Source organism: Hymenobacter sp. 5317J-9, from assembly GCF_022921075.1.
Classification (GTDB): Bacteria; Bacteroidota; Bacteroidia; order Cytophagales; family Hymenobacteraceae; genus Hymenobacter.
On the sequence record NZ_CP095050.1, the window covers coordinates 3771406 to 3886748 of the forward strand.

70 protein-coding genes (2 of these 70 only partly in view) are annotated in these 115343 nt (G+C 62.8%); 32 read left to right on the forward strand and 38 right to left on the reverse strand.

Annotation, left to right across the window (positions count from 1 at the left end):
• Together MUN81_RS15970 and MUN81_RS15975 are read left to right on the forward strand one after the other, a co-directional pair.
• Positions 1 to 635 carry the 3' portion of a DUF5703 domain-containing protein gene (locus MUN81_RS15970; RefSeq protein ID WP_245112079.1) on the forward strand. Its footprint begins 457 nt before the window's first position, so only the last 635 of its 1092 coding nucleotides appear in the window; its start codon lies beyond the left edge, outside the window; the stop codon is at positions 633 to 635.
• The gene (locus tag MUN81_RS15975) at positions 551 to 1849 is read left to right on the forward strand and encodes a hypothetical protein (protein ID WP_245112082.1); all 1299 of its coding nucleotides are present in this window, start codon (positions 551 to 553) and stop codon (positions 1847 to 1849) included. The genes MUN81_RS15970 and MUN81_RS15975 overlap by 85 nt, the downstream gene beginning before the upstream one ends.
• A 28-nt stretch (positions 1850 to 1877) precedes the next feature.
• Here MUN81_RS15975 and MUN81_RS15980 read toward each other — a convergent pair whose 3' ends face one another.
• From MUN81_RS15980 to MUN81_RS16080, 20 genes are all read right to left on the reverse strand, one after another.
• Positions 1878 to 3467, reverse strand: a complete 1590-nt coding sequence (locus tag MUN81_RS15980; protein ID WP_245112084.1) for a sodium/solute symporter — start codon at positions 3465 to 3467, stop codon at positions 1878 to 1880.
• A 154-nt stretch (positions 3468 to 3621) separates the two neighbouring features.
• On the reverse strand, positions 3622 to 4692 hold the full coding sequence (locus tag MUN81_RS15985) for a Gfo/Idh/MocA family oxidoreductase (RefSeq protein ID WP_245112085.1): 1071 nt from the start codon (positions 4690 to 4692) through the stop codon (positions 3622 to 3624).
• Positions 4693 to 4856: 164 nt separating this feature from the next.
• A complete protein-coding gene (locus MUN81_RS15990; protein ID WP_245112087.1) occupies positions 4857 to 5594 on the reverse strand; it encodes an L-rhamnose mutarotase in 738 nt (245 codons plus the stop codon).
• A complete protein-coding gene (locus MUN81_RS15995; RefSeq protein WP_245112089.1) occupies positions 5594 to 7741 on the reverse strand; it encodes an alpha-rhamnosidase in 2148 nt (715 codons plus the stop codon). Before MUN81_RS15995 ends, MUN81_RS15990 begins: the two co-directional genes overlap by 1 nt.
• 179 nt (positions 7742 to 7920) lie before the next feature.
• The gene (locus MUN81_RS16000) at positions 7921 to 9798 is read right to left on the reverse strand and encodes a right-handed parallel beta-helix repeat-containing protein (protein WP_245112090.1); all 1878 of its coding nucleotides are present in this window, start codon (positions 9796 to 9798) and stop codon (positions 7921 to 7923) included.
• Positions 9799 to 9942: 144 nt separating this feature from the next.
• Positions 9943 to 11337: an acetylxylan esterase gene (locus MUN81_RS16005; protein ID WP_245112092.1), complete on the reverse strand. Its 1395-nt coding sequence runs from the start codon at positions 11335 to 11337 to the stop codon at positions 9943 to 9945.
• A gap of 195 nt (positions 11338 to 11532) precedes the next feature.
• Positions 11533 to 12663 (reverse strand): sialidase family protein, encoded by a 1131-nt coding sequence (locus tag MUN81_RS16010; protein ID WP_245112094.1) that lies wholly within the window; start codon positions 12661 to 12663, stop codon positions 11533 to 11535.
• Positions 12664 to 12689: 26 nt separating this feature from the next.
• On the reverse strand, positions 12690 to 13859 hold the full coding sequence (locus MUN81_RS16015) for a glycoside hydrolase family 88 protein (protein ID WP_245112096.1): 1170 nt from the start codon (positions 13857 to 13859) through the stop codon (positions 12690 to 12692).
• A gap of 321 nt (positions 13860 to 14180) precedes the next feature.
• On the reverse strand, positions 14181 to 16892 hold the full coding sequence (locus MUN81_RS16020) for an alpha-L-rhamnosidase (protein WP_245112098.1): 2712 nt from the start codon (positions 16890 to 16892) through the stop codon (positions 14181 to 14183).
• A gap of 270 nt (positions 16893 to 17162) precedes the next feature.
• Positions 17163 to 18143 carry a WG repeat-containing protein gene (locus MUN81_RS16025; RefSeq protein ID WP_245112099.1) on the reverse strand — a complete coding sequence of 327 codons (981 nt, stop codon included), beginning with the start codon at positions 18141 to 18143 and terminating at the stop codon, positions 17163 to 17165.
• 128 nt (positions 18144 to 18271) lie between these two features.
• On the reverse strand, positions 18272 to 19429 hold the full coding sequence (locus MUN81_RS16030) for an acyltransferase (protein WP_245112101.1): 1158 nt from the start codon (positions 19427 to 19429) through the stop codon (positions 18272 to 18274).
• Positions 19430 to 19491: 62 nt separating this feature from the next.
• A complete protein-coding gene (locus tag MUN81_RS16035; RefSeq protein WP_245112103.1) occupies positions 19492 to 19998 on the reverse strand; it encodes a hypothetical protein in 507 nt (168 codons plus the stop codon).
• The gene (locus MUN81_RS16040) at positions 19988 to 20161 is read right to left on the reverse strand and encodes a hypothetical protein (RefSeq protein WP_245112106.1); all 174 of its coding nucleotides are present in this window, start codon (positions 20159 to 20161) and stop codon (positions 19988 to 19990) included. Before MUN81_RS16040 ends, MUN81_RS16035 begins: the two co-directional genes overlap by 11 nt.
• A gap of 130 nt (positions 20162 to 20291) precedes the next feature.
• Positions 20292 to 23081, reverse strand: a complete 2790-nt coding sequence (locus MUN81_RS22740) for a glycoside hydrolase family 2 TIM barrel-domain containing protein (RefSeq protein WP_280638204.1) — start codon at positions 23079 to 23081, stop codon at positions 20292 to 20294.
• A gap of 116 nt (positions 23082 to 23197) precedes the next feature.
• Complete coding sequence (locus MUN81_RS16055) at positions 23198 to 23596, reverse strand: DUF559 domain-containing protein (RefSeq protein WP_245112108.1); 399 nt, start codon at positions 23594 to 23596, stop codon at positions 23198 to 23200.
• A 93-nt stretch (positions 23597 to 23689) separates the two neighbouring features.
• Positions 23690 to 25543 carry a six-hairpin glycosidase gene (locus MUN81_RS16060; RefSeq protein WP_245112115.1) on the reverse strand — a complete coding sequence of 618 codons (1854 nt, stop codon included), beginning with the start codon at positions 25541 to 25543 and terminating at the stop codon, positions 23690 to 23692.
• A gap of 148 nt (positions 25544 to 25691) precedes the next feature.
• A complete protein-coding gene (locus tag MUN81_RS16065; RefSeq protein ID WP_245112117.1) occupies positions 25692 to 26657 on the reverse strand; it encodes a glycoside hydrolase family 43 protein in 966 nt (321 codons plus the stop codon).
• Between the two features lie 6 nt (positions 26658 to 26663).
• A complete protein-coding gene (locus tag MUN81_RS16070; protein WP_245112128.1) occupies positions 26664 to 28061 on the reverse strand; it encodes a glycoside hydrolase family 140 protein in 1398 nt (465 codons plus the stop codon).
• Positions 28062 to 28196: 135 nt separating this feature from the next.
• Positions 28197 to 29858, reverse strand: coding sequence for a polysaccharide lyase (locus MUN81_RS16075; protein WP_245112129.1), 1662 nt, complete (start codon positions 29856 to 29858; stop codon positions 28197 to 28199).
• 93 nt (positions 29859 to 29951) lie between these two features.
• Positions 29952 to 31628 (reverse strand): fucose isomerase, encoded by a 1677-nt coding sequence (locus tag MUN81_RS16080; RefSeq protein WP_245112131.1) that lies wholly within the window; start codon positions 31626 to 31628, stop codon positions 29952 to 29954.
• A 495-nt stretch (positions 31629 to 32123) separates the two neighbouring features.
• Here MUN81_RS16080 and MUN81_RS16085 point away from each other — a divergent pair, with 495 nt between their 5' ends.
• Complete coding sequence (locus MUN81_RS16085) at positions 32124 to 33020, forward strand: AraC family transcriptional regulator (protein WP_245112134.1); 897 nt, start codon at positions 32124 to 32126, stop codon at positions 33018 to 33020.
• A 167-nt stretch (positions 33021 to 33187) separates the two neighbouring features.
• Here MUN81_RS16085 and MUN81_RS16090 read toward each other — a convergent pair whose 3' ends face one another.
• The 8 genes from MUN81_RS16090 to MUN81_RS16125 form a co-directional block, all read right to left on the reverse strand.
• The gene (locus MUN81_RS16090) at positions 33188 to 34114 is read right to left on the reverse strand and encodes a dihydrodipicolinate synthase family protein (RefSeq protein ID WP_245112136.1); all 927 of its coding nucleotides are present in this window, start codon (positions 34112 to 34114) and stop codon (positions 33188 to 33190) included.
• Between the two features lie 65 nt (positions 34115 to 34179).
• Positions 34180 to 35775, reverse strand: a complete 1596-nt coding sequence (locus MUN81_RS16095) for a sodium:solute symporter (protein ID WP_245112138.1) — start codon at positions 35773 to 35775, stop codon at positions 34180 to 34182.
• Between the two features lie 134 nt (positions 35776 to 35909).
• Complete coding sequence (locus tag MUN81_RS16100; RefSeq protein ID WP_245112146.1) at positions 35910 to 39443, reverse strand: malectin domain-containing carbohydrate-binding protein; 3534 nt, start codon at positions 39441 to 39443, stop codon at positions 35910 to 35912.
• 88 nt (positions 39444 to 39531) lie between these two features.
• Entirely contained in the window at positions 39532 to 39939 is a 408-nt protein-coding gene (locus tag MUN81_RS16105) for a DUF559 domain-containing protein (protein WP_245112149.1), read from the reverse strand.
• A 160-nt stretch (positions 39940 to 40099) separates the two neighbouring features.
• Entirely contained in the window at positions 40100 to 42904 is a 2805-nt protein-coding gene (locus MUN81_RS16110; protein WP_245112157.1) for a glycoside hydrolase N-terminal domain-containing protein, read from the reverse strand.
• A 132-nt stretch (positions 42905 to 43036) separates the two neighbouring features.
• Complete coding sequence (locus tag MUN81_RS16115; RefSeq protein WP_245112159.1) at positions 43037 to 44590, reverse strand: glycoside hydrolase family 28 protein; 1554 nt, start codon at positions 44588 to 44590, stop codon at positions 43037 to 43039.
• 117 nt (positions 44591 to 44707) lie between these two features.
• On the reverse strand, positions 44708 to 46252 hold the full coding sequence (locus MUN81_RS16120; RefSeq protein WP_245112160.1) for a glycosyl hydrolase family 65 protein: 1545 nt from the start codon (positions 46250 to 46252) through the stop codon (positions 44708 to 44710).
• A gap of 49 nt (positions 46253 to 46301) precedes the next feature.
• Entirely contained in the window at positions 46302 to 49073 is a 2772-nt protein-coding gene (locus MUN81_RS16125; RefSeq protein WP_245112162.1) for a hypothetical protein, read from the reverse strand.
• Between the two features lie 622 nt (positions 49074 to 49695).
• On the opposite strand from MUN81_RS16125, the gene MUN81_RS16130 reads away from it, so the two are divergent.
• From MUN81_RS16130 to MUN81_RS16250, 25 genes are all read left to right on the forward strand, one after another.
• Positions 49696 to 51327 (forward strand): polysaccharide lyase, encoded by a 1632-nt coding sequence (locus MUN81_RS16130; RefSeq protein ID WP_245112164.1) that lies wholly within the window; start codon positions 49696 to 49698, stop codon positions 51325 to 51327.
• A gap of 152 nt (positions 51328 to 51479) precedes the next feature.
• Positions 51480 to 54635 (forward strand): DUF6298 domain-containing protein, encoded by a 3156-nt coding sequence (locus MUN81_RS16135; RefSeq protein WP_245112166.1) that lies wholly within the window; start codon positions 51480 to 51482, stop codon positions 54633 to 54635.
• A 128-nt stretch (positions 54636 to 54763) separates the two neighbouring features.
• The gene (locus tag MUN81_RS16140) at positions 54764 to 56185 is read left to right on the forward strand and encodes a sialate O-acetylesterase (protein ID WP_245112168.1); all 1422 of its coding nucleotides are present in this window, start codon (positions 54764 to 54766) and stop codon (positions 56183 to 56185) included.
• Between the two features lie 106 nt (positions 56186 to 56291).
• Entirely contained in the window at positions 56292 to 57194 is a 903-nt protein-coding gene (locus MUN81_RS16145; RefSeq protein WP_245112170.1) for a sugar phosphate isomerase/epimerase family protein, read from the forward strand.
• Positions 57195 to 57284: 90 nt separating this feature from the next.
• Positions 57285 to 58529: a ribulose-bisphosphate carboxylase large subunit family protein gene (locus tag MUN81_RS16150; RefSeq protein ID WP_245112172.1), complete on the forward strand. Its 1245-nt coding sequence runs from the start codon at positions 57285 to 57287 to the stop codon at positions 58527 to 58529.
• Positions 58526 to 59866 (forward strand): four-carbon acid sugar kinase family protein, encoded by a 1341-nt coding sequence (locus MUN81_RS16155; RefSeq protein ID WP_245112173.1) that lies wholly within the window; start codon positions 58526 to 58528, stop codon positions 59864 to 59866. Before MUN81_RS16150 ends, MUN81_RS16155 begins: the two co-directional genes overlap by 4 nt.
• Before the next feature lie 139 nt (positions 59867 to 60005).
• Entirely contained in the window at positions 60006 to 60662 is a 657-nt protein-coding gene (locus tag MUN81_RS16160; protein ID WP_245112182.1) for an aspartate/glutamate racemase family protein, read from the forward strand.
• A gap of 39 nt (positions 60663 to 60701) precedes the next feature.
• Positions 60702 to 62027, forward strand: coding sequence for a bile acid:sodium symporter family protein (locus MUN81_RS16165; protein WP_245112184.1), 1326 nt, complete (start codon positions 60702 to 60704; stop codon positions 62025 to 62027).
• A gap of 294 nt (positions 62028 to 62321) precedes the next feature.
• Entirely contained in the window at positions 62322 to 63011 is a 690-nt protein-coding gene (locus MUN81_RS16170; RefSeq protein ID WP_245112186.1) for a DUF3826 domain-containing protein, read from the forward strand.
• A gap of 40 nt (positions 63012 to 63051) precedes the next feature.
• A complete protein-coding gene (locus tag MUN81_RS16175; protein ID WP_245112187.1) occupies positions 63052 to 66279 on the forward strand; it encodes a SusC/RagA family TonB-linked outer membrane protein in 3228 nt (1075 codons plus the stop codon).
• Positions 66280 to 66298: 19 nt separating this feature from the next.
• Positions 66299 to 68104, forward strand: coding sequence for a RagB/SusD family nutrient uptake outer membrane protein (locus tag MUN81_RS16180; RefSeq protein WP_245112189.1), 1806 nt, complete (start codon positions 66299 to 66301; stop codon positions 68102 to 68104).
• Between the two features lie 129 nt (positions 68105 to 68233).
• Entirely contained in the window at positions 68234 to 68998 is a 765-nt protein-coding gene (locus MUN81_RS16185) for an SDR family oxidoreductase (protein ID WP_245112191.1), read from the forward strand.
• 164 nt (positions 68999 to 69162) lie between these two features.
• On the forward strand, positions 69163 to 70020 hold the full coding sequence (locus MUN81_RS16190) for a fumarylacetoacetate hydrolase family protein (RefSeq protein WP_245112193.1): 858 nt from the start codon (positions 69163 to 69165) through the stop codon (positions 70018 to 70020).
• On the forward strand, positions 70007 to 70843 hold the full coding sequence (locus MUN81_RS16195; protein ID WP_245112195.1) for an amidohydrolase family protein: 837 nt from the start codon (positions 70007 to 70009) through the stop codon (positions 70841 to 70843). Before MUN81_RS16190 ends, MUN81_RS16195 begins: the two co-directional genes overlap by 14 nt.
• Before the next feature lie 36 nt (positions 70844 to 70879).
• Positions 70880 to 71668: an SDR family oxidoreductase gene (locus MUN81_RS16200; RefSeq protein WP_245112197.1), complete on the forward strand. Its 789-nt coding sequence runs from the start codon at positions 70880 to 70882 to the stop codon at positions 71666 to 71668.
• A 38-nt stretch (positions 71669 to 71706) separates the two neighbouring features.
• A complete protein-coding gene (locus tag MUN81_RS16205) occupies positions 71707 to 72723 on the forward strand; it encodes a zinc-binding alcohol dehydrogenase family protein (RefSeq protein WP_245112198.1) in 1017 nt (338 codons plus the stop codon).
• Positions 72724 to 72930: 207 nt separating this feature from the next.
• Positions 72931 to 73632, forward strand: coding sequence for a hypothetical protein (locus MUN81_RS16210; protein WP_245112200.1), 702 nt, complete (start codon positions 72931 to 72933; stop codon positions 73630 to 73632).
• Between the two features lie 113 nt (positions 73633 to 73745).
• On the forward strand, positions 73746 to 74339 hold the full coding sequence (locus tag MUN81_RS16215) for a hypothetical protein (RefSeq protein ID WP_245112203.1): 594 nt from the start codon (positions 73746 to 73748) through the stop codon (positions 74337 to 74339).
• Entirely contained in the window at positions 74318 to 75121 is an 804-nt protein-coding gene (locus MUN81_RS16220) for an ATP-binding protein (protein WP_245112204.1), read from the forward strand. The genes MUN81_RS16215 and MUN81_RS16220 overlap by 22 nt, the downstream gene beginning before the upstream one ends.
• A gap of 79 nt (positions 75122 to 75200) precedes the next feature.
• Entirely contained in the window at positions 75201 to 75866 is a 666-nt protein-coding gene (locus MUN81_RS16225; protein ID WP_245112206.1) for a response regulator transcription factor, read from the forward strand.
• Between the two features lie 421 nt (positions 75867 to 76287).
• Positions 76288 to 76833, forward strand: a complete 546-nt coding sequence (locus tag MUN81_RS16230) for a tail fiber protein (protein ID WP_245112219.1) — start codon at positions 76288 to 76290, stop codon at positions 76831 to 76833.
• Positions 76834 to 76845: 12 nt separating this feature from the next.
• Positions 76846 to 77385, forward strand: coding sequence for a tail fiber protein (locus MUN81_RS16235; protein ID WP_245112222.1), 540 nt, complete (start codon positions 76846 to 76848; stop codon positions 77383 to 77385).
• Between the two features lie 32 nt (positions 77386 to 77417).
• Entirely contained in the window at positions 77418 to 77957 is a 540-nt protein-coding gene (locus MUN81_RS16240; protein WP_245112225.1) for a tail fiber protein, read from the forward strand.
• Between the two features lie 106 nt (positions 77958 to 78063).
• Positions 78064 to 79005 carry a formyltransferase family protein gene (locus MUN81_RS16245; protein WP_245112227.1) on the forward strand — a complete coding sequence of 314 codons (942 nt, stop codon included), beginning with the start codon at positions 78064 to 78066 and terminating at the stop codon, positions 79003 to 79005.
• Between the two features lie 173 nt (positions 79006 to 79178).
• The gene (locus MUN81_RS16250) at positions 79179 to 86663 is read left to right on the forward strand and encodes an Ig-like domain-containing protein (protein ID WP_245112229.1); all 7485 of its coding nucleotides are present in this window, start codon (positions 79179 to 79181) and stop codon (positions 86661 to 86663) included.
• Positions 86664 to 86984: 321 nt separating this feature from the next.
• On the opposite strand, the gene MUN81_RS16255 is transcribed toward MUN81_RS16250, so the two are convergent.
• From MUN81_RS16255 to MUN81_RS16290, 8 genes are all read right to left on the reverse strand, one after another.
• Positions 86985 to 90188: a T9SS type A sorting domain-containing protein gene (locus MUN81_RS16255; protein ID WP_245112232.1), complete on the reverse strand. Its 3204-nt coding sequence runs from the start codon at positions 90186 to 90188 to the stop codon at positions 86985 to 86987.
• 468 nt (positions 90189 to 90656) lie between these two features.
• Positions 90657 to 92300, reverse strand: coding sequence for a glycoside hydrolase family 28 protein (locus tag MUN81_RS16260; RefSeq protein ID WP_245112235.1), 1644 nt, complete (start codon positions 92298 to 92300; stop codon positions 90657 to 90659).
• 83 nt (positions 92301 to 92383) lie between these two features.
• Positions 92384 to 94570, reverse strand: a complete 2187-nt coding sequence (locus tag MUN81_RS16265; protein ID WP_245112237.1) for a hypothetical protein — start codon at positions 94568 to 94570, stop codon at positions 92384 to 92386.
• A 67-nt stretch (positions 94571 to 94637) separates the two neighbouring features.
• Positions 94638 to 98120, reverse strand: a complete 3483-nt coding sequence (locus tag MUN81_RS16270) for a DUF4450 domain-containing protein (RefSeq protein ID WP_245112240.1) — start codon at positions 98118 to 98120, stop codon at positions 94638 to 94640.
• Positions 98120 to 101125 (reverse strand): DUF4982 domain-containing protein, encoded by a 3006-nt coding sequence (locus MUN81_RS16275; protein WP_245112243.1) that lies wholly within the window; start codon positions 101123 to 101125, stop codon positions 98120 to 98122. Before MUN81_RS16275 ends, MUN81_RS16270 begins: the two co-directional genes overlap by 1 nt.
• 172 nt (positions 101126 to 101297) lie before the next feature.
• The gene (locus MUN81_RS16280) at positions 101298 to 102866 is read right to left on the reverse strand and encodes a RagB/SusD family nutrient uptake outer membrane protein (protein ID WP_245112246.1); all 1569 of its coding nucleotides are present in this window, start codon (positions 102864 to 102866) and stop codon (positions 101298 to 101300) included.
• 153 nt (positions 102867 to 103019) lie between these two features.
• On the reverse strand, positions 103020 to 106169 hold the full coding sequence (locus MUN81_RS16285; protein ID WP_245112249.1) for a TonB-dependent receptor: 3150 nt from the start codon (positions 106167 to 106169) through the stop codon (positions 103020 to 103022).
• Between the two features lie 468 nt (positions 106170 to 106637).
• On the reverse strand, positions 106638 to 107717 hold the full coding sequence (locus MUN81_RS16290) for a glycoside hydrolase family protein (protein ID WP_245112250.1): 1080 nt from the start codon (positions 107715 to 107717) through the stop codon (positions 106638 to 106640).
• Positions 107718 to 107882: 165 nt separating this feature from the next.
• On the opposite strand from MUN81_RS16290, the gene MUN81_RS16295 reads away from it, so the two are divergent.
• From MUN81_RS16295 to MUN81_RS16310, 4 genes are all read left to right on the forward strand, one after another.
• Positions 107883 to 109214, forward strand: coding sequence for a rhamnogalacturonan acetylesterase (locus tag MUN81_RS16295; RefSeq protein WP_245112253.1), 1332 nt, complete (start codon positions 107883 to 107885; stop codon positions 109212 to 109214).
• A gap of 125 nt (positions 109215 to 109339) precedes the next feature.
• Complete coding sequence (locus MUN81_RS16300; protein WP_245112255.1) at positions 109340 to 111751, forward strand: glycoside hydrolase family 95 protein; 2412 nt, start codon at positions 109340 to 109342, stop codon at positions 111749 to 111751.
• 91 nt (positions 111752 to 111842) lie between these two features.
• A complete protein-coding gene (locus MUN81_RS16305; protein ID WP_245112266.1) occupies positions 111843 to 112778 on the forward strand; it encodes a glycoside hydrolase family 43 protein in 936 nt (311 codons plus the stop codon).
• Positions 112779 to 112836: 58 nt separating this feature from the next.
• The gene (locus MUN81_RS16310) at positions 112837 to 113850 is read left to right on the forward strand and encodes a glycosyl hydrolase (protein WP_245112268.1); all 1014 of its coding nucleotides are present in this window, start codon (positions 112837 to 112839) and stop codon (positions 113848 to 113850) included.
• Here MUN81_RS16310 and MUN81_RS16315 read toward each other — a convergent pair whose 3' ends face one another.
• Positions 113851 to 115128, reverse strand: coding sequence for a hypothetical protein (locus MUN81_RS16315; RefSeq protein WP_245112269.1), 1278 nt, complete (start codon positions 115126 to 115128; stop codon positions 113851 to 113853).
• A gap of 60 nt (positions 115129 to 115188) precedes the next feature.
• Positions 115189 to 115343: the 3' portion of a glycoside hydrolase family 2 TIM barrel-domain containing protein gene (locus MUN81_RS16320; RefSeq protein ID WP_245112275.1), read on the reverse strand. Its footprint extends 2713 nt past the window's final position; the window shows 155 of its 2868 coding nt (coding positions 2714–2868); the start codon falls outside the window, past its right edge — the gene reads right to left on this strand; its stop codon occupies positions 115189 to 115191.

Consider the following 115343-nt stretch of genomic DNA (forward strand, 5'->3'; position numbering starts at 1 on the left):
GTCGCACCAAGGGCAAGGAAAACAACCAGAACTCCTACAAATGGGCGCCGCAGGGCGACGTCAGCACCCGGCACGACAGCATCGGGTTCCGCAATCAAGACATCGAGTTTTTCCACCAGAACCGGGCCCAAACGGTATTCGATGTGACGGTTCAGCAGCAAGGGCTGGCTGCGGTGAAAGCCCAGCTTTACAACCCACTCCACCAGCTGGTTTTTGGTGGCGCGATGCAGGGCCCCAATATGCGCCCGGCCGGCACTACCCGCGGCCAGTACCTCAACACCCCCTACCACGGCTGGAAGCTGCGGAGCCAGGCCCCGGCCCGCACGCATTCGCTGGTGGTGGCGCTGCACACGGCCACAGTGCCTACCGCGCCGCAGTGGCAGCAGGGGTTGCAGCAGACGCTGGCTGCCGCCAGGCAAAATCCCAAGGCCGCCCGCCAGCGCACCCTGGCCTGGTGGCGCGACTACTGGCAGCGCAGCTACATCCACATTCAGCCGAACCAAGCCGCCACCAATGCCCCGAGTGGCAGGCCGGCCGCAACTACCAGCTCATGCGCTACATGCTGGGCTGCAATGCCTTCGGCCAGTGGCCCACCAAGTTCAACGGCGGCCTCTTCACCTACGACCCGGTGCTGACGGATTCTACCATGAAGTTTACGCCCGATTTTCGCAACTGGGGCGGCGGCACCCACACCGCCCAAAATCAGCGCCTGGTGTACTGGCCCCTGCTGAAAAGCGGCGACGCGGAGCTAATGAAACCGCAGTTCGATTTTTACCTGCGCCTGCTCAAAAACGCCGAATTGCGCAGCCAAACCTACTGGCACCACGGCGGCGCCTGCTTCACCGAGCAGCTCGAGAACTTCGGCCTGCCCAATCCCGCCGAGTACAACTGGAAGCGCCCCGCTGAGTTTGACAAAGGTCTGGAATACAACGCCTGGCTGGAATATGAGTGGGACACCGTGCTGGAGTTCTGCCTGATGATGCTGGAAACCGAGCGCTACGCCGGCCGCGACGTGGCCGCCTACTTGCCCTTCGTGGAAAGCTGCCTCACCTTCTTCGACGAGCACTACCAGTACCTGGCCCGGCAGCGCGGCGCCAAGGCCCTCGACGGCGCGGGCCACCTGGTGCTCTACCCCGGTTCGGGAGCCGAGACGTACAAAATGGCCTACAACTCGACTGCTACCACTACCGGCCTGCGCACCGTGCTCACGCGCCTTCTGGCGCTGCCAGCGCCCGGCTACGGTACACCGGAGCAGCGGCTGAAATGGACGGCCATGCTGGGACGCATCCCGGCTATTAGCTTCCGCGAGAGCCGGGGCTACCCTACCATTGCGCCCGCCAAAAGCTGGGAGCGCATCAACAACACCGAGAGCCCGCAGCTCTACCCGGTGTTTCCGTGGGGCTTGTATGGCGTGGGCAAAGCCGGCCTCGACACGGCCCGCAACACTTACCTGTACGACGCGGACGTGCAGAAATTCCGCAGTCACGTGGGCTGGAAGCAGCACAACATCTTCGCCGCCCGCCTCGGCCTCACCGACGAGGCCGCCGAGCTTACCGTAAAAAAATTGCAGGACTCCGGCCGCCGCTTCCCCGCCTTTTGGGGACCGGGCTACGACTGGGCGCCCGACCACAACTGGGGTGGCTCGGGCATGATAGGCTTGCAGGAGATGCTGCTGCAAACGGATGGCCGCAAAATCATCCTGCTGCCCGCATGGCCCAAGAGTTGGGACGTGCACTTCAAGCTGCACGCGCCGTACCAGACGACGGTGGAAGCTGTTCTGAAAGATGGAAAAATTCAGGAGTTGAAAGTATCTCCTGAATCGCGGCGGGCCGATGTGAAGGTAATGTAGCGTGGACTCTGCGAGTCCACGCTACACCTTAGTGTCCGTTGAACACCACATACAATCCGACCATCACCGCGGCCAGGGCGGCCCAGAGCAGCCGCACGCGCCGCGTGGGCTGGGCCAGCACGCCGTAGTCCACGGCCTGCCGCCGCGCCTGGCCGGCTGGGTCCGTCAGTGAAAGCATTACTGCGGCGATAAACAACACGGCAAAAATGAGAAACGACAGCATCAGGTAGTGCGGCCAGAAGCTGTATTTCGCCGAAGGCAGCACCCACAAATACACCACGCCCACGCCTAGGCTAAACGCCGAACCGAGCGACAAAATCCCGTTCACCGCGCGCTGGGTAGTGCGCTTCCAAAACACCGATAGTAGGAATACCACGGCCAGCGGCGGCGCGATGAAACCCAGCACCGCCTGGAAAATATCGAACAGATTCAGGCCCTTTACGCTGTCGATGGCCAGCGCCACCAGCACCGCAAAGCCGCACCCAACCAGAATGGTAAGCCTTCCCACGGCCTTGATTTGCGGGTTGCTGGCGTTGGGGTTAATGTTGCGGGCGTACACGTCCATCGTGAAAACCGTGCTCAGCGAGTTGAGCGAGGAGCTGATGGTGCCCACCAGCACCGCAATGAGTACCACAATGACCAGGCCCTTCATACCGGCCGGAAACAGGCTGGTGACCATCGTCATGTAGGCCTCGCTGGGGTCTTTGAGATTGGGGAATAAGATGTAGCACAGTATACCGGTGCCGATGAACAGAGGCAGCGACAGGATTTTGAGCCAGCCAATGAAGTTCACGCCCAGCTGGCCCTGCTCCAGGTTGCGGGCCCCGAGCACCGATTGCACCATGGCCTGGTCGGTGCAGAAAAACGCCACCGCCGACACCGGGTAGCCCAGCAGAATGGCGTACCACGGGTATTTGGGGTCGGAATCAGGATGCAGCAGGTTCCAATAATTGCCGGGCACGCTGTGGTATACTTTGCTTAAACCACCCACTTTCAGCACCCCGATAACCGTGAGCGTGAGCGACACGGCAATCAGCAAAATCATCTGAAAAACGTTGACCTTGGCAATGGCCTTGAGCCCGCCTACGAAGGCAAAAAACCCCGCGAACAGCACCAGCACAATCACCGACTGCCACATGGGAATCCCGAGAATCTGGCGCACCAGGAAGCCGCCCGCAAACAAGCCCAGCGACAGCCACGAAATCAGGATTTTAATCAGGGCATACCAAGCCAGAATATTCTGCGTGGAGTCGCCATACTGCCGGCCCATGAAGCCCGGCATGGTGCTCACGTTGGCCGCCAGGTAGCGCGGCGCAAACACCACCGCCAACAGAAACAAAAACACGAAGGCGTACCACTCAAAATTCACCGCCACGATGCCCGTGCTGTACCCGATGCTGGCAAAAGCCAGCAGCATCGACGGCCCCACGTTGGTGCCCCACATGTTGAACCCGATGCTAGCCCACCCCAACGACTTATTGGCCAGAAAGATGGATTCGTCGGGTGTCTCGCGCTGCGACGCGCTGGCTCGGAAGCCAATAATCACGAGGATAACGACGTAGGCCACGACGATGGCGTGGTCCCAGGTGGTGAGGTGGCCGAGTAGGTTGTTGCCCATGAATGGATGGTGGTTTTGGGTGGGATTTGGAGGAAAACCGTCATGCTGAGCGCAGTCGAAGCATCTCTACCGCCGCAGTAATTCTATCCGTTGGGATGCATTTCGCGGTAGAGATGCTTCGACTGCGCTCAGCATGACGGCCTTTTTCGCCGCTTTAATCGAGCACAACGCCATGCTCCGCCAGCAGCGCCTGCACTTTCACCGGCTGGCCGGTGCTCAGCGAGCGGTCCATGGCCTGCAGTAGTGCGATGGTTCCAATTCCCTCTTTCAAATCAGGATACGCGGTGAAATCCTGCTCGATGGAATCGGCGAAATACTCCAGGTAGTTCTGGTATTCGCCGGCGTGGTGGCTCTTGCCCTCGAAGCGGAAGTAGTGCTTGAGCTTGTGCTCCCAGGTAATGAGGCACTCCTCGCCGGTGCGGTCGGTGATGGCGTAGCGCAGGTCCATGTAGTCGCCCTGGCTGGCGCCCTCGGTGCCGCGCAGGATGCAGCTCATCTCCGAGTCGCGCGTCACGGGCTGCACCGGGCCGGTATAGCAGCCGCTCACGCGGGCCACGCGGCCATCAGTGCTTTTGAAGATGAAGTGCATGGTATCCTGGTGCTTCAGGCCGCCCTTGGCGCCGTTGCTGCTCAGCATACCGTAGCCCATCACCTCCTCGATGTTGGGCAGGTACCAGCGAATAAAATCCACCGGGTGGCTGAGGCCGCCGTATAGCCATTTGAAAGCATTTTCCAGGGACCAGCCTTTTTCCAGAAACCAGCGGTGGTCGGCGTGGTAGTAGGCTTCGATGGTGATGAGCTCACCGATGAGGCCCGCCTCGAAGTCGGCCCGCTGCCGCTTCATGGGCTCGAAAAACCGCGAGCTTTGGCCGACGAATAGCTTTTTGCCCGAAGTGCGGCTCAGCTCCAGTAGCTCGTTGGCTTTGGCTAGGTCATCAATGAACGGCTTGGTGCACACCACGTGCTTGCCGGCTCGCAACGCCTGGGCTACGTGTTCGGCGTGCATGTGGTCAGGCGTGTAGATGGCCACGGCGTCGATTTCCGGGTCATCGAGCAGGTCCTGGTACTGCGTGGTGTAATGATGAAAGTTAAATTCTTCGGCGCGGTGCCGGCACAGGTCTTCGTTGCGGTCGCAGATGGTTTTGAGCGTCCATTTCGGGCTGTTCAGGGCGGCCGACATGGTGCTGCGGCCTTCACCGAGGCCCAGGATTCCTAAGGTGAGCATGTGGGTTTGATTATGCGTGTTGAATTATTACTGTCATGCTGAGCGCAGTCGAAGCATCTCTACCGCTTCGTTGCGACGGTATTGATTACTTGAGCAGTAGAGATGCTTCGACTGCGCTCAGCATGACGTTCTTTTTGGCTTAGTCTATCTCTTTTTGGCTTAGTCTATCTTTGGATTAGCACCTGTTGCTTCTGAGCCACCGGTTTCAGGAACACCCACGTCTCACCCGGCTTGGTGCCGGGCAGGCCTTCCTGGTACTGCTTCATCAGCTTGTTCCATTCGTCCACGCGCGGGTTGTTCAGCGAGGTTTTGGGATTCAGCTCATCAAGGCTGGCGCCCTTCGGAATGCTAATAACCAGCATCAGCTGCCGGCCCTGCCGGAACACCAGCAGCTGCTGAAAGCTGGCATTGCAGAAACCCTGTGCCACTTCTGGCCACTTCTGAAACTGGGTGGCGTGGTAGCTCAGGTACTCCTTCCGCTTGACGGGGTCCTTGACCAGATTAGCCGTGAGAATGATATTATCCCACTGTTTGGCAATGGTTTTATCCGAGCAATAATGCCGGTCGAATTTGTAGAAGGGAGCGGCGTAGAATTTTACTTCATTGCCGGCATAAATAGCGGCCAGATTCTTTTGCAGCGCTTGGATGCTGGCGGTTTTGCCGTAGGCAACGAGGTGGTTTTGCCAGCGGTACAGGCCGGCAGTTGACACCTGGTATTTGCGGCACAGCGCCACCAAGTTGCCGGATGGAACCGGCGTTTTGCCGGGACCGATGATTTCTACCGCCGACATCTTTTCGCCGGCTTGCGCCTGGACTAACTGCGGGAACAGCAGCAACAGCAGCAAGCCGCGCAGGCGACGGTTCCCGCAGAGGAGCGCAGAGGTACGCAAAGGACGTTCCATTACAAGGCTTGATAAGTCACCACGTACTCCCGGCCTTTTTCCAGCGTCAGCTCGTATTGACCGCTGCCTTTCGCCACAATTTTGCCGCCTTTGCAGCTCGGTTTTGACTTGCTAGCAAAGCGCAGCGTGCCGGTGCCCACGGCGCCTTTCACCTTCAGCTCCTTTGGCGTAGCCCGCACGGCAATGTCGCCCTGCGGCGTGGGCACGGTGCCTTCCATCCACTGCAAGCCACCGAGGTTGGGCACGATTTCGTAGGTGGCGTAGCCGGGCGTGAGGGGTTTCACGCCGAGGTAGTACTTGCCGAGCAGGTAAATCGGGCTGGCGCCCCAGGCGTGGCACAGGCTCTTGCCGAAGGGCCGGCCGTACATAGCTAGGTGCTCGGTGCCCTTCTTAGTGGGGTCGTATTCTTCCCAAAACGAAGTGGCGCCTTCGTTCAGCATACCGCCCCAGTAGCTCTTCATTTCCTTGAGCACATAGGGCTGCTCGCCCATCGCGCACAGAGCTTCCAGTTCGTAGAAGCGCATGTAGGGCGTGGTGATTTTGGGCACCTGCGGGTTCAGCAGCACCGATTTCTTCACCTGCTGCTCCTGCTCGGGGCTGAGGTAGTCGAAGAAGATGGCAAACATGTTGGCGTAGCGCGTCACGTTGTCGGTGGGCTGGCCGTTGACGCGGCTGTGGACTAGGGCGCCCTTGCCGGCATTCCAGTAGGTAGCGAATATTTTGGCCTTGAGGTCGGTGGCCAACTGCTGGTATTTCTGCGCACCGGCCTGGTCGTCGACCAATTTGGCACATAGGGCCATGCTCTCTAGACTACGACACAGGAGCAGCTGCTCGAAGCTCACTTCGCCCTTTTTGCTCAACCCGTCGGCCCAGTCGATGAACACCCAATCGCCGGCCAGACCTTCCATCAGGCCGTCCTTATTACGGCGGCCGAGGCAGTAGTCCATCAGGCTTTGCATGCGGGGGTAGAGCTGCTGCACTTGCGCTTTATCTCCCGTGTACTGGTAAGCATCGTACACGCTGATGAACCAGTAAAAACTGTAGTCCATGATGGTGTTGATGTGGCTGGTCACCGGGTCTTTGCCGCGCAGGGCAAACTGCGTGCGGTTCACCGTCGGCGTGTCGAAGTAGAGGTAGTAGTTCATCAGGTAGCTCTGGTAGGCGTCGCCCGACCACACCCACCGGTCGCGCTTGATGCCGTCGATGAAAAACTCCCGCGTATTGAGGTGCATGGTGTAGGCCGCCACGTCCCAGATTTTATTCAGCTGCGCATCGGAACAGCGGAATTTACCCCGCTCCGCCACCGGCGCGTACTCATACAGCAGCGACACCGAATCGAGGCGCACGCCCGCCTCCGGCCGGATGTTCACGTAGCGAAAGGCCTTCGATAGACTGGTGGTGCGGTCGCCTTTTTGCGGCTGGTCTACGGGCAGGTATTCCAGCGTTTCGCAGGTTTCGGTGGCTAGGGCCTCTTCCTTCGATTCGCCGAAGTACACCGCCACCTGGCCCTTGCCTTGCAGCCCGTGCAACCGCACGTAGCCGAAGGTTTCGCGGCCAAAGTCCACTACCATGCCCTGGGCCGTGCGCTCCACGCGGGCGGCCCGGCGTACCTCCGTCGGCAGCTTATAGGCCGAGGGCCGCGCCTCGGGCGAATCAAAATTCCAAGTGCCTGCCTGAAGCCACGTAGTGCCCGATTGGTCAGAGGTTTTGCCCGAAGCATCAATCCACTCTTTGTCCTCGTAGGTCACCAGCCACGAGCCATCCGATGCGATAGTCTTGCCATGCACGAACACCGCGGGCGGCGTGGCTTGGTTGTAGACTTTGAGGTTAATCCGGTGCTTGCCGGCGGGCACCGTTAGGCGCGTGGGCGCCCCAGTCAGCGGCTTGCCATCGAGCTTCACGTTGTACTGGCCCTCGGCGCGCAGCTCCACTTCTTCGGGCTGCGCGAGGTCGAAGTCTTTGTGGAAGTCGATGAGGACGTAGTGGCTGTCCATCCGCCAGAACACCGGGAAGAACGTACCGCGCTCGGTGCGCCGATTCTGCATCTGGTTGCCCAGCCAGATTTCGTAGTCGCCGGGGTACCAAATCCAAGTGGCTTTGGGGGCAGTCTGGGCTTGGGCTTGAGCGCAGGTAGCTGATAGTAGCAAAAGCAATGCAGTTGCAACTCGTTTCAGGTATGGTTTTATCATCAGGTGGGTTGATGTTTTCGGTGTCTGGTCGTAATGCAGAGAGTAGCGAAGCATCTCGCCCGCTTCGTTGCAATCGATATTGATTACCACTGCACGCGAGATGCTTCGCTGCGCTCTGCATGACGTTCTTTTCTCGTTCATTTCTGGACTGAGGCTTTCCGCAAATCCTGAAAGGCAGCCTCCAGCCCCGCTGCCTGCTTGATGGCCTCGCTCACCATCGGTCCGTTATTCTTCCACACGTTGCCCGGCCCGTTGGCATTGGCCAGGAATTTCTCGGCCGGGCACCAGTTGTCCTGCACCGTGATGTTGGACGAGCCTTCGTCGAGGTAGAGGTAGAACCAGTGGTCGGGGTCATGCACGTAGGGCGCGCGGCCGATTTCATCGACGCGGTTTTCGGTGATGACCGTGCCGGGCTGGGCCGAGAGCGTGTACACACCGGCCACATCGTAGGTATGCTGGGCGTAGTGGTGAATGTAGTTGGCCTGCACGCGGTTGTCGCGCATGGCGTTGGCGGTTTTGGTCCAGCCCCAGCCCAGGCTGATGCCGGTGTAGGGCACCTGCGCCACTTCATTATGCCGGATGGTGACGCCCCGCACGAAGCCCGCCGCAATGCCCACCGCGCCCCAGTCCTCGTTGCCGCAGTCAGTGACGAAGTTATTTTCCAGCAGCTCATTGGTGCAGATTTCGCGCTCGTCTTTCGGGTTGTAGGGCAGGTGGGTTTCCACGCTTTCGTCGGAAAACTTACCCATTTGAATGCCATTCACGGCCACGTCACGCACGGTGCAGCCGCTGATGGCGTCGTCGTGGGTGCCGCTTTGATAATCCAGCGCAGTGGCGCCCATATGTATGAATTGGCAGCGCTCGAAGCGCGTGTGGTGGGCATTCTGTACCGTTATCCCCGCCGGTGGGCGGCCAATCCAAGCCTGGTTTTCGAGGTCAGCTTTGTCGGGCGTGCCGGGCTTGGCCAGCGAATAGCCATCGAGCAAATACATGCCCGCTTGCAAGGGCACGTGGCCCTGCTCCGAAGGTCGCAGCCAAGTGGTGTAGGCAAACGTCAGGCCTTTGAACTGCACGTAGCTCACCGGCTGGTCGAGGGTACCGACAACCTGCACCACCGTTTCCATGGCCGGCGCTACCACCTGGGCGGTGGCCAGGTTTTCGCCGAGGCGGGGCCAGTAATACACCTGCCCGCGCGGCGCGTCATAAAACCACTCGCCGGGCTGGTCGAGCAGTTCGATGGCGTTGGTCAGATAAAAGGCCGAGCTGCCGTTTTTACCTTTGATGATGGGCCGCGGCCAGGGGTGCTCAAACTGGATGCGGCTTTCGGGCTCCTGAAACGTCACGCGGGCTTTGTCGCCTTGCACGGTCAGGGTTTTCACGCGCAGCACGTTCACGGCCCACATTTGGTGCAACACCATTTCCAGCTGGCCGGGTTGTTTCAAGCCGTTCAGCGCAGCAGCCGGAATAGTGGTTTCGCGCTTGTCAGTGTCCCAGGTGAGCAGGCGGGGTAGGTTGTCGTTGTTGGGGGTGCGGGCGCGGGTGCCTTTGCGGCCATTCACCCACAGCTGGCGAAAGTTGAGGGCGCGGCCCGCCAGCAGCGGCGCGGTAGCCACCCATACCTGGCCCTGCGCAGCAGCCGGCAGGCCGGCAATTTTACCAGCTGATTTATGCCAGCCCGTTACCGGCACGCCACCGCTCAGCACCGGCCGTTCGCCGGGCGCGGCGGCTACCACCGTGGGGCTGGCGGCCGTGCCCGCGTCTTCGGGGCGAAAAAACCACGGTTCCGTCAGTCGGTACTCGCCGCCCTTCAGCCAGATGTGCACGCCATCGGCCGCTGAGGCATCGTGCAGGCGGCGCAGGTCGCGGGCATGGCGCAGGGCAGCGTTTGGGGTAGCCAGCGGCTGGGCCTGGGTGCCCGGATTGCGGTCGGAGCCGGTGGGCGCTACCCAGATGTCGGCGGCGCAGGCGGGCGCGGCACTGAACAGGCTGAGGGCGATGAATAACGTTCGAGTCATGCTGAATGTGGCGTGGACTCTGCGAGTCCGCGTAACGAGCGCAGCGAGTAGTGCCGGCTGCACTTGAATTATGTTTGAAATCAACCGGCGCAGGCGGAGATACTCGCTGCGCTCGTTGCGCGAACTCGCAGAGTCCACGCCACATCACGGTGCCACTGCCTTCGCGAAAACTGCCTGCAAATCCTCGAAGCTGTGCAACGCATTTGCCGGCAGACCCTCCCCTTTCGGCCCGAAAACGCGTTGCGCCTCCTCCTTCTCAACTGTCACTTTCGACTCATCCAGCTTACCCGTTTTATCCTCGGCTGCGGCCAGGTTCAGGCTCAAGTTTTTGGCCATAAACTCGTACATCGCCTGCCGCTTGGATGGGCCGTAGTCGTGGACTTCCTTAGGCAGATGCACGTTTTGCACGAAGCTGGATTGGCCGTAGTAGCCGTAGATTTTTTGCAAATAGGGATAGGCGACTTCGGGTGTCTGGGCGGTCCAGTCGCCGCCGTCGGTGATGGCGAGCTGAGGACGGGGGGCGGCCATGGCGGCAATTTCGGCGTTGTTGGTGCCGTTGCCGCAGAGGTGCACGGGCTGGCCGCTTTCGCAAGGGCAACCGCCGCTGTGGTAGGTCGAAAGCATCACCACCGGCACGCTCACTTTGATTCTGTCATCCAAGGCGGTGAGCAGCATGGTTTGGCTGCCACCGCCCGAGCCGCCCGTGATGGCCACGCGGGTTTTGTCAGCGTCTTTCAGCGACAGCAGGTAGTCCAGCGCCCGCTCGCCGTTCAGGGCCTGCACCGTCATAGCAAGACTACGGCGGTGGTCCTCGCCCTTGAATTGCAGCAGCGACTCGCCCCAGGCAAACAGGTCGTAGCTATACACCATCGCCCCCATACGAGCCAGCGTGGCGCAGCGCAATTGCGCATCGGCCCGGTAGCGCCCGTCGCCAAAATGCCCGTCGGGGCTGATGATGATGGGGATTTTGCCCTTGGCCTTAGCGGGCTTGTAGAGCGAGCCCGTCATGTAATAGCCCGGCAGCGTTTCAATGGCCACGTTCTCCACGGTATAGCCGTCGAATTGACGTTTGTTGGTGATAATAGGCTTGCTGTTTGGCTTAGCTGGCATCGGCGACAGCCGCAACGCCGACCACATGCAACTACGTAGCTCGGCTTTGCGCTTTTCCCAGGTGGCCGCGTCGTGGTACTGGCTGGCCAGTTGCGCCAGTTGCGCCGCCCCTTCGTCGGGCGTTTTGAGGTGGTACTGGAAGGTCTTGATTTTATAGGTTTTATCGCCGGTTTTCGCCGCCTGGTAATCGAACGGGGCCAGCACGCTGCGCAGGGTCTCGTCCACGTCAGGGCGAAAGCGCCATTCGGCGTAAGTCACGTACTTGTCCTTCACCATCGCCGCGTCGGGCCGGATTTTCACCCCGTAGCGCTGCTGAATCTCCTCCAGCACCTGCTGCAAGGGCTCGCGGTACTGGTCGTCGGAGTTCTGCGCCTGGGCAGCGGTGGTGAGGAAAAGCGAACCTAAGAGCAGGCGGAAGAATCTGGACATGGGTGGGAATGCTGTTGGTGTTAGGGGTGCCGCGCTAACGTAGGCGCCTCACCCCCTAGCCCCCTCTCCGAAAAGGAGAGGGGGAACTAGCTCTAGTTTTAGTCTTAGCCTTAGTCCCCTAGTAGGCGTCAGGCTCCCCCTCTCCTTTTCGGAGAGGGGGCCGGGGGGTGAGGCGCCACGTTGAACGAGCCAAGCTCAATCTTTCGTAATCTCCGCCTCACCCACCGGCGCGGTGTACCCCTTCATCGCCGGCCACACGCCGTTTTCAATCTTCACCAGCTTCATCTTTTTAGGGTCGAGCACGGCGTGCTTGATGCGCTGGCGCCGCCAGGTGTACACGAAATGCACCAGGCCGTCCTTGGTCTGAATCACCGACGGGTAGGAGTACTGGCTGATGGGCGAGTCTTCCAAAATGGCCACCGCGTACCACTCTTTCCCGTCTTTCGACACGGCCACGTTGAGTGGGGTGCGGGGGCCTTTGGCGAGGGTGCCGGGGGGTAGCACGTGGTTGTAGACCAGCAGTTGGCGGCCGTCTTTCAGGGTCACGGCGTCGGTGCCGGAGTTGTTGTTGGGCAGGGTGGTTTTGGCGAGGGGTGACCAGGTTTTGCCCTGGTCCGTCGACCACGTTTCGAGAATGGCGCGGTCGCGGCTGCGGCAGAGGGCTTGCAGGCGGCCGTCCTTATAGGTGAGGATGCTGGGCTGAATGGCACCCTGGGTCGCGCCGTTGGGCACGGGCGCGGTCTGGGTCCAGGTCTTGCCGAAGTCCTGCGTGGCCTCAAAATGCACCAGCCAGCCGCCGCTGCCCTCGGTGCTGGTGGGCGAAAGCAAGGTGCCGTTTTTGAGCAGCACGGGCTTGTTTTTCACCGGCCCGATGTAGCCTTCCGGCAGCGCCTGGGCCGCCGACCACGTCAGACCGTTGTCTTTGGAGGTGCGCAGCCAGCCCTTCCACTCCGAGGGTTTCGGACCAATTTTATAGAACAGCAGCAGCTCGCCGCCGGGCGCCTGGTAGAGCACCGGGTTCCAGGTAGGGTAGCGCAGGGTTTCGTTTTGGATGCCGTTGGCCACCTCCACGGGGGCGGTCCAGCGGCCGTTTTCCTGGCGGCTCACCCAGATGCCCACGTCGGGGTTGCGCTCCTTGGTGCCGCCAAACCAAGCGGCCACGAGGCCCTTGGGCGTCTCGGCGATGGTGGCGGCGTGGCTCTCGGGGAAGGGCGCTTTTTCGAAGATAAATTCGTCGGTGACGATGCCCTGTTTCCACGGCTGCGTTTGGGCCGATGCGCCGTGCGCAAGCAGCCCGAGGGCCAGTAGCAAAATGGGGTTTCTCATGGCGGTACGTTGGATGGCCGAAGCCGCTATTTATTGAGTTCGAGGCTGGCCAGGATGAACGGCCCTACCCCCTTCAAATCATTAATTTTGATGCGCTCGCCCACGTAGTATTCATAGGAGCCGTTGCGCTCGGTGCCGGGACCCAGGCCAGCTACTTCGCACACTTGCAGCAGGTTGAGCTCGCCGTCGGGCTTTACTTCGATGAGCTTAGATGTAATGCCGTCGAAGCCTTTTTGGGCCACCGGGCGGTACTTTTTGTTGAGGTAGCCCTTGTTCACGCCCTTGGCCAGCGTGTACACGAACATGCACGAGGCCGAGGCCTCCAGGTAGTTGCCGGGTTGGCCGCCCTTGTCCACCACCTGGTACCAGAGGCCGCTGGCGGGGTCCTGGTATTTCTGGATGGCAACAGCCAGTTGGTCGAGCACCTGCACCAGTTTGGGGCGGTCGGGGTGCTTGGCGGGGAGGTAGTCGAGCACATCGACCAGCGCCATGCCGTACCAGCCGATGGCGCGGCCCCAGAAGTTGGGCGACTGGCCAGTTTGTGGGTTGGCCCAGGCTTGCACGTGCTTCTCGTCCCAGCCGTGGTAGAGCAGGCCGGTTTTGGGGTCGCGCAGGTGTTTTTCGAGCAAGAGCAGCTGCTTGGCGGCCTCATCGAACCCGGCCGGCTCCTTGAAGAAAGCCGCGTATTGGGCCACGAACGGGCTGGCCATGTAGGCGCCATCGAGCCACATCTGGCTGGGGTATTTCTTCTTGTGCCAGTAGCCACCGTCGCTGGTTTTGGGCTGTTGCTGAAGCTCGGCGTGCAGCTTTTGCAGGGCAATTTTATACTTCTCCTGCTTGGTATCGGTGTAGAGCTGGAACAGGAGCTTGCCCGAGTTGATGTTGTCGAGGCTGTTGTCCAGCGGCTTGTAGTCCTTGTTGTGAATCTCGCCCTGGGCATCCACCATTTTGTCGCCGTACTGCTGCAAGGCGGTGCGCAGACGCGAGTCGTGGTTCTGGTGCTCCAAGGCTTCCAGCGAATGCATCAGCAGCCCCTGGGTGTAGCCCCAAGAATCACCTAGGTTGGGGTCTTGCAGCCACGGGCTCCGCTTGAGCACCGACAGCGCCATGCGTTCCGACCACTTGGCAGTGTTGGGGATTTGTGCGGTGGTGGGCGTTGGGGTTTGGGCGTGAGCGGCTGGGACGCTGGCAAGCAACAGCGCGGAGGCTAGGGCTAGGGCCTTTATTTTCTGCTTGGTTATAGCTCGTATTTGATTCATTAAGCGGACGTCTGAACAATTAGCATGTGAGGGTAGTGCAAGAAGCTCGCCGACCGTAGCGCCTCACCCCCTAGCCCCCTCTCCGAAAAGGATAGAGGGAACTAGCTCTAGTTTTTAGTCTTAGCACTAGCCTGGCAGTCGTCAGGCTCCCCCTCTCCTTTTCGGAGAGGGGGCCGGGGGGTGAGGCGCCCCGTTGAACGGAGCGGTAGAGATGCTTCGACAAGCTCAGCATGACGCTCTTTTGGTTACAATCTCCCATCACAGCTTCGCCACAAACGCATACTCCCCCGACCCAACCTCAAACACCGCCCTACCGCCTTCCATCCGCAAAAACTTCACCCCAGCCGCCCCAGAAGCCTTTTTGCCGCCTTCCGTCACGTCCTTCGCATCCTTCGCCGGCACGTACACCAGCGCCTTAGAATTGCCCGGCACCGTGATGTTCCAGGTAAAGCGCTTCGCATCTCGCGTCCAGCTACTGCGCACCAGCCCACGCACCGATTGATAAGAAGCCTGCACCGACGTTAGCTCATCAATTAGCGCGGGTTTCATTTCCAACTCTTGAAAACCAGGTGCGACCGACTTGATGCCTGCCAAGTTCTCATAATCCCAGATGATTAAATCGCCGAGCAGCATCACGTGGTTTTGGGAGTTCATGGCGGGGTCGGCGGTGTTGCCGTTCCAGAGCTCCCAGATGGTGGTGGCACCGTTGGCGGCCATGTAGCCCCAGCTCGGGTAGTCGCGGTTGGTGGCCAGGCGGTAGGCAATGTCGGGCCGGCCCTCAGCGGTGAGGCCCCGCATGAGCCACTGCGTGCCAATGACGCCGGTACTGATGTGGCCCTTGTTTTCGACCAATATTTTATCGGCAATATTCTGGAACACCTTGCCGCGCTCGGCGTCCGGCGTCATGCCGTAGGCCAGGGGTAGCAGGTTGGCCGTCACGGTGTTGTTAGCGTACTGCTGGTTTTGGGCGTTCAGGAACTTCTGGTTGAACGCGTCCTTGATTTTGGCACCTAGGGCGGCGTATTCCTGCGCATCGGCGGGCTTGCCGAGCACGGTGGCGAAGCGCTGCATCAGCGTCAGCAGGTGGTAGTAGGTGCTGGTGGCAATGACCTCGCCGCTGGTGTTGCGGGCGGGGTCTTGCGAGTGGATGAGCTTCTCCGACTCGGGCGGCACGCACCAGTCGCCGTACTTGTCCTTGGTGAAGATATTATTGTCCGTCATGTAGTTGGCGCGCATGTAGGCGAGCCAGCGACGCATCGAGTCGTAGTGCTTGGCGATGGGCTGGGCGTCGCCGTACTGCGAGTACAGCATGTCGGCGATGGTGAGGTAGGTACCGGGCCAGGTCACGTTGTCGCCGTAGTAACGCCAGAAAGCGGGGGCCACGTCGGGGATGCTGCCGTCGGCTTTTTGGGCCTGGGCAATGTCGTCGAGCCACTTCGCGTACAGCCGCGAGTTGTCAAACACGAAGCTCTCGCCATACGCGCCGGTGGTGCGGTCGCCGAGCCAGGGCTGCCGCTCGTTGCGCTGCGGGCAGTCGATGGGCATGCCCTTGTAGTTGCTCCGAATGCCCCAGTAGGCATTCTTATACACTTGGTTAATGGTGGCGTTGGATGTCGTAAACTCGCCCGTCGTCGCCAGGTCGTCGTACACCACGCGGCCGTCAAAATCGGCCAGCGTGGGCGTGCCGGGGTAGCCGCTGATTTCGACGTAGCGGAAGCCGTGGTACACAAACGTGGGCTCCCAGGTTTCGCGGGTGCCGCCGCGCAGCGTGTACACGTCGGTCACGCGGGCATCGCGCAGGTTGGCCACGTACAGCTCGCCGGTTTTTTGCAGCGTCTCGGCAAAGCGCAGCGTGATTTTCTGGCCCCTGGGTCCGGTGGCGCGCATCCGCAGCCAGCCCGCCATGTTCTGGCCCATATCGAGGACGAATTTGCCGCCCGCCAGCGGCTTGAGGGCCACCGGTTTCAGGGTTTCCATCACCTTCATGTTCTCGTTCATCTGGGCTTCGAAGGCGCCGCCGGGCTCCTGCACCAGCTCGGCTTTGAGCCACTTTTTGGCGTCGAAGCCGGCGGTGGCCCAGCCCGGCATTTCCTTGGTGGCGTCGTATTCTTCGCCGTCGTACTCGTTGTTGGCCCGGATGGGACCGTCGGCGGTGGCCTGCCAGGTTTCGTCGGTTTTGATAACTTCGTGGCTGCCATCGGCGTAGGTCACGTCGAGCTGCATCAGCAGCTTGGGGTAGCCGAAGGTCTTGATTTTGTAGGGCTTGTAGTGCTGCCGCATGGCGTAGAAGCGGCCGTTGCCGAGCACCGTGCCGAGGGCGTTGGCGCCGGGCCGCAGCAGCGCGGTCACGTCGAAGGTGTTGTACTTCACGCCCTGGGTGTAGTCGGTGGGGCCGGGCGCCAGCACCTGGTCGCCCACGCGCTGGCCGTTGAGGTACAGCTCGTACAGCCCCAGCCCGATGATGGACGCGGTGGCCTGCGTCACGGGCTTGTCGGCCTTGAACTCCTTGCGAAAATAGCGGGCCGACAGCCGGGCGTGGGTCGATTCATCGTCCCAGGGAAAGGCGCGGTCCAGGCCAATCCAGCGGCCTTTCCAGTCGAGGTAGTTGAGCAGGCCCATGCTCCAGCGGGCGGGCGGACTCCAGGCGGTTTCGCCCTGGTCGGTCCAGGTGCGCACCTTCCAGTAGCAGCGGGCGCGGCTGCGGAGCGGCGCCCCGGCGTAGGCCACGTGCACCGATTGGCCCGACGCCACCTTGCCCGAGTTCCAGAGGTCGCCTTCGTCAGCGGCCAGCTTCTCGGGGGTCGAGGCCACCAGCACCTGGTAGGCGGTTTGGGTGAGGCCGCGCGCGGCACTGCGCAGCTCCCAGCTCAGGCGCGGGGCAGTGGCGTCGATGCCTTCGGGGTTGGTCAGCAGCTCGCAGCGCAGCCGCTGAAGCTGCACAGCGGCGGGCGGCGCGGCCCCCAATGCCATGAGCGACAAACAAGTAAGCAGAAGAAACAGGAGTCGGGCGGTCATAGTCAGAGCCTCCCCCCTGCGCCCGCCCCAACGTAGAGCAAGCGCCTCGGCCACCGGGCCGGCTGGGGGGTGCGCGGGGCGCAGTTCGGCACCCACATAGTTCGGACTTTTTTGCTTCCCGTTATTCTAGGATGTTAGCACGAATCTGGTCAATTTGTGCATGGTGGCAGATAAGACCCTCAACAAACGCTTAAAAGCTACCAGATAGCTATTCAACAATTGCTATTACTCAAATTTTCCAGCAATCCTATACACATCAAATGTAGGCTTGATTACCATTCTCCCAGTTTTGTCTATAAAGCCAACTTTATTGTCTACCTCTACATAGGCTAATCCAGATGAAAACTCACGGGCATAGTCGTATCTAGGCTCAATGATAACTTGACCTCTGCGGTTTATATAACCCCATTTCCCATTCAATTTAAAATTAGCTAAGCCTTCGCTAAAATGCCACAAATCCTCAAATTGAGGCTTTGCAATAATATTGCCTTTATTATCAACCAATCCCCAGCGTCCCTCATAGTTTACGATAGAGCGTTTTTGGCGAAAGATACCGACTGACTTATAAATAGGTGGGACAATTGTATCCATCTTACTATTTAACCATCCTGTTCCTTTAGAGCCTCTGATTATAGAATAATTATCAGGGAAGCTTTTTAACCAAAGTCGTTTGCCTTTTAAATTATCAGATTTCTCAACTATTTCTCCTCGCTTATCAATCACCTTAGAATCCAGACTTAAGGTCAGTACATTCGCGTATTTCGACAAGAATGGATAGCAAGTATCATAAATCAACGGTATCTTGATACGCCCTTTTTTATCTATATAACCGCACTTGTCATTAATAGTTACATCCGACAATCCATTCGAGAACCCCAGAAATACATCATCGTATTCAAACGGTATAATAGTATCGCCTTTCGCATTAATAAAGCCGAATTTTTGGCCATTACTAACCGCTGCTAATCCCTCCGAAAACATATGTGCATCTTTGTATTTAGGCTTAATTAAATTACTTCCCTTTCTATCTACAAATCCATACATACTGTCTTGACAAACAAGCAATTGCTTATTTTCACAGCTATACATGAGCCAATCCCACTTCGGCATTATTACAAAGCTCCCTTTCTTATTGATTACCCCGAACTTATCTCCCTGTTTGATAACTGAGAGCTTCTCTGTTGCACAGGCCGAAAGCAGAGCCAAGACTAGAAGCAGAATAGAACGCATATTACCAAAGGAATCAGGTGGTTGTCATATAAGATGCAAGCACCTATAAACCTCCACATTCGTTCTAACAGAAATTGCAAGCAGCAAATCTTACTTGCTTATTTTCATTTCGTTACCGCAGAAATTTCCGCAGCTTGGACATTACCCCTATTCTCCAACACCTTCTTCCTCAACCACTCCCGCACCGGCTCATCGTACAGCTTCAAGCACACATACGCCAGCGCCACCGCCGCCAGATAGACCAGCGCCGCCACGGGCAAGCCCTCGCGCAAAGACACTTTATGAGTCGCCACCCAGGCCGTGTAGGTGTAGATGAGCGGGTAGTGCGTGATGTAAATCGGATACGAAATATCGCCTAGGAAGCGGCATAGCCGCTGGGCCGCGCCCGAGCGCACCGCCCCGCTGGCCCCGAAGAAGATGATAGCGGGGAAGACGAAAATGATGCAGAGCGCATCGTAGAGCCCATTTTGCCACAGCTGCGCGGGGCGGCCGATGCGGGGCATGGCCAGCACCGCCACCACCGCCAGGCTGCACCACCCAAAGGCATGCGGCACCGGCCGCAGCCGCGCCAGCCGAAACAGCAGCAGCCCCGCAAAAAACGGGTAAGCCATGCGGGCGAAGCCGATGTGCAGCTGCGCAGGCTCCAGCGACCAGCCCCCAATGACATCGCCCTGCGGACTGGTGAGGCCCAGGTGCAGCAGCGCCCCCGCCGCCAGCACCACCAAGATGCCCAGCGCCACGTTGGAGAAGCGGCGCACCACCGTCGCATACAGTACGTTGGCCACGTACTCGAAAAACAGCGACCAGCCCGGCCCGTTGAGCGGAAAGGTTTCGTGCCAGCCCCGCACGTCGAGCGACACCGGCACCGGCATCATCAAGCAGCCGAGGAGCATGACCAGCAGCAGCTTCCACACCGGCGTCTGGCCGATGATGGGGAACAGCGCCGACGCCTGGAAGTAGTACATCGCCGCCCCTATCAGCATACCCAGCACCACCAGGGGTTGCAGCCGCACCAGCCGCCGCTTGAAGAAACCGCCCACCGTGAGGCGGCCCCACCGGTCGTCGTAGGCGTAGCCAATCACGAAGCCCGACAGCAGAAAGAAGAAATCCACCGCCAGGTAGCCGTGGTTTATCACCTGGTCGAGGTGGCTGGTGGCGTGGGCCTCGCACAAGTGAAAGGCCACCACCATGAGCGCCGCCACGCCCCGCAGGCCGTCGAGGATGGGGTAATGGGGTTTGGTAGGTAGCGGGGTGGGCTGCATGGGGGTGGCAAGATAAGGAGCCCGGTCATGCTGAGCGCAGCCGAAGCATCTCTACCGCTTCGTTACCCCTCTTCCGAAGCTCGTCTGGCTTTCAGCTGCTCAATATCTGCCAAGTCCTTTGGCCGCGCGTTGGCTGCTTTATCAAGCAACAGGTCATCAAAGCCGATGAATGGAATACTGACTTCGCCCAAAGCAGCATTTTCTCGGTTTGCGAAAGCTGCACCGAATCTTAGCGGCGCTTTGAGTTCTGGTAGCAGGTCAAGTGTAAAGTCTTCGAAAACGTACCTAAAAAAGGACTTTTTAGGATTTGTTGTCTGCTCTTGTTTGTATTTCGTGACATCTTGTCCAAGTTCTTCCAATGCCTTCAGCACCTTGAAGTAATTGCCGTACGTCGGACTGTACCAGATATCTAAATCGACTTTATCCGCAACTACGCCATTCGAAGCAATTGACCGCCGAAAGTAGCCATGTAAAGCAACCGCAATTCCGCCAACGACGATGTAATCAACATCATGTTTGTTAAGGACGCTACAAACCGTTAGCAGGGCGCTGATTAATTTATTGTCCATTAGAAAGCTTCACTTTTTTCTTGGCAGCTAAATCCTGCTGTAGAAGCTTTATAAATTCTTCAAGCTCTGCATACGCTTTATCCCGCTCGGCTTCGGTCAGTGCATTGGGCTGAACATCTGATTTCAGCTCTTCGAAGCTTGTGTATTTCGTCAGCTTTGCCATGACTGTAATAGTAGCGCTCAGCCCTTGCGACTGAAATGGTGAACCCTGATAAAGATAATAGCGGACAACAAACCAAATTGGTTCGCTGCCCGCCACTTGTGACACTCAAGCTTCAGAAGCTGCTTCCCTCCTACTTCTTACCCACTGCCTTTGGCGCGGGCGCGCCATCCCCCGAGAAATCGAAGTACAGCGTGATTTCCTTGGCGTAGGACGGGTCTTTGCTGTAGTCATAGTACATGTTGGTTTTGCCCATGGGGCCCATGTTTTCGGCTTTTTGCGACTTGGTGCCGATGGGCGTGATGCCGTGCATGAACGAGAGGTTGCCACTGGGGAATGCCGGGGCCGTGTTGTAGGGCTTGGCGGCGAAGCGGGGCGTGAAGAGGCGCAGGTACACGTCTTCCTGGTCGCATACTATCGTGAAGGGCTGGCCGGTGGTTTGGAGCGTGAGCCAGTAGAAGTTGGAGTAGTAGCCCTTGAACTCGGGATAGAGCGGGCTCTTGGTGCCGTCGGGCTCACCGGTGCTGGTGTTGTTGTAGGCCTTGGTCCACACGCCTAGGTTGGTGCCTTTCAGGCGGTCTTTCCAGACGCGGTAGGGGCCGTCGCCGCGCCACTGGATACCGCGCACCTCCTTTTCGGGGTAGTTAAAACTGAGGCCGGCCAGGGCAAAATCGTAGTCTTTGGGGAAGTACTTGGCCGTCATGCGCACCCAGCCCGAGGGGTACACCGTCCATTGCAGCGACTGGTAGCGGCTGGCCTTGCCGAAAGTGGCGTCGATGACCACGTTGGCGCCATCCTGGTGCTGTTTGAGGCCTTCGAAGGCGGTTTCGCCCTCGGCCAGCACGGGGCCGTTGGTGAGCGGGATGAGGCCCTTGGCGTTGCGTACTTGGCGTAGCAGGCCGGTTTTGCGGCTGAAGGTGAGCGTGACGCCGTGGGCGGTAGCGGTGTAGAGCGAGTCGGTTTCGGTAATGGTGGCCGCGCCGGAGCCGGTGGTGGGCACCAGCCGCTGGGCCACCTGCGCGGGGTGGGCAATGGGCCAGCTCCAGGTGTAGATTTCGCGCCCGGCGGGGTCGGTGGCCGTGATGTAGAGCACGTCGGCCTGCGCCCAGTCGGCGGGCAGGCTTAGCCGGAGCGGGCCGTACTCGGTGGGCGCGATGCTGGGCGCGGCGATGGGGCCGGTGCGGGCGGCGGGCGCGGCGGGGCCGCCGGGCGCGGGCAGCTGAGCGAGTTTCCAGGTGAAGCGGCAGGCGCTGAGGTTGGTGTAGGTGAAGCGGTTTTGGATGCGGAAGGTGCCGTCGAAGGCAGGCGTGATTTCGCGGCGCTCGAAGAAGACGGGGCTCCATACTTCCTTGATGGTGAAGTAGCTGCCCTCCTTCTCGCGGTAGGGCCCCAGGATGCCGTCGGGGCCGTGGTCGCCGTCGGTATCGAGGATGCCGCCCTTGTCGGTGCGCACCACGGCAGCGTCGGAGAAGTCCCAGAGGAAGCCGCCGGCCGAGAGCGGCTCGCGCCACATTTGCTCCCAGTAGTCTTCGAGGCCCGCGCCGTGGCCGCCGTCGTAGAGGCCGTGCAGGAATTCGGTGGGAAACACCACGTTGTGGCCGTGCAGGTGGGTGCCGTTGCCGTAGTCGTAGTTGATGTAGTGCTGGGTATCGGTGCCGCGGAACACCTGCCAGGCGTGCACTACAGGCCGCTTTTGCAGGTCCATGCGGTCGAGCACGGGGTCGAGGTCGAAGTTGTGGCCGCCCTCGTTGCCGTTTATCCAGCCGATGATGCTGGGGTGGGTTTCGTCTTTGGCCACCATGGCCTCGGTGAGGGTGGTACCGGTGGGCGTGTTGTAGGCGGCGTGCCAGCCGGCCACTTCATCGAACACGAAGAGGCCGAGCGAATCGCAGGCAGCCAGAAAATGGTCGTCGGGCGGGTAGTGCGACATGCGCACGGCGTTCATGTTCATGTCCTTCATCAGGTTCACGTCGATGATGCTGAGCGCCTTGCTGGTGGCGCGCCCCGACGAGGGCCAGAATGAGTGCCGGTTCACGCCCTTGAACTTGATTTTGACGCCATTTACGTAGTAGCCTTCGCGCTCGCGCAGCTCCACGGTGCGGAAGCCGATGGTTTTGCTGATAGTGTGCACCGCCTGCCCGCCCCGCCGCAGCGTGAACGTGACACGGTAGCGGGTGGGCGTTTCGGGCGTCCAGAGCTGGGGGTTGGGCACGGTGGTTTGGAGCTGCGCGGGGCTGCCCGCCGCCACGGCCGCCCGGAACTCGCTGCCTACTTTTTGCCCCCCTAGGGTGTAGAGTTGGCCCACCACTTCATCGGCCGCGCCGCTGGTAGTCACGCTGGCTTTAAAGGTGCCGTCGGCACGCGCATCCACGGCCGCCCGGCTGATGTGCGCTACCGGCAGCGCCTCCAGGAACACCGGCCGGAATATGCCGCCAAACAGCCAGAAGTCGCCGCGCCGCTCGGCGTCATTCACCGATTCGTTGGCCGAGTGCTTGGCCACGGTGGCTTCGAGCAGGTTGGTTTTGCCGTATTTCAGCAGTTTCGAAATGTCGTACCGGAAGCGGTAGTACGAGCCCTGATGGATGGGGCCAGCCGATTGACCATTGATTTTAACCTCTGTATCGGTCATGGCGCCGTCGAATACTATGTTCACCACCTTGCCCTGCCAGCTGGCCGGCACCTTGAATTGGTACTTGTAAAGCCCCTTTTCCTTGCCGCGCGCGGTGTCCTTGGCGTGCCCGTAGTTGTACTTGCCGAAGCCTTGCAACTCCCAGTTGGACGGCACCGGGATGGTGGTCCACTTGCCCGAATTGCGCCCCGCCGTGCAGTAGAACTGCCACTTCACGGTGTGGTCTTTGTCGGGGCCGGAGAGCAGCTGGGTTTCGGTACGCTGGGCGTGGAGCTGGCTCAGCGGGAGAAGCAAGAGGGCTAGTAGGTATTTGAGCATGTTGTGCGGGCATGGCGCCTCCCCCCCCCCGGCCCCCTCTCCGAAAAGGAGAGGGGGAGCCTGACGACTTTAGAGATGAGCGCGAGGGACTGTTATAGGCTGGCTTTGATGGCAGCTAAGGTTGTTTCGGTTTGGTTGAGGGCTTGCTCGTTAGAGAAGCGGAGCACGCGGTAGCCTAATTCGGCTAATAAGGCAGAGCGGCCACTGTCGTAGTCGGCTTGGTTGGGTTCCAGGTGGCCGGCACCGTCCAACTCCACAATGAGCTTATGCGAGAGGCACACGAAGTCCGCGATATAGCGGTCGATGTTGTGCTGCCGACGGAATTTTACCCCTAGCTGGCCACCGCGCAGTTGTTGCCACAGCTTTTCCTCGGCAGGCGTTGCTTCGTGGCGCATGCCTCGGGCTCGTGCTTTTAGCTCAAGCTTACCATACTGCTTCTTATCAGCAGTAAAGATTTTATCCTGCGGCAAATACAGCTCGGTCGGTTCCATCCGGACAATCAAGTAATAAAGCGAGCAACAACCCAAGTCGCCGTGGCTCCCCCTCTCCTTTTCGGAGAGGGGGCCGGGGGGTGAGGCGCCACGTCAGGGCGTCTTCACCTCCCCCGCCGACGTCTTTAGCGACTTCAGGTAAAACACCGCCAGCGGCTCCGACTCGCCGGCTTTGGGCAGGTCGTAGGCTTGGTCGGCGGGCGTGTCGGGTGTGGGGAAGCGGCGGGCGGGGCCGGTGCGGAACATCACCCGCTCGAAGGATGCAACCGGGGCGAAGAAGATGAAGGTGCTGGTTTTGCCGTTGGCCGTGATAGTGCAGGTACGGTTGGGGGCGTCGAGGGTCACGCGCAGGTCCAGTGGCTGGCCGGCCTGGTACTTAGTCACGCCCTTGAAGCGGGCGCCGGCTTTGTAGCTCAGCGTGCCGGTAGAGTCGAAAGAAAGCTGCACGGCGGGCTGACCCTTGGCATCCTGAAACTCGATTTGCAGCAGGCCGTGGTCGTTTTGGCCGGGCACCACTGACAACTCGGCCACCAGTTGCTTGCTTTCGGGGATGATGCGCTCGGCCTTGGCGTAATCGAACTTATCGGCATCCTTCAACACCAACGCCTTGCTGCCATCCGGCAGCTTGCCGATTTCGACGGGAGCCTGCACCAGGCTGTAGGTGTTCCATTGGTCCAGCTCCTGCCCGGCGGGCAGCTGGGCAAAAATCTCATTGGCGTGGCTGCTGGCGGTGGCGCGCACGGGCACCGGCACCGAGGCCACCCACAGGTCCTCTTTGTTCACGCTGTAGCTCACCCACAGCTTTTTATCGGGCGGCACGCCGTCGCCTTCCTGGATGCCGCGCACGTACTGCGGGCCGTAGCTCTTGTAGTTGCCGCCGTAGCGCATGGGCGTGATTTCGCCGTGTACCAGCCAGAGGTCGGTGTAGTCGAGGCCGTTTTCGCTGGTCGAAATAGCCAGCGGCCAGCGGAATTCCGATGGGTTGTACACCGTGGCATAGCGGCCATCGGAGGTGCGCTGGCCCCATATTTTGGCGTTGCTGTTCACGAAGTGCGGCGCCCGGATAACCGGGTTGGGCCAGGTTTTACCGCCATTGGGACTGATGGTGGTGAGGGCGTGCTTCCAGAGGCCCACCACGCGCTGCCCATCGGGCAAGTGATAGTAGCTGAAGGCTTTGTAGTCCTTCTTGATGGGAATCAACGGGTCGTTGCGGTCCTGCTCCTCCACCATCTGCTGCATCATCAGCGGGTTGGCCAGGATTTCCTCGCAGGCGGCCACGAAGCCCTTGTCCTTGCTGGTGGTGTAGAAGGGGTAGGTGGATTTCGACTTATCCCAGGTCTTGTTGTTCCGCAGGAAATAAATCGGGCCAAACTTGCCCCCCGGCAGCACTTCGCGCACTACCCGGCCGATGCCTTGCCCGTCGTTGGGGTCATCCTTGGCATCGAGGGTCACGCCGTAGTAGCCCAGCGTTAGCAGGCGGTTTTTCTTCGAGGTATAGAAGCCTATGCGCTGGTGCATCACGGCCACCAGGTTTTTGGCCACCTTGCCGGGCTGGTCGGGCTTGGTGAAGCCGTCGGGCACCTGGTAGGGCGGGAAAATGACGGTGGGGTTGGTCCAGGTATAGCCGTCGCGGCTGGTCAGCAGCAGGGTGCGGCCGGGCGGCACGTGCTCGCCCACGGGGTTGCTGAGGTATTGGTAGTAGAACTGCCCCTGCCAGTAGGCCAGCATGGGCGCGTGGTTGTAGGTCCAGCCCTCGCCGTTGGCGGCGTCGGGGTGCTCGCGGTTGGCGCGCAGCACCTGCCGGCAGTGCGTGCCGATGGCCGGCCGCAGCTGGCCGTGGTGGTAGTCCACGTTGCTGAGCGTGGTGCCGGTGTAGCGGATGGTTTCGGGCGCGGTTTGGGCGTGTGCAGCGAGGGTTGCCAGCGTCAGCGTGGCCGTCAACCTCACGAGACCCCTCCGGGGCCGGCCCCCTCTCCGAAAAAGAGGGGGAGCCAGACGACAACAGATGTCTACCTGCGTCAGACTCCCCCTCTTTTTTGGAGAGGGGGGCCGGGGGGGTGAGGTTGACGGCCGCGCCGAAATGCAGAGAATTTTCTCATTGTTTTCCAGTAGCTGAAGTGGCAGCCGCCCCTCCCACCGGCGCGGTCTGCAACAGATTCTTGAGCGTTTTGCGGGGCACCATGAAGATGGTGCCGTGCTTGTGGCCCGTTGGTATACTGACCTGGGCCGAGACGTCCGTGAAGGTGAGGAAGTCGCTGGTTTTGGCCGCGCCGTACTTCTTCTCCCGGTAGGCGTCGTAGTAAATCAGCCACTGATTATGCGGCAGCTTGGCCACGCTGGGGCCTTCGGTGAAGTTGGCCGTGAAGGGCGCCGAAACCTTCGGGAACGGGCCGGTAGCCGTGGGCCCGAAGGCCACTTTGATGTCGCGCTCGGGCCGGGTGTTGTCCTTCACCACCAGCACGTAGTCGTCGACGCCGCGCCGCAGCACTTCCGAATCGATAGCGCTGAAACCGGGGTCGAGGTAGAGCTTGGTAGCCGAGAAGGTCTTGAAATCCTTGGTCGTGGTGTAGTAGAGGCGGTGGTTGTTGTCCTCTTCTTCTTGCCCCTTCGGGAAGCGCAGCGGGATGGTGCTGGCCCACACGATGAGGAACTGCTGCGTGGGCGGGTCGAAGAAGATTTCGGGCGCCCACACGTTCACGGTGCCGGGTTCGTGGCTCATCACATCGATGAAGCGCTGCTCGCTCCAATGCACCAAATCCTTGGAGCTGGCGTAGCCGAAGCCCTTATCACCCTTCCAGCCGCAGGTCCACACCAAATGGTAGGTGCCATCTGGCCCTTGCGCGATGCTAGGGTCGCGCATCAGCTTGCTGGGGCCCACCTGCGGCGTCAGGAACGACTTGCCCGCGTCCTGCCATTTGTAGCCATCGTAGCTGTAGAGGTAGTGGAGCCCGTCGGTAGCCGGCTCGCGGAAGGAGGTGAACATGTACGCCTCTTTGGCGCAAGAACTCAGCAGCGTGGCGCTGCCGAGGATGAAGCAGGACTTAAGAAGGGGGTTGAACACGGCGCTTTAGCTGATGGAGTCCAGAATCAGCACCCAGTCGTTGCCGTCCTTCTGCTCGCCGGGCGGGTTGAATTCCTGGGTGCCTTTATTCGGAAAGGTACCAATGGCCGTGGTTTTGCCATCGCGCGGACTGTACCACGAAGCTTTCACTTTGGCGCCGGAAATCTTGCCCATGTTCACCTTCATATTTCGTCCGTTGTAGGTGTAAACGAAGGCGTAATTCTTGCCTCGCGTAGCCATCAGGCGGTTGTACTTCTCCCCTGTTTCGCCCGCAATCAGCGACTGGTCCGGCACTCGCGCAAAGTAGTCGGGCCGCGAGAGCATCAGTTGCTTCAAATACTGCATCTGCCCCGAGCCGGGCGCGTGGATGGCCGACGACCACAGTTCCTTCGAACCATAAGCGCTGCCCTTGTCGAAGCTGCTGTGCATCTGCATCACCGAGTTCTGCCCATAGGTGTAGCCGAACGCGCCCGCAAACACCGACCAGTAGCCGTAGCGGCGCACGTCGGCATCGGTCCAGCGGGGCTGGGTAATGTCGTGCAGGCCGTGCGGAATGCCTTCGTAGGAGGGCTCGCCGTCGAGGGAGGGCTTGGTGGGTTTCAGGGCGTAGTCTGCCTGCTGGTAGCGCCAGTTGTCCTGGCCGTAGTGGTTGGTTTCATTTTTCGACGTGTCCTGTTCGTAGCGGCGGTGGCCCGACTGGTACATGTTGAAATCCAGCCAGCTCGCATTATGAAACCAGTCCGACGACTGCGTGCGGCCCCGCGGATGGTAAGTTTCCAAATGGTTCGGGTCCACCGTTTTGAGCGTGGCGCCGATGGTGTTCCAGACCTTAAGCGAATCGGAGCCGGCAATGTCGCCACCATTGAGCCAGATGATGTTGGGGCGGTTTTTATACCGCTCGGCCAGGAAAGTGGCGTATGTTTTGGCTTGCGACTGGTTCACCTTGCCGTTCTTCACGTTGGTCCCCCACACGGGCACCATGCCCATGTATAGGCCCTTTTTGGCGGCCAGGTCCACGATGTAGTCGACATGGTCCCAGTAGTCGTACTGGGCGGCGTCGGTGGGCGAGTTGCCGGGCGTGGTGAGCGGCCGGGCCACGTTGGCGTGTACCATGGCCGAGTCGCCGTAGACGTTGGCGATGGGTACCTGGTGCAGCACCATTACCTGGATGACGTTGAAGCCTTTTTTGCGGCGGTCTTCGAGGTAGGTTTCGGCTTCCTCGCGCTTGAGCTTGCTGAAGAGTAGCCAGCCGGTATCGCCCAGCCAGAAAAACGGTTTGCCGCTGCCCGTCATCAGGTAGCGGCCATTGGGCGATACTTTGAGCGGGCCGGTGGTATTGGCAACTGGTGCAAAGGATACTAGTAGCAGCAAAAGCAGCGCAGAGAAGCGTGTTTTTATGGTCATTCGGTTTCCAGTAAGCTCCCGGCCTAAGCAGAAGAACGTCATGCAGAGCGCAGCGAAGCATCTCGCGTGCAATGGTAAACAATCTGATTAGTGGCACACGCGAGATGCTTCGCTGCGCTCTGCATGACGTTCAGTTTAAGACTTCACTTTGCCGGCATTGGGGCGCACGTTTTGCAGCGGCACCACGCTGTTCAGGTATTCCTCAATGTTGGCGTAGCCGTCTTTGTCGCGGTCCTGGGTGGCGTCGGCGGCATTTTTGGGGTTGAGGCCGTGGGCGGTTTCCCACTTGTCGGGCAGGCCGTCGTTGTCGGCGTCGGCGTAGGGCGTGCCTTTGTAGTCGGGGTAACCGCCTACCTGCGCGGGGTCGGTGATGATGCCATTTTTATATGAATCCTCCGGCAGGCGGCGCTTGATGTAAGGGCTTTTGGGCGTGGGCTGGGCGTTTTTGGCGTATGTGATTTTGCCGGTGCGTACGTCCTCCACAATGCGCGCATCCACGGCGTCGCGCCGGGGCAGGGTGCAGCCCACGTTGGCCAGCACGTACTGGTAGGCCTCCTGGGCGGGCAGCACCGTGTTCATGTTGGGCAGCGTGAACGGCTTGTCGGTCCGGATTTCGGCCACGGTTTTCGCCGCGTCGGGTTGGTCCTCCACCTGCACGCCACCAGCCCAGTTGTCCTGGGTCACTTTGTCGTTGCCAGCCACCACGTTGCCGGCCACGTAGGCTTTACCGAAGAGGTTCTTGGCATCCTTGTCGCGGCCCGATTCGGGCTTGAGAATGCGGTAAGCAATAGGCTTGTCGGCGGGCGTGACGGGGCCGGGCTTGTAGTAGTTGTTCACGAAGTTGTACTCCGAGTGGTTGTCGCCGCCGTCGGCCGAGCGGTTCCACCAGTTGAACACCACGTTGTTGGCGAAGTTGAAGTCGCCGTACATGCCCACCGAGGGGTTGCGGGCAATGTTGTTGGCCCACAGGTTGCGGGTAAACAGGCTATTCAGTCCCCCGATGGTACTGCCGAAGGCGTGGTTGTAAGTATCCAAACCCTCCGAGAAGATGGAGTTCTGAATGGTCACGTTCACGGTAGGCAGTTTATCAGCCTTGCCGGTTTCGGGGTTGTGGTACACGTGGCGGTAGATGGACATGTTCTCATCCAGGCCCCAGGAAGCCGACACGTGGTCGATGATGATGTTGCCCACCGGGTTGCCGCCCAAGCCGTCGTCGCGCCGGGCCACCTCCGTGGCGCCGCGGCGGAAGCGCAGGTAGCGCACCACCACGTCGTGGGTGTTAATCCAGATTGACTCGCCGGCCACGCAAATACCATCACCGGGAGCGGTTTGCCCCGCAATGGTGACGTAGGGCGCCCGGATAATAATGGGGCTTTGCAGGCGGATGATGCCGGCCACGTTGAACACGATGATGCGCGCGCCGCCCTGCTCCAGGGCTTCGCGCAGGGTGCCGGGGCCGCGGTCAGCCAGGCTCTTCACTACGTACACCTTGCCGCCCTGCCCGCCGAATACGTAGGCGCCTCCACCCTCCGCGCCGGGAAACGCCAGCCGTTTCGACTGCGGCAAGTCCGACGGCTTGGCTGCCCAAGGGACGTAGGGCTTGCCGGCCTTGGCTTCGGCCTGAATGATGGGCTGGGCCTTCTGCCAGGCTTCTTCCGAGCGTTTTTCTTCTTCAGCTAGCGCGGCATCAGCTTTGGCCTGCACCTCCGGCGGAATGGTGGGGTACTGGGCGCGGGCAGCGGGCGCGGCGCAGGCAGAAGCGAAAAGGACGGCGAGTAAGGCGCGGCGGTGGTTCATGAGTTTGTTTTCGGAGAGTTGTTTTCAGGGCGCTGCACGTAGCAGCTGGGTACATGGCCCATCGAGCCAGCCCACGCCCGATGCGGACAGCGCTTAGTTGGAGGCAGCTACCCAGTCGGCGGACAATACCCTGGCTTCGGCCAGCTTGGTCACGCCTTGCACGTCGCCGCAGAAATGCACTTCCACGCCCAGCTCGGCCAGGGCCGCGGCCTTGATGCGGCAGAGCTGGTGAGCTTTGGCCTCATAAGGCGCATACACCACCTGAATGTGGTTGGCTTTATGGCGGGCCATCATCTGGTTGCGGCTCACGCCGCGCAGCACGGCGTGCATGATGGGCCACTCGGGGGTGGTGAGCTTCCAGCGGCGCTGCGTTTCGGCGGCGGGCAGGGCCACGGCTTCGCCCACGCCCAGGTCGCAGTGCAGCTTGCCGTCCATTACGTACACGCGGCTCCACACCAGCGAGCCGGGCCGGCTCACGCCTTTCACGCTGCCCCCGCCCAGGCGGAAGTACATGGGCGGCTGCCGCTCACTCGTGGTGCCCTTGTAGCCGTCCACGAAGTGTGCGGGCGGCGCGGCGCCCGAAATCAGAAACACCCACACAAACTCTTCGCCGTCGCCGGTGTCGAAGGCCTGACCCCAGCGCAGGTCGTGCAGCGTGGTTTCGCCGGGCAGTCCCAGCTCGTTCCAGAGGCGGTAGGTGAGCAGGGCGTCGAGGCCGGCGCATTCGTCTACTTCGTTGAAGTGCGGCAGGGCCTGGCCGGCGTACAACTCCTCGCCGGTTTCGGCGGAGAAAACGGGCGGCCGGTCGGTGTTATTCAAGAGCCCTTCGGCCAGGTCGCTGGCCACGGTCAGGTCCTTCAGGCCCTGCTGGTACTGAATGCCGATGGTGTCGCAGCCGAACTCGGCCGCAATGCGCACGGCCGCAATGTACATTTTGCACTGCTCCAGCGTCTGGGCCTGGGTGAGCTGGGTGGCCTCGTTGCTGCCCCAGCTGAACTTCATGCCGCGGGCCAGCAGCCAGTCGAGCACGCCCTGGGCGTCGGCAGCGCTCACGGTGCGCATGGCCGCATACAGCGAAGCCTGGCTCAGGCGCTCTTTGAACACGCCGGTGGCGTGCAGCAGCTCATCGGGCACAATGGCGTTGTACATGCCCATGCAGCCCTCGTCGAACACGCCCATGATGGCCTTGTGCTGCCGGAAGCGCTGGCCAAACGCGCGGCCGGTTTCCTCCTCGGCGTCCGGCACCGTGGCGTTGTCGAAGCTTAGAACGTGGCGCTCGTCCTGCACGATGGTGCCGTAAGACAGCCAATGCTGCAGGCTGTTTTCAAAAAACTCGTCGGTAAAATCCTCGCTCCACAGCGAGCTGTACGGTACGCCGGCTTTGGTGAGGCAGCCGTTCAAATTCAGCATGCCCACCAGGCCGGGCCAGGTGCCGCTCCAGTTGGCCACCGTGAGAATGGGCCCCTGGTGGGTGGTGAGGCCCGCCAGCACGTGGTGCGAGTACTGCCACACGCTCTCGGCCACGATGAGCGGCTGCCGGGGGTCGAGGTGGCGAAACACGTCCATGCCCATGCGCTGCGAGTCGATGAAGCCGTGCTGCTTCACGGGGTCGTAGGCGTGGGCGCGCTTCACCGTCCAGCCCTGGCGGGCCAGGGCGGCGGCAAGGCTTTTTTCCATGGCCAGCTGGGCGGCCCAGCAGTTTTGGTTGGCGGCGAGGCGCAGGTCGCCGCTGGCGAGTAAGAGTACTTCTTTGGTGGGAAAAGTGGCCACGGCGTGCGGAGGCTTGCTGAGTGAATCGCCTCCTGCCGGGCAGCCCGGAAGCGGACCAGTCGGGCAGGAATTGGCTTGAAAAAGTAGAAAATGCGGGCTAGACAAATTTGCTAGCATATCGGCGCGGGCCCCTACCGCTTCTTGCCTACTTAGTGTAGGATGTTAGCATCGGGGCCACGGGCGGGCCGTTTGCCGCGTTTTTCTGCGGCAGTCTCGGGCAGCGGTGGTGCCTGCGTCGCTTTGTGCCCAGGAATGCCGGAGCAGGCAGGTACAGGAGAGTTGGCCTTTTTAGAGCGGATAAATTAGTGACTACTTACCAACCGCAGCGGCTTCGGATTATGCCGTTTTATCTTCTGCAATCGGCAGGATAATATCCTAGAGAAGTCCGCCCGTCTGGCATCTTCTTACCACCTCTGCAAGCGTATCCGGCGGCTTCACTTCGGATTCGACCAGCCATTCGTTTCCCCGTCAATTCCCACCATTTTCCTGCTCCTTATGAAAGCCCATTTTCACAAAGTCCCGGTTGCTCCCCAGAGCTCGTTCAGCGTCCGCCACGACCAGAAGCCGAACTTCGGCACCGTGTGGCACTATCATCCGGAGCTGGAGCTGCACTATGTTATTAAGGGCGAGGGCGTGCGCCTGATGGGCGACAACATCAGTAATTTCTCGTCGGGCGAAATCGTGCTGCTGGGCGCCAACCTGCCCCACACTTGGCGCTGCAACGAAGAGTACTTCCAGGGCAACCCGGAGAAGGAAGTAGAGGCCATCGTCATCCAGTTTTTGCCCGAGTGCCTGGGCCGCTACCTCTTCGGCCTGCCCGAGGCCTACCTCATTCCCAAGCTGTTTGAGAAAGCCAAGAGCGGCCTGCTCATCACCGGCAAGGCCAAGGCCAAGCTGGCCCCGCTCATGCGCCAGGCCGTGCACGCCACCGACCTCGACCGCATCATCATCTTCCTCTCCATCCTGAAAATCCTCTCCGAAACCGCGGAGGTGAAGACCATTGCCTCGGAGCACCACGCCTTCAAGCAGAGCAACGAGTCGGACGTGCAGCGCATCAACAAGGTGTGCAACTACACGCTGTCGAACTACAAAAAGGAAATCACGCTCGACGAAATTGCTTCCATCAGCAACCTCAGCGTCACCTCGTTCTGCCGCTACTTTAAGCTGATTACCAAAAAGACGTACTACGACTTCCTCATCGAAATCCGCATCAGCCAGGCCTGCCGCCAGCTTATTGAGGACAAGTTGCCGACGGAGGTCATCTGCTTCGAATGCGGCTTCAACAACGTGTCGAATTTCTACCGTCACTTCAAGAAAATCACGAAGATGACGCCGCTGGAGTACAAGAAAAAGTACCTGCACAGCCACAAGGAGCTGGCCATGGCGGCGTAGGGCTGTAGCGTGGACTCTGCGAGTTCGCGCAAGCTAGAACGAGACGAAAAGGACGTCATGCAGAGCGCCAGCGAAGCATCTCGCCTGTGATAGTAACTTACTACTGCACGCGAGATGCTTCGCTGGCGCTCTGCATGACGGGCTGGTTTTAGCCCCTGTAGCGTCAGCTACGCCACCAGCTCTAACTGGCGGCTCAGCACGCTGTAATCACCATACAGCGCTTCCACGCCGGCGCGGATGGTGCTGGTGAAATTGCCCACTTTGCGGCGGGTGAAGGTGGAAATGTCTACGCCGCGCTGCTTAAGCGAGTACTTGGCCACGGTGGGGTACACGTCGTGCATCACGCCCATGTTCTTGATGAAAAACTCCTGCACTTCGTCGACTTCGGCACACAGGCTGGCGTTGTCGTAATTGCGGCACAGCCACACGATAAGCTCGGGGAAGAAATTGCCCTGAATGCACGAGAGCCCGGCCGCCCCGGCGCGCAGGCTTTGCACGGCGTGGCCCATGTAGGCATCGTAGAGGCCAAAGGGGTGGCCCTGCGTGGCGGCCAGCTTGGCTTGAATCTGCTCGATGTCGAGGCAGGTGTCTTTGTGGTATGTCACACGGCCGGTGCTCACGAACTGGCCCAGCTGCTCGGCCGATAGCACGCGCTTGTAGGGCTCGGGGCACTCGTAGAAGCCCAGCGGCACGCCCGCCGTCGAGTCCAGCAGGCGGTGAAACCGCTCGTTGAACACCGCGTCAGGCTCGTCCTGCCGGGCCAGCAGGCCCGTGATGACGATGACGGCCTCGGTGCCGGCTTCGTACACCTGTTTCACAAAATCGGCCTGCTCGGCGAGGGGGCCGGCGAAGGTGCCGGTGGCCACCACGGGCACTTCGCCCGCGGCCACGTCCACGATGTGGCGGATGCTTTGCAGGCGCTCCTGGGCGCTGAGCTCAAACATCTCGCTGGACAGGCAATTGGCGAATAAACCGGCCGCGCCGGCCTTTAAGTACATCTCAGTCAGGCGGGTAAGGGCCGGATAATCGATTTGCCCATCGTTCTGAAAAGGCATGAGCATGACCGGGATAAATCCCTTCGTAGAGTGTTGCATAGCAATAAGGAGCTAGGGTTGCGGGGCCGCGAATAGGCGGTTCAGGGGTAGAAAAGGCGGGCCGGCTAATGCACGGACTGTTTGATTTCTTCGGGAGCGAGGGGCACGACGCGGCTGTGGCGGAAGCGGGTGAGCAGCAGCCCCAGCAGGAAAATGGTGAGCGTGCCCACCACAATCACCATGCTCTGGTGCAACGGGTTGCGCAGGGCCGCCATCGACTCGGGCAGCTGGGGCGAGAGCGTGAGCCAGACGATGACCAGCACGCCGATGATGGTGGCCGTGAGGGCTTCGGCGTTGCGCGTCTGCCGGCTGATGATGCCGAGTAGAAACAGGCCCAGCATGCCGGCCGCGAAAATGCCCGACAGCTGCCACCACACGTCGAGCACGCTTTTCACGCCTATCATGGCGATGCCGACGCCCATGCCCAGCAGGCCCACCGCCACCGTGCCCACGTGCAGCGCGCGCATGGTTTGCTTCACGTTGAGGTTGGCTTTGAAATACCGCTCGTAGATGTCGACGGTGAACACCGTGGCCGAGGCGTTCATGCCCGAGCTGATGGTGCTCATGGCCGCCGACAGAATGGCCGACACGATGAGGCCCACAAAGCCGGGCGGAATTTTGGTCACCATGAAATGCGGCATCACCTTGTCGCCGTAGTCGGCGGGCTGCAGGGCGGCGGCAGCTTGCGCCAGCTGGGCGGCCGTGGCCGTGAGGGGCAGCTTTTCGGCGGCTACTTTCAGCTTCACGGCCTCAATCAGCTCGGGGTGCACCTGGTAGTAGGCAAACAGCGCCGAGCCGATGACGAAGAAGAGCAGCGAGGCCGGCACGTAAATCAGCACGCAGAGCCAGATGGACTTGGCCGCCTGCTTGGCTGAAGTAGCGGTGTGGTAGCGCTGCACGTAGTTCTGGTCGACCCCAAAGTTGTTGAGGTTGATGAAGAACCCGTAGAGCAGCACCACCCAGAACGTGGACGTAGTGAAATCGGGCGAGAAGCCGCCCAGGCTGAACTTGTGCTGCGCCTGCCCAATGGCCACGATGTTGGAGAAGCCGCCCGGCATGTTGGTCACTATCAGATACAGAATGAGCAGGGCGCCGAAGGTCTTCACCACGCCCTGCACCACTTCGGTCCAGATAACGGCCTCGATGCCCCCCATTACCGTGTACACGATGATGCAGCTGCCCGTGACGAGCATTATCATCTCCATCGAGAAGCCCGTGAGGGCCTGCAGCGTGAGGGCAATGCCGAAGAAGATGGAGCCGATGCGGGCCAGCTGCGTGAGCAGGAAGCAGGCCACGGCGTAGGTGCGCGCCCAGCTCCCGAAGCGGTGCTCCAGGTGCGTATAAGCCGATATTTCGCCGGTGCTACGGTAAAATGGTACAAAGTAGCGCGTGGCCACCCAGGCCGCCAGCGGCATCGAAATGCTGAAAACGAAGGCGTTCCAGTTGGTGCCAAACGCCTTGCCGGGTACGCCCAAAAACGTATTGCTACTCAAGAAAGTAGCGTAAATAGACATACCAATGGCCCAGCCGGGTATCAGGCCGGAGGCGCTGGAATACTGCTCGGCATTCAGGTTTTTACGGGAAAACCAGGCCCCCACGGCAATCATGGCCGCCAGGTAGAGGGCGATGATGACCAGGTCAAGAACTCGCAAATTGCTCATGAGGCCATAATACCGATTTGCCGCGACTTGAGCCCAAAACGAGCCCGCCGCCTACTCACAAATTTAGCCCCGCCCGAAACCGGCCGGGTATACCATGTTCCCCTCCTATTGTAGCATCTTGACCAGCCGTTTCCCTACTGCACGTCGAGCCCCGACACGCTCAGGCCCGCGGCATCGGTGGCAGCAAGCCTGACGCGGTAGCTGCCCGCGTTTATCATGCCGCCGGTGGAGGTGGTGAGGTAATTCCACTTGCCTGGCCTGGAGGGCAGCAGCTCCACCTTTTCCGTTTTGAGCACGGTGCCATCGGCCAGCGCCACGGTGAGCAGGGCGCTGAGCGGGCGCGTGAGCTGGTTGGCGTAGCGGAAAGTGAGCGAGTACGTGTCGGCCACTCCCACCTGAATGCTCCATTCCAGGGAGCCGCCGCTGGGCTCTTTGAAGGTGATGCTTTCCTTCGTGTTGACGGTTTCCTTCACCGTGCCGGGGCCGCTGAGGCGGGCGGTGGCGGGCTTGTAGCCGGTCACGGCCTTGAGGTCATAAGCGGGCTCGATGGTACTGGCGCGGTTCGCGGCCACGAGGTACGGCGCGCCGCTGGGGCCAAGCATGACGGCAGCATTGGCGGGGTAGCGCTGACGGTATACTCGATACGAATGCCCGCCCGCGTCATCGGTTTCAACGAAGGTTTTGGTGTCTTCGTACCCCCCGAGCCAAGCTGGGCGAGTGGCCTGCTTGGCATCCAACGCCACGTAGACGTCGGCGGGCGCCGCTACGGTGAAGGCAGCGCCCTTCGTAGCTCCTTTGCCGGGCCCACGCAGCCACTCGGCGCCGAACAACGCCGAAGGCAGCGCGCTGAACGTTGCCGCAACATCGCTAAAGCTTGGCGTGCCGGTATCCAGCCACGTCTGGGCCGACCATTGGGCGACCTCGGCAGGAGCAGCAGCTTTCAGGTTGCGGATGACGGACTGCGTGGCGGAAGCGGGCTGCGCGCTGGCACCGGCGGTGGCAATGGCAATGGCGGAAATCACGGCCTGGCCGGAAGCGACGTGCGGAAAGGAAATAACAAGCTGGCCGTTGGTCACGCGAACTTTCACGGTCTTTTTCAGGGCCTGGTCGTGGCCGGCTTCTTTCCAGATATCGAGGTTTTCCAACACCGTTTCCTGGTTAATGGCCACATCGAACAAGCGCCAGCCGGTGCAGTCCAGCCCGCCGCCGGTGCCCAGCCAGGGCTCCGTAAAATACAGTTCCACTGTGTACCCCCCATTGGGCACGGGGAAGGAGTAACGCAGCTTCTCGCGCCCGTAGCGGAAGCTTTGGAATAGTGGCCAGTCGCGGGTGCCGCGAATGGGGTCGTGGGTGCGGCGCTGGCTGGCGAAGAAGGGCGTGATGCCGGGAAAATCCCGCGTCCACGATTCCGAGCCCCAGGTTTTGGAGTCGGTGCGGGGCTGGTCGGCCTGCCAGGTCTGGCCGTTTTCGTCCTGGTAGGCAGGGCCACCGCAGTTCACACGGTAGAGGTAGTTCAGGCCCGGCTGCGGCTGCGTGATAGGCTGCGCATCAGCCAGAAACCGGTCGAAATTTGGTGCTTTGGGCAGATGGTGCAATATGATGTAGTCCTTCGCCACGGCCTTGCCGGCCACGTACCCCACGGCATAAAGCACATTGTACTTGATGTCGATTCCATCCCACTGAAAATGCGTGCCAATGCCTGTCGGGTGGGTTTTGCGGCCCAGCGAGGCGGCATTCACGTCGTTGAACAGTTCGACTTCATCACAGTTGGAATAGACGGTGATGCTGTCCTGGCGGCCGGGCGTGCGCCAGCGGTCGGGCCAGGTGTGGGAGGCGAGGTAGACCATCGGCTCCTTGTTTTTGGGCGCGTAGTTGGCCCGAAACATATAGAACGCATCCGTGGGCTCCTCCCAGGGCGTAAGCAGGCCCTTGTAGTTCACGGGTCCGACGCGGTCGAGCTCGCGCTGGCCTTCGCCGCCCTGCACGCGGCCGGGGTTGTCGTGCGAGGTCAGCAGCCAGAAAAAGTGACCGGCGGTCTGGTCTTTTGCGGCTTCGGCGAGGCGTACTTTTAGCTCCATCAGTTGGGCAAACCGGTCTTCGCTAAAGGGACCGCCGTTGAGCACAGGCGGGCCTTCGGTGTGCAGGTCGAGGGTGCGCCAGGCGCCGTACTCGCCAATGAGAACCTGGCGCTGCACATCGGCGGCGTAGGTAGCGGGGTCCCCGCCGTAGGTGCCGGTCCAGTTCTGGGGTACGTCCCAATCGGTGCCCTGGCCGCCGTTGCAGGTTGTGATTTTGCGTTCGCGGGAGGCCGTGGGGTCGAGCTGGCGAATGAGGGCGCTGCACTCGCGGGCGAAGTCGGCCGGCAGCGTGCTTTCGTTTTCGAGGCCCCAGAGCACCACAGAGGGGCTGTTACGGCGCTCCTTTACCCAGTCGGTGAGCAGGGTTTTAAAGTTCTGGCGGAAGGCCGGCGTGTCGTACCACACGTGCGCGGCCAGCTGTGGCCACCACAGCAGCCCCAGCGAGTCCCAGTTGGCCTGGTAGCGCAGGTTGTGCGGCTGGTGGGCATCCCGAAACGCATTGAAGCCAGCGGCTTTCACCATCTGCACGCGGGTGCGAATCTGGGCGTCGCTGAAGGCGTGGCTTTGGCCAATCAAATGCTCGTACTCCGCGATACCGTTGATAAAAACCGGCTTGCCGTTCAACAGAAACTGCTTTTGCCCGGCTGCCGCGGCCCGGCCAATCGGCCAGCTCACCCAGCGGACTCCATAGGGCGTTTCCAGCTCATCGAGCAGCTTGCCTTTGGCGCTGATTTTCGTGACCAGCCGGTACAAATACGGGTCGGCCAGCGACCACAGATGCGGCTGCTTCAGCACCGGCAGTTGCTGGTGAAGCTGCGTGGCCGCTCCCGCCGCCAGCTTCTGCTTCGTGCTGATTTCAGCCACGCTCCTCCCCTGCCGGTCCAGCAGCTGGCTGCTGATGGTCAGGGTTTGCGAGGCAGCACCGTAGTTTTTTACCTCGGTTTCCACGTTCAGCTTTGCCGCCTGGGCCGAGACTGTGGAATCGGCCCAGACGTGCACGCCAAAGGGCTCCACCCGCACCGGACTGGTAACCACCAGCGACACTGGCCGGAAAATGCCCATTGGCTGCGAGCCTTCTGAGAAGCCGCGCTCCTCGGAGCAGCCGCCGCACACCCAAGGCAAATCCTGGATGTTGGCGGGGTGGTCGGCGCGCAGGGCCAGCACGTTGGGTTGGCCGGCCGGTTTTAGGACGGCCGTCACATCCAGGGTCAAGGTGGTGCGGCCGCCGGCGTGGTAACCCACTTTCTGGCCGTTCAGCCACACCGTGGCGTAGGAGCCCACGCCTTCGAAAAACAGAAAGCTGCGGGCATCTTTCGCGGCGGGCCCGGTGGTGAAGGTTTTGCGGTACCAGGCGTAGCCGTGGCGGTTGCCGTGGCGCTGGCGGCGGTAGCCTTCGTAGGCGTCCCAGTTGTGGGGCACGGCCACGGTTTGCCAAGTCTGGTCGTTGAAATCGGGGCGCTCGAAGTTGGGGTGGGCCTGCTGGTTGTGGTCGTCGGCGGCGGTGCGCCAGTTGTCCAGCAAAGGCGTGGTGGTGCGCGTCGTTTGGGCTTGAGCAGCGAGGGTGAGGAAGAGGAGGAATAGGAGTCGCATGTTGTTCTGACGTGGCGCCTCACCCCCCGGCCCCCTCTCCGAAAAGGAGAGGGGGTGCCAGTCGTCTGCTTTTGACCGGGAGGATTCGCTATTTGCGCTGGAGGCTGGCTTTGATAGTTGTGAGCACTGCTTCCATCTGACTGAGGACTTGCTCATTAGAAAAGCGTAAGACCTGAAAACCTAGCTCGGCTAGTAGCGCTGAACGGCCACGGTCATAGTCGGCTTGGTCAGGTTCCAAGTGGCCTGCTCCATCCAGCTCTACTATCAATTTCTGGGAAAGGCAGACGAAATCCGCGATGTAACGGTCGATGCTGTGTTGCCGACGAAATTTCTCACCCAGCTGGGCACCGCGTAGGCATTGCCACAACCTTTCTTCAGCGGGCGTGGCTTCTTGGCGCATTCCCCTGGCACGCTCTTTTAGCCCAAGCTTGCCATAATGCCTTTTATCAGCAGTAAAGATTTTATCTTGTGGTAAGTAAGTATCGGCGGTTTCCATGTGATAATTGTTCTGACGAGCGCCTCACTCCCTGGCCCCCTCTCCAAAAAGGAAAGGGCAGATACGAAGCATTGGAGTGTTATACATGCAAATAGGATTGTAAAAGTCGTCTTTCTCCCCCTCTCCTTTTCGGAGAGGGGGCCGGGGGGTGAGGCGCCCGCTAGCGCAGTTCCCCACTCAGCTTGTAAACACCGCCCGTCCTAGTCGCAAACCGGATTTCCTTACCACCATACTTCACCACGCATTCTCGCCCGGCCTCCGACTTAATATCAACGGCTTGCAGCTTGCCCTGTGCCCACTGCATATCCACCACAAAGCCACCGCGCGCGCGCAGGCCGCGCACGCTGCCGGTGGCCCAGGCGGTGGGCAGCGCAGGCAGCAAGTCCAGCGCATCGGTTTGGCTTTGCAGCAGCATTTCGGCCATGCCGGCCGCGCCGCCGAAGTTGCCGTCAATCTGAAACGGCGGGTGGGCGTCGAACAGGTTTTTGTACACGCCGCCCTGCTCGGGCGCGGTGCCGTTTTCGGCCGGCGAAAGCAGGTTTTGGAGGATGAGCAGGGCGTGGTTGCCGTCGCGGAAACGGGCCCAGAGATTCACTTTCCAGGCCAGGCTCCAGCCGGTGCCGCCGTCGCCGCGCTGGGCGAGCGAGGTGCGGGCCGCTTCCACCAACTTCGGTTGACTCCAGGTGACGTCGGTGCCCGGAAACACGCCCCAGAGGTGCGACACGTGGCGGTGCGTGTCGGCGGGGTCGTCCTTGTCCTCGAGCCACTCCTGCAGCTGGCCGTGCTTGCCGATTTGGTTAGGCGCTATCTGGCCGGCTTTGGCGGTGAGGTCCTTTTGCAAGTCGGCATCTACGCCCAGGGCTTTAGCGGCGGCACTGGTGGTTTTAAACAGCTCCCGGATAATCTGATGGTCCATGGTGGGCCCGGCCACCAGCCCGCCGTGCTCCGGCGAGTTGGAAGGCGTGCTGATAAGCCAGCCGGTGCGCGCGTCGCGTACCAGGAAAGCGGCGTAAAACTGCGCGGCCTGCTTCAATACGGGGTAATGCTGGCGCAAAAATTCCCGGTCCTGCGTGAACTGGTAGTGCTCCCAAATGGGCTGGCACAGCCAGGCCGCGCCCGTCACCCAGATGCCGTGATTGGCGGCGTTGATGGGCGCGGTGCCGGCCCAGATATCGGTGTTGTGGTGCAGCACCCAGCCCGGGGCGTTGTAGTTGGCGTTGGCGGTGGTTTGGCCGGTTTTGGCTAGCTGGTCGATGAAGCTGAACAGCGGCGTGGCGCAGGCCGACAGGTTCAGGACCTCGGCCGGCCAGTAGTTCATCTCCAGGTTGATGTTGGTGGTGTATTTGCTGCCCCACGACGGCGTCAACGACTCGTTCCACAGCCCTTGCAGGTTGGCGGGCGGCCCACCGGCGCGCGACGAGGAAATCAGCAGGTAGCGCCCAAACTGCATGTACAGCGCCAGCAGCGCCGGGTCGGCAGCAGGGCTGAATTTCAGGATGCGGGCATCCGTCGGCAGCTGCTCGTTGGCCGTGTGGCCAAAGTCGATGGCGAAAGGATTGAACAGCTGCTGATAGTCGCGGACGTGCGTCGCTTTCAGCTCAGCATAGCTTTTAGCTAAAGCGTTGTCCAACGCCTGCTTCGCGAGCTGCTCGGGCTGTCCCGATACATCCTGGTAGCTCTTGAAATTGGTGGCGGCCGTGAGACTGAACGTGACTTCATCGGCGTTTTCGATGCGCAGCTGGTCGTTGGTCACGGTCACTTTGCCGCCTTTCGTCGTCGCCCGCAGGTAGCTCACGCCGCGCAGCACGCCGTCGCGCACCTGCACCGCCAGGGCCAGCGTGTGGTCATCGAGGCGGTAGATTTTGCGCTTATCGTGCAGGCTCGCGAAGCGGGCGTTCAGCGTGATTTTGCCTTTGGCCGAGGCCGTCAGGTGGCAGAACAGGGCTTGCTGAGGGGCGCTGGCGAAGTACTCGCGGGTAAACGCCACACCGCCCTGCCGGTAAGTGGTTCGCGCCACGGCCTGCGTGATATCCAGCTCGCGGCGGTAGTCCGTCACGGTGCCGGTTTGCGGGAAGTCCAGCAGCAAATCGCCAAACGGCTGGTACGAGGCCTGGTAGCTGGGAGCCAGCGGCGGGTTGTCGTCCTGCACCCAATACTGCCAGTCGGGACGCAGCGCCACGCCCGTTTCGGGGGCTGCATCTTCAGGATAAGCCACAAAAACCGGCTGCTTTTCCTTCACGCCAATCAGCCCGCCCTTGTCGAAATAGTTGATAACCTGCACCACCACTTCGTTGCGGCCCGGCCGGAGCGCGGCGGCCGGCACCCGATAGCGGCGTTTTTTGCTGATGCCCTCATCGGCCCCAATCTGCTGGCCATTCACGTAGGTCACGTCCGCGTCGCGGATGCGGCCCAGGCTCAACGTCAAGTTTCTGCCGGCCCATGTTGCCGGCAGGTCGAAGGTGGTTTTGAACCATACGGCGCCGTCCAGTCCTTCCAACCCGGCGCTTTCCCAGCCGTTGGGCGAGGGCACGACCCAGGGTTTCCAGCCCGGCCGGGCCATGGCCTGGGCCACGCTCACGGCCCGGATTTTCTGCAGCCAGGCGGCTTTATCGGTCTCGTAGGTTTCCTCGTGGTCTTTCAGGCCCATGAAGTGCTGCTCGGCCAGCGCCTCGGCTTCGGCCTGCTTGCCCTCGGCCAGCAGCTGGCGAAGTTGCGGGAGGTACTGCGCGGCACCGGGCCGGGCGTAGGCTCGCGGTCGGCCGGTCCAGAGCGTGGCTTCGTTGAACTGGATGTGCTCCTGCCCCACCCCGCCGAACACCATACCGCCCAGCCGGCCATTACCGATGGGCAGCGCATCGGTCCACTTCTCGGCCGGCTGGGCGTACCACAGCGTCAGCGGCTGCTGAGCGGCGGCAACGAAGCTGATTATTAGCCAGGCAAAGAGGAATAGAAGACGTAAGCTCATGTGGAATTAGAAGAACGTCATGCTGAGCGCAGCCGAAGCATCTCTACTGCTTCGTTGCAATGGTCTTGAATAGTTGAGCAGTAGAGATGCTTCGGCTGCGCTCAGCATGACGTTCCTTTATTTTCGTTCTGACTACGGCCCAACCACCCGCTCCTTCACGTCGGCGTCCTGGCTCACGGGCGTTTTCACGTATTTCAGGTTGTTGTTCTGCAAGCCAATGCTACGCGTGTTGGCGCCTTTCAGCGTTAGAAAAGTCTCGGTGCCGGCGGCAGGGAAACAATTGTACACGAAAGCATCGACCGTGTTATTCAATTCCAGCAGCGAGGTGGCGGCCACCGGGCGGGCGCTGCGAATGCCATCGAGCCAGATTTGCTGCACGCTTTCGGCGCGCACGGCCGGGCCACTGGTCGTGTTCACCTCCACATTATGGAAGGCAATGTTGCGCGCCTCCCTCACCGTGAATCCTTGCTTTGCGTCGAAGTTGCAGTTGCTGAACGTCACGTTTTCAATGGGCATTTCGCTCAGGCCGTTCAGCAAACCGGCCTGGTTGCCCTCGGCCGTGATGTTGCTGAAATGAATATTGCGAAAGCGCGGCGTGCGCTCCGAAACCGGCTCGGGCGTGGTTTTGGCGTACTGCATATCGAGCACAATCATCTGGTCGCGGATGTTCTTCATCACAATGTTATCGACCCGAATATCCTCCACCACGCCGCCGCGCCCACGGGCCGTTTTGATGCGGATGCCGCGGTCGGTGCCATCAAACACGCAGTTGGAAATCACGATTTTTTTCACTCCGCCCGACATTTCTGAGCCAATGACCACGCCGCCGTGCCCGCTGAGCATAGTGCAGTTGGTGATGGTGTAGTTCTCGGCCGGCACGTTCATTTTGCGCCCGGCCGCGTCCTTGCCCGACTTGATGGTGATGCAGTCGTCGCCCACGCTGATGTGGCAGTTGGAAATGTGCACGTAGCGGCACGACTCAGGGTTGATGCCGTCGGTATTCGGCGACTTCGGGTTGTTGATGGTGACGCCCGTCACGGTCACCTTTTCGCAGAATTCCGGGTTTACCGTCCAGAACGGCGAGTTGCGGATGGTGAGGCCTTCTATCAGCACGTTTTTGCAAAACATGGGCTGGATAAACGGCGGCCGCAGAAACGCGCGGTCAATCACGCCGCCCTGCTCATCGGGTTTGATAATGCTGGCATTGAGCCGCTTGAATTCCTGCTGCCACTTTGAATCTTGGCTTTTGCGCGACTGTCCTTCGGCGAAGTCCCACCATTTCTTGCCCTGCCCATCAATGATGCCGCGCCCCTTGATGGTAATGTTTTCGGCCTTGTAGGCGTAAAACAAGGGCGAGAAGCTGGTCACGTCGATGCCTTCGTAGCGCGAAGGCACCATGGGCAGGTAGTCGTCGAAATTGTCACTAAAATAGAGGATGGCACCGGCCCCAATTTCAATGGTAATGTTGCTTTTCAGGCGAATGGGGCCGGAGAGGTAGCGCCCCGCCGGGAAGTACACCGTGCCCCCTCCTGCTTTGCTGGCCGCGTCGATAGCCTTGGCAATTGCCGCGGTGGAAAGCTTCGTGCTGTCATTTTTCGCGCCGTATTTCAGGACGTTGTAGTAGTCCTGGGCCTGGACGGCCGAGAAAGTTAGGAACAGCAGAAAGGCGGCAAGGAAGTTTTTCATATGATTCGGACCGTCATACAGAGCGCAGCGAAGCCTCTCACGCTCGGGACAACTAATTACTTGTGCTTGCGAGATGCTTCGCTGCGCTCTGCATGACCGCCTTTTATGGAGTAATACTCAGCCCGGCAGTTTGGCCGTCACCCGTTTCAATTCGCTGGCGTGGGCTATTTCCCTACCATCGGCAAAAATGCGCAGGCCCTGGCCATGGCCGTACTTCTGGCCGGTTTTGTCCCAGATTACCGAAATCAAACGGCCGTGGTAGCGCACCTGGTCCAGCGCGAACCAATCCCACTTGCCAGTCGGCACCAGTGGGGATACTTCCAGCACGTTATCGGGGCGCGGCTTTAGGCCCACGAGGCCAGTTATCACCAAATCAGCGAAGCCGGAATGGTTGTAGTAGCTGCTGCGCGGGTTGTCGCCCTTCAGCCATTCGCCGGTCTTTTCATCCTGGTATTCACCGAGGTAGGGCACGCCGTCTTTCTGGTGCGAGAGGGCGTATTTGCGCAGCTCGTCGTAGTAAGTCTGGGCCGTCATGCCGTCGTGGTGCTTGTAGTCGGTGAGCAGGTTGGCGAGGCCCTTCAGCGTTTGGGTGGTGGCGTAGGGCCACACCGCGCCGTCCCACTCGCAGCCGTGGCCCGAGCCGTGGGTGCGGAAACCGGGTGCCCGCCGCTCGGCGGTGGTCAGGCCCCAGGGCGCTTTGAAGCCTTGCTCATCAGTGAGTTGCTCCCACTGCTTGGCATACTCGGCCTTGTCGGGCGGCAGCGAGAAATACCAGGGAATGTAGCCCAACTCCTCCCGCGCCTCGCATAGGCCGCCCTTCTCGTATTGCACTTTGAAAAAGCTGGCTTTCGGGTCCCAAAGCGTCTTTTGCACGTCGGCACGCAACTGCTTGGCTTTGGCGGCGTACTTGCGCTCCAGCGTATCGTTTTTGGTCAGCTTGGCCATGGCAGCCAGGGCTTTGGCATTGCCGTACATGTAGCTGTTGATGGTGGGGCGCACGTTCTTTTCCTTGCGCCCACCGCTGATGGATTCCTCCATCGCATCCTTCACGTCGTACTGCCAGAACATACCATTAGGCAGCTTCCGCTCCTTTTCCCACTGCCGGTAGTCGGCGTTAAGGGCGGGCAGCAGCTCCTGCACAAACGCCTGGTTGTTATTCACTTCATACAAGCCATACACCGCATCGGGCAGCCAGCTGCTGAAGCTGTGCAGCTTGGCGTTCACCTGCGGCTGCTTGGCCGTCAGCCAGAAGCGCGTGTATTGGTCGATGTACTGCGGGTCGTGCAGCCAGCGGCCTTCGTTGATGTGGTGCCCCAGCGCGCTGCTGATGGTGTTGTAGGGCCCGGCGTGCTTCATCGGCGTGATGAACTCCGTGAACACGTAGCCGTCAGGCGTCTGCTTCAGGTGCTTGCGGAAGGTCCACCAGCGGTAGTAGTACGTTTCCTGAATGGCTGAATCGGGGCACTCGAACAACGGCACTTGTTGGGCCAGCCAGTCGGCCGCCTGAGCATTGGGCACGAGGTTGATGACGTCCTCCTTGTCCAGGGCATTGAAGCGGGCCACGCTGGCGCGCAGGTGCTCCGGCGTGAGCACAGGCTGCTGCGCGACGGCTGGCGCGGCACTGAGCAGGCCGAAGGAAAGAAGCAAGTGGGTGGGTTTCATAAGGATTTCAATTTGCGCAGACGGGGCGCCTCGCCCCGCCAAAACGACCTTACTCAAATAACCAATCAATCTCGCGGCCCGGCGCCACCGCGCTGCCCAGCCCAGCATTGTAAGTCGGCACCGGCTGCGTGGCATCCACAAACCCCAGAACGAGGCAGGCTCCGCGGGCCAGGTTCAGCGTGTGCGTGCCGGCTTTGAAGGAGTATGCGTGCACGTTCACGGGCGGCAGGCCGGGAATGGTCAGCGCGTTCAAAATCTTGCTTTCGGCCTGGCCATAGTCGTTGGCGCTGGCGTCGATTTCCAGAGTGGGCACGGGCAGATAGCGCGGGCTTTTCTGGTTGAAGAAGCCGACCAGGACCTGCACGGGCTTTTTGGTGGAAAACCTGATTTCCGTGCCCTGCGCCACCTGCTGCGCCTTGTTGAAACGGATTCCTTTGAGCCCCGCCAGCTCCGGCGCGAAGGCCGTGAGCTGCGCGGTGGTATCGGCAAAAATTGGTTGGCCGGCGGTTACGGTGTAGGTGCCCGCACCTTTGGTTAGCAGCGTTACGGGAGCGTTGCGCAAGGCCACCAGCCTGGTGGCCGGCGCGGCCTTAGTCGTTTTTAGCGAGTCGATGTTGTGCTGAAAATCGGCCAGCTCCTTTTGGTACACCGGCAGCATTTCCGCCCAGGTTTTGTAGGTGCCGTCCACGCCGCGCATCGGGATTTTGCGCTGGGCGGTTTGCATGCTGTTGGCGTAGAGGTAGCTGTTTTGGGTCAGCTTCGTGAGGGTTTGCCAGTGCTGCACGCTGCGTTGCAGCATGGGCACGGACAGCGCCAGGTCGGCCACGTTTTTGGTGTACTTGTAGCGCAGCACCTGCACGGCGGCGCGGGCTTTTTCGGCATAAAAACCGGCCAGCGCATCGTAGCAATACATGTCGTTTTTTAGCCGGCCGAATTCCTCCTTGTTGTGCCTAATGCCGGGCGCGGCCCGCTCGATGGCCGCCACGGCCGCTTTGCCGTGCGCCAGCACTTCATCGGCCACCTGCGGCGGTGTTTCGCCCACGTGCTTCTCCCCTTTCGCCTCCTTCTCGGCGTACTCAATAATCATCTCGCCTTCCGGCGATTCCGACTCATAAAGCATCGTAAACAAGCCGTAGCGCTTGGGGTCGATGAGCTGGTTCATGAGCATGCCCAGCGTGAGGGTCTGGCGGTTGCCGTCGGTGATGCCGTAACGGCGCAGCAGCTTGGGCGCGATTTCGCCCGACTCCTCGTAGGCAGTCAGAATCTGCTGGCCGGCGGTCGGGTCGCAGCCGAATTTTGCGGCCAGCTGCTGGCTCCAGTGGGTGATTTCGGCGGGGCGTGCGCGGTTGGCGCGCCAGGCGTAGCGGGCCCACTCGGCATACCACAGCCAGTCGCGGTCCAGCTCCAATTGGCGGCCGGACACGTTGTCGGCGGCGTAGGGCCAGTCCCAGTATGAGGCCTGCGGGTAGAGGTGCAAGCCATTGGCGCCGTAGGTGTTGTGCATGGCCAGCACACACTTCTGAATAAAATCGGCCGAGCCGTAGCGGAACGGCTCCAGGTTCGACATCAGGTGCACGTTCTCAATCTGCACCGTGCCGATGGCGCTCAGCTTGCGGTGCAGCTCGGCCCAGGTACCGCGCGGCGTGTAGGTAGTGAGGGCCTCGCCATTGTACTTGGCCATCGTGTAGAGGTTATGGTAGATGGGCAGCGCGGCGGCCATCACGCGGGGTGCGTCGGTGTCGTGGGCGCGCAGCACGATGGGCGGCTGCTCGGTTTTGCCCAGCGCCTTGAGGCCGTCCTGCACACCGGGGATGATGGTTTGCGTGAACCAGTCCACATCGTCTTGCCCGGCGCTTTCCATGGCCTCGCCCAGCGTAATGAGCAGGCCCACGTTGGGGTATTTCTCCACAAAAGCGGCGATGGACTTGCGCGTGTAATCGGCAATAAGCGGCACGATGGGCCGGGCGCGGTCCTGGGTTTTGATGTTGTAATGCTCGGCGAAAGGCTTGGAGACGATGATGTTGTAAAACATCTGAATCACCCAGATGCCGCGCTTGTCAGCTTCGGCCGTGAGAAAGCGGTACAGCTCCTCGTTCTTCTTAAACGTGGCGTCGTCCACTTCCACCGCAAACGGGTAGTCTTTCAGCCGCACCAGCGAGGCGAAGGGGTGGCCATTCCAGAGGTAAAGGGAGTTGTAGCGGTTGGCCGCCATCATGTCCAGATACTTAATCCAGAGCGCCTTATCGTAGAGCCACGGGAAGGTTTCGGGCGTGTAGGGGTACTCGTACACGGTGCGACCGGGCAGGTAGTAGGGCTTCTGCACGCCGATGCAGGTGCCGCGCAGCACCATTTCGGGCTGGTCGCGCAGGTGCAGGTTGTCGCTGAGTTTGCCGTTGGTTTTCACCTGCTCGGCCAGCTCCAGGCAGCCGTAGAGGGCGCCGTTGTTGTCGGTGCCGGCGATGAGGACGGCGTCGTTTTTAGTGGAATTGATGGTGAATCCTTCCTTGCCGGGGGCTGCTTCCTTGGTTGCTGGCGCGGCGGCCGTGGCTTGCTGCATCAGCGGGTCGGTGGCGCGGGCTACCACAATCAGGCCCTTGGCGTTCGGGAGTTTATCGGCCCGCTGAATCTGTACCTGGTAGCCCGCGGTTCGGAGGGCCGTGGCCAGTTGGTCGGCGCCGTATTGCAGGCGGGCATGGGCCGTTTTGGGCAGGAGAATGGTGCGCGTTTGCGCAGCCGCGGGGTAGCGCCGGGGTGTAGAGACGCAATATTTTGCGTCTCGGCATGCGCGCCGTTCCGGACTTGTTCTGGTATTGTCGTTCAAGGAGGAGACGCGAAGTGTCGCGTCTCTACGCCGTTCTGACGACTTCGCGGCAGCAGCTACCTGGACCAGCCCCAGCAGTAGGCCAATTAATAGGAACGCGCAGCAAACAAGTCGATTGCAGCGGTTGCGGCCCGCTGGCAATTTGTGGAAAGAGGAAGCGGAATGGACAAATGGCATCAGGTCAAAATTATTGGCCCGATGCCCCGTTTCTGTATACCATGTTGGCTGGCTGTTATAGCATGTTGCCATCGCAAAAACGACATTTACACAATCGATAAATCTGCGATGCAAGCGGCTTTCGCCACCGCAGAAACCGTGCTTGGTGAGGCGTCACGAACAGCTGCATCATGGGTTGACACCAGTAAATCAACGGCTACTTCAACGGCATTTTTGCTGGCTAAAACCCTCTTTCTGCCGTTTTGAACTGAACAATAACAGGGTATCGTTGGCGTAAACCTAGCCAAGCAGGAGCCTGTGGGTGAGTGTCTACTCAGCAAAAACGCGTTGCGATTTGCTTCAGCCAAACGAATGCTAACATCCTACACAGGGTCGAGAAAATGGTATAGGTGCCGGGGTGTTTTCTCCTGTTATTTCGCTTACTCCAAACTCCCCCACCCCGCTTATGAACAAACCAGTTGCTTCCCTCTGCGCCCTCGGCCTCTTTTTTTCGACGCAATACGCGGCGTACGCCCAGTATCCGAAGATTCCGCAGGACGTGCAGAAGGCCAGCGAGGCCATGATGAAGGACGCCTACCGGCAGTCCGAAATTGCCTGGAACAAGGCCTACCCCATCGTGCAGAAGGAGCAGCGTGAAGGCAAGCCCTACATTCCGTGGGCGGCCCGGCCCATCGATTTGCCGCAGGCCAGCATCCCGGCGTTTCCGGGGGCGGAGGGCGGCGGGGCCTACACGTTTGGCGGGCGTGGCGGGCGCGTGATTGTGGTGACCAGCCTGGCCGACAGCGGACCCGGCAGCCTGCGCGAAGCCTGCGAGCAGGGCGGCGCCCGCATTGTGGTGTTCAACGTGGCCGGCATCATCCGCCTCAAAACGCCGCTCATGATTCGGGCGCCATACATCACCATTGAGGGCCAGAGCGCGCCCGGCGACGGCATTTGCGTGGCCGGCGAATCGGTGTGGCTGAACACGCACGACGTGCTGATTCGCTTCATGCGCTTCCGCCGCGGCGAGACGAACGTGGGCCGGCGCGACGACTCCATCGGCGGCAACCCGATTGGCAACATCATGATTGACCACGTATCGGCGAGCTGGGGGCTCGATGAGAACATGTCGATGTACCGCCACATGTACAACGACAGCACCGGCATCCCGGAGCAGAAGCTGGGCACGGTGAACATCACCATCCAGAACTCTATTTTCTCGGAGGCGCTCGATACCTGGAACCACGCCTTCGGCAGCACGCTGGGCGGCGAGAACTGCACCTTCATGCGCAACCTGTGGGCCGACAACGCCGGCCGCAACCCGTCCATTGGCTGGAACGGCGTGTTCAACTTCGCCAACAACGTGATGTTTAACTGGGTGCACCGCTCCACCGACGGCGGCGACTACCGCGCCCTCTACAACATCATCAACAACTACTACAAGCCCGGCCCCCAGACGCCGAAGGACACCAACATCGGCCACCGCATTCTGAAGCCCGAATCGGGCCGCAGCAAGCTCAAATATCAGGTGTACGGCCGTGCCTACGTGGCCGGCAACATTGTGGAAGGCTTCCCCGAGGTGACCAAGGACAACTGGAACGGCGGCGTGCAGGTGGAAGAGCAGCCCAACGCCGGCAAGTACCAGGCCGACATGAAGGTGGACAAGCCCCTGCCGATGCCGGAAATCACCATCATTCCGGCCGAGAAGGCTTATAGCTATGTGCTCGACAACGCCGGCGCCACCCTGCCCAAGCGCGACCCCGTGGACGCCCGCGTGATTCAGCAGGTGCGCACCGGCAAAATCGACTACCTCAAGAACGTGAAGCTGCCCACCACGCAGTTTGAGCACCGTCGCCTGCCCATTGATTCCTACAAAAACGGCATCATCACCGACCCCGTGCAGGTGGGCGGCTACCCCACCTACGCCGGCAAGCCCTACACCGATTCGGACAAGGACGGCATGCCCGACGACTACGAAAAGAAGAACGGCTTCGACCCCAAAAATGCCGCCGATGCAGCGGCAATTGCCAAAAACGGCTACGCCAACATTGAGAACTACCTCAATAGCCTGGTGGCGCTGAGTACGGTGAAGCCATAGCTGATGGCGCGGGGCTGCGCCCTGTGCCGGCTATTAGCTGGCCTCTGGCCAGCAGTCGTTGGACGGTGAATATTATTGCCATCGTTCTGCGATGCGGGCCAGAGGCCCGCGAATAGTAGGCACGGGGCGGAGCCCCGCGCCACCGGTTTGCCTTGAAAACCCTCTTAGCTGTGCCTCACCCCACTCGCCTTCTTTCTCTCGTACTATTTGCCAGCCTGGCTGGCCCGGCCGCCGCGCAGAAAGCACCCAAGCCAGCCCCGCCGCCCGGCCCCATCGAGTACAAGGATGGCAAGCTGAGCTACGCGCCGGATTCGCTGGGTAATCGGGTGCCGGACTTCTCGTATGCTGGCTACCGGGCGGGCGAAGCAGCTATTCCCACCGCGACCATTAAGGTGACGGTGCCGGTGAAGGCGGGCGATGCCACAGCACGCATTCAGTCGGCGCTGGACTATGTGGCCGGTTTGCCGCTGGGCAAGGACGGGTTGCGTGGCGCGGTGTTGCTGGAAAAGGGCACGTATGAAGTGGCCGGGCGGCTGTTCGTGCGGGCGTCGGGCGTAGTACTGCGCGGCAGCGGCATGGGCGAGGGCGGCACCACGGTTGTGGGCACGGGCGTGAGCCGCGACCACCTGCTAACCATCGGCGGGCGCAATGACCGCCGGTTTGAAACCGCCGTTGCCATCACCGACAAATACGTACCGGTGAATGCCCGCACGTTAAAAACAGCTAATCCCAGTGCCTTCAAAGTGGGCGACCGGGTGCAGGTGCGGCGGCCTAGCACGGCCGCCTGGGTGCACAAGCTAGGCATGGAAACTTTCGGCGGCGGCCTCTCCTCGCTGGGTTGGAAACCCGGCCAGCGCGACCTCGCCTGGGACCGGCAAGTGGTGGCCGTGGATGCCAACGACATCACCCTAGATGCCCCCATCACCACGGCCCTCGACCGTACCTACGGCGGTGGCACCGTGGCCCGCTACACTTGGCCGGGCCTGATTTCGCAGGTCGGGGCAGAAAGTCTGCGGCTGGAATCAACCTTCGATACCGCCAACCCGAAAGACGAAAACCACCGCTGGGTAGCCATTAACATTGAAAATGCGCAGGATGCCTGGGTTCGGCAGGTAAGCTTCCGGCACTTCGCCGGCTCGGCCGTGCTGGCCCAGGCCACCACGCGCCGCCTGACGGTAGAGGACTGCATTTCGACTGAGCCAGTATCGGAAATCGGCAATGAGCGGCGTAACACCTTCTATACCCTGGGCTCGCAAACGCTGTTTCAGCGGCTGTACGCCGAGAATGGCTACCACGATTTTGCCTTGGGCTTCTGCGCACCTGGTCCCAATGCCTTCGTGCAGTGTGACGCGGAGCAGGCCCTGAGCTTCAGCGGCGGCGTGGATAGCTGGGCCTCGGGCGTGCTGTTTGACATTATTAAGGAATACGGCCAGGCTCTGCGCTTCGGCAACCGTGAGCAGGACGGGCAGGGCGCTGGCTGGGCCGTGGCCAACAGCGTGTTCTGGCAGTGTACCGCCGCCCGCGTGGATTGCTACCAGCCGCCCACGGCCCAGAACTGGGCCTTTGGCACCTGGGCGCAGTTTGCCGGCAATGGCTTCTGGGACCAATCAAACGAAAACATCAACCCGCGCAGCCTCTACTACGCGCAGTTGCAAGAGCGGCTGGGCGACGCGGTGAAGGCCCGTGCCGTCCTGCTGCCCGTGCCCACCGAGGCCAGCAGCAGCCCCAAAGTAGCCGTGGCCCAGGAGCTCACGCGCCTCTCGGTGAACCCCGCTCCTACCGTACTGGAGCTGGTGCAAGCCGCGTCCACTCGCCAGCCTATTGCCACCCAAAACCTGGCCCCCAGCATCGACAAGCTGAAGGTGAAAGCGGCCCCGGCGCCCACCTACGCGGCCCCGCTGCACGTGGCGCAGGGCGTGCTCGTGCGCGGCAACGCCCTAGTGCTGGGCCGCCGCCAGGAGGTGCCGTGGTGGAATGGCAGCGCCCGCCCCTACGGCCTGCTCAACCCCAAGCCGCACATCACGCGCTTCGTGCCGGGCCAGATTGGCCGCGGGCTGACCGATGATTTGGCGGAAATGACCGACTCAATGCGGGCCCAGAACGTGGTGGCCCTGCACCACAACTACGGCCTGTGGTACGAGCGCCGGCGCGACGACCACGAACGCATCCGCCGCATGGACGGCGAGGTGTGGGCGCCTTTCTACGAGCTGCCCTTTGCCCGCAGCGGCAAAGACCTGGCCTGGGACGGCCTCAGCCGCTACGACCTCACCAAGTACAATACCTGGTACTGGAGCCGCCTGCGCCAGTTTGCCGACCTGGCCGACCAGAAGGGGCTCGTGCTGCTCAATCAGCACTATTTTCAACATAACATCATCGAGGCCGGCGCGCACTACGCCGACTTCCCCTGGCGCCCGGTAAACAACGTGAACAACACGGGTTTCCCGGAGCCGCCGCCCTACGCCGGCGACAAGCGCATCTTCATGGCCGAGCAGTTTTACGACGTGACTGACGCCACGCGCCGGCCGCTGCACCGCGCCTACATCCGCCAGTGCCTCAACAATTTCAAGGGCAAAACCGGCGTCATTCACCTCATCGGGGCCGAATTCACCGGGCCGCTGGCCTTCGTGCAGTTCTGGCTCGACACCATCAAGGAGTGGGAAACCGAAACCGGCCAGCACCCCACCATCGCCCTGAGCACCACCAAAGACGTGCAGGACGCCATTCTGGCTGACCCGGCCCGGGCCTCGGTGGTCGACGTCATCGACATTAACTACTGGCACTACCAGTTCAACGGCCAGGCCTATGCCCCGGCCGGCGGCCAGAACCTGGCCCCGCGCCAGCACGCCCGCCTCACGCCGCCCAAGCGCAGCTCGTTCGAGCAGGTGTACCGGGCCGTGCGCGAGTACCGCCAGCAATTCCCCGACAAAGCGGTGCTCTACTCGGCCGATGGCTACGATGCCTTCGGCTGGGCGGTGCTGCTGGCGGGCGGCTCGATGGCCAGCCTGCCCCGCGTGGCCGATGCGCGTTTCGCCTCGGCCATCTCGGGCATGAAACCGGTGGAATTGCCCGGCAAACCCGCCGACCAATGGGCCATGAGCGACGGCAAAAACGGCCTGTTGCTGTACCGAGAGGGCCAGTCGCCGGTGCAGGTGGATTTGTCGGGGATGAGCGGGACGTTCGCCGTGCGCCATTTGAACCCCAAAACCGGGCAGCTGATGGGCGCGGTGGAATCGGTGAAGGGCGGCAAGCCGGTGACGTTGAGTGGCACGGCGACGGGCGCGGAAGTTATCTGGCTGATGAAGAAATGAGTATGACAACAGAACAGTGTAGAGACGCAATATTTTGCGTCTCGTCGTTGAACGACGATGTTCGAACGATGACGCCCGAGCAATTCGGACGGCGCGGTTCCGGTCGTTCAACGACGAGAGGCAAAATATTGCGTCTCTACATCGTGCTGGCACTATTTGCCGCATTACCTGCCCACGCCACCATCACCCTCCCGCGCATCCTCGGGCACGACATGGTACTGCAGCGCGAAAAGCCGGTGCCCATCTGGGGGACGGCCGCGCCGGGCGAAGTCGTGACGGTGCAGTTTGCCGGCCAACACCCCAGCGCCAAGGCCGATGCGGCAGGCAAGTGGCAGGTGCTGCTCAAACCACTCAAGGCCTCAGCCACGCCGGCCGAACTGGTCGTCAGCGGCAGCAATACCATTCGGCTGCGCGACATACTGGTGGGCGAAGTCTGGGTGTGCTCCGGCCAGTCGAACATGGAATACACCATGCGCAAAAACAGCAAGGTGACGCGCCCCAACGTGCCCGGCCCTAACCCGGTGGACGAGCTGAATGTGGCCCACAACCCCGCCATCCGCATTTTTCTGGTCAACCGCAAGACGCTGCCCAGGCCCGACACCCTGCACCATGATTGGGCAATAGCACAGGATTCAGCCCTCCGCTCGTTCTCGGCGGCGGCTTATTTCTTCGCCAAAGAGCTGAACAAGCGTCTCAACGTGCCGGTGGGCATGGTGGCCACTTCGGTGCCCGGCAGCCGCATCGAGCCCTGGATTTCGGAAGCAGCTTTTGCCAAAGACCCGGCCTTTGCGGGCAAGAAAGTGGACGGCGACCCCGGCAAATTCTGGGAAACCATGGTGAAGCCGCTGGCGCCGCTGGCGGCCCGCGGTTTCCTCTGGTACCAGGGCGAGAGTAATTGTTTTCTGGCGGAAACCACGACATACAGCCAGAAAATGCGCACGCTCATCAGCAGCTGGCGCGCGGCCTGGGGCGACTCTGCAATGCCGTTCTATTACGTGTCACTGGCTCCGTTTAAGTACTCCGACACCCACGACAAAGTGGTGCTGACGCGCGAAACCTTGCCGCTGTTCCGCGAGGCGCAGGCTGCCGTACTGCAAGTGCCGCACACGGGCATGATAGAAACCACTGACCTGGCCAATACCGAGGGCGGCATTCATCCCGGCTTTAAGTGGGAAATAGGGCGGCGGCTGGCCTTGCTGGCGCTGGCCAATAGCTACAAAATGTCCGGCGTAGTGGCCGAGGGGCCGATTTTCCGCAGTCTGAAAGTAAAGGGAAACGTGGCGGCAGTTTCGTTTGCCACCGCCGCACCCCTTATTAGCAAAGACGGCAAGGCATTGACAGATTTCACCATTGCCGGACCAGATGGTGTGTTCGTGCCCGCGCAGGCGCGCATCGAAGGCCGACAAGTGCTGGTGTCGGCCCCGGAAGTGAAACAGCCCACGGCCGTACGCTTTGGCTGGGATGAAGTAGCCCAGCCCAACCTGTTTTCCGAAGCCGGGCTGCCGGCTCGCCCCTTCCGAACGGATTATTCGGGCAATTCCACCCCATAATTTCTGAACGGTGTAGGGGCTCGCCCCCGCCCGGACGCCTACATCACTGCAACGATTTCCTTCAACGACGGGCGGGGGCGAGCCCCGCCCCTACCGCTAACTCGCCATGAGCCACTCCATTTCCCGTCGTGACTTTCTCTCTGCCGGCGCGCTACTCACCGGCGGACTGCTCCTACCCAGCTGGGCCAATGCCCTCGCGCCCGCCAAAAAGAAGCTGACCTACAAAGTGGCCGTGGTGGACCTCATGATTCTGAAGCGGCAAAAGCTAGGTGCGCTGCAACTCACCAAAGACATCGGAGCCGACGGCGTAGAGGTGGACATGGGTGGCCTGGGCCAGCGCGAAACCTTCGACAACCAGCTTGCCAAACCCGAAATCCGCCAGCAGTTCATCGACAAGGCCAAGGAATTGAACCTGGAAATCTGCTCGCTGGCCATGACGGGCTTCTACGCGCAATCCTTCGCCACGCGCCCTACCTACCAACGCATGATTCAGGACTGCCTCGACACGATGAAGGCGCTGAACGTGAAGGTGGCTTTCCTGCCCCTCGGCACGCAGGGCGACCTGCGCAAGAACCCGGAGTTGCGTCCCGCCATCGTGGAGCGGCTGAAGGTGGTGGGCGAAATGGCCAGGAAAGCCGGCGTCATCGTCGGCATCGAAACCGCGCTGGATGCGAAAGGCGAAGTGGAATTGCTGAAAGAAATCGGCTCGAAAAACATCCAGATTTACTTCAACTTCTCGAACCCGCTCAAAGAAGGCCGCGACCTGTACGCGGAGCTGAAAACGCTGGGCCGCAAGCGCATCTGCCAGATGCACGCCACCGACGAGGACGGCGTGTGGCTGCAAAACAACACGCGTCTCGACATGAACAAGGTGAAGCAAACCCTGGCCGACATGGGCTGGGAGGGCTGGCTGGTGATTGAACGCTCGCGCGATGCCACCGACCCGCGCAACGTGAAGAAGAACTTCGGCGCGAATGCCGCCTATCTGAAGTCGGTTTTTCAGAGCTGATGTAGCGTGGACTCTGCGAGTCCGCACCCGCAAGAACGATATCCGCACGCCCCTGCGCGGACTCGAAGAGTCCACGCCACATCCCACCCTATGGAACGCATCACCGCCACCTACTACATCGAAACCCCCTTTGACCCTGCCACCGCGGCGGCCGTGCTGGCAGGCGAGCAATCGTCCGGCACGTTCGTGGCCGTGCCCGGCGAAACGGCGGAGCTCAAGCAGCGCTTTGCCGCCCGCGTGGAGTCGATAGAGGAGCTAGAGACGGTGCGCGAGCCAGCCATTCCCGGCGCCACGAGCAGCAGCGGACTGTATCATCGGGCGCGGGTGCGGGTGTCGTGGTCGGTGGAGAATTTTGGCTATAACCTGCCGCTGCTGGTGTCCACGCTGCAAGGCAATCTGTACGAAATCCGGCAGTTTACGGGGTTGAAGCTGATGGACATTGACGTACCGGCTTCGTATGCGCAGCACTTTGCCGGGCCGGCTTTTGGCGTGGCGGGCTGCCGCGAGCTGACCGGAGTGCAAGGCCGGCCGCTCATTGGCACCATCATCAAGCCCAGCATCGGCCTCACGCCCGAGCAAACCGCTGGCTTGGTGCAGACGCTGGCCGAAGCGGGCATTGACTTCGTGAAAGACGACGAGCTGCAAATGGCCGCTGCCAACTCGCCCTTCGAGGCCCGCGTCGATGCCGTGATGGCCGTCATCAACCGCCACGCCGACCGCACCGGCAAGAAGGTGATGTACGCCTTCAACATAAGCGGAGAAATCGATGAGATGCTGCGCCGCTATGAATACGTGGTGCGCGCCGGTGGCACCTGCGCCATGGTCAGCATCAATAGCGTGGGGCTGGCGGGCACCCGCAAAATCTGCGACCAGCGGGCGCTGGCCATTCACGGGCACCGCAACGGCTGGGGCATGCTCACGCGGCATCCTTTATTAGGAATCGATTTCCGCGCCTACCAGAAGCTGTGGCGGCTGGCGGGCGTCGACCAGCTGCACGTCAACGGCATCCAGAACAAGTTCTGGGAGTCGGACGACAGCGTGGTGGCGTCCATTGATGCCTGCCAGACGCCGCTGCTGGGCGGCTACTCGGTGCTGCCGGTGGTGTCGTCGGGCCAGTGGGGCGGGCAAGCGTTTGAAACCTACCGCCGCACCCGCACCACCGATTTGCTCTACATGGCCGGCGGCGGCATCCTGGCCCACCCCATGGGCCCGGCGGCCGGCGTGCAGGCCCTGCAACAAGCCTGGCAAGGCGCCGTGGATGGCCGCAGCTTGACTGAAACGGCTGCGCAGCACCCGGCATTCGCGGCGGCCGTACAAAAGTTCGGGGGTAAATGAGCAGGCCAATCCTCCTCGCCTACTACGGCGACGACTTCACCGGCAGCACCGACGCGCTCGAATTCCTGAGCCGGGCCGGGGCGCGCACGGCGTTGTTTATCGAGCCCCCCACGGCCGCCCAGCTCGCCGCTTATCCCGACCTAGATGCCATTGGCGTGGCCGGCCTCACCCGCGCCATGCCGCCCGATGCAATGCAGGCGGTACTGGAGCCGGCTTTTGAAAAGCTACGGGCATTGCAGCCACGGCACGTGCATTATAAGGTGTGCTCCACATTTGACTCGTCGCCCACTATCGGCAGCATTGGGCGGGCCCTTGAAACCGGACGCGCGGTATTTCCCAACGTCTTTGTGCCGCTGCTCGTGGCCGCGCCGCCGCTGGGCCGCTACTGCGCCTTCGGCAACCTGTTTGCCCAATTGGGCATCGGCAGCGACGGCGGCATCTTCCGCCTCGACCGCCACCCGTCGATGAGCCGCCACCCCACCACGCCCGCCGACGAAAGCGACCTGCGCCTACACCTCGCCCGCCAAACCAGTCTCCAAATCGGCTTGCTCGACATTCTGCAAATCACTCGGCCGCTGGCCGAAATGCAGACTGCGTTAGCTACTCAGGTGCAGGCCGGAGCCGAAGTCATCCTCTTCGACGCGATTTACGAAGAGCAGCTACTGGGCATCGGTGCGGCTATTGACAGCTGTGCTACCGAAACCGGGCCGCTTTTTTCGGTGGGTTCATCCGGCGTCGAAATGGCGCTGGGGCAACTGTGGGCTCAAAACGACACGTTGCAACCCGTAGTAGAATGGCCCAGTCCCGGCCGGGCCGCGCCGCTGCTGGTCGTGTCGGGCAGCTGCTCGCCCGTCACGGCCGGGCAAGTGGCCCGGGCCACAGCCAACGGATTCGCTGAAGTGATGCTGGATGCCGAAGCACTAGCGGCAGCCAGCATCACTACTGAGGCATTGGCTCCTTGCTGGCAACGCGCCATTGCGTGGCTGAGTGAAGGCCGTAGCGTCATCGTTCACACCAACGGCGGCACTGCTCCCACCCAAAGCATACCGGCCGAAACACTGGGCACCGCGCTGGGCCTCATCGCCCGCGAAGCCGTGCGCCAAACCGGTGTGCGGCGCGTGGTGGTGGCCGGCGGCGACACCTCCAGCTACGCCGCCCGCGCCATGGGCATCGAGGCAGTAGAAATGATAGCGCCCTTCTACCCCGGCGCGCCGCTGTGCCGTGCTTCCGCGCCGGGCTCGCCCCTGCACGGCATCGAGGTCAATTTCAAAGGCGGCCAGGTGGGTGCACCCGAGTATTTCGGCGTGCTGCGCGAAGGCCGGATGCCGGACGCCTAACACCAGGAGGCGGTCATGCTGAGCGCAGCCGAAGCATCTCGCTCGCTTCGTTGCCATTGACCACTGATTACTGCTGCACGCGAGATGCTTCGGCTGCGCTCAGCATGACGTTCTGATTTTATTCCAACAATCACTCCTCATGAAAACCCTCGCTCTCGTTCACACCTCCGCCACGCTGGTGCCCGTGTTCCAGCAGTTGTGCGCCGAATACCTGCCCGGTGTGCAAACCTTCAACATCGTTGACGACAGCCTGGTGCGCACCATCAACCGCGAGGGGTCGCTCACGCCCGCCGTGGCCCGGCGCGTGGTGGGCTACGTGAACTCGGCCGAGGCCGGCGGGGCCGACTACGTGCTGGTCACCTGCTCGTCCATCGGCGCGGCGGTGGAGCAGGCGGCGGGCCTAGCCGGTGTGCCCGTGCTGCGCGTCGACCAGCCCATGGCCGACCAAGCCGTGCGCACCGGCCGGCGCATCGGCGTCATCGCCACGCTGCCCACCACCCTGGGCCCCACCGCCGACCTGGTGCAGCGCCGCGCGGCCCGGGCTGGCCAGGAAATCGAACTAACCTGTGTGCTCTGCGAAGGGGCCTTTGAGGCCCTGATGAGCGGCGACGGCGCCCGCCACGACGCCATCGTATCGGCAGCAATGAAGGAATTGGTGACGAAAGTGGATGTCATCGTGCTGGCCCAGGCCAGCATGGCGCGGGTGGTGGATGCGCTGGATGCGGCCGACCGCAGCGTGCCCATTCTGGCCAGCCCCGGCATTGCTATCCAGCACCTGGCTACGGAATTAGCCTAAATCCACCCCTGCATTCCTCACCATTGCTACTTGCCCGTTATGAATCGACTTTTTCAGCTTTGTCTGGTGGTGGCCGGTCTGGCGGGCGTGGCCGTGGTGGTGGGCATTAGCCGGCACAATGCCGCACTTTGGCAGCCAGCGGCGGTGCTGGCTGCGGTAGGCTTGGCCCTGGGCCTGAAAGCCGTGCCGGCGCTGCGCAGCTACCAATACACGGCTTGGATTATTGTGGCCGTGGTGGCGGGCATGGTGTACCCCGGCACGTTCAAACAATGGGGCGGCGTAGACCTGCGCAACAAGTGGCTGATTCTGGTGGTGGTGCAGCTCGTCATGTTCGGCATGGGCATTCAGATGAGCATCCGGGACTTCTCCGGCTTGGCCAGCACCGGCAAAGGTGTGCTCATTGGCCTGCTGTGCCATTTTTCGGTGATGCCGCTCATGGGCCTGCTGCTCACCAAGGTTTTTCACTTCGAGCCCGAAATCGCGGCCGGCATCATCCTCATCGGCTCCTGCTCCAGCGGGCTGGCCTCTAACGTAATGGTGTATCTGGCGCGGGCCAGCATGGTGCTGTCGGTCGTCATCACGGCCATGGCCACGCTGGCGGCTCCATTTCTCACGCCGCTATTGCTGAAGCTGCTGGCGGGCACGCTGATTGAGGTGAAGTTTGTGAGCATGATGATGGAAATCATCAAAATCGTGCTGGTGCCCATCATGGCCGCACTGCTGCACGACTATTTGAAAACGGCCTCGGCCCAGGGCCGGCGCGTGGTTGGCCTGCTGGCCGGTGCCGGCGTGCTGTGGCTGGCGGCCCTGCCGCTGGGCTTGTGGGCTCTTTTGGAGCATAGCTTCTCCAGCCCCGAGGCGCTGCAGGTGCTGGAGATTTTCAGCTTTCTCCTGGCGGCTGTGGTGGTGGGCGTGCTCTATCATCAAGTGGCGAAAAAGCTGCCTACTATCGATGAAGTCATGCCGTACTTATCTATGTTCGGCATCATCTATTTCACGGCCGTGACCACGGCGGCGGGGCACGACAACCTGCTGCGCGTAGGCCTATTGCTGTTTCTGGCTTCGGTGCTGCACAATGCGGCGGGCTACTTCTTCGGCTACTGGCTGAGCCGGCTGTTTGGGCTCGACGTGAATTCGGCCCGCACGGTGGCTTTTGAAGTGGGCCTGCAGAATGGCGGCATGGCCTCGGGGCTGGCCGGCAGCATGGGCAAGCTGGGCACCGTCGGCCTACCGGCGGCGGTGTTCAGCCCGTGGATGAACATTTCGGGCTCCATCCTGGCCAACTACTGGCGCAAGCGGCCCGCCCCCCAACCCGATGCCGCGCCTCAACCCCTATATAGCAGCATGGCTTTACAGGACAAATGACCGCCGACTACGTCGGGAACGACGCAGTTGTTGCGTAGTTCCGGGAACGATTGCGTGAGTTTTTTGGCCGATTTAAAGCTCGTTTTGGGCATTTCAGTGAGTAATTAATTACCTTAGGGAAGAAGCAAAAAATGGCTCTACGCTGCAGAAAAGGCATTTATGACCAGCATTACCGTCGATGTTAATGAGAACTTCATACTCATGATAATATCGTACAATAAGTTAGTTAAAACGGACATATTCTCCTTTCGCAACGTGGATAACTTGCTGCTCTTCTGAAGCTATCCACCAATCATGAATAACGTAGTGAGAAGCCTGTTTCTGGCAGGCTTGTTTTCCACCGCTTCCCTGCTTCCCGCTTCGGCGCAGGCGCCCGCGCCCACCGAAACCAAAGAGGCCGCCTATACGCGCACCATCACGGAGCGCGCGGCCAAGATTGTGGGCAAGATTGACGGGTTGAAAGCGAAGGACTCGGTGCAGGTGCGCGATGTGATTGCCGACCAGTACCGCGCCCTCAACGACATCTACGAGCAGCAAAAAACCCGCAAGGCCGCCCTCAAGGCCCAGCCGGCCACCGAGACCACCAAAGCCGAGCTGGCCAAAGTGGAAGCCGAAACCACGGCCGCTATTGACAAGCTGCACCCGCAGTTCCTCAAGAAGCTGGGCCGCCGCCTCACGCCGGCCCAGATTGACCAGGTGAAGGACGGCATGACCTACGGCGTGCTGCCCATCACGATGACGGCCTACAACGACATGCTGCCCAGCCTCACGGCCGAGCAAAAAGCCCAGATGCTGGCCTGGCTCACCGAAGCCCGCGAGCACGCCATGGACGGCGGCACCTCGGAGCAGAAGCACGCCTGGTTTGGCAAGTACAAAGGCCGCATCAACAACTACCTCTCGGCTGCCGGCATCGACATGAACCAGGCCGGCAAGGACTGGCAGGCCCGCATCGCGGCCCGCAAGGCCGCCGCCGGCGCTCAATAAGTTTTCTCACCTTTTTCTCAGTTTAACCCACCAAACTGTTATGTCCCAATCGTTACGAGCCCATCTGCCCCTGCCTGCGGGGGCACCCACCCGACTGGCATGCGCGCTGCTCGTGGGCGGGGCCTTGCTGGGCACCGACCCCGCCCAGGCCGCCGTGGCTGGCCCGCCGGCCAAGACCAAATCGTCCAAAGGCATCACCGTGGGCTTCACCGGCCTGGTGAAGGACTCGAAGGGCAACCCGCTGCCGGGCGTGACGGTGCTCATCAAGGGCACCAAAACGGGCACCAGCTCGGGCCCGGACGGCACGTTCCATTTCAACCTGCCCACCGGCAACGAGACGCTCATTTTCAGCTTCATCGGCTTTAAGAGCCAGGAAATTGCGGTGAACGGCCGCACCTCGCTCGAAGTGAGCCTCGAAGACGATAACACTGCCCTGGATGAGGCAGTCGTGGTGGGCTACGGTACTCAAAACCGGGCCACCATGACCGGGGCCGTGGCCACGGTGGATATGCAAAAGATTCAGGACCTGCCGGTGGGCAGCCTGTCCACAGCGCTGCAGGGGCAGCTGCCCGGCGTGGGCGTGAGCGGCGGCACGGGCCGCCCCGGCGACGCCGGCGCCATCACCATTCGCAACCCCATCATCCTGTCGAAGGACGGCGGCACGCTGCGGCCCCTGTTCGTCATCGACGGCGTGGTGCGCACCGAGGACGACTTCAACGTGCTCGACCAGTCGGAAGTCGAGTCGATTTCCATTCTGAAAGATGCGGCGGCCGCCATCTACGGCGCCCGCGGCGGCCAGGGCGTGGTGCTGCTCACCACGCGGCGCGGCCAGATTGGCGCGCCCAAGTTCAGCTACAGCGGCTCGGTGGGCGCCACCGACGCCCTCATGCTGCCCAAGATGATGAACGGCTACCAGCAGGCCGTGTACCTCAACGACCTGAACACGGCGGCCGGCAAGGCGCCCACGGACGCATCGATTTACACGCCCGATGAGCTGGAGTATTTCAAAAACAACAACACCAACTGGCTGAAAACGGCCTGGCAGCCCGCCATCTTGACGCGCCACGCCCTGAACATGAGCGGCGGCTCGGACCGGGTGACCTACTTCGCGGGCCTGTCCTACAACTACCAGAACGCCAACTTCGACAACATCAACTCCAACAAGTGGACCTACCGCGCCAGCACCGACGTGAAGGTGGCCCGCGGCCTGAAGGCCGGCTTGTCGGTGAGCGGCGACTTGTCGAACAAGCGCATGTACTACCTCAAGCAGGGGGGCGAGAACGTGGAAAACGACATGAAGAGTTTGCTCTACACGCCGCAGTTCGCGCCCATCTACGTGAACGGCCTGCCCACGCTGCTCTCGACGAGCAGCAACACCAACACCATCGACGCCTTCAACTTCTTTGAGGTGCAGAAGTCGGACAACTTCACGGCCACCCGCAACACGGGCCTGAACGTGACGGCCAACATCGACTACGAGCTGCCCTTCCTGAAGGGCCTGAAGGCCCGGGTGCTGTACAGCAAAACCATGGACAACACCTTTGGCAAGCAGTACGGCACGAAGTACAACGTGTACCAGTTTAACATGCTGGGCGACCACAAGCACATCTACGGCGGCGACGTGAGCAAGGTGGTGAGCCTGAACAACGGCGACCGGGTGCGCCTGAACCCCAACTACTTCGACAGCTACCAGCTGAACGGCTACCTGTCGTATGACCGGCAGTTTGGCCAGCACCACGTGTCGGCCATTGCCTTCTTCGAGCAGTCGGAAACCCACATCGACGGGGTGGCCGCCATGGCCGAGGGCGTCATCATCGGCGGCCTGCCCAACCAGAACTACGCCACCGGCACCCAGACGACCACCGAAACCGAATCGGAAGCCGGGACGCTGTCGTACGCCGGCCGCTTCAACTACGACTACGCCGGCAAGTACCTGCTCGAAACCACGCTGCGCTACGACGCCTCCACCAACTTCGCGCCGGAGTACCGCTGGGGCCTATTTCCGTCGTTCTCGGCCGGCTGGGTGGTGTCGGAAGAGTCGTTCTTCAAGAACAACGTGTCTTTCGTTAACTTCCTGAAGCTGCGCGGCTCGCTGGGCTTCCTAGGCTCCGACGCCACCAAGCCCTACAACTGGCAAACCAACTACGCCCTGCAAACCGGTAAGGGCGCCGTGTTCGGCGGCAACGTTGACCGCCCGCTCATTTTCGCCGCCAACAACGCGCTGGCCAACCGCGCCGCCCGCTGGGACGACGACACCAAGTACAACGCCGGCCTTGACGCCCAGTTCTTCGGCGGCCGCCTCTCGCTGGGCGTGGATTACTTCTACGACCACCGCTACAACATGCTGACGTCCCTCACGGGCTCGGCCCCGCTGCTGATTGGCGCGTCGCTGCCGTCGGAAAACTACTCGTCGGTCGACGGCTTCGGCTACGAAATCTCGGTGGGCTACGGCGACAAAATCACGCAGGACCTGTCGTTCCGCCTCAACACGTTCTTCAGCTATAGCGACAACAAGCAGATTCTGGTGGACGTGCCCAAGGGCCAGCTTGGCCAGTGGGACGACCCGACGGGCAACTCGACCGACCAGGGCGTGGTGGGCTACAAGTACCTGGGCATGATGCGCACGCAGCAAGACGTGGACGCCTACCTGAGCGCCCACCCCGGCTACACCGTGATGGGCTTGCCGCTGAAGCCGGGCATGCTGTACTACGAAGACATCCGCGGCCCCAAGGACGCCAACGGCAACTACACCGCCCCCGACGGCAAAATCACCGACGTGGACCAGACCTTCCTGACGCCCAAGAAGGACAACCACTACGGCATCGGCTTCAACCCCACCATCAGCTACAAGTCGCTCACCATCTCGGCCACCATGGGCATCTCGTGGGGCGGCCAGGCGGTGGTGGAGTCGGCGGCCCGCAAGCAGGCCACGGCTACCTCCAACCGTCCCGAGTTCTGGGCCGACCACTGGACACCCGACAACACCAACGCCACCTACCCGGCCCCCTACTACAAGGATTCGTACGACCTGGCTTCGTCGTTCTGGTTCCGCAGCTCGCTGTCGGCCGGCATGCGCAACGCCAACGTGTCGTACGCCCTGCCCACGCAGCTCACCAACCGCTTCGGCATGTCGTCGGTGCGCATGTACTTCACGGCCATCAACCCGCTCAACTTCTACAATCCCTACAGCTACAAAGTGTTTTCGGGGGCGTACGACGCCTACCCCACCCTGCGCTCGCTGTCGTTTGGTTTGAACATTGGCCTCTAATTCCCACCCCACCGGTATCATGAAATCGTTTCTGAAATACTCCGCGCTGGCCCTGGCCACCGGCGCCGCGCTGGCCCTGGGCAGCTGCGAGAAAGCCCTGGACAAGATAAACCTGGGCGCCACCCCCGGCGACCTGATTTACAACGACTCGACCCTGGCTAACCTGAGCCTGAACTACATCTACGACCAGAACCTGCCGCTGTGGTTTGGCATGGGCGGCATCGGCTTCTCGGCCGTGAACCCCACTGGCCTCTCCGACGAGTCGTTTGCCGACAACGCCTACCTGCAGGGCACCGTGCAGCCGAACGACGTGACGGACTTCGGCACCACCCTGGACAAGGGCAACAACTACGGGAAAATCCGGACCATTAATATGTTCATCCGGGACGTGCGGGCCGGCAGCTTGCCGGCGGGCACCAAAAACCGCCTGATTGCGCAAGCGCAGTTTTTCCGGGCCTGGCGCTATTTCGACCTCGTGCGCCTCTACGGCGGGGTGCCGCTGGTGATGAGCCCGCTCAACGGCGTGGGCTCCGAAGCCCGCGACCTCACCTACCTGCCCCGCAACACCACCACCGAAACCTACGCCGCCATCGCGGCCGACCTGGACTCGGCGGCCCGCGCGCTGCCCGGCAAGTGGCCGGCTTCGGCCGACTGGGGCCACATCACGAAGGGCGCCGCGCTAGCTTTCAAAGGCCGGGCGCTGCTCTACGCCGCCAGCCCGCAGTTCAACCCCGGCGACGACGTGGCCCGCTGGCAGGCTGCCTACGACGCCAGCCTGGCCGCCAAAAACACGCTCTCGGCCAACGGCTACGCCCTGCACGCTTCCTACGACCAGATGTGGTTTCAGGAAGTGAACAACCCCGAGGCGGTGATGATTACCGGCTTCAACACCTCAAGCGGCGACCAGACCAAGAAAAACAACACCTACGACAACGGCACCCGGCCTTCGTACACCGGCACCGGCGGCGGCTCGAACCAGCCCACCTGGGACATGGTGCAGGCCTACCCCATGCTCGACGGCAAGCGCCCCGGCCAGTCGACGCGCTACGTGTACAGCCAGCAGCTATTTTACAAAAACCGCGACCCGCGCTTCGACAAGACCATTGCCTACAACGGCTGCGTGTGGCCCCTCAACGGCAATACCTCCTACCGCCTCTGGACCTACTACAAGGGCACGGCTTCGGTGGAAACCAAAGCCAGCACCACCAGCTTCTACACCCGCAAGGCCATCAACCCCACCGTGGACGTGAGCTCGGCCGTGTACGTGGGCACCGACTGGATGGAGATTCGCTACGCCGAAGTGCTGCTGAACCTGGCCGAAGCCGCCTGCGGCATCAACGACCTGACCACGGCCTTCGACCAGCTGAAAGCCATCCGCAAGCGCGCCGGCATCGAGGCCGGCACCGACGGCAACTACGGCCTGACCACCGGCATGAGCCGCACGCAGATGTTCGACGCCATTCTGTACGAGCGCCAGATTGAGTTCGCCTTCGAGGGCAAGCGCTTTTGGGACCTGCGCCGCTGGCGCAAGCTCGAAAGCACGCTCAACGGCAAGCGCCGCCTGGGCCTGACCATCACGCTGACGGCCACGGCTCCGAGCGACTTCGCCACGACCCGCGATGCCCTGGCCGCGGCCCCCGGCGGCCTCGACAACATCTACACCAACTACTTCACCATCGCCACCAAGCAAGTGGACACGAAGTACAACATCGCCTACAAGCCGGAGTATTACTTCTTCGCCATCCCGCAGCAGGCCATCGACAACAACCCCAAAGTGCAGCAGAACAACGGCGTTTGGGGCGGGGCGTTCGACCCGCTGCGCTAAGCGCCAGCACACGGCCCGCACTTGGTTGGGCCCCGGCCAACGCGCCGCCATTCTTCGGGAGTGGCGGCGCGTTGTATTTGTAGAGGGCAGGCCCGCCTGCTTGCATTCGTCCTTCATCCCCTTTCCTTCATGTTTAGTTTATCCGGAAAAACGGCCGTCATCACCGGCGGCGGCAGCGGCATTGGCCGGGCCATTGCGTTGTTGTTTGCCCGCCAGGGTGCCGCCGTGCACATCATTGAGTTGAACGCCGACGCCGGCCAGGACGTGGTGGCCGAGATTGAGCAGGCCGGCGGCCGGGCCGCCGTACACGCTGCCGACGTGAGCCAGCAAGCCGCCGTGGTGGCCGTGTTCCAGGCCATTGGCCGGGTCGATGTGTTGGTGAACAACGCGGGCATCGCCCACGTGGGCACCGTGGAAACCACCTCCGAAGCCGACTTCGACCGCGTGTACCAGGTGAACGTGAAGGGCGCCTACAACTGCCTGTTCGCCGCCGTGCCGCTGATGAAGGCCCACGGCGGCGGGGCCATCGTGAACATGGCCTCCATCGCGGCCCACGTAGGCCTCACCGACCGCCTGGCCTACTCCATGAGTAAGGGCGCCATCTTCGCCATGACGCTCTCGGTAGCGCGCGACTACCTCGGCAGCAACATTCGCTGCAACAGCATCTCGCCGGCCCGGGTGCACACGCCGTTCGTGGACGGCTTCATCGCCAAAAACTACGCCGGCCAGGAAGCCGAAATCTTCGACAAGCTCTCGAAGAGCCAACCCATCAGCCGCATGGGCCAGCCCGACGAAGTGGCTGCCCTGGCCCTGTACCTAGCTTCAGACGAGGCCGGCTTCGTGACCGGCTGCGACTACCCGCTCGACGGCGGCTTCATCAAGCTGAACACCTAGCCCGGTCCCAATCCGCCGGCGCCCGTCTTCGCAACAGGACACTACAGGAACGTCGCGTCACGGGCCCCGAAGCATCTTTACCGCGCCACCTCGGCTCCCCCTCTCCTTTTCGGAGAGGGGGCCGGGGGGTGAGGCGCCCGCCAGCACGTAAACCCACATACCCTATGAAACTCATCCGCTACGGCCAGCCCGGCCAGGAAAAGCCCGGCGTCATTCTGAATGACCAGCACTACGACGCCTCGGCTTTCGGTGAAGACTACAACGAAGCTTTTTTCGCCACCGACGGCCTCACGCGCCTGGCCCGGTTCCTGAAAGAAAACGAAGGCCAGCTCCCGCAAATTGGGGCCAATGAGCGGCTGGGCCCGCCGGTGGCGCGGCCGTCCAAGCTGCTCTGCATCGGGCTGAACTACGCCGACCACGCCCGCGAAACCGGCGCCACCCCGCCCCCCGAGCCGGTGCTGTTCATGAAATCGACGACGGCCTATGTGGGCCCGAACGACGACCTGGTAATCCCCAAAAACTCCGTAAAAACCGACTGGGAAGTGGAGCTGGCCGTGGTCATCGGCAAGCGCGCTTCCTATGTAGAAGAGGCCGACGCCCACGAGTACATTGCCGGCTACGCCCTGCACAACGACGTGAGCGAGCGGGAGTTTCAGCTGGAGCGCAGCGGCACCTGGGACAAGGGCAAGGGCTGCGACACGTTCGCGCCCATCGGCCCTTTCATGGCCACGCCCGACGAAATCGGCGACATCGACAACCTGCGCCTCTGGCTGAGCGTGAACGGGCAGATGATGCAGGACGGCACCACGGCCAACCTCATTTTCAAGATTCCCTTCCTGATTTCCTACCTCAGCCAGTTTATGACGCTGTTGCCCGGCGACATCATCTCGACGGGCACGCCGGCCGGTGTGGGCCTGGGCATGAAACCGCCCGTGTACCTCAAGCCCGGCGACGTGGTGGAGCTGGGCATAACCGGCCTGGGTACCTCGCGCCAAACCGTGAAAGCGTATGGCCAGAATTGATGCCCACCAGCACTTCTGGCAGTTCGACCCCGTGCGCGACGCTTGGATAACCGACGACATGGCGGCCATCCAGCGCGACTTTCTACCCGCCGACCTGGAGCCGCTGCTGCTGCAACACGGCTTCGACGGCTGCGTGGTGGTGCAGTCGGACCAGACCGAGGCCGAAAACGAGTTTCAGCTGGCTAATGCAGCCGCTCACGACTTCATCCAGGGCGTGGTGGGCTGGGTTGATTTGCAGGCCGAGAATGTGACTGAGCGGCTGGCGTACTACAGCCAGTTTGTGAAGCTGAAGGGCTTCCGCCATGTGCTGCAGGGCGAGGCCGACCGCGCCCTGATGCTGAAGCCAAACTTTCGGCGCGGCATCGGGGCGCTGGCCGCGCACGGATTCACCTACGACGTGCTGATTTTTCCCGACCAGCTCGGCTTTGCGGCGGAGCTGGCGGCAGCTTTTCCCAACCAACCTTTTGTGCTCGACCACTTGGCCAAGCCGCGCATCAAGGACCAACTTATTCATGATTGGGCCCGGGACATTCGGGCCCTGGCGGCGCACGAAAACGTGAGCTGCAAGGTGTCGGGTATGGTGACGGAAGCCGACTGGCAGCACTGGCAGCCGGCCGATTTCCGTCCCTACCTCGACGCAGTGCTTGAAGCCTTCGGCCCGCGCCGCGTCATGTTCGGCTCCGATTGGCCGGTGTGCAACGTGGCCGGCGGCTACGGCCGCATGCACGCACTGGTGGCCGACTACGTGGCTCGGCTTTCGCCCACGGAGCAGGCCGGATTTTGGGGCGGCAACGCCACCGATTTCTATCAACTAACCCATTAATTGATAACTGCTCACTGTTACCTATTACCTGAAAACATGGATTTACAGCTGCAGAATAAGGTCATCATCGTAACCGGCGGGGCCAAGGGCATTGGCGAAGGCATCTCGCGCGTGCTGGCGGCCGAAGGCGCCATTCCGGTCATCGTGGGCCGCAACGAAGCCGACAACCAGCAAACCGTGGCGGCCCTTGAGGCTGCTGGTGGCCGGGCCTGGCAGGTGGCCGCCGAGCTGGCCGAGCCGGAAGAATGCGCCCGCGCCGTGCAGGCCGTCATTGCGCAGTTTGGCCGCATCGACGGCTTGGTAAACAACGCCGGCGTAAACGACGGCGTGGGCCTGGAATCCGGCGACTACGCCGGCTTCATGCAGAGCCTGCACCGCAACGTGGTGCACTACTACCTCATGGCCCACCACGCGCTGCCCGAATTGAAAAAGTCGCAAGGCGCCATCGTCAACATCACTTCCAAAACCGCCGAAACCGGCCAGGGCAACACCTCGGCCTACGCCGCGGCCAACGGCGGCCGCAACGCCCTCACCCGCGAGTGGGCCGTGGAGCTGCTCAAATACGGCATCCGCGTGAACGCCGTGATGGTGGCCGAATGCTGGACGCCGGCCTACGAAACCTGGATTAAGACCCTGCCCAACCCGGAGGAAAAGCTGCGCGAAATCACCAGCAAAATCCCGCTGGGCAACCGCATGACCACCGCCGAGGAGCTGGCCAACACCACGGCTTTCCTGCTCTCTGCCCGCAGCAGCCACACCACCGGCCAGATTATCCACGTCGACGGCGGCTACGTGCACCTCGACCGTGCCCTGGCCAACGCTTAGCAATAGAGTACGCCTGTCCTCCACCCCTCCCATCCACTATGAATACCCTCGTTTGCTTGGAGCCCGGCCTGTTTGCCTACCAGCAGCACCCTCACCCCACCGTTCAGCCCGGCCAGGCCCTGATTCGCATCCGGCGCATCGGCATCTGCGGCACCGATTTGCACGCGTTTCAGGGCACGCAGCCCTTTTTTAGCTACCCGCGCGTGTTGGGCCACGAGCTGGCCGGCGAACTGCTCGACGCCGGTGGGGCGGAAGGCTTTGCCGCGGGCGAGGCCGTCACGTTTATTCCCTATTTCAACTGTGGGCACTGCATTGCCTGCCGCCGTGGCCTGCCCAACTGCTGCGCCAGCATCAAAGTATTTGGCGTGCACGCCGACGGCGGCATGACCGACGTGGTGGCCGTGCCCGCCGACAAGCTGGTGCACGGCGAAGGCCTGAGCTACGACGAGCTGGCCCTGGTGGAGCCGCTGGCCATTGGCGCCCACGGCGTGCGCCGGGCCGCCGTCGAGCCCGGCGAGTTTGTGCTGGTGGTGGGCGCCGGTCCCATCGGGCTGGGCGTGATGGAGTTTGCCCGCATTGCCGGCGCCCGGGTCATTGCCTTGGATATCAACGAGCAGCGCCTGGCTTTCTGCCGGGAAAAGCTGGGCGTGGCCCACACCATCAACGCGCTGACGCCCGACGTGGCGGCGCAGCTGGCCGACATCACCCACGGCGACATGCCCACCGTGGTGATTGACGCCACCGGCAGCCAAAAGGCCATTCTGGGGGCGTTTCCGTACCTGGCGCACGGCGGACGCTTCGTGCTGGTGGGGCTGCAAAAGGGCGACATCAGCTTTTCGCACCCCGAGTTTCACAAGCGCGAGGCCACGCTGATGAGCAGCCGCAACGCCACCCGCGCCGACTTCGAGCACGTCATCGCCAGCATGAAGCAGGGCCTGGTGCAGCCCACCACCTATATCACCCACCGCGTGCGGTTCGAGGAAGTGAAGGCTGAGTTTGCGCAGTGGCTCGACCCCGCCACCGGCGTCATCAAGGCCATGGTGGAACTGGGATAGGACACAAATCCGGGGCCCGGTTTACCCAGGCTTTCGCCTGCTTTGGCACTGCTTTGCCAGCTTTGTGAGGGCTTGGGCAACCACGTATTTCTACGTGGTTTTTAAACAGCGTACTTCTACGGGTTATTCTCGGCGGGGTACGCTGTTTCTTTGCTCCGCCAAAACGCACCGCAGCACTCACTTTTCCCCTTTCACCCCACCGCTCACATGCAAAAAAGCACTACCGCCGAAGGCACCCTGGCCCCCGCTCTGTTTGACGAATACGCCGCGCAGTGGCACAGCAAAATCAGCGACTTGGGCAACCCCGACGTGACGAACTACTTCGCCAACGGGACCGGCGGCCGGCTCACTTACCTCACCTTCTCCATTCAGCGCGTGGCCGAGCTGGTATCGGCCGTGGGCGTGAAGTACATCAAAGCGCGCTTCGTGCTGATGCCTGACGCCAGCTCCGGGCAGTACCGCTTCTCGCTGGTGCTGTTTGCTGCCGACCAGGAGGACCGCCGACTCACGGCTTACTACCTGCCCGACGCCCCCCAGGACGCGCCGCCCACGGTGGGCGAGCCCCTGCCCGGCGGGCTGGCCGGCCTCTGGCAAGCGGCCTGGGCCGAAGCCTCACCGCTCACGTCGGCCATGTTCACCACCAGCTACGGCGTGCTGAAGGGCTACAACTTCGACCTCAAGGACTTTCTGACGCCGCTCTTCACCAACGACCAGCCCTACGACAAGCAGCAGGTGCGGGTGGGGATGGGCCTGCACAGCTACATCACCCCCGACGACCAGTACACGCAAACCTTCGGCCTGATGGTGCGCCGCTTCGACCCCACCGGGCAGGAATCTTCCGGCAAGCTTCAGAGCGTAGCAGACTTCGAATTCTTCGACCTGTCGACGCCCTGCCCGCCTGTGATATAGCCGCAGCCGCGCGGCCCCTTGCTACCCGAAGCACTCTGTTGACCTAAATGGCCGACTTATTCCATCTCACGCTGCCACAACTAATGGTCCGGGTGTCACCCGTTCCTGTGGTTGTGGCAGCGCTTATCGGGCTGCTGCGGTTCCGCCACTTGCCCCTGAACCTGCGCTATTTAGCAGCCCTCGTGTGGTTCATCCTGCCCTTGGAAATGCTGGGCTTGGTAATGATGCTTTACCACCAAAACAACTTGTTTCTGATGCCCATTTCGGCCATTGGCGAGTTTGGCCTGCTGGCGCAGGTGTACAGCAAAACCCTGCAGTCGCGCGCCTTCAATCGGGCCATGCCGTGGCTGGTGGGCGGCTTTGCGGCCTATGCTATTTTCGACAGCCTGTACGTGGGTGCGCTCACCCAATTCCGGCCCGGCCAGCAGGTGCTGCAAAGCGTGTTGGTGCTCGGGCTGGTGGGCCTGTACTTTCGCAAGCTGTTGCACGAGCTGCGCGTGCAGCAGCTCAAGCGCGAACCCATGTTTTGGGTATCGGCCGGGCTCACCATATATTGCCTGGGCTACCTGCAAATCGCGCTGTTCAGCAGCTACCTGCTGCGCTATTCGGTGCGCCTGAATATGAACGTCTGGATGGTGCACTCGCTGCTGTTTATGACACTATACTGCTGCTACAGCATGGCCCTATGGCTTCCCCAGAAGAAGTAGCTTTCGGCTCCCTGCTGTTTTGGGGCATCGCCATGATGCTGCTGGCGGCCGGGTGCCTGCTCTTGTTTCTGGTCACTTACCAAAAACGCCTGCTGCAGCAGCAGCTGCGCCTGCGCACCACCCAGGCCGAGCACCAACAAGCCCTGTTGGCCGCCATCATTGAGGCACAGGAAGGCGAGCGGGAACGCATCGGGCAAGACCTGCACGACGGCATCGGCTCCACGCTGGCCACGGCCAAGCTGCTCGTGAACCGCCTCGGCCAGCAACCCGCCCCCGCCAATGCCCCGGAGCTGCTGGCTCTGGTGGAGGAGCTCATGGCCACCGCCGTGCAGGACGCGCGCAGCATCTCGCACAGCCTCTACCCGGCCGTGCTGGCCCGCTACGGCCTGGCCGAAGCCCTGCAACACCTCGTGGACGTGGCCAACGAAGCCGGCCCCCTGCACATTGCGCTGGCGCTGCGCTACCCGCGTCCCCTGGCCCTGCGCCAGGAACTGGCCCTGTATCGCATTTGCCAGGAGCTGGTGCACAACGCCCAGAAACATGCCCGCGGTGCCACCCGCCTCGACGTGGCCCTGCGCCAACGCGGCGAACGGCTGGAGCTAACGGTGGAGGACGATGGCTGCGGCCTGCCCGCCAATGCCGGCGCTGCCGCGCCCGTGGTGGCCGGGGCGGGCCTGCGCAACATCGACGTACGCGTGCAGATGCTGGGGGCCCGCCTCCACCAGCAAGTGCCGGCCACCGGCGGCACCTGCTTCCGCGTCGAACTCCAAACGCCCGAATAGCCCACCTGAAAACCCTGATTATTTAATCGTTACATTCGCCCACTCTTTCCATTTTGCCCCACCTGGCTACCCCCTTGGCATGGCACCTTCCTACCCAGTTCACATCGCCCTTCTCGACGACCATCCCCTGTTTCGGCAAGGGTTGCGCTACATCCTGCAGGCCCTGCCCTACGTCGAAGCAGTGGCCGACACTTCCACCCTCCCTGAGCTGCTGACGGCCTGCGAGCAGCGGTTGCCCGACGTGCTGCTGCTCGACCTGCAGATGCCCGGCATGGACGGCCCGGAAGTGGCCCAATTGCTGCTGACAAGGTTTCCGGACCTGAAGATTGTGGTGCTGTCCATGCATTCGGCCGATAAATTCATCACGCAGATGATGAAGCTGGGCGCGCGCAGCTACCTGCCCAAAGACGCCGCCCCCGAAGAGCTCATCCGGGCCCTGGAGGAGGTGCTGGCCACCGGCTACCACTTTACGCCGCGCATCTCGCGCGCGCTGATGCGCGGCGTGCAGCAGCCCAGCCGGCAGCACCCCGCCAAGCTGCTGGAGCCCGACCACTTCACGCCCCGCGAGGAAGAAGTGCTGCGCCTCATCTGCGAAGGCTGCACCGCGGCCGAAATTGCCACCCATCTCTTCATCAGCAAGCGCACGGTGGAGGGCCACTGGCAACGCCTGCTGGAAAAAACCGGCACCCGCAACGTGGCGGGACTGGTCGTGTTTGCCGCCAAGCACGGCATGCTGGAAACCTAGCACGGGCACAGCGCCCACCCAGGACGCTCCCGTAGAAATACGTGGTTTTCAAAACCGCGTATTTCTACGCTAAAACCCCCTGAGTTCATCCCATTATTTTGCTTACGCAAACCGAGTGGCTTGGCGCATCTATTCTCTTGCTATCAGGCAGTTACTGCCGTGAAAGCCTCGCCGGCAACAAGAATTTTGCGCGCCAGCCGTCTTCTGCCCGAATTGGGGCTTGACAGCGAAGCCGCTTGTTTTTCACCTGCTCATCGGCGGAACCCTTTTTGCTTCCCCGCTGCACGGCTGTCGGCGGCTTTTGCCCTTGTTGTCCCGCCTACTGGCAGCCGGCAACGCAAGCTGTTCTGATTTTCTTTCCCTGCTTCTGCTTCGGATAAAGGCCTCTTTCTCCCTTTTCAACTTTTTTCCCATTCATCCCATGGACCCATTTCTTGGCGAAATTCGCCTGATGCCTTACTCCTACGCCCCCAAAGGGTGGCTGCTGTGCCAGGGGCAGATTATGAGCATTGCCAGCAATACGGCCTTGTTCGCGCTGCTGGGCACGACGTTCGGCGGCGACGGAAAGTCTACTTTCGGCATCCCCGATTTGCGTGGCCGCACCTACGTGGGCGTGGGCCAGGGCCCGGGGCTTTCGTCCTACGTGGCAGGGCAGGCGACGGGCACGGAGTCCGTCACGCTACAGCTGAACCAAATGCCGGCGCACGTGCACTCGCTGGCGCCCGCGGCCATGCCCGCCGGCACCGCCGGCGCCGACCTAACGGCGGTGAGCAACGACTACTACGCACCCGTGCCCAACGGCCAACCCAATCAATACTCGCTCGACGGCGGGCCGAACATGGCGGCGGACGTGCTCAGCGGCACGGCGGAAGCGGCCGGTGGCAGCCAAGGCCACGAAAACCGCATGCCGTTCCTGGTGATGAACTACTGCATTGCTACCCAAGGCCTTTTCCCCTCGCGTCCCTAATTACCTTTTCACATGGCATCTCCTTATATCGGCGAAATCCGCACCGTGGGCTTCAACTTCGCGCCCGTCGGCTGGCTGCAATGCCAGGGCCAACTAGTCAACATCTCCGAATACGACATGTTGTATGCGTTGATTGGCACCACGTACGGCGGCGACGGTCAATCGACTTTCGCCCTGCCCGACCTGCGCAGCCGCGTCAACGTGGCCGCGGGCCAGGGCCCGGGCCTCTCGCGCTACGAAATAGGCCAGCAGGCGGGGGTCGAAACCGTTACGCTAGTCAGCGCGCAGCTGGCCCCGCATGCCCACCCGTACGTGGGCTCCATCAACGCCAGCACGGGCGGCAACGTGGGCAACGACCCCACCGGCAAGTACCCCGGCAACGCCAGCAGCAGCATTTACGGCGCCAGCGCCTCGGAGGCGAATAAGATGGCGACCAACATCACCGGCATGGCGCAGCCCACCGGGGGCAACCAGCCACACGCCAACATCCAGCCGGTGCTGGCCCTGAATGCCATTATCTGCTACGAGGGGATATACCCGCCGCAGCCGTAAGCCTTGTTTCTTCCCTAATCAGCACCAACGTCATGAGCGAACCATACATCGGCGAACTCCGCGCCATCGGCTTCAACTTTGCCCCCAAGGGCTGGGCCCTGTGCAACGGGCAGCTGCTGCCCATCAACCAAAACCAAGCCCTGTTTTCGGTAATTGGCACTACCTACGGCGGCAACGGCACAACCAATTTCGCGCTGCCCAACCTGCAGTCGCGGGTGGCACTGGGCTCGGGCCAGGGCCCCGGCCTGCAGAACTACGTCCTCGGCCAGACGGGCGGCAACGAAGGCGTGGCCCTGACGCCAGCCCAACTGCCGGTCCACACGCACGTGGTGAGCGGCACCATGCAAGCCGGCGCCGCCGCCGACGACACCAATCCGGCGGGCAACTACCCCGGCAGCGGCCAACGCAACATGTACTCCGACGGCCCCAAGAACGCCACGCTGGGCACGCCCAACTTCGTGAAAGGCCAAACGGCATCGATGGGAAGCGGCGTACCCCACGAAAACCACCAGCCTTACCTGGCCACGTACTTCGTCATTGCCCTGACGGGCGTGTTCCCCTCGCGCGGTTAATCAAGCGCCAAGTCAACCGTCAGTCGCGGCTGCTCATGCTTGAGTTAGCCGTGGCTGGCGGTTCTTTTCATATGCGGCCCTACGCCGCGCTTTCTTCCGACTCCACATGCGCGTTGCCGTCATTATCAGCAGCCTGCTGGGCTGGCCCCTGCTCCACGATTTGCTTGGCCAGGGCGTGGTAGCGGGCGTGGCCGTGCCCGCCACGGCCACGCCCGAAGCCGAGCGGGTGGCCCACCTGCTTGAGCAAGCTGGCGTGGCCCCGGTGCCCCTGACGCGCCCCGCCCTGGCGCCGCAACTCACCGACTGGCTGGCCGCCTTGCAGCCCACGGCCGTGCTGGTGCTCACCTTTCCGTGGCGCATTCCGGCCGCTGTGCTGGGCCTGCCGCCGCAGGGTTTTATCAACTTTCACTTCGCGGCGCTGCCCGGCTACCGCGGCCCCGAGCCCACGTTCTGGCAGATACGCCGGGGCGAGCCGGCCGGCGCCGTGACGGTGCACCGCATGGCCGCCGACTTCGACACCGGCCCGGTGCTGGTGGCCGTGCCCGTGCCCATTGGGCCGCACGACACGCACGGGCTGCACCGCGCCCAGCTGGCCCTGGCCGGCGTGGGCGCCGCCCGCCACTTGCTGGCGGGCCTGCGCGGCGAAACGCCGCTGCCCGAACACCCCCAGGACGAAACCGCGGCCCGCTACTGGCCCCGCCCCACCCTGGCCGACCTCTGCATCGACTGGCAGGAGCCGGCCGAGCGCATTGCCCGGCTGATACAGGCCGCCAACCCCTGGAACCGCGGTGCCCTGGCGGTGCTACGCGGCCAGGAGCTACGCGTGCTGGCCGCCACCGTGCGCCCCGAAACCGTGGCCGCCCCGCCCGGCACGGTGGTGCTGGCCGCGCCGGGGCAAGCGCTGCTGGTGGCGTGCGGCGGCGGCCACGTGCTGCAGCTTGACATTGTGTGCCTGGACGAAGGCTATTTCACCGGCGGGCAACTGGCGAGCATGGGTGTGCCCGTGGGCGAAATCCTGGGCACGCTGCTCGCTACCCAGCCCGCGTGAGGCAGAGCGGTGAAGCGCACGCCGAAACCGGCGGGCGGTACTGCCGCCTCAGTCAGGTGCAATCAAATAATGCTTTCATTATAAGCAAGTAACTTCGTAGAGCACCATCTGCTATTGTCGGATGATTCCCGTTTCATCTTTTCCCTTTCCATCATTTCTTATTCCAACCGCACATGCGAACAACCTTACGTTACCTCTTACTGCTCCCGCTGCTGCTGGCGGCCTGGGGCAGCCAGGCCCAGACCGTGACGCTCCAGCAGGAGTCGTTTGAAAATGCGCTGGGCTCGACCAGCTCGCAGGTAGACCTCCCCAATACCACCGTGCTGACAACGGCCGCCACCGGTTCCCCCGACTCGTATTTCCTGCGCACTTCCAATGCCACCGTGGGCTCGGATGCGCCCGGCTTTCAGTCGACCGGCGTGAACGGCAGCACGCTGCCCACCAACGTGGACGGAAGCTTCTACTGGGTGGGCGAAGCGGTAAAGGGAATCGAAGCCTACGCGGCCGCTCCGCCCAACCCCATCCCCCCGCGTATTGGGGGCCGGATAACGCTGAAACCGGTGAGCATAGCCGGCTACGCGACGCTGCAGGTGAAGGTGAATCTTTTCCTGGCGCGGGCGGGCAGGGTTTCCGACCGCATAGAAACCGACGATACGCTGCGGGTGCAGGTGCGCTTCAACAACACCGGGGGCTGGACGACGGTGGGCCAGTTGGTGGGCGACAACGCCACTCCCCTGGGCAGTGGCTATTGGCGGGTAGATGCCTTACGGGATGGAAAATCGTCGGACGACGTGGCCGCGGGTACCCAAACCGTGGGGAATCCCTTCAGCGAATTCACGTTTGACGTGTCGGGCACGGGCTCGACCCTGCAAACGCGGATAGTGGTGGCCGAGCAGGGCACCAGCGAAGAGTTTGGCATCGACAACATTCGGGTGCTGGGCGTGGCCAGCAGCAACCAGGCGCCGGTGCTGACTATTGAAAGCTCGAACATTAACTACAGCGAAGGGCAAGGTGCTGTCAACATTACAAGCTTGCTCACGGTGAGCGACGACGGAGCGAACCTGACCGGCGCCACCATCTCCTTCGCCTCGGCGGGCTTCGACAACACCGAGGACCGGCTGCTCTTCACCAACCAGAACGGTATTACCGGCAGTTACGTCATCAATACGGGCGTGCTGACGCTGACGGGCACGGCCAACGTGGCCGCCTACCAGACGGCGCTACGCTCCATACAATACCAGGACATTGACCCAAACGACGCCCGGCCCGGCACGCGAACCATCAATTTCTCGGTTACCGACGGCATTTCCTCCAGCTTGCCGGTGTCGCGCAACATTGCCGTGACTTCCTCCCTGAATGCGGCTACGGGACTGCCGTACACGGAGGAATTTCCGGCCACGCCCAACGGCGAAGGCACCCGCTACGGCAGCAACCACTTCTACACGCAGCCGACCATTCAGTTTGAGCGCACCGACCTGACCCAACCCGGCGGCTCGGGCCGGACGACGTTCAGCAACATGAGCAATACCGGCTATTGGTACGGCGTCAACACCGAAACCGGCCCGGTCCCGAGCGTGGTCATCGGCTACCTGGAAACGCAGCCCATCAATACGGCGGGCTATGCCAACCTGAACTTTGCCATCCGCCTGGGCGCTTCGACGGCCAACGCGGCCTGGCAGACGTCGGAATACTTCAAAGCCTTTTACCGGGTGGTGGGCAGTTCTACCTGGACGCCCATTCTTTCCTTCCGGGGCACGGCCACTACGGCCAACACCACCACCGGCGTGATGAGGCAGGATGCGGTGGCCAGCACCACCACCGGCGTGCCCACCGGCACGCAGCTGACGCCCGCCCTGGCGGACTTCACCGTTCCGGTGCCCGCCCCGGCCGGAGCGACGATAGAACTGCGGCTGGAGCTGCGCAACGTGACGGCGGTTGACGAGTTTGCGTTTGACTACCTGCGCCTGACGGGTACCCTGGTGTCGCCGCCGTCTGTCACGACGGGCACGGCCGGCAGCGTCACGACCGTTTCAGCCGCCATCAACAACAACTCGCTAACCAACGACGGCGGAGCCAGCCTCAGCGACTACGGCGTGGTGTACGTGGCCGGCACGGGCACGCCCACCACCGCCAGCTCGAAGGTGCAGGCGGGCACCACTTCGCCGGGCACTTTCCCGGCCGCCTTCTCCAGCAGCCTGACGGGCCTCACGCCCGGCACCCAGTACACGGCGCGGGCCTACGCCATAAACAGCGCCGGCACGGCTTACGGCAGCAGCGTCACCTTCACCACGGCGCCCAACGCGCCCGTCGTGACGGCACCCGCCAACGGCAGCCTTACCAACGACAACACGCCTACCTACACCGGCACTGCGCAAGCCAACGCGACGGTGTCGGTGATTGTCGACGGCGCCAGCATTGGCACGACGACGGCTAACGCATCGGGCAATTGGACCCTGACCCAGCCCACGGCTCTGAGCCAGGGCAGCCACACCGTTCGGGCCACGGCCGCGATAAACGGCAGCGCCGCCAGCGCCAACAGCAACACCAACACCTTCACGGTGGACGCGGTGCCGCCGGCCGCGCCGGTGGTGACGGCCCCGGCCAACGGCAGCACCACTCCCACCACCACGCCCACCTACAGCGGCACGGCCGAAGCCAACGCGACGGTGACGGTGTACGTGGACACGAATCCCATCGGCACGACGACGGCTAATGCATCGGGCAACTGGACCCTGACCCAGCCCACGGCCCTGAGCCAGGGCAGCCACACGGTGTACGCCAAAGCCACCGACACGGCGGGCAACACCGGCCCGAACTCCGCCACCAACACCTTCACGGTGGACACGGTGGCCCCGACGGTGAGCAGCAGCAACCGCCAAAACCCGGCGGCCAACCCCACCAATGCCACCTCGCTGACGTACCGCGTAACCTTCAGCGAAGCCGTGACGGGCGTAACCACCAGCAGCTTTGCGTTCACGACCACCGGCGGCATCACCGGCACCATTGCCAGTGTGGCCTCGGTGGGCGGCAGCAACGGCACGCAGTACGACGTGACGGTGAACAGCGTGAGCGGCAACGGCACCGGGCGCCTCGACGTGAAGAGCAGCGGCTCGGGCATTACCGACGTGGCCGGCAATGCCCTGAGCGGCGGCTATACCGGCGGCCAAACCTACACCGTCAGCCAGAGCGTTACCGTAACCTCGGTGACGCGCCTAACGCCTTCGCCCACGGCCACGCCTACGGTGAGCTACCAGGTGGTATTCTCGGGCAGCGTGACGGGCCTGACGACCGGCAACTTTGCGGTCACCGTCACGAGCGGCAGCATCAGCGGCGCTTCGGTGGCCAGCGTTTCGGCCGGGCCGAGCACCACTTTCACGGTGGTGGTGAACACGGGCAGCAGCACCAGCAACGGCACCCTGCGCCTAGACGTGAACAACAGCACGGGCACGACGCCCACGATTACGAACGTGCCCTACACGGCGGGCGAGCAGTACGACATCACCAAGAGCTTCGCGGCCGGGCCCACGCTGCGCCTGCTGGGAGCGGGCAGCGCCAGCGGCAGCAACAACGACGTGACGGCCTTCGTGGACCGGGTGCAGGTGCAGCTGAACGGCTCCAGCACGCCCTTCGCCAACGGCCTGCAGAACGGCGGCTTCGAATCTAACAACGTGTTGACCAACAATTTCAAGAAAACGGCCGACGGCGTCGTCGCCTCGCCTTGGAACTTCACCAGCCTGGCCGGGGTGTCGCGCAACGGCAGCAATGGCTTCGGCTCGACGGCGTTTGAGGGCGACGCGGTGGGCCTGGTGCAAAGCACGGGCGGCAGCAACGGCAGCATTGAGCAGCGACTGGCCGTGCCGACGGGCAGCTACCAGGTAAACTTCCAGGCCGCCCAGCGGACCAACAACAACATCAGCGACCAGGTGGTGAACGTGTATCTGCTGCAAGGCGCCATTCCCGTGTTCGTGGGCAGCATTCAGCCCAGTACGGCCGGCTTCTACCAGTCCTTCACCTCGGCCGCCTTCAACGTGACGGCCCCGGCCCTGACGGCGACGGTGAGCACGACTTCGGCCAGTCCCACCAGCACCGCGCCCATTCCGTTCTCGGTGAGTTTCTCGCCGCTGAGCGTGGGCACCACCTTCACCGCCTCGGACGTGACGGTGACGGGCGGCACGCTGACCAGCGGCAGCTTCGCGGGCAGCGGGGCCGGCCCCTACACCTTCACCGTGACGCCAGCCGGGACGGGCACTGTATCGGTCAGCCTGGCCGCCAACGTGGCCCAGGACGCCAACAACACGGGCAACGATGCCAGCAACTCGGTGAGCGTGCAGTACAACCAGCCGGTAACGGCCACTCCCACCCTGACGAACCCGGTTAATAACGGCTTCGTGCGCACCACCCAGCCCGAGTACCGCGGCACGGCGGTGCCGTTTGCGGCCATTAACATCTTCCGGGGCGGGGTATTGACGGATACGACCTTCGCCAACAGCCTGGGCAATTTCCACAAGTTCTCAACCGCCACCTTGGCCGACGGGCAGTACTCGGTGTACGTGACGGCCACAACCAGCGGCTCGGCCACCAGCGCCAACTCGAACACGAACACCTTCACGGTGGACACAACGGCGCCGACGGCGACGTTGACCAGCTCCACGGTGGCCTCCAACGGCACGACCTCGACCTCGCCGGTGAACTTCACGGCCACCTTCTCGGAGCCGGTGACGGGCTTTACCAGCGCCGGCCTCCAGGTGACGGGCGGCACGGTGACCAGCGGCCCGACGGCGGGCCCCAACAACACCTATACCTTCCAGGTGACGCCCGGCGGGGCCGGCAGCGTGACGGTGCAGGTGCGGGCCAACGCGGCTCAGGACCCGGCCGGCAACTTCAACGCGGTTTCGGGCTCGTACGCCTTCGCCTTCGTGGCGCCCACCATCGTGGTGAATCCGGCCTCACTGTCCAATGGCACGCAGGGCACGGCCTACAGTGTGTCATTCACGGCCGCGGGCGGCTCGGGCAGCTACAGCTACGCGTACAGTGGCAGCGTCATCCCCGGCCTCTCGTTCGCGAGCAACACCCTTTCGGGCACGCCCACGGCCAGCGGCACCTACAACTTCCGCATCACGGCCACCGACAACTCGACTGCCCCCGGCCCCTACAGCGGCTTCCGCAACTATACGCTCACGGTTTCGACCCAGCCCGTGACGGCTGCGCCGATTGTGACGGCGCCGGCCAACGGCGCCCTGACGAACAACCCGACCCCCGCCTACTCGGGCACGGCGTCGGCCGGCAGCACGGTCACGGTGTATGTCGACTTCACGGCCATTGGCACCACCACGGCTTCGGGCACGGGTAGCTTTACGCTGCCCCAGCCCACCCCGCTCGCCGATGGCAGCCACACGGTATACGCCACGGCGCAGACCGCCGGCGCAACCGTGAGCGTCAACAGCAATGCCAATAGCTTCACGGTGGATACAGCCCGCCCCGCAGTGGTCATTAGTTCGACGAACGGCGCCAACGGCAGCACGACTTCCACTTCGCCCCTGCAATTCACGGTGACGTTTTCAGAAAGCGTGACGGGCTTTGTGGCCGGGGGCGTGAGCGTGGGCAACGGGACGCTCTCGGGATTTGCCGGCAGCGGCAACACCTACACCGTCAGCGTGACGCCGACCACGGCCGGCACCCCCACCACGGTGAACATTGCCGCCAACGTGGGCCAGGACGCGGCCGGCAACGGCAACACCGCCGCCGCGCCGTTTGCCATCACCTACCTCGCCCCCATCACAGCAACAGTCTGGACGGGTGCCGTGAGCACCGATTGGTTTACGGCCGGCAACTGGACGGCCGGCGTGCCCACTGCCACGGTGGACGCTACCATCCAGACAGGGTCGGCGCGCTATCCGGCACTGACCACCGGCACGGCCACGGCCAAAAACCTGACCATTGGCACCGGGGCCAGCCTGACCCACACCGGCGGCACGCTGTCGCTGACCGGCGACTTCCTCAACAACGGTACCTACACGGGCTTTAACGCCACCTCTGGCGGCACCGTAGCCCTCAACGGCACCGGCCTCCAGACCCTGGGCGGCAGCAGCCCGCTCCGCTTCTGGAACCTGAGCGTGGGCGCCAGCGGAGCCGCGCAGTCCGTGGCCGTCGACGTGGCCCGCGTCCTGACGCTGACCGGCAACCTGAGCACCGGCGGCCAACCGCTCACGCTGCTGTCGTCGGCGCAGGGCGATGCCCTGGTGAACAACGCCGGCGGCGTGGTGAACGGCACGGCCACCGTGCAACGCTACATCGACCCGAGCCTGAACGCCGGGCTGGGCTACCGCCACTACGCGGCGCCGGTGGCCAACACCACCGTGGCCGACCTGGCCACCAGCGGCTTCGCGCCGGTGGTGAACCCGGCCTACAACATTTCGCCCACCCCCAGCCTGGTCAACCCCTTCCCCACCGTGTTTGGCTACGACCAGAGCCGCCTGACGGTGACGAGCAACTACGCGCCGTTTGACAAAGGCTTCTTCTCGCCCGCCCTGCCGAGCGACCCCTTGGCCGTGGGCCGCGGCTACACCGTCAACCTCAGCGCCAGCCAGCTGGTTGATTTTGTGGGCTTGCTCAACAACGGCACCGTGACCGTGCCGCTGGCCAGCAACCGCGCCAGCTTCCCCGACGGGGGCTGGCAGCTGCTGGGCAACCCCTACCCCGCCCCATTGGACTACTCCACGGTGCCGGCCGGCGACCGGGTGAATCTGGAAGGCGCCATCTATGTGTACAGCAGCACCAGCCAGTACAATGGCCAGTACCGCAGTTACGTGAACGGCGTGGGCGGCAACCCCGTCATCCCTTCGGGCCAGGGCTTCTTCGCCCGCGTGGCCGCGGGGCAGTCGACGGGCTCCATCACCTTCCGCAACGCCAACCGCCTCACAGCCCCCAGCAGCACCACTTTCCAGCGCGGCACTGCCGAAACGCGCCCGCTGGTGCAACTGACGCTGCGCGGGGCCACGGGAACGGCCTCGGACGAGGCGTACGTGTACTTCCAGGCCGGGGCCACGGCCAGGGTGGACGCCCAGTACGACGCCGTGAAGCTGCCCAACACCACCGGCCTGAACCTGGCTTCGCTGGCCGCCGGCACGCCGCTGGCCATCAACGGCCTGCCCTACCCCAACGCCGCGACGCTGACCGTGCCGCTCGCCGTGGCCGTGCCCGTCACGGGCACTTACTCACTCACGGCGGCGCAGGTGCTCAACTTCCCGGCCGGGGCCCAGCCCTACCTGCGCGACCTGCAGTTGGGCACGCTCACCGACCTGCGCCTGACGCCCGCCTACACCTTCACCCAGAACGCGGCCAATACCGCCGCCCGCTTCGAGCTCGTCTTCGGCCCGCAGCAGGTGCTGGGCGCAGCCTCGGCCTCGTTGGCCGCCCAGGTGGCCTTGTTCCCCAACCCGGCCACGCAAAACGTGTACGTTGAACTACCGCCGTCGCTCAGCCGTACACCCGGTACGGCCGGGCTGGTTGACGCCCTGGGCCGGACGGTGCTCACGCAGGCACTGCCGGCTGGCCTGTCTCGGCACACCCTGCCGCTGACCAATCTGGCAACAGGTGTCTATTCGCTGCGCTTACTAACCGAAGCCGGCGTGGTTGTGAAAAGGCTGGTAGTGGAATAACAGCCTCTTTCAATGCATGATAAAAGCCCCGGCTGTGCCAGCAGCCGGGGCTTTTTTTGTGCGCTGCATCTTGCTGGCAAGACTCGACTTAACGAAATATGCCCCGGCCCTTCCTCAACGACGGCCCACGGTCACCGTTCGCGCCATGTAGAATTCGGCCCAACCGTTTCGAACCAACTGCATCGGCCCACCAGCGTCCCTGCAACGATAACCGAGTGGATGGCTGCGCTGTCGGAACAGGCAACTATTCTTCTGGCCACAAAAAAAGGGCCGCCCCGGTCGGGGCGGCCCTTTTGGCCTTCAAGTGAAGGGCTGCCGGACTTATTCCAGCACCACCTTCCGGGTATACACATCGGCCCCGGCCTGCACGCGCAGCGTGTAGACGCCGGCGGCTAGGCCGCGGGTGCTGAGCAAGTGCTCGGCCGAGCCCGAGGACAGGACCTGCGAGCGCACGGCCTGGCCCAAAGCATTGAGCAGGGTGGCCTGGCTGGCGCCGGGGGCGCTCAGGCGCAAGGACAGCTGGCCGGTGTTGCTGGGGTTGGGGAATACCTGCAGGGCGCTGCTGTTGGTTTGGGCGCGGGCGGCCAGCACGTTGGTGGCGGCAATGGTGAAGGCGCCCGGCGTGTCGGAGCTGCCGTAGCCGCTCACGGCCACGTAGTAGCGCGTGCCCACCGTGAGGCCAGTCACGGCCACCGGCGCGGCAAAGGCCGTGTTGTTGGCGCCGCTACCCTGGCAGAACACCTGCGTGAACGGCCCGGCCGAGCAGCTCGGCGACGAGTACACGCGCACCGCGCCCGCGGCCGTGCCCGTGATAGTGAAGGTCGATGTATTGGCGTTGGCCGTGAAGGCAAACCACACGTCTTTGGGCAGCGAGCCGCCGGCGCAGGCGGGCAGCTGGATGCTGGCCTGGGTGCCGGTGGTGGAGCCCACCGTGGTGGCCGACACGGGAGTACCGCTCAGCGCCAGGGCGCCGCAGGGCTCGTCGTTGGCCGGCACGGTGAGGGGCGTGGTGAAGGGGAAGGGCCCCGCCAGCGTGCTGCTGCCGTTGAAGCCGCCGCAAATCTGCTGCACGTAGAACTGGTAGCCGGTGGTGGCGCTCAGGCCGGTGAGGGTGGCCGTGTTGGCCGTCAGACCCGAAATGGTGGTGCCGCCCGTAGCGGGCAGGAAACCATTGAGGCCGTAAATCACCGAATAGGTGCTGCCAGCCGACAGCGTGCCGCTCCAGTTCACCACGGCAGTGGTGCTGGTGAGGGCGCCCGTGCCGAGGCCCGTAGGCGCCGGGCAGTTGGGCACCGGCGAAGCGCAGATGGTGAAGTTGCCGAGCGTGCCCGACGTGCTGTACTCGTTTACGCGGATGTAGTAGGTGGTGCTGGGCGTGAGCGTGGTCAGGTCGAGCACCGGGGCAGCCGTGTTGGAGCCCGTGCCCACGCAGGAAATGTAGGTGAGCGGGCCAGTGCAGGCCGCGCCCGAGTAGGCCCGGACCACGCTGGCCGCGCCGCCCGTCACGGTGATGCGCACCTGCGTGCTGGTGGGGCCGGTGGCCGCCGTGGTGAACTGGAACCACACGTCGCGCGGGGCGGTGATGGAGCCGCAGCCCGTGCCCTGCGCGCCGCCGGCATACACCGTGCTCGGCGTCTGGGTGGCGCCTACCGTGGTGGTCGCAATGGGCGTGCACACGTTGTTGACGGTGAGCACCGTGGCGCCGCAGGGGTCGTCATTCACAATCTGGGTGGTGAAGGCCACCGGCCCGGCCGTGCCCGAATTGGCGCCGCCGGCGCAGTTCAGCGTCACGTAAAACTGGTAGGTGGTGCCCGGCGCGAGGCCCGAGATGGTGGTCGACGGCCCGGCGAGGCCCGACAGCGTGGTGCCGCCGGTGGCGGGGTTGAAGCCGGTGGGGCCGTACACCACGGAGTAGGTGCCGGTGCCGCCCGTGAGCCAGGTCAGCGTGGCCGTGGTGGTGGTGGTGGTGGCCGTCAGGCCGGCCGGCGTGAGGCAGCCCGTGGCCGACTCCAGGATGATGTTATCCAGCCCGATGTCGTTGCTCAGGTAGTCGCCGCGGCCGCGGAAACGAATCACGGCCGTGGCCGAGGTGCTGTTGATGGGCAACACCTGCGTCACGAAGCCGGGCCCGGTCACGCCAAAGCCCACCAAGCGGCTGAAGGTAGTGCCGCCATCGTTGGAAATCTGCACCACCAGCGAGTCGCTGCCGGCCGAGTTGTTGATGTCGAAGCTCAGGCGCTTGGCGCCGGCCGCGCTCAGGTTCACGTACAAGTCGAGCGTGCCCACGTTGGGCGACTGCACCCAGCCGCTGTGGAAGCGCGCCGAGCGCGAGCCCTGGCTGGCCAGCGGCGTGTAGATGTAGGCCGTGGGGCTGGTCCAGCCGGCGGCCGAGCCGTCGTCGTCACGGCGCCAGGAGGCATTGCCCGTGGCCGGCGAGTTGCGCCACGAAGCGCTGGGCACGTCGCGGGTGCTGCAACCGTCAACCCACGTATTCTCAAAGCTCTCGATGACGGGCAGCGTGGCGTAGGTGGGCGCCGTGGAGGAAATCGTGACCGCCGTCGAATTGGCCGACTGGGCCGTGGCGCTGCACGTCACGCGGGCGCGATACAGCGTCGTGGCCGTTTGGCCCACCACGTTGTAGGTAGCGCTGGTGGCGCCGGCAATGTCGGTGTAGGAGGTGCCACCGTTGGTAGACGCCTGCCACTGGTAGGCCAGGCCGCCGTCGGTAGAAACGCCGGTGAGCGACAGCACGATGCCGGCCACCGCGCAGGTGTTGGTGGCCGTGGCCACGGCCGTGCCGGCCGTGGGCGCGCTGTTGCACACGGGGTTCACCGACACGCCCATCACGTTCAGCACGCCGGCGGTGGAAGTTTTGTTGAAGGTCACGCTCTGCACCAATTTGCTGAGGTTGGCCGGGGCCAGCGTGAACTTGTATTCGTAGAGGCGCGGGTCGGTGACGTTGTTGGTGATGGTGTTGTCAGCCGTGCTCACCCGCCCGATGCCGGCAATGGCCGCCCCCGAACCGCCGAACCAGTCGCCCACCGAGATGGACGAGAAAATCTGGGTGGTGCCGTCGCTGAACGTCACCGTGACGCCCACCGTGCTCACGCCGCTGCCCGACGAAGCCAGCACGTAGAGGTCGCCGGCGGTGCGGGGCGTGGCCAGGGCGAGCGTGCCCGTGCTCGCCGTAGCAATGCGCAACGAGTTATTAGCAGTGTAAGACGCCAGCTGGAAACTCAGGCCCGGCGTGGCGGCGCTGTTGATGAGGCCCGAAGCCGGCAGGCCCACGGTAGCCGACGCGCCTGCGGGGTTGGTGTAGCCCAGCGCCATAAGGGCGAACGACACCCCGTCAAAATCGGCCGTGGTGCGCGCCGAAGCGGCCCCGGTACCATCGGCTACCACATCGGCGGTGTAGCCGGTCACGGCCACGGGTACGGGCGCCGCCTGGGCCGCCCCTACTAAAAAAGCCCCCAGGCCGAGGGCCCGAAGCACTGGTTGGCACGTTCGCGTAAACAGGTTCTTCATAGGGAAAAATACGAGTTAGAATTTTTCCAAATGTAAACGCAAACCCTTCAGGTAATACCCTGATTCAGATGATTTTTGGCCAATAAATCAGAATGAATTTTACGTGAAATTTTACGTATTCAATAAGAAATGCGCTATTTATTCATTGCTTAATAAAAATAGCTGGCGTTTGGGAGTAAAGTTTCCAAGCTAGGGGGCTGGAGCTTGCCGTTTTGACAAAAGGCGACAATGAACATTTTTTCTAGTTAGCCATCATTTTCGGACGCCATTTGATAAGAAAGTGTAGCTACGAGCTCAAACGAACCCCAATTATGAGAGTCAATTCACCCGGTTTTGGTCTAATCATAGCTTAAACTCCCTTCAAATACGCAGATATGCTACCGGCACAGTGGCGTCGGTTTCACGCCGGTGGGCAAGTTCCAATTCCTGCCCTTCCCGATGGGTCCCAAACGGCCGCCACCTCTAATTTTACTTCCTGGGCAGGCTGACAACCTTCTTATTCACCCCTGCACCCAACTCCAAGGGCTGCTTGGCCTTGCTGAGGTCGGTATTAGTCAGTAAAATCTTTTGGGTCTTTTCGGTGCCCGACACGCGCAGTAGCACCGCCGCGCCGGGCGCGTAGCGGATGCCGTCGAGGGTGATGTTGCGGCTGTTGTGCACCTCCATCACCGGGTCGGTTTGGGTGGGCAGCAGGGTCACGTTTTTGAGGTTGATGCGGTCGGCTTCGATGCAGACCAGCCCTTGCTCGCTGCGCAGCACCGCGTTCTGCACGCTGATGTCCTGAATGGCCATTTCGGGTAGCCCGCGCACCAGGATGCCGGTTTTGGCGCCGTTGCAGGTCACGTCGTTGATGTAGATTTTGCGGAACTGCGGCGTGCCCTGGTCCACGGGCTTGGGCGGCGAGGCCGGGCGCTCCTTCGAGCCGGGTACCTGCGGGCTCGGGTCTTTTATCATGTAGTACATGTCGAAAAGCAGGGCCTCGTTGAGTATGTCCTTCATGGTGACGTGGTCGATGAAAATGTTCTCGACCACCCCACCCCGGCCGCGCGTGGTTTTGAAGCGCAGACCAATGTCGGTGCCAATGAAGGTGAGGTTGGACGCGTAAATGTTGCGGGCGCCGCCCGACATTTCGGAGCCGATGACGAAGCCGCCGTGGGCCCGGTACACCGTGGTGTTGCGGATGATGAAGTTTTCGGTGGGCACGGCGCGCGCGCGGCCTTGCTCGTTGCGGCCGCTCTTGATGCAGATGCCGTCGTCGCCGGCTGTAAACATGCAGCCTTCCACGATGCCGTTGCGGCACGATTCCAGGTCCAGCGCGTCGGTGTTGGGGCTGTAGGGCGGGTTGATGACCTGCACGTTGCGCACCACTACGTCGTCGCTCAGCAGCGGGTGCACCGTCCAGGCCGGCGAGTTCTGGAACGTGACGCCCTCAATCAGCAGGCGCTTGCAGCCATCCAGCACCAGGAAATCGGGCCGCAGGTAGTCCTTGATGTCCTCGAAATCGGCGATGTTTTGCTTCTCGGGCGTGAGCACGCCGGCTTCCTTCACGGTGGTGCCTTTCAGGGCTTGGGCCGTGGGGTACCACCGGTCCTGCTTCTCGTTGAGGGCGCCGCCCGAGGCCACTAGCTTCTTCCAGTCGCTTTCGAGGCTGCGGGCTTTCTGCACCATCCACCAGGCCTCGCCGGCGCCGTCCAGAATGCCGCGGCCGGTGATGGCCACGTTTTCGAGGTTTTTACCGTAGATGAGCGGCTGGTTGCGCACGGCGGCCAGGCCTTCCCAGTTGGTTTTGATGAGCTTGTAGTCGGCCATCTTCTCGCTGAACTGCACCAGCGCGCCGGTGGCCACGTGCAGGTTCACGTTGCTTTGCAGCTCGATAGGGCCGGTGCGCCACTGGCCCGGCGGCACCAGCACCACCCCGCCGCCCTTGGCCGCGCAAGCCGCAATGGCCTGCTGAAAGGCGATGGTGTTGGTGGTTTGGCCGTCGCCCACGGCGCCGTATCGGGCAATGGAAAACGTATCGGCGCGAAAGGCCGTGGTTTTCACGGGCGGCAGGGCGGCGCGGGTCTGGGCCGCGGCGGCCAAGGGCAGGAAGGCAAGAAGTAAAGCTTTCATCGAAAGAATGTAGCGTGGACTCTGCGAGTCCGCGCATGGACGAAACTCGGGTTGCGCGGACTCGCCGAGTCCACGCTACGAGATTACGGCATTTTCTGCAGGCCTTCCCACTTCACTTTCCAGTTTTTGGGAATGCCGGGATTGGCTTCTTTGCAGCCGTCGTAGCCGGCGCACATGAGGGCCACGGCCGCGAGCAGGCCGCCGTTGCCGGGCAGGTAGAGCGGCAGGCGGCCTTCCTGGTAGTTGTGGCCGTTGGGCAGGTAGGTATTCTTCTGCACCTTCATCAGCAGGGCATCCACGGCCTTTTCGGGCAGGCCGAGGCGGGTGGCCGTCATCGACGTCATCGGGAAGTCCCAGCCCCAGGTGTCGTTCCAGCTCCAGTCGCGCCACACCAGGTCGAAGGTCCGGCGCATGGTGGCGGCGTCCTGCTGGCCGGTGGCGGGCATCACGCCCAGCGCGGCCAGCACGGAAGGGTGGTCGGTTTTGAATTCGGGGTTGGTGTAGGAATCGGGGGCGCTTTCGGTGGCCAGGTACACACCGTTGGCCTCAGGCAGCTTCGAGAGCTTGGCCAGCACCTCGTCCCATTTGGCATTGCGGGGCTGGCCCTGGCGCTCGCGCCATTTCTGGGCAATGTCGAGGGCCCAGTGCCAGTACACCAGCTCGAACGTGGGGTTGAACGTCTCTTCAGCCTTAAACCGCTCCTGGGCCGGAATCACGCCCTTGCCCAGAATGTACCGGTCTTTCTCCTTCTCATAAAACGGAAACGACGCCATGAATTCGGCCGTCTGCTGCACCCGCTCCTGGTAGAGCTTCAGAGTGGCCGCATTGGGGTGGGCGCGGTAGACCTCCTCGGCGAAGTAGATGGTGTGCGGCTGCTGCCACAGCAGAAACGCGCCCACCGACGACGGGCCTTCCTCGCCCCAGGGGTCGGTCATTTTCTGCCAGCGCCAACCGGCGTAGCCCTGGCGCTGGGCAATGCCCCGGGCCACGGCCTGCACGTCGGGCCGGGCATACCAGGTCAGGCTCTTTTCCAGGATTTCGGGGCGGCCCCAGAGGGCGAAATGGGCGGCGTGCCACCAGTGCATTTCGAGGTGCGGGCGGCCGTACCAGCTATTGAGCAGCAAGCCGGTTTCCTGCGGCGGCTGCGAGCCGGCGTTGTGCAGGCGCGTGAGGTACTGCGAGAGCACCACGCGCCGCTCCAGCTCCTTAGCGCGCGGGTCGGGCGTGCCGCCAAAATCGACGGCGCCGCCGCTGCGCCAAAAGGTTTGCCAGCCCCGCCGGCTGCTTCCCTGCGTGGCCGCGAAGTGGGCCGGCGCCAGCCCAATGGGCAGGCGCGGCCCGAAGTGGCAGCTGATTTCCAGCGTGGCCTCGGTCCGGGCGGGCGTGAGCACGAACTCGTGCGGGCGCCCGGCGGCCAGCCGCGCCGCCCCCGACCAGCCCAGCAGCACCTGGTAGCGGGTCGTGTCGAGTTGGTGCTGCAGGCGGGCGGTGCCGGGGCGCTGGTTTTCAATGGCGGAGCGGTGCTCGGCGTCGTGGGAGTAGTCGGTGCCCATGTCGGCCCAGCCGGCCGTGGGAAACGGGAAGCGCAGGGCCACTTTCAGCCGCCCGGCTTTCAGCAATTGGGAGGTGATTTTGGCCGAAATGGCATCGTACTCATGGTGGCCCACGGTGAGCACGTCCACCGCCATGCCTTCCACCGTGAAGTGACTCTGAATTTCGCCCGTCCACGGATTCAGCACCTGGCGAATGTTTTTGATGTCCTGAACGCCGGCCACCTGGCCGTTTTTCTTCAGAATGACAAAGCCCAGGTTGCCCAGCTGCAGGCGGTGCGGGTTGGCCCGGAAGTAGTCCACGGCTTCTTTGTTGCCGGGCGTTTTCACCTGTACGGCGTAGCTCACGGGCCGCCCGTTGAGGGTGTAGGTGCGCAGGCTCTGGTCGAATTTATAGTTCTCCTTATTCGGAAACCGGTGCCAGCCCCACTCCGACTCCGTGCCCAGCGGCAGGCCCTTTTCGTAGTGCTGCGGAAACGTCTGGAGGCCGGTAAAATCGGTAGTAAAAGCAAACCGGCCGTTGCCCACCGACAGCGAATTGAGCGAGTCGGTGTTGGTGATGACGACCTTGTGGCGCTCCACCACGGCCTGGCGGTTGATGGGCTGGGCGAAAAGGCTGAAGGGCAGAACAAGAAGCGCTGCCAGACGAAGGACCTCACCCCCGGCCCCTCTCCCTAGGAGAGGGGAGCCTGACGATTGATAGATAACTTTTGTTTCCATGAACAGAACATTTTACGCCTGAATCGTCAGGCTCCCCTCTCCTAGGGAGAGGGGCCGGGGGTGAGGTTTACCGTTGGAGCGTCACGCTCATCAGCCCAATCACCACGTCGTTGGCCAGGGCGCGCACGGTGAGGCTTTTGAGCTTTTTGGCAGGGTCGAGGGGTAGTTCCAACACAGTGGCCGCCCCACCATCAATGGCGCGGGTACTGAAGCCTTTGATGCTGGTGTACTGCGTGAATTCGCGGGTCATCAGGCCGGTTTTGAGGTGAATGCGCAGGGGCCGGGGCGCGCCGGTCTGGAAGGCGAAGCCGTCGTCGGCGTAGTCCTGCTCGATGGGCCACCAGGTGTCGGGGTTGCGCAGGGGCAGCGTGGCGGTGCTGCCGTCGGTGTAGGTCACCAGCACTTCGCCATTGGTGAGCTGGCTTTGCATGGGGTTGGTGCTGCCGGCCATGAGCAGCACCGCGCGGCTGGCGCGGCCCCGCAGCGGCAGAATCACCTCGTCGGGGTAATTGTCCCACTGCGACACAAACAGCACGTTCTTTTCGCCTGCCGCGCCGGGGGTGCGCAGAGGCGCGCCGCTGGGCAGCCGAATTTCGTTTTTGGCCCCCGCCAGCCGGCGCAGGCCGCTGTCGTCGATGTTGGCCTGCGTGAGCGGGTAGCACCAGTTGCCGATGCCCTGCGTGGGCAGCGCCAACGTGGCTGCCGCCGGGCGCGGCGACAGGTATTTCTGCTGAAAAATGCGCGCCACCTGCTCGTTGAAGCCGCGGCTCAGGTCCACGGTTTCCCAGGTGGCGGCGTGGGGCGAAGCGCTTTCCGGCGCGCTGTTGGGCTTGGCCACATTGAGGTTCAGGGGCTCCCACCACGTGAGGGCGCCTTGCCGGAGCTGCACGAAGGCGGTGCGCGCGCCGGGCTCCCCTCCTACCTGGGCCGTCAGGCCGTGCTCGGTGGTTTTGGGCTGGCGCAGCGCTTGCTGCGGGTCGAACACCTTCACTACGGTGGCCTGGGGGAAATCAAAAGCCAGCGCCGCGCCGGCTGCGTAAGATTCTTTGGTGGCGGCGGCATTGGGTGTCGCGCCCTGCCACTGGATTTCCACCACGTATTTCGCCGCCACCGCGCTGCTGATTTCAATCACCGGCCGGCCCACGGCCGTGTCCATGTTGCGCCAGGGCGCGGGCTGCCCGTTCACCAGCACGGCCTGCACCTCGGCGGCGCGGGCCTGCACTTGCAGCTGCAGCTTCAGGGGCTTGGCGAAGGCGGGCGTAATGGTGTAGGTGTCGCGGGCGCCTTGCCGCTTAAATGCAAAGGCGACATCCGGCACCGTCAGGGCGGCCTCGTTCCAGGCGGCAGGCAGGCCCGGGCGGATGCGCAGCGTGCCGTGCAGGGCATCGGGCACAATGCCGAACAGGCCCTCCACCAGCGAGCGACTGGCCATGCCGATGGGGTCGGCGAAGTCGCGGTACAGCTCGCCGCGGTTGGCGTCGTAGAAGGAAACCTGCTGGAAATTGCCGGGGCTGCTGCCCAGATACATGCTTTCGAGCAACGCGCTTTTCCAGAGCCGAAAGGCTTCTTCGGGGCGGCCGCCCTGCCAGTTGGCCAGCGTGGCGTGTAGGTTTTCGGCCAGCGCCACGTTGTTGATGGACCAGTCGTAGGGCTGCCACTTAGTCGTAGAAAGCAGGTAGTAACCGGCGTCGGGCAGGCCCGCGGCGCGCACCGGAATGTGCGGCAGCTCGGCATCGGTGTAGCGCAGGGTTTGGTAGGCCTGAAAGGCGTCGGGCACCTCCGAATCGAGGGCGTGGTACACCGTCCAGAGGCCGGCGGCGGGGTGCAACAGCTGCCGGCCCAGCGCGTCCTGGTACTCGGCGTACCAGCCCCGGGCCGGCATCCAGAGCCGGGCGTTCAGGGCCTGGAGGATTTTGGCAGCTTCCTGGCGGTAAGGCGCGGCATCCTGGCCCAGCAGCTGGGCCAGCTCGGCGGCTTTGAGGTTGGCGAAGTAGTTGTAGGCCGACGAGTGCGTGACCGCGCCGCCGCTGTACTGCAGCGCATCGGAAGCCCAGATGGCGGCGTAAGCGTCGTACAAGCCGTCGTTGTCGGGGTCGAAGTTGCGTTTTTCCCAGGCCAGGTGGCGCTGCAGCACGGGCCACATCAGCCGGGCAAAGACGAGGTCGCCGGTCCAGTTGAGATGGCGCAGCAGCTCGTCGATGAACACGAGGTTCATGTCGTAGTGGTGGGGCCGGAAGTCGCCGCCCGGGTTGCGGCTGATGTAGCCTTCGCTGAACACGGCGGTGCCCAGCTTTTCCAGCTGCCGGGCCAGGTGCAGCGCCGTGTCGGGCGTGACGGGCCCTTTGGGCGGCTTGGTGAGCTGCGACTTGGCGTAGCTGCCGAAGTGCAGCTGGGCCCGGTCGTGCCAGCCCAGCGGGTCGGCGGCATAAGGCCCGCGCCAGCCGTTGAGCCGCATGCGCCAGGCAATGGCACCGTGCATATAGGAAGGCGATTCCCAGATGGCATCCGCCGCCACGCTCAGCGCCCCGCCCAGCGTGTTGATGTAGGGGTCGGGCGTCAGCACTTTCACGCGGCCCGCCAACGCCTGCCGCGCCGCTTCGGCCCGGGCAAACGCTGTCGGCAGCTCTTTGTAAGTCAGCGGGGCGGCTTTGGCCGGCACCTGCACGGCGAAATACAGCTCCTCACCTGCTTTCACCGGCACCACGCCGGCCGCTACTGGCGCCTCCGCCGCCACCGAGGCCAGCAGCTGCGCCGGCGACTCCTGCTGCCGGGCATCGGCTACGTGGGTGGTGGATGTGGACGGCACCACGCCCAGCAGCTTTTTGGCGGGGGTGGCCGACGCGGGCGCCGGAGCCGTGGACTTCGCGCCCAGGTCCCGGTACGGGTCGGGCGCCGGGCGGGCGGCCGCAGCGCCAAAGCTCAGCGTGAAGGCGTTTTTGTTAAGCTCAAACGCATTGCCCTGGCAGTACTCGGGCTTCAGGTAAAAGCTGGATTCAGGGTCGGCGCCGATGTCACCGTCGCGGCTAAACTTCTTGCCCGTGGCGCCCCCAAAAGCCCAAAGCAGCCGCACCGGGCTGGCCGGCGCCGCCCCTTCCAACCGGGTGCGCACCACCACGCCTTCGGCATCGGCCAGGGCCTGCACTTCCACGCGCAGATGGGCCGCGCCCAGCAAGGGGTCGGTGATGTCGTAGAGCATGGCCCCGGGCCGGTAGCGGGCCGTGATGTGGGCCGCGCTTATCAGCCACTTGCTTTGGCCGTTGGCCAGCAGGCCAAACTTCAAATTGCCACCCATGCCGGGCAGGTAGAGCGCAAACTCCGGCAGGTCGCCGGCCTCCACCCGGAAGCCGGTATTGGTGCCGTAGAGGGCCCGGGTGAAGCGCCGCGTGCCGTTCTCGATGACGAAATCGGTGCCATCGGGGCGGTAGCGCAGCGTGCGGGGCTGGTTGTGCCAGAGCGGCGCGGCGGGCGTCTGGGCCCGGGCGATGAGGCTCAGCAACAGGAGGCCGATGGTCCAGCCGATGGTGTCAAAAAATACTCGTAGCCTCTTCATTATTGCGCGGCGGCCTTGGTCGGGGTTGTGTATACTTCCACCTCCACCAGTCCCAGGGTGCCGGGCGGGCCGGCCTGGTCGGTGGCGGGGGCCGCTTTGGTCGCTTCCAGCTCGGTGATGTTGAAGGCATCTTTGGCCTGGGTCTGGCCGGTTAGCTCGATGCGCACCGACTGGCCCGTGCGGGGTGGAAATTTGGCCGTAAAGTAACCCAGGCTGCGCTCGGTTTTGCCGCTGAAGACCTCCTGCCCGTCTACCAGAATGCGAATGGGATAGGTGCTGTTGCGCCAGCCCGTGAGCTTCATGGCCACTTGGGTGATGGGCGCAGGCTGCACCAGGCGGTATTCTATCCAGGGCCGGGCGTCGCGGCGGTCCGAAATCCATTCCGACAGTTCGTTGTCATCAACGCTCAGCGCGGCGTTGGCGGCATTGGAATTGGCGGTGGCGCTGGCAATGGGCACCGTCAGCCGCGACACGGTGAAGGATGGGCCGGCGGGCGTGGGCCCGCGCCGCAGGCTCACCGGCAGGTCGGCGCCGGGCAGCTGCGTAGTGGTGCCGTTTGCCACCCGCACCGGCTGCGATTTCAGGCTGACGGTGGCCGGCTTCAAGCCCTCCGCCGTGGCGCGGAGCGTGATGCTGCCGGCCTGCGTGGTGCTGCGGATGAGCACCCGGTTCACGCCGCCTTCCACGGGCAGGCTTTTGGCCAGAATGTAGTTGCCGGGGCCCTGGGCCAGGCCGCCGCGCCACGCGGCCGGGCCGCTGAGGACGAAGCTGACCATGTTGAGGGCCGTGGGGCAGCGGCGGCCCTGGGCGTCGACAACCTCAACTTCCACCAGGGCCAGGTCGGCGCCGTCGGCGTGCAAGCCGCGCGGGCCGGTGGTGGGTATGAGGCGCAGGGCGGCGGGCGGGCCGGCGGTGTGGTGTTCGGCTTCACTCACTTTTTTGCCAGCGGCGTCGTAGCTCACGGCGCGCAGGGTGCCGGGCTGCCAGGCCACGTTCGGAAAGGTGAACAGGAAGCGGTACTGCTGCTGCCCAAAGCCCAGCGACTTGCCATTGAGAAACAACTCCACCTTCTCGCCGTTCGACACCACGTCCACGTTTTTCACCGTGCCGGCCGCATAGTTCCAGTGGCCGATGAGGTGGGTGCGGGTGTGCTCGGGCTCCACCCAGCCGTCCCACATCACCTGGTGGGCAAAGTAGCCATCCTTGGCAATGCGCAGGGCGTCGACCTCGCCGCTGCGGCGGTAGTTTTCCTCGCCGCGGTAGTGGGTGTTGGTGTCGGAGAAAACGATGTTGACGCCGCCGGCGCTGCTGCGCGTGCCGGTGCCGGGCCGCTCGTGCCAGTAGTCGTACCAACGGATGACGTCCTCGCGGGCCTGCGAGTCCTGGTTGCGGTTGTAGTCGGCGGCGTTGGCACCCTTGTAGAGCGGGCCCGCGCCGTCTTTGTGGAAGGGCGGGCTCAGCTCGTCCCAATACTTGCGCAGGGCCTCGTCGCGCGAGTATTCCATGGCCCAGAGCGGCTTGGTGGCGCTTTTGTTGATGTAGAGCATCTCGCCGCCGTACTCGGCTTGTGCAATGTCGAGCATCTCGCGCGAGCCGATGGCCCGGCCGCCGTGCGGGTCGTACTGGTCCCGGATGGCCTTCAGCTCCTGCATATGGGCCGCGCTGATGCTCTCGTTGCCGCCCTCGTAGAACAGGATGCTGGGGTTGTTGCGGTTGTAGACGATGGCGTCGCGCATCAGCTCCAGGCGCTGGCCCCAGCGGCGGTCGGCCACGTCTTTTTCGGCGTCGCCGGCGGGCATGGCCTGGGGCAGGCCCACCCGGTCGCAGCTTTCGATGTCCTGCTTCCAGGGCGTGACGTGCATCCAGCGCACCAGGTTGGCGTTGCCGGCCACCATCAGGCCGTTGCTGTAGTCGCTCAGCCAGGCGGGCACGCCCAGGCCCACGGCGGGCCACTCGTTGCTGGTGCGCTGGGCGTAGCCGTGCACCTGCATCACCCGGTCGTTCAGCTTGATGAAGCCGTGGGCGAATTCGGTTTTGCGAAAGCCGGTGCGGGTTTTCACCTCGTCCACCACCTGCTTATTGATTATCAAACGAGTCGAAATCGTGTACAAATACCCGTAGCCCCAGCTCCAGAAATGCAGCCCGGACATGGCCTGCTGCGCTTTCACCGTTTTCATCTCGCCCGGTTGCAAGGTCGTTTCGCCGCCGCGTAGGATGCCCACGGTTTTGCCCTCGCCATCGGCCACCACGGCTTCAAACGCGAAGGTGCGGGCCGTCGAATACTCGTTTTTCACCTGCGCCTCAGCCACCACGGTGGCGCGGCCGGCGGCCACGTCGAAACCCTGGGCATACACATACACGCCGGTGGTGCCCAGCGCCGAAAACAGCGGCAGCGTCTGGTGCAGCGGGCTCGTCACGTGCAAAAACACGTTCTTCGGAATGCCGCCGTAGTTGGCGTTGAAGTTGCGGTTGCTCCACTGGAACGTGGTGCCGGTGGCGCGCTCCTGGTAGTCCCAGTCGTTGTCGGTGCGCACGGCCAGCACGTTGTCCTGTGGCGCAGGCTTCAGGTAGGGCGTCAGGTCGAAGCCCACGGCCATCACGCCGTTTTCGTGCAGGCCGAGGCGCTGGCCGTTCAGCCAGAACTCGCCGGCCAGCCGCACGCCCTCGAACTCGACAAACACCTTCTGCCCTGCCGCGCCGGCCGGCAGCCGGAAGTGCTTACGGTACCAGGCCACGCCCGTGCTCAGGTCCTTGATGTCTTTGCTGAAAGCCTCGTCCTCGTTCCAGGCGTGGGGCAGCGTTACGGTTTTCCAGCCGGCATCATCAAAGGCGGCCGCTTCGGCGCCGGGCGCCTCCCCCACCCGCACCTGCCAGCCGGGATTGAGGCTGAGCCGGGCGCGCGGCGGGGCCGGGGCGCCGGCCGCGGGCTGCAAGCTGCCGCAGCCCAGCAGCAGTAGCGTCAGCCGCCACCACAGGCACTCGGAAACGGATTGCCGAAACGTCATAAGGGTGGGAAGGAAAAGTGGAGGAACGCAAATGAAGGCCGCGGGCCCGCGGGCACCCTCCTGTACTGTGGGGTAGGCCGCCGGCCGCCCACGGGCCCGAAACGCAACTGCGCCCGGCTTCGACCCCGCAAAGGGCCAAAACCGGGCGCAGCGCCTTGGCTACACAAGCGGCTTAGTAGCCGTCATTCTGGGTGTAGAGGCCGGGGGACGAGCCCAGCTCCACCTGCGGCACGGGCAGCAGCAGCAGGTTGGCCGTGATGGGGCGCACAATTTTGTTGTTCGGCGGCGGGGCGTCTTCGCGGGCGGCCCAGGCGTTCATCGTGGTCAGGGCCAGGCCCGAGCGCATGAGGTCGTTCCAGCGCAGGTTTTCGCCGGCAAACTCGCGGCGGCGCTCCTCCATGAGGGTTTCCAGCGTGAGGGTGGTGAGGGCGGGCAGGCCGGCGCGGGTGCGAATGGGCGTGAGGCGGGCCGCCGCCGTGGCGGGCGTGCCGCCCACGCCGCGCACTTCGCATTCGGCCTTCATCATCAGGATGTCGGTGTAGCGCAGCACGATGTAGTTGGTGCCCCAGTCGGTGCGGCTGGTGCCTTTGCCGGCCACGTTCACGTATTTCTTGTAGAAGGGGCGCGTGTCGGTGGTGCCGGCGTTGGTGTAGCCCTGCTGGATGGTGGCCGCGCGGCGGGTGTCGGTGGTCGTGAACGAAACGTTGTTCAGGTCGTTCGACACGGGCTTGATTTCAACCGAGCCGGCCGAGAACGGCAGGGCCAGGTTGCCGCTCGTGGCCAGGCCGGTGTAGTAGGCGTCGGGCACCACCACGTTCATAAACGACGAGCCCAGCGTGCCCAGGCCGTTGGAGATGTACTGGATGTCGAACAGCACCTCCGAATTGTTCTCGTTGGTGGGCGAGAAGATGTTGGCGTAGTTGGTTTGCAGCGAGTAGGCAGCCGACTGCGGCGTGCCCGTGCGGTTGATGAGCTCGTCGAGCAGCGCGTTGGCCTTGTCGTACTCGTTGCTGGCCAGGCCCGGGCCTTTGATGCCGTAGTCGGGGCCCGACTTGGTGAGGTACATCAAGGCCAGCATGCCTTTGGCGGCGCCGTTGGTGACGCGGCCCAGGCCTGAGGTGAGGCCGATGCCGCTGCCGGTGTAAGCCGCCGGCAGCACGCTGATGGCCGCCTTCAGGTCAGCCTCAATCAGGGCGTAGACGGCGGCCACGTCGGCGCGCGGAATCTTGGCCACTTCCTGCGGAATGAGCGGCTTGTCAATCACCGGCACCCGGCCAAACTTGCGCACCAAATCCAGGTAGGCAAACGCCCGGATGAACTTGGCCTCGCCCTCGTAGCGGGGCCGCAGCGAACCCGTCACGGCACCGTTTTCGGCCAGCTGGGCCAGCATGGTGTTGGCCCGGAAAATGGTGGAAAAGTCCGACGCCCAGGCGTCGGCCACGTAGGGGTTCACCACCAGCAGCGCGGCCGAGAAGTTGTTCACGGGGTCCCAGTCGCGCGAGCCGATGGAGCTCACGGCGAACATGTTGTCGGAGCGCAGCTCCGAGAGAATCACCTCACGGTCGGGGAAGCCGCGCAGCGAGTTGTACACGGCCGACATGGCCTGGTCGAAATCGGCCGCCGTCTTATAAAAGTCCGGCACCGAGCCGTTCGAAATCGGGGTTTGCTCCAGGTCCTTTTCGCAACCACCCAGGGTCACCAGCGCACAGGCCAGGGAGATGCCGAGAAATATCTTTTTCATGGGAATTTTGAAGAAAGGCTTACTCTTGACCGTCATGCTGAGCGCAGCCGAAGCATCTCGCGTGCAGCAGTAATTACTGTAGTCGCAACGAAGCGGGAGAGATGCTTCGGCTGCGCTCAACATGACGGCCTTTTCCGCACAGTTCGCAATTAATTAAAAAGTGAGGTTGAGGCCGAGCACGAGGGTTTTGGCCAGCGGCAGTCCGCCGTAGTCCGAGCCCGAGATGAAGGTGCCGGTGTTGCCCGTGTTGAGGGCGTCGGGGTTGAGGCCGCCGTAGTACTTGTCCCAGCCAAACCAGTTTTCAGCCGTCACATACACGCGGGCGCCTTGGGCCACGCGCTTGCTGATGAGCTGGCCCAGGTCGTAGCCCAGCGTGATGGTGCGCACGCGGTAGTAGTCGGACGAGTACAGCCAGTCGGTGTTGCGGATGAAGCCGAAGTTGCCGGTGGCTTTGCCTTTCACGCCGGCGCCGGGGTTTTCAGCCGACATCCACCGGTCGCGGGCGCGGCCCAGGGCATTTTCTTTGTAGCCCACGCTGGTGCGGTCGATGGCGCGGCCCAGGGTGGAGTATATGGAGCCGCCGTACTGGCCCTGAATCAGGAAGCTCAGGTCGAAGCCCTTGTAACGCAGCGTGTTGGTGAGGCCGAAGGTGTAGGTCGGGTTGGGGTTGCCCACCACCTGGCGGTCGTTCACGTCAATCTTGCCGTCCTTGTTGTAGTCTTCGTAGCGGGGGTCGCCGGCGGTCTGGTTGCCGAAGCGGGCCGCGCCGCCGTCGATGTCGGCCTGGCTCAGAATGCCGATTTGCTTCACCACGAAGATGCTGTACACGGGCAGGCCCACCTGCAGGATGTTGCTCTCGGTGTCAAGGCCGTTGGGCACGTAGATGGTGGCATCGCCGGTGCCCAGGTGCACTACTTTGTTTTCGTTGTGGCTCAGGTTGAAGGAAGTCGTCCACGAGAAGGCGCCCTCCAGGTTGCGGGTGTTCAACTCGAGTTCCCAGCCGGTGTTACGCACCTCGCCGATGTTCTCCAGGTTGGTGCCGAAGCCGGCGGCCGTGAGCACGGGCACGTTCAGCAGCAGGTCGAGGCTGTTCTTGGTGTAGTAGTCGAACGACGCCGTGATGCGGTTTTTCAGCACGCCGAAGTCGGCGCCGAAGTCCACGGTGCGGTTGCGCTCCCACTTCAGCCGCGAGTTGCCCACCTTGTTGGGCGCCTGGCCGGGGGCAATGAGGCCGCCCAGGGTGTAGTTGGTGGTGCTCAGCGTGGCAATGCTGGCGTAATCGCCGATGGAGTTATTGCCGGAGTAGCCTAGGCTGGCGCGCAGCTTCAGGTCGCTCAGGAACGAAACCGACTGCAGGAAAGGCTCCTGCGAGATGCGCCAGCCCGCCGATACGGCCGGGAACACGCCGGCGCGGTCTTCGGAGCCGAAGCGCGACGACGCGTCGCGGCGCACGCTGGCCGACAGCAGGTATTTTCCATCATAAGAATACTGCAGGCGGCCGAACGTCGAGAGCAGCACGTTTTGCGAGGCCGTGGGCCCCGAGGTGGTGATGGCCACCGCGCCGTTGAGGGTGCGCACGGTGTTGTTCACGAAGCCGCCCGACGACGAAGCGCTGTTGTTGTCGAGGCGCGAGAAATTGTAGGAATAACCGCCCAGCAGCGAGAAATCGTGCTTGCCCAGGGTGCGGCTGTAGGTGGCCGTGTTTTCGTTCACCAGGGTCTGGCGGCGGTAGGTGCTGTACGAGCCGCTGGCCAGCGAGGTGGCCAGGTTGCGGGTGGGCGGCGCGTACGAGTTAGACGTCGACTCGTTGTTGTCGAAGTTCAGCGAGGAACGCAAACGCAGGCCGTTCACCGGCTGGTATTCGCCAAACACGGTGCCCAGCGTGCGGTAGTTGCGGGTGTCGCCCTCGTAGTTGTTAATCACGGCAATGGGGCTGGCCGTGCTCACGCCCCAGCGGTAGGCCTCGTTCTTGCCGTAGGCGGTGTTGATGCCGGCGGTGTCTTCCACGATGGGCGTTTCGGACAGCAGCTGGTGGAAGCGGTTGTCTTTGCCCTCGATGCCGGGGTCTTTCGAAATGGAATAAGTGGGGTTGATGGTGAGGCCGAACTTGAGCTTGTCGTTGGCCTTCACTTCCACGTTGGCGCGGGCCGTGAAGCGCTTGTAGTCGAGGCCCAGGGCAAAACCCTGCTGGTCGTTGTAGTTGCCCGACACGTAGTAGTTCACGTTGTCGGTGGCGCCGGAGGCGCTCACCTGGTAGTTCTGGCTCACGCCCGTGCGGTAGAGTTCGTCCTGCCAGTCGACGTATTTCAGGCCGGGATGGCCGGGGATGGCCCAACGGTCGTCCAGCATCAGGTCGGGGTTCACGTTGTTGCCGGTCAGGCCCAGAATCTGGCGGCGTTGGGCCGTGGTCTGGTCGGCGGTGCGGCCCGCGCCCGATTTCACCCAGTTGTTGTTGATGATTTCGGTGGCGCGGGAGGCCCACTCCTCCCCGCTCAGCAGGTCGAGCTTCTTGGCGGCACGCGAGCCGCCCACGTAGCTGTTCACGCTGATTTGGGGCTTGCCCGAGCGGCCGCGCTTGGTGGTGATGAGCACCACGCCGTTGGCGGCGCGCGAGCCGTAGATGGCGGCCGCGGCGGCGTCCTTCAGCACCTCAATCTTCTCGATGTCGTTGGGGTTGATGTTGTCGAGCGGGTTGCCGCTGCCGAAACGGCCGTTGGCGCTGGCGCCCACGTTTTCGAGCGGAAAGCCGTCAATCACATACAGCGGCTCGTTGCCGGCCGAGATGGAGCCCGCGCCCCGCACCTGAATGCTGAAGGGACGGCCGGGCACGCCCGAGGTCTGCTTCACCTGCACGCCGGCCAGCTGGCCCACCAGCGCCTGGTCGACGCGGGCAATGGGCCGCTCTTCCAGCTTGCGGGCGTCCATGGTGGCAATGGCGCCGGTCACGTCGGCCCGCTTCTGGGTGCCGTAGCCCACCACCACCACCTCGTCGAGGCTCTTGGTGTCGTCGGCCAGCTTCACGTTAAAATCGCCGGGGCCGCTATATGCCCGCTCCTGCGTTTGAAAGCCGATGAAGCTAAACACCAGCGTGCCGGGCTTTTCGGGCACCGACAGCGAGAACGAGCCGTCGGGGTTGCTGGTGGTGCCCAGGGTGGTGCCTTTCACCACCACCGTCACGCCGGGCAGGCCTTCGCCCTTGGGCGAGGTCACCTTGCCGGTGAGCTGCCAGTCGGCCAGCACGCGCCGCGTGGCGGCGGGGTGCGCCGGCACGGCCGCCAAAACCGGCCCCGTGAGCAGAAGCATTGGCACGCAAGCCGCAAGCCGCAAACGTTGCCAGGAGTAAAAAGTATTCATGATGTGGGAATTGGGTGAGACTTTTTGACTTAACTCGAGGGGTGGAAGGCGGAACCTGGGCCAAACTTAGAAGTGGGGTGAGCCCTTACTCTCCTGTAGACTACTGGTTAGGCGCTTGTGGCTACCATATTGTCCGGTTTGTGTGCGTAGTTGTCCACTATTGGCCATTTGGCCAGGCCGGGCGCGGCAGAAACCAGGCGGCCGGCCTTGTGTGGGCGCGGCGCGGTACGGTGCCCGCAGTTGCAGCTGCGGGCACCGTCCGGTGGCCTGGGTGTGGGTAGAACCGCAAGGCCGCTCACTTTACCATTTATGCAAATATTTCTTCTTTCTGCCGCATTGCCGTCCCGCACCCTCCTGCCCCGCAGCTGCTTTGCCTTCTGACAGCCCCTGCGCGTTGTTTCCGCAGCTGGCTGACCGTCAGCCTATCCGAAAAACAAATGCCGAAGCCGTCATCTCCCGGCCTCCCTGCGAGGCGCAAAACAGGTATTCGGGCTTGCCGTCGCGCAGCAGCAGCTGGGGCCGTTCGAGCCGCCCATAGCGTTTGAGCCTGGGCGGCGCGGGCGGCTCCGTCACGCCGTAGTCGCGGATGGGCAGGAAGGCGATTTTGGGGAACGTCCAGGTTTTGCCGTCCACCGACTCCAAATACAAGCCCACTTCCTGGCTGTAGACGCCCATATCCCGGGCCAACAAGTTGAACCGGCCGTGCTGCCGCCACACAAAGGCGTCCTCAAACTGCTTGTTGTGGCCCTGCCCGGAAAAGTCGATAACTGGGTTGCCCTCGAATTTGACGTAAGGGCCTTGCAACTGGTCGGCGATGGCAAGGCCGTACTTGCGGTTGCCGCGGATTTCCTGGCCTTTGGCGTCTTCGTACTCTTTGGTATTCCAGGACTTGTAGTAGAGCCAGTACTTGCCTTCGTGCTTCACAAAGGCGGGATTGGTGGTGCAGTGGTCGTCCCAGGCACCGGCGGGGCCGGGCAGCAGCAGGGGCTGGTCGGGGCGCGTCCAGGGGCCGTTGAGGGTGGGCGCGGTGGCCAGGCCGATGCGCTTGGTGTCGGTTTTGCCGTTGGCGTTGCCCATGAAAAACAGGCAGTACTGGCCGTCGACGAACTGAATGCTGGGGTTGTGGCAGGTGGTGGCGTCCCAGTGGCCGGGGCCGCGCGGGGCCAGCACCACTTCCACGAAAGTGTAGGGGCCTTCAGGCTTGTCGGCCACGGCGTGGCAGATTTCGGAGCCGTTTATCCAGCCGCTCATGCCCTTGCTGGCCACCCAGCGCGAGAAAAAGACGTGCACCTTGCCATCGGGCCCGTAGATGGGCGAGTTGCACCACACGTAGTAGCCGGGCAGCTCCAGGGCCCGGCCCACCGGCTTGAGGTGCTTGCTGAATTTGGCGAAGGCGCTTTTCGGGTAGTCGATGAGCCGGGGCGCCGAAAAACCGGCCATTGCCCGGGCAAACGGCGCCAAAACCAACCCGGTGAGAAACGTGCGGCGAGTAGGCATCGCAAAGAGGAGATACTGAAGTGTGCAGCGCAAGGACGGCAGCGGCCAGAGCGGGACTCTCCTGTACTCTGCCGAGCGGGCCCGGCGCCCATGACAGTGCAGGTAAGCCTTCGGTGAGCCGGCGGGTACTTTTAGCCTGTTGCCTTTCCCCACCCTTCCCGCTCTATGAAGAAAAACTTCCTCGTCGCCGCCACGGCGGGCATTTTGCTGGCTGGCCCGGCCGCCGCCCAAACGCCCAAAACCACCTTCAAATTTGACTTCGGGCCCGGCAAAGCGGCGCCCGGCTACCAGCAGGTGCTGCCCACGGCGACCTACTCCGAGGCTACCGGCTTTGGGTTCGACTTCGGCACCTCCGTGACGGGCACCGACCGGGGCGGCAAGGACGCGCTGCGCAGCGACTTCGTGACCAGCCCGCAGCCCTTCTACTTTTCGGTGAAGCTGCCCGAAGGCAACTACAACGTGACCGTGACGCTGGGCGACCCGAAAGGCCCCAGCAGCACCTTCCTCAAGGCCGAGTCGCGCCGGCTGCTGCTCGAAACCACCGCCACCAAGCCCGGCCAGTTCACCACCCAAACCTTCACACTTAACGTAAAGAGCCGCCGCATCAACGACACCGAACAGGTAAGCCTGAAGCCCCGCGAGCTGCGCAAGCTGGACTGGGACGACCGCCTCACGCTGGAATTCGACGGCGCCAACCCCTGCCTGGCCGCGCTGGAAATAACGCCCGCGCCCGCCGCCGCCACCATTTTCCTGGCCGGCAACTCTACCGTGGTGGACCAGGACGACGAGCCCTGGGCCGCCTGGGGCCAGATGCTACCGCGCTTCCTCAAGCCCGGCGTGGCCGTGGCCAACCACGCCGAATCGGGCCTCACGCTGGGCAGCTTTCTGGGCTCGAAGCGCCTGGCCAAGGTGCTGAGCGTGATGAAGCCGGGCGACTACCTATTCATCGAATTCGGCCACAACGACCAGAAGGACAAGGGCGAAAACGACGGCGCCTGGAAATCCTACACCGAGCGGCTGCACATCTTCGTGCAGGAGGCGAAGAAAAAGGGCGGCATTCCGGTCATCGTCACGTCCACCAGCCGCCGCACCTTCGGGGCCGATGGCCGGATTGAAAACAGCCTGGGCGACTTCCCCGCCGCCGCCCGCAAAGTGGCCGAGGAAGAGAACGTGGCCCTTATCGACCTCAACGCCATGACGGCGAAACTCTACGAGGCGCTGGGCGTGGAAGAATCGAAAAAAGCACTGGTGCACTACCCCGCCAACACCTACCCCGGCCAGACCGCGCCGCTGGCCGACAACACCCACTTCAACCCCTACGGCGCCTATGAGATTGCGAAGTGCGTGGTGGAAGGCATCAAAGCCAACAAGCTGGGCCTGGCGAAATTCCTTCGCCACGACACGCCGGCGTTCGACCCGGCCAAGCCGGATGCGCTGGCCGGCTGGGTTTGGAAAGGCAGCCCGCGCAGTGAAGTGACCAAGCCGGACGGCAATTAGGCGAAAAAACGCAACATGTTACGTGTAGCGTGGCCTCTGCGAGCCCGCGCATTCATAAGGCCGTTCGCCCAGGCGCGGACTCGCAGAGGCCGCGCGACCTCCCTTCCTGCCCTGACTACCAGCCCATGAACAAACTTCTGGCTTTCCTTCTAATCCTCTCCGGTCCCGCCCTTGCCCAAACTAAGCATGACCAAACCCTTTGGTACGACCAGCCCGCCAAGGTGTGGGAAGAGGCCCTGCCGCTGGGCAACGGCCGGCTGGGCGCCATGGTGTTTGGCCGCCCGGCCGAAGAGCTGATTCAACTGAACGAGGCCACGCTGTGGACCGGTGGCCCCGCCAACCCCAATCCCAACCCCGAGGCATTCAGCCATCTGGCCGAGGTGCGTCGCCTGCTGTTTGCCGGCGACAACGGCGCGGCCGTGAAGCTCATGCGCCGCATGCAGGGCCCCAACACCAACGCCTACCAGCCGCTGGGCGACCTGCTGCTGCGCCAGCCGCAGGCCAGCGGCGCCACCAACTACTACCGCAACCTGAACCTGGCCGACGCCACGGCCACCACGCGCTTCAGCGCCGGGGGCGTGGATTACACCCGCGAAGTATTCGTGACCGCGCCGGGTCAGGTGGTGGTCATTCGCCTCACGGCCAGCCGGAAAAAGACGCTGGCTTTCAGCCTCTCGACCAAAAACCAGCTTGAATTCAGCAAAGCCGTGGAGGGCGGCCGGGACCTGGTGCTGCGCGGCAAAGCCCGCATCTACGCCGACGAGCGCCGCACTCCGAAGCTTGTGGTGTACAAGGACGACCAGAACTGCAACGGCATGCGCTACCAGATGCGCATTCGGGTGGTAAAAACCGATGGTAAAGTGTCGGCCGACAGCATTCTGCACATCTCGGGGGCTAGCGAGGCGTTGATTTTAGTGTCGGGCGCCACCAGCTTCAGCGGCTACGACAAGTGCCCTGACAAGGACGGCAAGGACGAAACCAAGGAGGCCCTGCGCTACCTGAATGCGGCCGCCGGCCAGCGCTTCGCCAAGCTGAAAGCCGCGCACCTGAAGGATTACCAGCAGTATTTCAACCGGGTGCAGTTCACGCTGGACGGTGCCGTGCCGCCCAACCTGCCCGTCGACCAGCGCCTGAAAGCCTATAAGGCCGGCCAGCCCGACCCGGCGCTGGAGTTGCTCTACTTCGATTTTGGGCGCTACCTGCTCATTTCCAGCTCGCGGCCGGGTGGGCCGCCGGCCAACCTGCAGGGCATCTGGAATCCGCTGATTCGACCGTCGTGGCGCAGCAACTACACCACCAACATCAACCTGCAGATGAACTACTGGCCCGCCGAGGCCTGCAACCTGCCGGAAATGCAGGAGCCCCTGCGCGCCCAGATTGCGCGCTTTGCCAAAAACGGCACCGCCACGGCCACCCACTACTACCACGCCCGCGGCTGGGCCGTCCACCACAACTCCGACCTCTGGGCCCAGACCAACCCAGTGGGCGAGGGCAGCGGCGACCCCAAATGGGCCAACTGGAGCCTGGGCAGCCCCTGGCTCTCGCAGCACCTCTACGAGCACTACCGCTTCACCAACGACAAGGCCTACCTGCGCACGGAGGCCTACCCGCTGATGAAAACGGCCGCCGAATTCTGCCTCGACTGGCTGGTGGAAAAGGACGGTTTTTTGGTCACGGCCCCGTCTACCTCGCCCGAAAACAGCTACCTGCTGCCCAACGGCAGTAAGGAGGTGGTGACCATTGCCTCCACCATGGACATGTCCATCATGCGCGATTTATTCGCCAACGTCATCGAAGCCGACTCCATTCTGGGCATCGACGCGGACTTCGCTGCGCTGCTGAAACAGAAGCGCGCCCGGCTCTACCCGCTGCACATCGGGCAGGCCGGCAACCTGCAGGAATGGTACGGCGACTGGCCCGACGTGGACCCGCAGCACCGGCACGTGTCGCAGTTGTTTGGCCTGCACCCCGGCCGCGAAATCTCACCTCTGCTCACACCCCAGTACGCCGCGGCCGCCCGCAAAACCCTGGAAGTGCGCGGCGACGAGGGCACCGGCTGGAGCAAGGCCTGGAAAATCAACTTCTGGGCCCGCCTGCTCGACGGCAACCACGCCTACAAAATGTACCAGGAGTTGCTCAAAGTCTCGACGCTCAACAATCTCTTCGACACGCACCCGCCGTTCCAGATTGACGGCAACTTCGGCGCCACGGCCGGCATCGCCGAAATGCTGCTGCAAAGCCAGCTGGCCGACGTGCATTTGCTGGCTGCGCTGCCCGCCGCCTGGCGCACAGGCCACGTGGCCGGCCTGGTGGCGCGCGGCGGCTTCGTGGTAGATATGGACTGGCGCGACGGCCGGCTGACCAAAGCGCGCATCCTCTCGCGCACCGGCGCCCCGCTCCGCCTGCGCACCAACACGCCCGTGACGGTGCAAGACGCGGCCGCCAAGTCCACCACCAGCGCAGTAAACGGGCAAACGCAGTTTCTCACCATATTCGAAACGAAAGCCGGGAAAACGTATGAAATCGTGGCGCAGTAGAGACGCGACCCTTCGCGTCTCGGCGTTCGCGCCGTTCCAACGTTTCGTTCAACGCCGAGACGCGAAGGGTCGCGTCTTTACATTTCATAGGATGAAATACCTTTCGCTTTTCCTGATGCTGCTTGCCTGCTCAGCGTCGGCCCAAACCCCGCTCAAAAAAGGCGAGGCCCTCGTCTTCTGCTACTTCAAAGGAAATGGCCGCGACGGCCTGCACCTGGCCGGCAGCCGCGACGGCTACACCTGGACGGCTCTGAAGCACGACAGCACCTTTCTGTGTCCCACCGTGAGCAAGGACCGCCTGATGCGCGACCCCTGCATCTTGCGCGGACCGGACGGGCTGTTTCACATGGTCTGGACGGTGAGCTGGCAGGACAAAGGCATTGGCTACGCCAGCTCCAAGGACCTCATTCATTGGAGCGAGCAGCGGTTTTTGCCGGTGATGGCGCAGGAGCCCGGCACCCGCAACACCTGGGCCCCGGAAATCAGCTACGATGCAAGCACCAAAACCTACCTCATTTACTGGGCCAGCACCATCACGGGCAAATTTCCGGAAACCCAGCGCGCCGAAGAAAACGGCTATAACCACCGCATCTACGCCACCAGCACGACGGATTTCCAGACCTTCACCCCTACCCGACTGCTCTACGAGCCGGGCTTTAACGTGATTGACGCCAGCATTCAGCCTGACGGCAAGCGCTTCGTGATGTTTCTGAAAGACGAAACCCGCGAGCCGGTGCAGAAGAACCTGCGCGTGGCCTTCGCCGACCAGCTGGCCGGCCCCTACGGCCCGGCCTCGGCGCCCATCACCGGCAACTACTGGGCCGAGGGCCCCACCGCCGTGAAGTTGGGCGCCGACTGGCTGGTGTATTTTGATAAGTACCGCGAGCACAAGTACGGCGCTGTTAAATCCACTGACTTGACGCAGTGGACCGATGTTTCAGACCAAATTAAGTTGCCGGTGGGCCTGCGCCACGGCACCATTTTTCGCGTCTCAGCCAGGGAGCTGAAGCGACTGGAGCAACAATAAGATGCCCATGACTCAGATAACGACTGTAGGCCGACTCCTTGCCGGATGCCTGCTGGCAATGGCCCTGACGGTGGCCGCCCCCGGTCAGGCTATAGCGCAAAAAGCAGGGCCCAAACCTGCCTCCACAGCCAGGCCCGCCCCCAAACCCCTCTTCCGCGACCCGATTTATGACGGCGCGGCCGACCCGGTCATCATTTGGAATAAGCAGGCGAAGAAGTGGTGGATGTTTTACACCAACCGCCGCGCCACCGACAGCACCGCCACTGGCGTGACCTGGGTGCACGGCACCCGCATCGGCATCGCCGAATCGGGCGACGGCGGCACTACCTGGACTTACCGCGACACGGCCAACATCAACTACCGGCCCGACCCGGGCTACACCCACTGGGCGCCCGACATCGTGGAGGACCGGGGCCGCTACCACATGTTCCTGACCTACGTGCCGGGCACCTTCACCGACTGGCAGCACCCGCGCGTCATCGTGCAGCTCACCAGCACCGATTTGCGGAACTGGCAGTACGTACAAACCCTGCCGCTCGTCACCGATAAAGTCATTGACGCCAGCGTGTACCGACTGCCCGACGGCACCTGGCGGCTGTGGTACAACAACGAGCGAGACCACAAATCCATCTACTACGCCGACAGCCCCGACCTGCTGCACTGGACCGACCACGGCCAGGCCCTGAACGAGCGCGGCGAAGGCCCCAAAGTATTCCGCTGGCACGAGCAGTACTGGATGATAATCGACCAGTGGAAAGGCATGGCCGTGTACCACTCCCCCGACCTGCTGCACTGGACCGCCCAGCTGGAGCGCATCCTCGAAACCCCCGGCCAGGGCCGCGACGACCAGGCCATCGGCGGGCACTGTGACGTGGTGGTGAGCAACGGCCGCGCCTTCGTGTTCTACTTCACGCACCCCGGCCGCAGCAAAGCCAGCCCCGCCCCCGCCAACAGCATTGCCGCCAAGCGTAGCGTGATTCAGGTAGCCGAATTGGAGTTCAACAATGGCAAAGTGACCTGTGACCGGAACAAGCCCACGTTCGTGCAACTGGTGCCGCCGCGCAGGAAATAGTTACTTGGGCAGGGCGTCGGAGTCGGCATTGAGGCGGTAGCTTAGGGTGAGGGCCAGACTCCAGGGCTGGTAGTTGAGCTGGTAGAAATAATCGGGCTCGTAGACGCGGCCGTTGGCCATCAGGGTGAGGCGCTTCTGGCTGAAGCCGGCTTCGAGGTAGGGCAGCAGCGTGCCGCGAAACGGGTAGATGAAGTCGCTCACCCGGTCGCCGTATACGAATTCCGACGTCACGCCCCAGAAGCTGTTCACCTCGTAGCCCAGGCCCGCCACGGCCTGCCCTAGTGTGCCCACGGGCAGAAAGGCGCGCAAACCGAAATGGGCCACCACGTTGGTGCCGCTCCACTGAAACGAGCTGGCCAGACTGGTGCTGGTGGCCGCCACCCGCAAAGGCTGGGTGTTGCCGAAGCGCGAGGCCTGCACGTCGCCATGCAGGGCAAACCGGCGCCCGCCGGCCATCACATCGGCGTAGAGGCCGCCTAGTGCATGCACGGCGCCGTCGGCGTTGTAGCCTTCGAGGGCGCCGCCGTTACCCAGCGGGTCGTGCAGACGCAGGGAGTTGTAGCGCAGGCCCGCCGTGACGCCCCAGCGCGTGACGACGTGGGGCCGGGCCGCGGCCGCCGCGGGTTCCGGCAGCTCGGCCGACTGCGGCACGCCCGAGCAGGCGCGGTTGTAGGTGCGCACCACGCGCCGCAGGCCCTCGTCGGTGAAAGCGGTGCCGGGCAGCAACGCCGTCACGGCCGCGCAATCGCCGAAATACAGCAGCAGCTGGCCCCGGAAGTTGTTGGCGTCGGCAATGCGCTCGGTGCCGTCCTTGTAGAGCAGGTAGTTGTGAGCGGCCAGCTCCAGGCGGGGCTGGCCGGGCCGCTGCACAAAGTAGTGCCGGGTTTCATTGAGCACAATGCCCAACAGCGTGGCCGGGCCCTGCACCAGCACGTCGGCCATCACCGAATCGGGCCGCGGGCGGTGCGTGATGCGGTGGCTGAGGTAGGGCAGCCGGGTTTCGGCGTCAAGGTCGATGGTCAGCAGCTCGTGGCGCAGCAGCCGGCCGCTGGCCAGGCTCAGGCTCCGCAGCTGCTGGCTGGTGTAGGTGACGGGCCGCGCCGTGGCAGTGGGCCGGAAGCGTACGGTTTTGGCCGGCTCTTCCCAGAAAGCGTTTTCCACCTCGCCCCGCAGCGTGTCGCCGCGCTGTAGCACCAGGTAGCCGGGCTCGAAGGTTTGGGCGTGCGCCCAATTGGCCGCGCCCAGCAGTAGCAAGGCCGCAAGTATATGTTTTCGCATGCGGAAAAAAGAAAGGCTGCCCCAATGTAGCAGCCGTTCCTTTCACTTCATAAAGCCGGTTTAAAACAAATCGTCCTTCACGGGGGCCACGTAGGGCTGGGGCTTGCTGTCGGACGGTGCCAGGCCAAAGTAGAAGTACAGCGTGCGCCGGATGGGCGCGCCGCTGAAGTGGTTGGTTTCGGAATTGGGACCCAGGTTTTTGGGGTTGTTGTCGA

What these genes read in the sequence shown, in the direction of transcription:
- MUN81_RS16120 (WP_245112160.1), bottom strand. Translation starts at nt 46,252, where the DNA reads ATGAAACCCACCCACTTGCTTCTTTCCTTCGGCCTGCTCAGTGCCGCG.
- MUN81_RS16095 (WP_245112138.1), bottom strand. Translation starts at nt 35,775, where the DNA reads ATGAGCAATTTGCGAGTTCTTGACCTGGTCATCATCGCCCTCTACCTG.
- MUN81_RS16070 (WP_245112128.1), bottom strand. Translation starts at nt 28,061, where the DNA reads ATGACCATAAAAACACGCTTCTCTGCGCTGCTTTTGCTGCTACTAGTA.
- MUN81_RS16285 (WP_245112249.1), bottom strand. Translation starts at nt 106,169, where the DNA reads ATGCTTCTGCTCACGGGGCCGGTTTTGGCGGCCGTGCCGGCGCACCCC.
- MUN81_RS15975 (WP_245112082.1), top strand. Translation starts at nt 551, where the DNA reads ATGCGCTACATGCTGGGCTGCAATGCCTTCGGCCAGTGGCCCACCAAG.
- MUN81_RS16210 (WP_245112200.1), top strand. Translation starts at nt 72,931, where the DNA reads ATGCAAAAAAGCACTACCGCCGAAGGCACCCTGGCCCCCGCTCTGTTT.
- MUN81_RS16270 (WP_245112240.1), bottom strand. Translation starts at nt 98,120, where the DNA reads ATGAAGAGGCTACGAGTATTTTTTGACACCATCGGCTGGACCATCGGC.
- MUN81_RS16090 (WP_245112136.1), bottom strand. Translation starts at nt 34,114, where the DNA reads ATGCAACACTCTACGAAGGGATTTATCCCGGTCATGCTCATGCCTTTT.
- MUN81_RS16305 (WP_245112266.1), top strand. Translation starts at nt 111,843, where the DNA reads ATGAAATACCTTTCGCTTTTCCTGATGCTGCTTGCCTGCTCAGCGTCG.
- MUN81_RS16130 (WP_245112164.1), top strand. Translation starts at nt 49,696, where the DNA reads ATGAACAAACCAGTTGCTTCCCTCTGCGCCCTCGGCCTCTTTTTTTCG.
- MUN81_RS16250 (WP_245112229.1), top strand. Translation starts at nt 79,179, where the DNA reads ATGCGAACAACCTTACGTTACCTCTTACTGCTCCCGCTGCTGCTGGCG.
- MUN81_RS16310 (WP_245112268.1), top strand. Translation starts at nt 112,837, where the DNA reads ATGGCCCTGACGGTGGCCGCCCCCGGTCAGGCTATAGCGCAAAAAGCA.
- MUN81_RS16205 (WP_245112198.1), top strand. Translation starts at nt 71,707, where the DNA reads ATGAATACCCTCGTTTGCTTGGAGCCCGGCCTGTTTGCCTACCAGCAG.
- MUN81_RS16240 (WP_245112225.1), top strand. Translation starts at nt 77,418, where the DNA reads ATGAGCGAACCATACATCGGCGAACTCCGCGCCATCGGCTTCAACTTT.
- MUN81_RS16180 (WP_245112189.1), top strand. Translation starts at nt 66,299, where the DNA reads ATGAAATCGTTTCTGAAATACTCCGCGCTGGCCCTGGCCACCGGCGCC.
- MUN81_RS16175 (WP_245112187.1), top strand. Translation starts at nt 63,052, where the DNA reads ATGTCCCAATCGTTACGAGCCCATCTGCCCCTGCCTGCGGGGGCACCC.
- MUN81_RS16190 (WP_245112193.1), top strand. Translation starts at nt 69,163, where the DNA reads ATGAAACTCATCCGCTACGGCCAGCCCGGCCAGGAAAAGCCCGGCGTC.
- MUN81_RS16195 (WP_245112195.1), top strand. Translation starts at nt 70,007, where the DNA reads ATGGCCAGAATTGATGCCCACCAGCACTTCTGGCAGTTCGACCCCGTG.
- MUN81_RS16315 (WP_245112269.1), bottom strand. Translation starts at nt 115,128, where the DNA reads ATGCGAAAACATATACTTGCGGCCTTGCTACTGCTGGGCGCGGCCAAT.
- MUN81_RS16245 (WP_245112227.1), top strand. Translation starts at nt 78,064, where the DNA reads ATGCGCGTTGCCGTCATTATCAGCAGCCTGCTGGGCTGGCCCCTGCTC.
- MUN81_RS16260 (WP_245112235.1), bottom strand. Translation starts at nt 92,300, where the DNA reads ATGAAAGCTTTACTTCTTGCCTTCCTGCCCTTGGCCGCCGCGGCCCAG.
- MUN81_RS16295 (WP_245112253.1), top strand. Translation starts at nt 107,883, where the DNA reads ATGAAGAAAAACTTCCTCGTCGCCGCCACGGCGGGCATTTTGCTGGCT.
- MUN81_RS16035 (WP_245112103.1), bottom strand. Translation starts at nt 19,998, where the DNA reads ATGGACAATAAATTAATCAGCGCCCTGCTAACGGTTTGTAGCGTCCTT.
- MUN81_RS16265 (WP_245112237.1), bottom strand. Translation starts at nt 94,570, where the DNA reads ATGGAAACAAAAGTTATCTATCAATCGTCAGGCTCCCCTCTCCTAGGG.
- MUN81_RS16225 (WP_245112206.1), top strand. Translation starts at nt 75,201, where the DNA reads ATGGCACCTTCCTACCCAGTTCACATCGCCCTTCTCGACGACCATCCC.
- MUN81_RS16165 (WP_245112184.1), top strand. Translation starts at nt 60,702, where the DNA reads ATGAATCGACTTTTTCAGCTTTGTCTGGTGGTGGCCGGTCTGGCGGGC.
- MUN81_RS16290 (WP_245112250.1), bottom strand. Translation starts at nt 107,717, where the DNA reads ATGCCTACTCGCCGCACGTTTCTCACCGGGTTGGTTTTGGCGCCGTTT.
- MUN81_RS16105 (WP_245112149.1), bottom strand. Translation starts at nt 39,939, where the DNA reads ATGGAAACCGCCGATACTTACTTACCACAAGATAAAATCTTTACTGCT.
- MUN81_RS16010 (WP_245112094.1), bottom strand. Translation starts at nt 12,663, where the DNA reads ATGAGAAACCCCATTTTGCTACTGGCCCTCGGGCTGCTTGCGCACGGC.
- MUN81_RS16220 (WP_245112204.1), top strand. Translation starts at nt 74,318, where the DNA reads ATGGCTTCCCCAGAAGAAGTAGCTTTCGGCTCCCTGCTGTTTTGGGGC.
- MUN81_RS16185 (WP_245112191.1), top strand. Translation starts at nt 68,234, where the DNA reads ATGTTTAGTTTATCCGGAAAAACGGCCGTCATCACCGGCGGCGGCAGC.
- MUN81_RS16200 (WP_245112197.1), top strand. Translation starts at nt 70,880, where the DNA reads ATGGATTTACAGCTGCAGAATAAGGTCATCATCGTAACCGGCGGGGCC.
- MUN81_RS16000 (WP_245112090.1), bottom strand. Translation starts at nt 9,798, where the DNA reads ATGACTCGAACGTTATTCATCGCCCTCAGCCTGTTCAGTGCCGCGCCC.
- MUN81_RS16235 (WP_245112222.1), top strand. Translation starts at nt 76,846, where the DNA reads ATGGCATCTCCTTATATCGGCGAAATCCGCACCGTGGGCTTCAACTTC.
- MUN81_RS16030 (WP_245112101.1), bottom strand. Translation starts at nt 19,429, where the DNA reads ATGCAGCCCACCCCGCTACCTACCAAACCCCATTACCCCATCCTCGAC.
- MUN81_RS16100 (WP_245112146.1), bottom strand. Translation starts at nt 39,443, where the DNA reads ATGCGACTCCTATTCCTCCTCTTCCTCACCCTCGCTGCTCAAGCCCAA.
- MUN81_RS16005 (WP_245112092.1), bottom strand. Translation starts at nt 11,337, where the DNA reads ATGTCCAGATTCTTCCGCCTGCTCTTAGGTTCGCTTTTCCTCACCACC.
- MUN81_RS16300 (WP_245112255.1), top strand. Translation starts at nt 109,340, where the DNA reads ATGAACAAACTTCTGGCTTTCCTTCTAATCCTCTCCGGTCCCGCCCTT.
- MUN81_RS16110 (WP_245112157.1), bottom strand. Translation starts at nt 42,904, where the DNA reads ATGAGCTTACGTCTTCTATTCCTCTTTGCCTGGCTAATAATCAGCTTC.
- MUN81_RS16115 (WP_245112159.1), bottom strand. Translation starts at nt 44,590, where the DNA reads ATGAAAAACTTCCTTGCCGCCTTTCTGCTGTTCCTAACTTTCTCGGCC.
- MUN81_RS16170 (WP_245112186.1), top strand. Translation starts at nt 62,322, where the DNA reads ATGAATAACGTAGTGAGAAGCCTGTTTCTGGCAGGCTTGTTTTCCACC.
- MUN81_RS15980 (WP_245112084.1), bottom strand. Translation starts at nt 3,467, where the DNA reads ATGGGCAACAACCTACTCGGCCACCTCACCACCTGGGACCACGCCATC.
- MUN81_RS15985 (WP_245112085.1), bottom strand. Translation starts at nt 4,692, where the DNA reads ATGCTCACCTTAGGAATCCTGGGCCTCGGTGAAGGCCGCAGCACCATG.
- MUN81_RS16055 (WP_245112108.1), bottom strand. Translation starts at nt 23,596, where the DNA reads ATGGAACCGACCGAGCTGTATTTGCCGCAGGATAAAATCTTTACTGCT.
- MUN81_RS16075 (WP_245112129.1), bottom strand. Translation starts at nt 29,858, where the DNA reads ATGAACCACCGCCGCGCCTTACTCGCCGTCCTTTTCGCTTCTGCCTGC.
- MUN81_RS15990 (WP_245112087.1), bottom strand. Translation starts at nt 5,594, where the DNA reads ATGGAACGTCCTTTGCGTACCTCTGCGCTCCTCTGCGGGAACCGTCGC.
- MUN81_RS16040 (WP_245112106.1), bottom strand. Translation starts at nt 20,161, where the DNA reads ATGGCAAAGCTGACGAAATACACAAGCTTCGAAGAGCTGAAATCAGAT.
- MUN81_RS16255 (WP_245112232.1), bottom strand. Translation starts at nt 90,188, where the DNA reads ATGAAGAACCTGTTTACGCGAACGTGCCAACCAGTGCTTCGGGCCCTC.
- MUN81_RS16150 (WP_245112172.1), top strand. Translation starts at nt 57,285, where the DNA reads ATGGAACGCATCACCGCCACCTACTACATCGAAACCCCCTTTGACCCT.
- MUN81_RS16155 (WP_245112173.1), top strand. Translation starts at nt 58,526, where the DNA reads ATGAGCAGGCCAATCCTCCTCGCCTACTACGGCGACGACTTCACCGGC.
- MUN81_RS16020 (WP_245112098.1), bottom strand. Translation starts at nt 16,892, where the DNA reads ATGGCATTGGGGGCCGCGCCGCCCGCCGCTGTGCAGCTTCAGCGGCTG.
- MUN81_RS16275 (WP_245112243.1), bottom strand. Translation starts at nt 101,125, where the DNA reads ATGACGTTTCGGCAATCCGTTTCCGAGTGCCTGTGGTGGCGGCTGACG.
- MUN81_RS16230 (WP_245112219.1), top strand. Translation starts at nt 76,288, where the DNA reads ATGGACCCATTTCTTGGCGAAATTCGCCTGATGCCTTACTCCTACGCC.
- MUN81_RS16085 (WP_245112134.1), top strand. Translation starts at nt 32,124, where the DNA reads ATGAAAGCCCATTTTCACAAAGTCCCGGTTGCTCCCCAGAGCTCGTTC.
- MUN81_RS16160 (WP_245112182.1), top strand. Translation starts at nt 60,006, where the DNA reads ATGAAAACCCTCGCTCTCGTTCACACCTCCGCCACGCTGGTGCCCGTG.
- MUN81_RS16280 (WP_245112246.1), bottom strand. Translation starts at nt 102,866, where the DNA reads ATGAAAAAGATATTTCTCGGCATCTCCCTGGCCTGTGCGCTGGTGACC.
- MUN81_RS16145 (WP_245112170.1), top strand. Translation starts at nt 56,292, where the DNA reads ATGAGCCACTCCATTTCCCGTCGTGACTTTCTCTCTGCCGGCGCGCTA.